The organism is Paenarthrobacter sp. PH39-S1, from assembly GCF_030063245.1.
Lineage (GTDB): Bacteria > Actinomycetota > Actinomycetes > Actinomycetales > Micrococcaceae > Arthrobacter_M.
The window spans coordinates 1-111,011 of the sequence record NZ_JASISR010000015.1; the positions used below are offsets into that span (position 1 = coordinate 1).

A 111,011-nucleotide genomic window follows, 5' to 3' on the forward strand; every position below is an offset into this window, starting at 1 on the left:
CATCACCCGCCGCCAACCGCCGGCACCGGTAATCTTCCATTCAGACCGCGGCACGCAATACACTTCAAATGAATTCGCCACATATTGTGTGAATAACAAAATTATACGCTCTCTCGGACGGACCGGGACATGTTACGACAACGCCGTATCCGAGTCATTCTTCGCGACCTACAAGAAAGAACTCATTCACACTAAACCATGGCCGGACCTGAAACGCCTCCGTAGAGAAACATTCCTCTGGATCGAAGGCTATTACAACACGCGGCGCCGTCATTCAGCTAACGGCTATTTGACACCGCTCGAATATGAGTTAGGCTATAAATCAATTCACGAACTCGCGGCTTAATCTCGAGTCCACAAAAGCGGGAACACTCCAGACGATGCCAGGTCCGGCCTCACATTCATGCTAGCTGCCTCGTCCTTGTAGGCATGAACACAACATTTATCTGCGTCACCCTCGCTCTGACGGCGGTTCTCGGTTTGTACTTCGAAATGCGGTACGAGATATTCCGCAGCGTTTTCTTCAATTCCTTCCCCAGGGCCGACCTTTCCTGGAACCGCAGCGCTCTTCTCGGCGTCATTTTGCGCCTCCCGCCCCGGAGGGCCACGACCACGAAGGAGTCCAACCGATGAGAATCGCCATTGCCGGCGGTACCGGAACTGTAGGCCGCCACGTAGTCACCGCTACCCGCGAGGCCGGCCACGAACCCATCGTTCTCAGCCGATCCAATGGCGTTGACCTGATGAGCACCGACGGACTGGCCGGTGCTCTCTCGGACATCGACGCCGTCATCGATGTGTCCTCAACAAACAGCCTGTCCGCCAAACAGGCCGTCCGATTCTTCGGCACCGTCACCGAAAACCTATTGAACGCCGAGCGTGCAGCCGGAGTCACGCATCACGTCACGCTCTCCATCATCGGAGCGGCACACGCGAACTCCGGCTACTACGCGGGCAAGGCCATTCAGGAAGAGCGGGTCATGAGGTCCGGGGGAGCTTGGTCGATGTTGAGGACGACACAGTTCCACGAGTTCGCCGCCCAGACCGCACACCGCCGCAGTATCGCGGGCATCCAGATCGTGCCCGCCATGCGTTCACAACCCATCGCTGCCGCAGAAGTCGCCACCACCCTCGTGAATATCGCCACAGGAGTGCCCCGCGGCCTCGAACCCGATCTCGCAGGTCCCCGACAGGAAAACATGCCGGACATGGTCCGCCGCTACCTAAAGGCCGCCCACATCAGACGAATCGTCCTCCGAGTCCCCCTCCCCGGAGCGATGGGCAAGTCGATGCGGGACGGAGGGCTCCTACCCAGCCCAAGCACACGAATCGGTACCCAAACATTCGACCAATGGCTCGCATCCAATGACTGGACACGGGGGGGCACAGATGGACATATTTCCTCGCGTGGTAGCTGAGGGGTCTGCTGCAGAAATCCGTCCTTAAACGGCGTCCCTGGGCTACCAGGGAGAACTTAAGGATCGCGATCGTGACCTGGATCGAACGCACCTACACTCGCGGAGAAATCCTGTTCAAACATTGCCCGAGCCGCACCGATCATCCGATTCAGGCGCCCCGGTGGCTCAATCCTTTCCTGACGGCAACGACCCAAAACGGCCTCCGCCAGAGCACTTTCTCGAACTTCAGAAGGACAGACCGTCGCTGCAAGCCAAGCCGTCATTTCAGTCTCATCGGCACGAGTGAACTCTCTAAAGCCAAACACCGTCCGGATCTCAGCCCGGTGACGCTCGATTGTCCGTCCCGTCCAGGCATAAGGCCCAAAGACTTGAGCCTCAACTCCAACCTGCTCGGAAACATAATCCACCGCCGCAGGGTCGAAGTCATCAACCCCGCTGGGGAATCTTGCCTCATTCTCGAAAAACTTCAGCAACAACGCGAACCCCAAGCGCGTGGAGCCACGCTTCTGACCAAGCAAGCCAAGATCGCGCCCAACCAAAGTCCATTCCTCAATAAGCCCACTCACTCCACCACGATTGCACGACCGGCCCTCCAACCGCACAAACTTGGCGGTTCAGAACAGCTATAGGAGGACTGGGCCGAGTAGCGAGCTGCTCACACGACAGTTTCTGGTATCGCGAGCAAGTCTCCGAAATCAGTGCCTAAAGGCTATGCCGTGTTGTTGGTCAGAACTGATTCTCGAAAAGAGCTTGGGCAAAACTTGGTCAAGAAGGATTTTGACGTTGTGGGGCAAGCCGATGATGGGAGGGGGCTTGCCAGGGCTTACGCTTCCCCGCCCAGCGTTCGTGGGCAGACTGTCGGCTGATGCCGATTGCGCGGCCAATGTCTGCCCAGGAAGCTCCGGCTGCCTTCGCGGCCGCAACGGTCTTGTCTAACCTCTGGCTCGCTTGGCTGTATTGGCGGGCAGCTGCTTCGACACCAAGGATGGCCTCCGACGGGGCTATGTGAGCTTTCCAGTCCTGTCCTTCAGGGACTTCCCGCAGAGCAGTCTCGAGCTCGGCGCGTTCGAGACTGCTCTTGAATTTGTCCCGCACGGGGACTACGCCGGCGGGGGTGTAGCACTCGCCCGCGCTTGCCTCGGCGCGGGCGAACTTCTCTAGGAAGTATTCGTAGACCTCGCCGAGTAGGCCGCGGGCCTTTACTGACGCCGTGTCCGGTGAACCGGGCCGAGTTCAGCAGGTCCAGCAGCTCGCCGAGGCGGCGCTGGTCCACGTCGTCGCGGTTGAAGATGCGGGGGAGTGTGGCGGCCAGGCTCGGGTTGGCGCCCATGATGAGCTCCATGGCTTCGTCGATGAGTTGTCCGATGATTTTCGGGGCTTCGCCGGCTTCAGCGGCGAGCCCCTTGCCGTTCTCGGCGAAGGGTCCCAGCGGGCGGGCGCCGGGACCCTTCGGGCCGGCGAGCCAAGCGCTGCCCCAACGGATCTGCTGTGAGCGGACCACCTTCCGCACGACTGCGCACCGGGGCTAGGATCTGGAGGCATGGGTGAAATCGTGAATCTATGGGGTTATCAGGCGCGGCGTTATCGGCGGGAACGGGGTGTAGAACCTGCGCCGCGCCCGGCATCAACGAGGTTAGACCGCCGTCCGAGGCGCGGGCCGAACGGCCAGCCCGTCCAAAGTCTGAAAGAGACGACGTCGGATGATTACTCGCAGCGCGAGCCACTCCTCCGCGAGGTGTACGGCGAGGTGTTGCGCGGGTTGCGCCTTAATCGCGGCGAGCGGCTCATTGATGTAGCAGGTCGCGCCGCCATATCGCCTCAATACCTCTCCGAAATCGAGCGGGGGCGCAAAGACGCCTCCTCCGAGATCCTCGCCGCAATCGCCCGATCGTTGAACGTGCCGGTTCGAGAACTCAGCGCGCAGGTGGCGACGCGCATGTCTCAGGCGAACTCACACGGCCCCGTCTGCCTCGCGGCCTGATCCGACGATGCCCGCGTCGATCTTCCTGTACTCGACCACGTGGTCCACGACGCCGTACTTCACGGCCCTGTCGGCGTCCAACACGAGGTTACGGTCAGTGTCGCGGCGGATCTCCTCAATGCTCCGACCGGTGTGACGGGCCAGTAATTCGTCGAGCAGGGCCTTTATGCGTTTCACCTCGTCCGCTTCAAGAATGAGATCGGGAATGGTGCCGCGTCCCGTGTCGATGGTCGGCTGATGCAGCACCACCCTGCCGCGCGGAAGAATGGACCGCGCTCCACGCTCGCCTCCCGCGAGTAGCACGGCCGCCGTGAAGGTCGCCTGTCCAATGCAGGTGGTGCGCACCTGCGGAGTCACGTACTGCATGGCATCGTAGACCGCCAGCATGGCGCTGATCGAACCGCCGGGCGAGTTGATGTACAGGTCGATCGGAAGAGATGGGCTCGTCGACTCGAGGTGGAGTAGCTGCGCGATCAGCGCATTCGCGACGCCGTCGTCCAGGGGAGTGCCGAGGTAGATGATGCGCTCCGTGAGCAGACTGCTGTAGATGTCGAGGGTTTGTTGCGACCCGTTGCTGTGGCGGACCGTGACGTAGGGGATGGTGTACGAACTCATCGCGTGCCCCTGAGGCTCACTGTGGGACGTTGGTCCGGCCGGATGTTGTCCACCTGTTCGATAATGCGGTCCACGAAGCCGTACTCCAGCGCCTGCTCCGCTGTGTACCAGCGGTCGCGCAGAGAGTCGGCCGTGACCTGTTCCATCGTTTGCCCGGTGTCCTCCGCAATGAGCCCGAGCACGGTGTCCCGGGTGTGCCTCAGGTCCTCCGCCTGAATCGCGATGTCCATTGCGGTTCCGCCGATACCTCCAGAGCCCTGGTGGAGGAGCACGCGGGCGTGGGGCAGTGCGAATCGCTTGCCGGGCGTTCCGGCGCTGAGGAGGAACTGGCCTGCGCTGAGTGCGAGCCCGAGCACCACGGTGGAGACATCGTTCGGAATGAGCCGCATGACGTCACGGATGGCGAGCATGGCAGGAACCGATCCGCCCGGCGAGTTGATCCACAGGCTGATGTCCCGTTGCGGGTCTTCAGCGGAGAGCAGCATCAACTGCGTGCACAGCCGGTTGCCACCCTCCTGATCAAGCTCGGTTCCGAGGAGCAGGATCCGGTGACCCATGAGCTGCTGCAGGAGAGAGTCTTCGAACGGATGAGGTGTGCGCTGTTCTGTCATGCGTTCAGTCTGAGCCGTGGGCGAGTAGAGGACAATGCGTCGCGGCTGTCAGCAGATCTGCTGGCAGCCGCGACGCCAATGAGTTGATGAGATTGACTGGATCAAAGTAGGCAATGTTGCGCTAAGTACACCCATACGCAACGCATCAGTAAGAGCCGCTACTGCGTCGCAGTGAGGTCGGTTGCAGACTTATACAGCAGATGAGCGCGGCAGCGCTGTTTACCAGGACACACGGCGTTGAACTCGAAACGGTCGACCAGATAGTCCATAACCTGCGGACACCCGACGGCCGGCAGCGGCTGAGCATGCGCGACGACGAGAATATTTACGTCGAGCACGAATCACTCCTGACGCGCGGTCAATCCGAAGGCACTATCCGCCCTACAGACCTCCGCGTGATGGCGTTGGGATACCAGGGCATGATCGACTCCATGATCTGCTACCTACAAGCCCACCCGAACGTGGACCCCCTACGCCACGCAGCGCAATTAGCCGACCTGTTCCTTGCTGGCGCGGCTGCAACTAAGTGCGACGCGTTCCCCAGCGCCGAAGCCGTCCAGCGAGATGAAGAAGTTGAGTACGGTGCCGGACACAAAGAACTTCCTTGATCCAGTGTTTCTTGTGACCGGCAATGCAACGGCGAACGCGTCAAACTCGATGCACGATTCGGTAATGGCCAGCAACTGTTCGCCTGGTTCGACGCACGCCCAATCCACGGCATCGACCACGCCGAAACGCCTCCATCACCTTTGACCGAGCGCGGACGGCCACCTGGAGTTAAGGGACCAACGCCGCGATCGTGTGCCGCCGCAAGTTCAGCCCACACAGCGCCCCGGAGGACGACACCGGCTCGCGTGGCTGGTGGGAATACGAACCTCCCTTCGGTACACCAGTCTTGCTGCTGATGTACCACGCTCACCCGCCGATCCGCTTCGACAACGGCACGAGCTTCCACTTCGTCGCCGCGTCCCCCAAAGATGCGCACGGCCAAGCACTCCGGATCGGTGGCGTACCCTCAACCATCCGCAAGCTCTTCACGCCGACCTGACCGACTTCATGCACCTGGTGACTGTGCCAATCCTCCTGGATAGAGGCACCTCGTTGTGGGCAGGCCTGGACGGCGGGCGGGAGCGCTTCGGCATCGACTCCGACACCGCACCAACGGGCTGGTTCACCAGCTGTGAAACCGGCGTCGCGCCGAGTAACCGCCTGCTCCGACACCCCGCTCGAGAGAGACCAATGGGCTGGGGATGAAATCTATTACTGCGAAAACCCCGCCATTTATCGCTGCGATTCACACGCAGAGCGAATGGGCCAGCGCGCTCCCGCCCCTTGAAAGGAACCTTTTGCGGGACACTTCCCTGTTCGGGTATGGGCATGTCGGCTGGCGCCCTCGACGTGAAGGTTGTTGAACGGAATACTCGTCGTATGTTGCGAAGCGTAGCCGTCCTGTCTGATATTCACGGAGTGTTGCCGGTTCTTGAAGCTGTGCTGGCGGAACCGGCCGTTTTACGTGCTGATCTTATTGTCGTGGCAGGTGACCACGCATCCGGGCCTCAGCCGGTGCAGGTATTGGACCGGCTTGCCTCTCTTGGTGACAGAGTCCGTTTGGTGCGGGGCAACGCCGACCGCGAGCTGGTGGCCTTGGCACGGGGGGAATACATTGAAATTCCTGACGAAGTGACGCCCTGGGCTGTGGCGCAGCTGACAGCTGGACACGTGGACATGCTGGCGGCATTGCCACCATCGGTAACTGTCGAAGTTGACGGTTTTGGACCGGTTCTGTTTTGCCATGCGACACCGCGTGATGACGAGGAGGTGGTGCTGGTCGACAGCCGCTTGGAGCGATGGGCTGAAGTATTCGCTGAACTGCCCGAGGAGATTCGCACCGTCGTCTGTGGACATACGCACATGCCGTTTGTGCGGTTGGTTGATCGGCGCCTGGTGGTCAACCCTGGCAGTGTCGGGATGCCCTACGGGCGGCCGGGCGGTCAGTGGGCGGTGCTGGAAGACGGGTCCGTGACGCTTCATCGAACCCGAATCGACGTTGACGCCGCAGTGGCACGGGTCGTCGCGAAATCGGGTTATCCTGACGCCCAGGAATGGGCGGACTATTTTGTCCGAGCCGAAGCCAGCGACACCGAAGCAGTGACCGCCTTCGGCCCTCGCGACGGCCGTACGGCTTGAGGAAAAATCTCAACTCGAGAATTTCGATAGTCAGCGGATAGCTAAGGCCCACTAGACTTCTTCTACATCGAAAACGTCCTCTCAGTCGGTTCCTTGAAGACATCGGCAACTCGTACCGATAGCCGGTCCTCCGCCGGACACATCATCCGCTGACCTGCTGCTTTGCAAATGGCGGCTCATGGAGTGTCCGTATAGGGGTGTCCGGTGATAAGTCCGGTGCCGGAGCCCTATACGGGACACTATTTGAGGCCGATTTCGTCTGGTGTGGATGCAGCCGACAGGTTGTTCCGAACGCCGTAACGTACGATATTTTCCGTTTTCTGAGGTGCCCACAGGTACTTTAGAATCGGATATTACACCCCATTGTACCGATCGGGGCCCGTGATGCGTCACCGACGGCCCACCAAACGACTCCCAACCTGAACGACCGTTTCTACAAAGGCAACAGGCGCCAGTCTGCTCAGTCGCAGCCTCGGCGGACCCATGTGCAGCCTCACACTCAACCGTTCGTAAGTGTGACAATCTCTATGATGGCGATAACCACAGCGAAGACGCCACAAAGAACGCGTGCCGTCGATAAATGGACATCGCCTTGCTCCGACTCATTCCTGGATGCATTTTTTCTAGCTGCTCAAGAACAACCGGTGCCTCAACCTCTACCTGACCCCACGCGCCTCTATTGCGCCGAATATATGGCGTGGGTAGCGCTGGAGGACAAGTTCGCGTGACCACATGCGCGCGGCGCTCGAGTAGCCGAGAAAGCTTCTGTCAGGGCCGCAGCAGATGGTCCTAATTGTCGTGAAACGTTCCGTTGGGAAGAACGCGCTACCCGCCTTGCTCAGTGATGGGTCCACCACTTCCATGACTAGGGTCTCCCCGCCACCGACTTGTCCACTTAAGTCGCGAGATCCCTTGCGATGAGGTCGGAATGAATGCTGGTGGCCACGACACTCGCGTGGCCAGCAGCGCCGATTGCGAGAAAAGCAGGGTTCGTGCACGACCCTGCTGCCCACACGCCAGGGATGGTCGTTCGACCGTTCGGTTCAGTCCTGATGATCCCGGTCGCTCGGACGTCGTTGGTCAACTCACAGCCTAGGCGCTCTGCCAATCGGGACTTCGAAACCTGTCGAACCGTACTGAACACCGCGGCGAAACCGTTAAAGTAACCTGTGCCGAGTCGCACGCCGAGGACACCGTCGACAGCGTTGTGGATTTCTTCGATCTGGCCAAGTCGGACTTTCACTCCCGAGCGGCGAAGACGCTCGCTGGTTTCAGCATCGACGTCGTCACGGTTGGGGAAGAATGTTATGTCCTCACTCCAGCTCGACAACAGGATGGCGCGTTCGCACCCTTGGGCCATATCGTCCGAGAAGGCCACCTGAGCTAGTGGGCGATCTCGGACTTCCCAGCCGTGGCAATGGGGGCACGCAACGACCGAAGTCCCCCAGTGGTCGGCCAGCCCTGGAATTGCGGGCAGTAGGTCCTCAACACCGCCGGCGAGGACCACACATCGGCTGTGGAACTGGTCTTTGCCCGCCCGGAGGGTGAAGCCTCTGCTGAGGTCACCGTCCACCGATATCACCCTCGACGAGACGCGTTCCACGTTGTAGGGATCTAACATCTGTTCGCCTCGCGTGAGAAGCCCGAACGGCGTTTCGTCCTCCACAGACAGATAGTTCCTGACGTGTTCCGCTGCGGCGTTCCGTGGGTGGCCGTCATCAAAAAGCGCGACGCTCCTTCGAGCCCTGCCAAGTGTCAAGGCGGCCTGCAGCCCAGCCACCCCTCCTCCGATAATTGCTACCTCAACTTGATGCACAACGATCAAACCTCTGCTTCTGCTCTCGACGCGAACGGTGTGGAAACTCGACTGATGCGGTCCGCCGCGTGTCATGGGGACCTACTGCTCCAACGAGACTGATGAGTTGAGGCCAACGCACGACTCTGTGCTCCTACCTCCGAAATCCTTGAAGGCCGTCGGGATCGGCCTCGGTGGTGATGGACAACGATTGCCCCTCTAAGCGGCGCCGCTCAATCTGCGCTAGGCCCGTGGCTGTCTCGCCAGCTACGAACGAGTTTCGCGAGTTCTACTCGGAGGAAGCCAAAGAAGCTCGCAGTCTCCCTGAGGCGATACGCGATTGCCCCGTCTTCAAGATTGCTCGCTCCTTCGTTGAGCACGTCTTCTAGGATTCTGAGGTGATCCTCCTGGCTTACCACTGCGGCCATCCATGCGTCCGGACGCACTCGGTAAACAACTTGGCGATCGCTTTGCCGGCGTGCTTCGACGAGGTCGAGGGCGCGAAGCATCTTCGCCCCATTTGATATCGCCGACGCGCCGACTTCCAAGAGCTCAGCGAGATCCGCAGCGCTGAGGGATCCTTGGCGCGCCACCATAAGCGCAGCAAAAATGCGAGCGGACATGCGCGGCCATCCGGCGCGGGTCAATACATCGGCAAACCGTTCAACGAACGGTTCCACAGCGTTATCCACATTGTCTCCTTAGCAGTCTGCAAGTTATCGTAGCTTATTTCTTGAACTTCATGAAATTTGTGTATTATGGAACCATGAACAATGTGATCGAAATGCGTGGCGTCAAGAAGTCTTTCGGGCGAGTGCACGCACTAGTTGGGTTGGACCTGCAGCTCGCCCAAGGCGGGGTTCACGGTCTGCTTGGTCCGAACGGTGCCGGGAAATCGACCGCGATCCGCGTGCTCCTCGGCATGTTGCGCGCCGATGCAGGAGAGGTCAAGATTCTGGGCGTCGATCCGTGGTCCGCTCCGGCACAAGCTCGGAGCAGGCTTGCCTACGTTCCTGGTGACGTAGCACTCTGGCCCAACCTCTCAGGGGGAGAGACTCTCGACATCCTCGCGCGAATGCACGGGGGTGAAAATCTGAGCAAGCGCAAGTCCTTGATCGAGGCGTTCGAACTGGATCCGACCCGTCGTAGCCGTACCTACTCGAAAGGGAATCGCCAGAAGGTTGCCTTAGTGTCCGCTTTCAGCGCGACGGCGGAGTTGCTCATATTGGACGAACCGACCTCGGGCTTGGACCCGTTGATGGAAGCCGTCTTCAAGCAGTGCGTCGCTGACGCTCGACGGGATGGTCAGACTGTTTTGCTGTCTAGCCACATCCTCTCCGAGGTCGAGCAGCTCTGCGACCGCGTGAGTATCGTGCGGGCGGGACAAGTTGTTGACACAGGGTCCCTCGCTGACTTGCGCGGACACGCCGCGACGATCGTGACAGCCACGGTTACCCATGTCCCGCGGGGGCTTGAGGATGTACCTGGGGTGCAGCGAGTGGATATGGATGGGAGGCACCTGCAGATCAGTACGACCGCTGTCGACTCGGTCATGGAGGTACTCGTGACACACGGAATCGAGACGCTAGCCGTAGCACCGCCCACACTCGAGGACCTGTTCCTGCACTACTACTCCAACGCAACCAAAGCGGTGTCGGCATGAATGCCATGCGTGGAACCCGGCTGATGCTAGGCCTGGTCCTACGGCGGGAACGCATTCACGCAACCGCATGGTACGGCCTCGCGGGATTGGTACTGGTGGGTGTCGCTGCTGGTATCGCCGCCACCTATCCGACAGAGGCAGCGCGGCAACAACTCGCCGCCTCGGTCAACTCGAGCGGACAAGAGCTGTTCCTTATTGGGCCAATCTTCAGCGCAAGCCTAGGAGGCATCGGATTGTGGCGGATGACGGGCGTTGCGGCGCTCGTTGTCAGCCTCGCATCGATTTTCACCGTTATGCGCAACACCCGCGCGACCGAAGAGAGCGGAACAACCGAATTACTTTCGGCCGCTCGAATCGGGCGCGGGGCTCCCCTCGCCGCCGCCATGGTGGTCGCAGCGGTCGGATCGGCTTTCTGCGGCGTGATCGTCGGCATCGGCTTCATTGCTATAGGCGGTTCACCGTTTGGGAGCCTGCTGGCTGGCGCGCAGGTGATCTCTTTCGGCCTGCTCGCTGCAACCATCGCAGCACTGACCGGACAGATGTTACGAACTGCGCGTGCCGGCACTGGGATAGCCGTCGCAGTAGTAGGGGGCTTCTACCTTCTTCGCGGCGCTGCCGACGCACATGGCGGGGGCATTTCTTGGGTGTCACCGTTCGAATGGATTGCCGCGATACGCCCATTCGCGGAAGACAACGCGCTGCCGCTGCTGCCCGTGCTCGTCCTTGTGACGGCCCTATCGGGAGCAGGGCTCTTTATCGCAGGACGCCGCGATTTTGGAGCTGGCCTCATGCACGACCGTCTCGGCCCAGCGCACGCGAGCAATGCACTGCGCGGTCCCGTGACTCTCGCCTTGAAGATCAGCCGACCGACGATCGTGAGCTGGAGCCTCGGCGCACTTTTGGTGGCCTTCCTCATCGGAGCAGTCTCAGCTGTTGTAGATAAGCAAGCCCCGCTGAAACTCTCCGGTATAGAAGGCGGCCAGGGCCTTATCACTGTCGTTCTCTATCTCGTCCCCATCATCGCCGCGGTATGCGGGATGCAAACGACGCTGCGCCTGCGCGGCGAGGTGACAAGCGGAAGAGCCGAGGCGGTACTCTCCCGTCCGGTCGATCGCGGGCGCTGGGGTTTTGCGTACGCTATCAGCGGCGCATTGGCAGGGTTCATCGTCCTCTTCACTTTCGGAGTTGGCCTTGGGCTTGCGCGACCCTCCGAGATGCTCACCCTGATTGTCGCCAGTGTTGCCAAGGCGCCGGCCGTCTGGTTCTTTGTCGCAGTCACCGCGCTCCTACTCTGTGCTCTTCCCAGGGCGGCTGGCGGAATCGCATACGCGCTGCTAGCGGCATTCGTATCGTTGGAATTGCTCGTCGAGTTCCGCATCGTACCGCCCCAAGTTTTGTATGCGTCGCCGTTCGCCCTGGCACCCCAACTCCCGGATGGGCCGTTGAACGCCCAATGGGCCATCCTGGTTCTAGCCGGCATCGCGGCGCTCATCATGGCCGCAAGCCGAGTCTTGCGACAAATGGACATCCGATAGTGGCGGGGTGCCTGGCGTTGCTGCAGCGTGCTACTGATCGTGATGCCCGGCCCTAAAGTGCTCTTCGCGGCTGATGCGCGGAAAGATAAACGCTCTGGCGCTCCTGACCTGCTGCACGTGAGGAATGCGATGAAGCATGCTCTCGAGGGTTAGGACGGTCGTCCTCCGCCGCCTCAGTGAGTTGCCAACGATTGTTGACTCTTGCGACCCCCGCGCGTAAAGTCAACAGTTGTAGGCCAGCAAGTGTTGATAGGAGAAGGAAATGATTGCGAGCCACTCGGACGTTCTCGTTGTGGGTGCAGGCCCAGTTGGCTTGACCGCGGCTGGCATCTTACAACGGCGCGGGCACGCCGTGACGATCATCGACGCTGCAGGAGAGTCAGACAGCACCTCCCGTGCGGCTGTAATTCACCCCCGCACACTCGAGGTGCTTGAAGGCGTCGGTGCAACCGATCGGATTCTGAGCGAGGGCGTGAAGGTTCCTGTTTTCACTGTGAGAGAGAGAGAGAAGATCCTGGCACGGTTGAACTTCGGCGAGCTCAAGACCCGGTACCCGTTCACAGTCATGCTGCAGCAGTGGCGGACGGAGCGCATCTTGGAGGACCTCCTAGAAGAGCACGGTGGAAGAGTGCACCGGCGTGTCCGTGCGACGTCCGTTGTTCCAACGCCCGAGGGATCGGCCGTTAGCCTTCTCCACGCGAACGGGGTCAGGTCCGAAGTGACCGCTCGATTCGTGGTCGGTGCCGACGGCTTGCACAGCACAGTGAGGAGTGAGGCGGGAATCGCCTTCAGTGGCGGCACCTACGAACAGTCGTTTATCCTTGCAGACATCGAGATGACGTGGCCGCTGCCGTCGGATGAAGTCCAGCTCTTCTTTTCCGCTGAAGGGCTCGTCGTCATCGCTCCATTGCCCGGCGGTCACCACCGAGTTGTAGCGACCGTTGACAGGGCTGAGGAACATCCCAGCCTGGAGACAATCGCCTCGTTGCTGGCGCAGCGGGGCCCCAAGGGCACGCGGGTTGAGCGCTTGGTCTGGAGTTCTCGCTTTCGCGTTCAGCACCGACTCGCAGCTTCTTACCGGAACGGATCGGTGTTCCTGGCGGGAGACGCCGCCCACGTTCACAGCCCCGCGGGGGGGCAGGGCATGAACACCGGCATTCAGGACGCCGTCGACCTCGCTCGTACCCTGATCCTCGCTTTGGAGGGGAAGGGTGTGGAAGCAGAGTTGGACGGCTACGAAGCGCGACGGCGCCCAGTCGCCCAGGCCGTTGTGGCCCTGACCGATAGGATGACCCGAGTAGCCACCGTTAAGGGACCTCTGGCCCGAAATGCGCGCAATGTCGCCGTGGGGGTGGTACTCAGCGTTCCAGCCTTGCGACACCGCCTCGCCGAAAGGATTGGCGAGCTCCGATGACTGCAGTCAGATCGGTCACGGAAGGCTTACGACTGGTTCACCCTAGGGGAGCGCATCTGCGATCGTGGCTTTGTCCAGGCACCGAGCGGCATTCGCTCCGCGATATTTACGCATCGCACGAAGATTTTTGGAGTTCCAATTCAGATGCTTTAAGAAGAGGTCTGCTGAAGGGGCCACCGGACGTTTTTATAATTAGCCGCACGTGGACTAGTCAACAGCCGTTGCGTACGATTCAAGAGCTGACGGAAGGATGCACAGCGTGCGACGAGGCGAACGGTCACAGGAGCGGATCCTAAGCACCGCGCAGTCGCAATTCGCGGCCCGCGGCTACGAGGCAACGACGATCAGATCCGTGGCCACCGAAGCGCACATCGATCCTTCGATGGTGATGCGCTATTTCGGCAGTAAAGAAGGGCTCTTCGCTGCGGCGACGTCCGTCGAGCTGCGGATCCCTGACTTGGCTGGGGTGCCGCGTGACGAACTTGGGGTTGCGGTCGCACGCCACTTTATGTCAACTTGGGAGGCGGAGACATCAGCACCCTTACGGGTGCTCCTTTCTTCGGCGCTTTCGGGCAGCGCCGCTGCGGCCCGTGTGTCCGAAATATTCCGCACGCAATTGGAGCCCATCATCCGCGCTTCTGGCACTGCAGACGGGCGCGAGGCGAACGAGCGGGCCGGACTCATTTCAACCCAGGTTCTCGGCTTCGCGCTGTGCCGCTATGTCTTGCGGCTGCCCCCCATCGTGTCTTTAGAACCCGACGCGGCTATCGGCTGGCTTGCTCCCGTCATTCAGCGATATCTGGTGGCGCCCGCACCCGAGCGGCGGGCCGCAGGGGGCGAGCGAAGTGCGGCTGCCGAGGGCTAGCTAAAATTGCCCCGATCAAAAACCGTCAGTTTCAGAAGCAGTTGCACTGGATTCCGCGGAAGTACTGGACTTGTGCAGACGACTGACACGGAAGCACTCGAAGTCGTCTGTACAAAGCGTCATTCTGTCTGAAGGCGCTTGCACCAGCCTCCACCGATGCTGGAGCTCTCAGGCGTTTTGCTGGTTCACGGCGGTCAGCATTTCCGTTGGTCGGGGCGGCAGGTACCGGTAGAGGCTGGAGCGGGTGATACCGGTGGCTTTGACGATCTCGGAGATGGACTGGTCCTCCTGGTCGCGAAGTGTGTGGCGTAGACGAGTTTCGCTGGATCGATCACGCTGGGGCGCCCGATCCTCTTGCTCTTGGCAGCGGCAACGGCACGCGGCGGAGCGGGTCTCCTGTGGCGCGGCTCTATAGGGCGGGGCGTCCGGCGGTCAGCCGATATCGTCGGTCGGCGACCTGCTCACGTAGCCCCCGTCGACATCCGTCATGTCGTCGAGGAAGTCCGCGATGATCTCGAGTTGCTCGGGGCTTCGCGCGGAAAGGACGGCTTGCAGATGAGCCCCATATTCGGTGTAGTGGTGTGCCAGCCGCGCCTGACCTTCTGCTGCGGGAACGACTAGGACCTTCCTGCGGTCATGGGGGTCGCGTTCGCGCTTGATGAAGCCGCCGCGTTCCAAGCGGTCGAGGAGTGCAGTCATGCTCCCCGTGGAAAGCCCGGTAATAGCCGCAAGCTGGCCGGGGGACTTAGGTCCGTCGACGTTGAGAAGGCTAAGGACTTGCCCATCGCTTGCCCCTAGGCCGACGCGCGAGCTGACAGCTTGGTTGTGCAGCACAACAGCCGCGATGAAACGAAGAACAGACTGACCTACATGCTCGCGTATTTGGGTATTTTCCATCGCGTCTCTTCCTTTTTTCTCGATCTTTCGAGATACTCTAAGTATCAAGATAGTTTATGAACCAAATCCTGGAGGTTTAGATGCGTTCAGCTCTTATCATCGGCGGTGGGATCGCAGGGCCGGCCGCTGCAATTGCACTGCGACAGGCGGGGTTCGATGCCACCGTGTGCGAAGCCTACCCTGCTGGGGCGGATGAAGTCGGATCGTGGTTGACGTTGCAGGCCAACGGGATCGATGCTCTCGCGGCGATCGGCGCACACAGCCTGGTGGCGTCAATCGGCTTTGCGACTCGCACCATGCGATTCGTGAATGGAAACGGTCGAGTGCTCGGTACGATCAGCAACGGCAACCCCCTGCCCGACGGCACGCCAAGTCAGATGGTGCCCCGTGCGGCCCTGTATCGAGCCCTCCGAGACGAAGCGGAGGCCCGTGGCGCGCACGTTCATTACAACGCACGGCTCATCGATGCACGCCTTGCCCCTGGCGGGGGAGTCCAGGCAACTTTCGCTGACGGTGAGGTCCGAAGCGCTGACGTGCTGATCGGTGCTGACGGCATCCGGTCGGTGGTTCGCCGGATAATCGACCCCGCAGCACCCGAAGCACGGTACGTCCCCGTACTCAACTTAGGGGACAAGATCCCCGACTTTCCGCTCAGCTTGCTGGGGCGCCCGACCGATGAGTTCCAGATGATATTCGGCAAGCGCTGCTTCTTCGGAATCACCGCCACTCCAGACGGCGGGGCGGTCTGGTTTGCCAACCCTCCCGAGCCTCAAGAACCCCCCGCAGGCCAACTCCAGCGGGTATCCAGCGCCGCATGGCGCAGCCGGCTCGCCCGTCTCTTTGAGGACGACAACGGCCCCGTCGCGGATGTTGCGCGGCGAGCTATTCAGAGCGCCCCGGAGCCTCTACTCGCGTGGCCCACCTATGACCTCCCGACTGTCCCGAAATGGCACCGCGGCGCGATCGCGATCATCGGCGACGCCGCCCACGCAACTGCACCATCTGCCGGACAAGGCGCCGCCCTCGCCCTTGAAGACGCAGTCGTAATCGCCCAATGCCTCCGCGACTCACCGGACGCGGAAACAGCTTTCACTGCTTTCGAGGAAATCCGCCGCGACCGAGTTGAGAAGACCGCGACGCACGGCAACCGCGGCAGTACAAGCAAAGCGGTCGGGCCGTTCGGCCGCATCATCCGTGATGCAATCCTGCCCATCATCTTCCGGCATCTTAGCAGCAACAATGGCGCGGCCACCCAATGGATCACCAACCATCACATTGACTGGGCCAGTACTCCGATTCCACTTGCCCCCAGCCTCCCCGAGTGAAAGGTGTCGGCACGTTCGGTGACCCGGGGCTTTCTGCCCCCTTCATGAGCCCCGGGGTCACTGGCGTGTCCGGCACCTCACCGATCACTCCTCGCTTTGGACCGGAAATGGAAAGAGCTTGGTGAAGCCAAGCTACATCGGCGTGGCGCCGCGGAGGCGGATTCATCGGGGGCTCTATCATGCCGACCAGTTTCCACCAGCGTTCGGTTCGAGGGTCGGTGAGCTTACTCAGCTCCTGGTCCAGCCAGCGTCGGAACGAGGAAGTGGGCTGTTCACCGAAGGCGGCGGCGTGTGCGGCGACGTATTCGTTGACCGCACGATGGGCGCGCGGATCCTCCGCGGCGACGCCGGCCCCGCGCGCTTGGTGGGCCAGCTCGAAAGCTAGATCCATTTGGATCCGCCACGTGGCAGCATCGAGGTCGGGGGCTGTATGGTCCGCAAACCAGGTGGCCTGGGCCCTGACTACTCGCTGAAAGTCCGCGTCGGCCGCCAGTTCGGCTAGCTCCAGCCAAGCATCGATCTGCTCGCCGGTGGGAGCGATGGGAAGCTTGGGAATGCCGGCTGAAGCGAACCATGCCGTATCATCTTCGGGCGCCCTATGCAAGGCCCTGCTCCAAAAGCGTTCCAGCAGACGGTCGCGGTTGGCGGCCTCCAATCGCGATAGCAGCTGCAGTCGAGCCACTGTGTGCTCGGGCGGAGCGTCAACGACGGCGCGTGCGACGGCGAGTTGGCGTTCGAGCGCAGCCAATCTCACCTGCAAGATTTCGGCGTGATCGCTGAGCACCTGCTGCATCGATGCGGAGCCGGCGAGCAGTGCGGCGATGGTCGGTAGGTCCACGTCGAGGGAGCGCAGGCCGCCGATCAACTGAAGACGAGCCAGGTCGGCAGAAGTGTAGCGCCTGTGACCGGCCGAAGTGCGACGCGGCGGCAGCAGATCAGCGTCGGAGTAGAAACGAATGGTCTTGACCGATAGGCCACTCGCACTGGCCAGGCGCCCTATCGACCAGAGTTCCGCACGACCGTCACCATCTTGTATCTCCACTAACTGGAGATACTAGCCTGGCTTCATGACCTTACCTGACAGCCCTACACCCTTGCTTGGCCCCAGCTCGGATCACCGCATTCCTAGAGGCGACGCGGAGCCGATCACTGACGAAATCGATCGGAGCCGACCTGCCAGGCGCCGCGGTGAACGGGCCCACGCGCACCCGATGGAACACCGTGGACATGTTGTGCGAGGACCCGAACGGGTACCAGGTCGTGCTCAGTCGTCAGGTAGCACCGAGCGATGTGGATCCGCGCTGGAGCGCCCGGGTCCGGCGCTCGGTGGCGGAGTCGAGGACCTGAGGGGTGGAGAATCCAGCTACGCCCAGAGAGCCTCCACCAGCTCATCCAGTGTCCATGCCCGCCGGATGGCTCCCCTTGACTGCTCCGTACCGTCCGGTGCAGTCATCGCTGGCCCTTGCCGAAGCCCTGCTCAATGGTGCTACATCCGCTCATCCAGGCCCCTGGCGGCAGCTGGCCGCAGCAGTCGGAAACAGCACAGCATGCACGGCAACGGTCAATGAACTGCTCACCGTCGCGCTAGCGCGCTGGAAGCTGGCGAACAGCGGGAATGGCTGGCGAATCGCGCTGGTATCCAAACCCGGTATTACCTTTGATGAACTCGCTGCGCTACAAGGGCTGGTGCTGCTGGTGGAATCGGTTGGTTGGACCCGGCTCAAGACTTGCGACTTCCGCAGCTGCGGTCGCGTGTTCCTGGACTGGACCAATGGCGGCAACCGTCGAGGCTGCAGCAGCCACCTCCACCACCCGAGTAAGTCTCTACAGGCGTCCGCCGCCAAGAAGGACAAGTACGGAATGACGACATGAAAACCTCGGTGACCTCATCTTCAGGGGCGACGCCCGGGCTTCGGCACAGTGTCCATCTCGCATTGGTGGTCCTCGAGACGAATCTGCTGATCGACGCCTGCATGCGTTGCATGCCAACCCGAGACGCGGCCTCTTATGGGCGGTCCCGGTGACCGCGACGGTGGTCTGCCTCGGCTGTGGCGCTAGAGTGCCCGATCTTCCCGGTCCCACGCACCGCTACATGCGCTCTTCGCCCGGCTGCTGGCAGCTATTCGGTGAAATCAGCGAGGCCACATTCAGTGCGGGCGGATCTCCGGCCGAGCAGCCGCACATGGACTGCTTCGCGGTCCAACACCCGGACGGGGCGGAGACTGATCGGCGGCAACGGGGCTCCGTTGCGGTGCACCTGATTTGCCTGTGCCTACGTTTAGAACATCATCTCTCCCCGCCGCGTCTCGCGGCGCTCCGCCCCCAGATCAGCCAGAGGGCATTACCGAGACTCGGTCTTGCCGGCTTTCCATATTTGCCCCGACCCGCGTCCGTTGGTGAGCTCACTGTCGCTGACGTTCATGCCGCCATCGACTCGCAGCACTTCCTCACGGTCAGCACAGCCTGGGCGCAAGCCAGCTGGTTAGTATGGGCCGAGCACCACACCCAGGTCAACGAATGGGCCACGGCCGTCTTGAGGGAGCGCGCATGAACGACCCCCATCCCGCTGATTTGGCCGTCTGTCCCGGCTGCGGACTGCGCACGCCACCTAGCCGGTTGGAGACAACAATGACAATGTGGCGAGGCGCCTCACCAGGCTGCGCCGCGTTGTACGCCAGGGTCCTCGCCCGGTCTTACTCTGATCGTGACTACCGACCGCTGCATCAACTGCTCCTTGACACCTACAGCGCCCAACACCCAGGCGGAACCGAGCATCGCCAAGTCCAGGTCATGGCGCTGTCACTGATGACCCTGGCGCTCTTCGTAGAAAACGGTACCGAGCCTGCGCTAGGACCTCGACTACATCAGGCGATGATGGCAAGACGGCCGGCCTTTCACTGGCTCGCACCTCCTCCCCTCCAGGGGCTGACCACGATCTGGGAGATCCACGAGACTGAGGGACCCTCCGAATATGAGGTCGTCCTCCGCCGATGGGCTACCCAGATATGGACCGCATGGGCCCCACATCACGACACAATCCACATGTGGAATGCGTACGCCCTCGGATGAAGCGGATTACGCCGATACGCCTTCGACTCGGGCCCTACATTGCTTTCGCCGGGTTCGGCCTCTTCTGGGGAACCTGGGCTGCCGCCCTCCCCGCACTGCGGGACGCGGGTGGCCTCACCGTTGCGCAACTAGGTGGCGCACTACTGTGCGTAGGCTCAGGTGCCCTGCCGGCCATGCTATTCACGGGCCGAATGGTCGAGCGCTTCGGGGCTCGCATCACCGGTCTGTTACTCATCACGCTCGCCGCCTCCGGCACTCTCCTCGCCTGTCAGGCCCACGACGTCTACTCGATCGTCATCGGAATGCTCCTCGTTGGAGCAGCGTCAGGTGCATCTGACGTCGGTGCGAACGCTCTCGCTGCACTCGGTGAGGAGAGGTCCCAACAGCGCGTCATCACGTTCGGACACGTTGTCTTTTCGTCTTTCGTCGTCGCTGGTAGCCTCGGAACCGGAGTGCTACGGGCCGCTGGCGGCAACATGCTGCTGATCTTCGCAAGCGCTGGCCTGTTGATCGCCATGGCCGGCGCCGCAGTTTTCGCCGCCGGCAGTGAAGGACCGCATCGTCGCGAGACCGGGACCACCTCGAAGGATAGGTGCCCGTCGAGTCCTGTGTGGCCGTTCGTAATCATTGGCCTCGTCGGTGCGCTCGGCTTCGCTGCGGAGAACGCACACCAGAGTTGGAGTGCGCTCTTCCTCGGAGACGAACTACGCGCTAGCGGCGGCTGGCTGCTCTGGCCCCAGCGACCTTCGCAGCAGCGGAGGCCCTTACTCGTTTCGCAGTCGGATTCTCGACCCGCATGTCAGACAGACATCTCCTTGTCGGCGGCGCCGGAATCGCTTGTGTCGGGACACTGTCGCTCGCCGCCGCGCAAGACATCCCGATCGCTTTGCCAGGCCTCGCTCTAGCTGACATCGGAACGTCGGTGCTATTTCCCACTCTGCTCAGTCGCTCACTCCGCGACGTGCCGGTCCATTATCGCGGCAGAGCTACCCCAACAATTGGAACTACCGCGTACGTCGGCATTCTCGCCGGAGCCGTCGGCCTTCGTGTATCCATGATCGGAGTTGCCGCACTCACTGCGATGTTCGCCCTGTATGCGCCCATGGCCACACGGAGGCTTGCTCAAACCAGCCAGGGCGTGCCCGCCAGCCGCCGCTAGGATCGGCTCGGCGGCGTCCGCCCTGTAGCCGTTGCGTTACCTTCACCGTTGTCGTAACGTGTTCCGGTTGCCTAGGGCGGCGGTTTCGGGTGAAGTGTTCGCGCGGACCCGACGTGAGCGCAGGTGTCGGGCCTCTCGCTTAGGGAGTCATTCCGACGGCATGGGGTCGGCGGCCGACAGTGCAGCAGGCTCTCGAAAGGCGGCACTGGTCGCGGCCCTGACGCCGTGCTGGAATCGGGTGAGGGAGGGACAAGGTTCGGATGACACTTCTCGTGCTCCTCAATGGCGGCCCCGCTTCCGGGAAAAGCACTCTCGCTCATCTTTGGGCCCTGGAGCGTCCTCTTGCCCTGTCCCTCGACATAGACGTTCTGAGGGCCATGATCGCGGACTGGGAAAGTCACCCTGTCGATGCAGGTCTTAGGGCGCGAGAACTCGCGCTTTCAATGATCAGAAACCATCTCATCCACGAGCATGATGTCATCGTTCCTCAGTTCGTGGCTCGGGCCACCTTCATTGATCAGCTGAACCTGACGGCGGTGGCATCGGGCGCACAGTTCATCGAGGTGGCACTCCTCGAGGCTCACGACGTGGCAGAACGGCGCTTCCGTGATCGCGCTGGCCGAGCTGAACGATCCAAAGAGGCTCGCAGAATCCACGGGGCCCTCGGAGCAGAGTCAATGCAGGAGTTGTTCGAGCACCATCGAGAATTCAACGACAGCCGCGATCCAGTCCTCCTTGTTCGACCGGTCGATGGCGACCTCACCACATCCCTCGACCGTCTCAGGGCCGCGATTCTGTCTCACACCACGAGACCCTGACACGAGCGCCCGCACGCGGAGGGATCGGTCTTGGATTGCCCTCGTGGACTCCTTCTGGGTTGACATAGCCACCCCTAGGTCAGTGCGTGCTGTCCTGGAGGTCAAGCCCCACGAGAAATCGTGAGGAGGTCCTGCACCTTGTCGAGGCGCCCGCCTGACGGCGCTAGAAAGAGTTAACAGAGCCTGTGCTTATGGACTGGGACCGGACAGCAGCTTGGACGTTCTTGTGTCGTCGGTGGCCGCTGCACGCCAAGGTCGACCGGCCGAGAGCAAGGCAGCGCAGCATCTTCGGCGACGAGGCGGCCCTCGCGGCGCAGCTGCTCGCCGACGCGCCGGAAGGCCGCGACTGAGAGGAGACGCTGAAGAAACCAAACGCTGTCGGCCCACCCGGAAGGACCTGCGGATTGCGATCGTGAGCTGGATAGAGCGGACCCCGGCCATGCCAGGAGGACGGGCTCGGCTGTTTCACCCGGGATGGGTTCGAGATGACCATGAAACCAGCCGTCACCCGGGCGGCGTGAAAGGAACAGTCGTCACCTGTCACCAGCTTCTACAGCGGCCCCGGTTACGACTCGGATTTTTGCAGAAACTAGGTTTTGAAGGGTCACTGGTCGCCGCAGAGGTAACGTTCCACTACGAGGTTCGGCCCACGAGCACGGACACGCGCTCTGCGATCAGAACAACCCCGACGATGACCATCGCAGCGCCCGCGATGCGGGTAGTGATGCGTGCAACCTGTGGACGTGACCCGAGGATGCGATCGGCAGCGTGGCCGAGCGCAACGTAAAACACCGCGCATACGAAGACAAACGTTGCGCCGAGCACACCGATTTGGATGGGCACGGTCCAGCTCGCGTTCGGGCGGGTGAATTGCGGGAGTATCGCGAGAAAGATCAGCAGACCCTTCGGATTCAGAGCGCTGACGCCGATCCCGCGCAGTAGCACGGTCTTTCGGGTGCGGCGGGGGAGGCCCGAGTCGTCGCCACACTGCGCGATTCCCTCAGGCTGGCGCAGGATAGTGATGCCGAGATAAACCAGGTACGCGGCACCAACGAGAATCAGCACGGTCAGTGCCACAGGAATGGTGGCAACGAGCGGCCCGACACCTCCGGCGATCGCGGCAGTGATCAGCGAGTATCCGATCATGAGTCCAGCGACCGCTGGGAACACAATCCGATCCCGCGCGCCGGCCGCAAGGACGAACGCCCAATCCGGACCGGGCACTGCGACTAAGGTCAGCGCCACGCCCGCGAAAGTGGCGACAAGATAAGGCTCCACATCTTCCTCCCACGAAGAAGGATAGACTTATATCGCCAGCATGTGCTTTCGCATTTCCTCTATTTCCCGTGCTGATGGAGGAGATACTAGATACATGGATGCGCTCGATCGGAAAATTCTTGCGGAGCTGCAGTCGGACGGCCGTCTGAGCCTGACCGATCTGGCCGCGCGAGTGAGTCTCACTCTCTCTCCCACCCACCGCCGCGTGCGCGACCTTGAACGATCCGGTGCGATCACTGGATACCGCGCAGTCGTGAACCCGTCCGCAGTCGGGCTCGCGTTCGAGGCACTCGTGTTTGTGACGATGAAGCAGGAGGACCACGACACACTCCTCTCGTTCGAAGCCGCCTTGGCTGACATTCCGAACGTCATCCAAGGGCAGCGCCTCTTCGGTGACCCCGATTACCTCTTACGCGTGCAGACCGTTGACCTCGACGCCTATGCCCAACTCGAAGACAACGCTTTGGCGACGCTGCCCGGCGTCCAGCGACTCACGTCGACTCTCGTCATGAAGAACGTCGTAATCGACCGCGGTTACCCTGTCGAAAATACGCAAAGCCGCTAGCGCTGTCCTGAAGCGCAGACGGCATCCACCGCCAAACTTGAAGCTTCGCCAGGGCCCTTCCAGGACCGGCTCGCGGCGTTCCCTCTTGTCCCGTTCATCTGACCTAACGCTTCGTAGTCGGCAACGCTCGCAATGCGTGTGGCCTTCACGGCTGTCCGCCAGCGACGCGTGATTCTGCTGTGCATTCCCGACTGTTACCGCCGTCATCAGACGGCGCCCACAAGCGATGCCCGGGATCTTGCCCGGGCGTCGTTGACGGTCGACAGAGTTACCGAATCAGATGCTCTACGAGGAGCCAGCCGGCACAGGCGAACACTAGTGCAATTGGGCCGATGTGTTGTAGTAGCGGCCCGCTCGTGGGCCTTCGAGGGCTCGCCTCAGGTCAAGCTCCGGCGGATTCCATGGTCGCGTCAGCCTAGCTTCGTGCCAAACCGAAGTGGCTCCCTCGATGTCCGATGGGGTTAGGTCGCGTATTTCCATAGCTCAAGTTGGTCGGAACAGTCCTGTAAGCGTAACCGCTAACGGTTCCACTTACGGCAGCGACGCCGGGAAGAGGGCAATGGACCGCGCAAGTGGTCGAGTTCGGTTGTCGTTCCCGCTCGTGGGCTCAGCAAGCTCCCTTAATATGAGCATTATCTTATTCGGTGGCCAGAAGCGATAGTGTTCGACGACGTACGACGACGATTGCTGCAAGACGGTTGATGCCGAATGACAGCAGGATGAAGCCTTTGGCGGCGGCCAGGTCGGTGCCGAGGACGCTGGCGAGGGCGAAGTTGCCGATGCGCACGACGACGAACACGGCCCACAAGATTACGCCGATCCCGGTAAGTCGGTATTGGAGATGATCGTTAGCTTTTCGGAAGTGCGTGACGTACCCCATCGCGGTACCAGTAATGGCGACTAACCCGAGTTCGGCGATGATGAGCCAGTCAGCGGTGACCCAGATGAGGCCTCCTGCAAGCTCGATGATCAGGTAAACGATCCCTGCGCCGATGACGATGACTGGCATGCGAAGCATCCGGTCCAGCCGCGCCGAGCGCCAGATGAACTGCCGAATGATGAGCACTGCGATCCCGACAGTGATGATGGCTTCATCGGCGATCTGGTTGACCGCACCCCAGTTCCAATCCATGACACCCCCTAATCAATCACTTGTGATGTAATCAAAACCGTATCACAAGTGATTGAATAGGAGTATGCGTGCAGCCGAACTTCACCGCCTCGCCAGACAACTCCGCGCGATCGCACTCGTGGCAACGAAGAACATCGGTTCAGACCGAGTTAACCCTGGCGAACTGTCGGTCCTGGAAGACATCGCTCGCAATCCTGGTGCGACCATCGCGGAGATCACTCACCGGACCGGACTCGCTCAGAGCTTGGTCTCCCGCATTACACACGCCATGGCCGATGCCGAAGTACTCACGATCGAGTCCGATGCCAGTGACCGCAGAAAAGTCAGGATCGACCTCACGCCCGACGTGCGTGCGACGATCCTCGATCGGGCGAACAACTCAATCTCCGAGGCCATCGCGAACAGCACCCCCATGCTTTCCCCTGGACAACGGCGCGACCTAGAACAACACCTCTCCGCAGCGGAACAACTGCTACGCGCCACCCCAGAACACTGACCCTAAACGGTTACCCACCTGCGCAGTCAGTTGTGATTGTCTGCAGACGGTTCCCCATGCGGGACTGATTAAGTTCAAAGTCAGGTTGGTTCCATCGGGGCAGAACTCTTAGCGTGAATTTCCGTACCGATCCTCCTCAGACATCGATGACCCGCGGCGCAAGACGCGTCCCGTACCGCGGTGTTGCGAAGAACCCCACGCCTGGTGGTCTACCCGGGCGGCCGGAATCAACCTTAACGACTGATCCGCCCCGGCCTCACCCGCCACAACGGTGCCTGGGCCTGGGCCATCGCCTGAGCCGGGTGCCGCATGTTCCGCGCACCAGCTCATCGATCTCAGACGGGACAACGATTCTCAGACGGCGCAAAATTGCAGTAGCGGGCGCAACGGCCCCGTAGTCGCACCCAAAGTGCTGACCAGAACAAGCCGGCACACGGCCCGTGGGTGGCGCGTCCCTCTGGCGCCAACTCCACACTGCGTAGTGCCATCGCCACCGCACTGCCGTCAGGGTGGAACGCACGGCGGAAGCAGTGACCGCGTCGTGAGCTTGCCACACTGCGCGCAGAGGGATTTTTTTGCGGCACGTTGAACTCGCCCGTTGTCCCGCTAAGGTCCCCCCTGCGGACTGGGAGTTGTTGTGCAGCAGGGTATTGAGGACGACACCGGATAGCTTAGTGTTTGTTGTGTTTGTTGTGTTTGAGTGCTTGGCCGAGGACCCGCATGCCTTCCGGGTAGCCGCCCGGGTTCGGCCCCGAGTAGTTCAGGCGGATAAACGGTCCGGTGGGTTCGGCGGGGAACCATTCGTTGCCGGCGGCGATGATGACACCGGCACTCTCGCAATCCTTGGTCAGCTGTTCGAGGTTGATTTCATCGGGCAGGCGCAACCAGAGGTTCAACCCGCCCTTGGGGATGTTTTCGATATGGGCCTGCGGGGCATGCTCGTGCACGCCCCTGACCAACAGGTCGCGACGTGCTTGGAGCTGGTGGCGGAGATTGCGTAAGTGTTTCTGCCAACCAGGCTGCGTGACGACATCCAGAGCCGCGGCCTGGAGAATCCCACTGACATACATCGACTCGGCTCCCCTGTCTGCCAGGATGCGTTCCCGAGCCGGACCGCGGGCAATGACGGCTGCAACGCGGATGGCCGGGGAGACGCTCTTGGTCAGGGACCGAAGGTAGATGACGTGGCCGGAATCATCGCGCGCAGCCACGGGAGCGGGGCTGGTGTTGATGCCGAAGTCGTGCGCCCAGTCGTCTTCGAGAAGGAACGCGCCGTGCTCGCGAACGACGTCCAATATTTTGTCTGCCAGCACCGGGGACCATTGTGCTCCGGTGGGGTTGGCATAGTGGGGTTGCGCGTAGAACATACGGGCTCCGCTTTCCTCGAAGGCCCTGGACAGTTCGGCCGGATCCGGCCCCTCGGGGCCGCTGGGCACGGGGATGAGTCGGACGCCAGCGTTCCGCGCGGCCAGGATGGCCCCCCAATAGGTCGGTGACTCAATGAGCAAAGGCTGTCCAACGCCCACCACGGCACTGAAGATCGAGCTCAGTCCGCTCTGGCTTCCCGGCAGCACGATGGCATCACTTGGGGTGGGCGGGTTGATACCGGTGGGCGTGGATGCGCCAAGTTCGCGGGCGAACCATGATTGCAGTTCCGGCAGACCGGCCACGGGCGGGCGGGACAGGGCTGTGTCACCCCGGGCAGCCCGGGTCAGGGCTGATTGTACGAGGAGCTCGGGCAACAGCTCCCGGTCCGGATAGCCCGAGTGGAAGGAAATGGCTTCGTTGGAGACGCTGCGCATCGCGGACGAAGTAGACGGCAGAATCACCTGCGGCGATCCCAAGGCGGCGCTCTGCCACCCGTAATCAGCGGGGCGTGCCGTTCGCACCGCCCGAACAAAAGTCCCCACACCCGGTTGGCTCTCCACCAGCCCTTGCGCGGTCAGGGTCTGCAGAGCCTTCTGAACTGTGACGGGGCTCGCCTGAAACTCGGCAACCAACGCCCTGGTCGACGGCAAACGGGACCCCGGCGACGACGTAGAGATCCGTTCCTTGAGTCGCGCCGCAATGCGAGAACTGCTATCGTTATTCATGAATACCAATGATAGCGCTACTACCTTTGTTCGACCAGTGATACCGAAAAGTACAGCTACAGGCCTTTGGTGGGGCCTCCTGGGTGTAGCGGCTTTCTCGTTCACCGTGCCCCTCACCCGGCTGGCCGTCGGCGGACTGTCGCCGATGTTTGTCGGTTCGGGCCGCGCGGTGGTCGCAGCATGTTTGGCCGCACTCGCGCTTGCTCTCACCCGTCAGCAGCTTCCTCGCGGGAAACAGTGGCTTCGGTTGGCGGTGATTGCCGGCGGTATCGTTGTGGGCTTCCCGCTACTCACCTCCTTCGCCCTTACCTCGGCTCCGGCCAGCCATGGTGCTGTCGTCGTCGCGCTGCTTCCTGCCGCAACGGCAACTGTTGCGGTCCTTCGTGGACGCGAAACCCCCTCAAAAGCCTTCTGGGCCGCCGCCCTCGTCGGAGCGCTGGCAGCCATTGGCTTCGCGTTCCTCCAGTCAGGCGGCATCGGGGCCGTTGGTTGGACTGACCTGTTGCTGTTCGGCGCCGTCATCGCAGCGGCCATCGGATACGCCGAAGGAGGCCTGCTTGCTCGTGAACTCGGGGCCTGGCAAACCGTTTCCTGGGCACTGGTCCTCGCTTCCCCGCTCATGGTCATCTTGACAGGGTTGTCCATGGTCCAGCAGCCCCCGTCGGCAGCACCTATTCAATGGGCCGCATTTGCCTACCTGGGCGTCATCAGCATGTTTCTGGGCTTCTTCGCCTGGTACCACGGACTCGCCATCGGTCCCATGGCCCAAGTCAGCCAGATTCAACTCATCCAACCCGTTCTCAGCATTTGCTGGGCCTGGCTGCTGTTGGGCGAGTCCGTGACGTGGGTCACCATCCTGGGGGGCCTCGCCGTCATCGTCTGCGCAGGATCTGCCGTCCGCGTTAGGCTCAGCCCGTCACGGTAGCCGAAGAATCCCTGAGCGCTCGAATTTCAGGTGGAAGGAACACCGCAATGTACATACCTGAACACTTCGCTGCCAGTTCCGCCGCCATCCAGGATCTGCTCAGGGGACCATCGGCCGCCAACCTGATCACCATGACGGAGAAGGGACTGCTCGCCACACTGCTGCCCTTCGTCTACGACCCCACAATCGGTGAGCACGGAGCATTGCACGCCCATGTGGCACGGAACAACATCCAGTGGTCATGACCGACAATCAGTGAATCGCTGGCCATCATCCACGGTCTTGACGCCTACATCTCCCCATCCTCGTACGCATCGAAGGCCGAGCACGGACGAGTCGTGCCCACCTGGAACTCCTCAACAGCCCACGCGTACGGCAACCTCGCTATCCACGAGGATTCGGCATGGCTCGGAAAGCACATCCACCAACTAACCAACCTCAACGAAGCCGGCTCAGAGCATCCCTGGACGGTGGAAGACGCCCCCGGAAAGTACATCTCGGGCCAGCTCAGAGCCATTAGACGTCGAACTAGTCATCACCAGGATCGACGCGAAGGCAAAACTTAGCCAGAACCGGCCTTACTCCGATATCGCCGGAGTCATTGACGACGTCTAAAGCAGGAGCAGTGTTTCAGAAAGGACCTGAACCAAGCACGACGCCCTCAATGACTCCGTCTCGTGCCGAGGCTCGGATACGGAGGGTGGCGACATATCGGGGTCGAAAGTCGTCACCGGTCGCTGGCTCCGAGTCATCCCATTCGTAGAGCACGCATCTGAGCGTGTTCGTGAGTCGTCCGATGAGGATGGCGAGGGGGAAGGGGCAGCGCAACAGTAAGTGGACTTCCGCGTTCCCGTTCTCGTTCGAGAGAGCGCGGATGTGAGCGGCTACTTCTGCGGCGATGCTGCCGGCCGCCGAGGGATCCAGAAGTTCACCGGTCTTGCTGGTGAGGTGAATCCAGGATGTTAGGAATCTGGCATTTTCCTCAATGTACTTCTCGAAAGCCGTGTTGCTTCTTTGGGCTAGAAGATCGACATATGCCGCTACTGCTGGTCGTCCGGCCTTGTTTGCGGAGGAGTTCGACTCAGCTGTGGTGATTTGGACTTGCGGGAATGAGCTGTAACGCGCTTCACCATCGCTGGCCCAAACATTGCCCTGCTGATCGAGTACTTCCATGTGGCCAACTCGAGATGATGGCAGCGCTGCCCCGACTGCAAAGGCCACCGACAGGTGAGCGCCCCCATGAATGCGTATGCGACGGGCACCCGCACGGGTAACGGCATCGGGCAGAAGACCAATCGTGTCTTTCAAGTCGACCAGACCATCGCGGCTCGGCAGGCGCTCGTGATCGGATGGCCTCACGCGGACATCCAATTGGCTCCCGGTGCGGTCATAGACCTGGGCTGTGTTTCTCGTTTGGAGGGACAGACTGAAGGTGTGATCGTCCAGGGCTACGCGTTCGCGATGGTTGACCAATCGGTGCCAGAGCATCTTCTGCACCAAGGTTCGGAGGCCGTCGCGGTCGGTGGGCTGCTGGTCAACTCCGCTGAGAGTTCCCTTTGCCATGCCGAGCATTTGCTCGGGCGCCGAATAGTCGGGTTTTCCGGGTTCACGTTCAACGGCATTGGCAATGCCGAGAGCAAAGCTCTCGTGGGCCTTATGTGAGCTAAACAGGAGTGGGGCTTCGACGTGCTTTACGACCTCGCTGTGTACTACATCCGGAGTTGTCACCAGCACGCCACCTGATATCCCGTCTCCGATCGCTTGACGAAGCCGCTCTTCAGTGTCGCCTGGAGGAAGGTCGTCCTTGTCTCGCCACACCGGTATTCCTCCGGCACGAAGCAACCAAGCCAGCTCAACGCAGATCTTGGTCCCATCTGATTGGCGGTAGGAAATAAAGATGGGATCCGCTGCGTCATGAGCGGCAATAATATCGGTCACACTACTTCCTATCGTTCTGGGTTGGGTGACTGAGCGGAGGGAGCGTTCTCATAATCCTCCGCTAGCGTTACGGGAGTTGGACGAGCGCATTTCTGATCGACGATCCATACGACAGGAGTGGCAGCGCCTGTGGGTGAGACTCCGACAATGATCGCAATAAACCGATCGAAGCCGAGCTCGGGGTCACGCAAATGCCTCGAATATGAGTCGAGGTCATAACTGCTCGGAGCGAGGTCACCAGATGGGTGGGTATGCCATTCACCGATCCATTGGCTTCGGTCTTCCTTCCACGCCACTTCTGCTAATTGTCGGGCATGAGCTAGATCCCGAAGGAATCGGTGGGATCCCCGGCGGGCTTTCGGACCGGGTTCGCCAGCGTGACGTATGACGATCCCATTGTGGCCATCGGTGCCGAGCAGGATCCCCCCGGTCTCTAGTCCGTCGCGCGACCGGATGGCCTCACGGGTGATCAAGCTCAACGCTCTTGGCGCGATTCGAATGGCGGGCCCTTCAGGCGCAGCGTTCACGGTACGCTGCAGGTCGAGCAGTGTGGCCGGGGTGGAGGAATGGACGCCCAACTTATTTCACCTGCAGCCCCGACATTGAAGGGGGGAGCCAGGTCATTGCCGGGTCTCAGGCCTGTCACAGCGTGTTCATCAGGAAGAGCCTGGGTGTGATCCCCGTGCAGGGACTCGAGCAATGTGGCCACGCCCGTTTTGGCTGCAAGCGTGCCTACGTAGTGCAAGTCCGGTGGCACTGCGGTCATGGGCTGGTGTACTCGTCCCGTGCCGTAGTCAAGTTCCTGATCTGCTTCCGCATCCATGGCACCAAGTTCATCCAGATGAGCGCGGAGGCACAAAAGACAGCCGAACCGGGGCGTTGGACGAAGCCTCAGGATCTCGCCAATGGCTCCATTGTCCAGAACGCAGGCCATGATGGCCGGTTTTCCCGCCCGGCGGCTCAGATGACTAACCACCCGGCGGGGTGCGATCCCATCGGCAGCACAAATCACCAAATCGACGTCTTTGATCAGGCCCCGGACGACGTGCGCTTGATTTACGACGTCGATGGGATGTGCCTCTACCGTCTGCCGTGGCCAGCGTGTGTTCAGATGGCTTTTCAGGGCATGGACTTTACGTCGGCCGACGCTCTCCGGTCCCAGGGTGTGTCGAAGCATGTTGTGCCACAGGAAGCGATCCGGATCTACAAGGAGGACGCGTCCCACACCGTACCCTGCCAGCGCTTCTGCTGCAGCGCTTCCGATGCTGCCGCATCCCACGATCATGACGGAGTTCGTTGCCAATTGCTCGATTGGCCATTGGCCGGTAAGTTGCTCAAGTCCAACGACTTTGGGCTCAACTTCGATTCGAATGGGACGGACGCCGGCTCGTTCCACGATCCATCCGGCGAATTCGTGTGCCCCGGCCTGAATGGCCTCCGGGGCGAGGTTCGGATCGTGCGTGACTAACAGGCCTGACTGATGGCCGGGATCATCGACACCGGGGACTAAGTCGCGGAAGCGGTCGTAGTCGAGTGTCGTCCCAGGCCGACTGATACTGACGAGATGGTGGAGGTTGATGTCGTCGGTTGGTGTTCTCATCCACTGGCCTTCGTGGCGGGTGCCGTCCCACTTGAGCGCCTGGTACTCAGATGGTATCGTCACCGGAAATGTTGTCCACTTGGAAGGCGCAATAGCATCTATGACGTACATCTTCTCTGACCGTACGTAACGCATCCGGATGGCGCCGGATCCGCCCTTGGCATTGGCAATCTTCGATGCGCCATCCTGTGTAAGGACGATAAATGGGTCAGCAGCGGACAACAGCGCTCTCCCTCTCTCGCGATGCCGAAGGATCCTGCCGGGTGCGGGCTGACGCGGTGACGAGGTGATCGAAGGATGGGTCTGACACAATGCCCCGAACAGACATGCTTTGGATCACGCCGAGTTTCATCAGCGCGTATTCGACGCGCCAGCCAGCTGCCTTAGCCAGCAGTTCGGTGATACTGGCTTCGGGCTGCCACGCACCTTCGCTTTGAAGCAGGCACAACGAGCCACCGGGCGCCATATGCCATGCCGACTGTGTTTCTTCCTGGAATGTCGGTTCAATGCTGACTGGGAATATCGTCGGCGGCACCATCGGATGGGCTGCCGAATACATAACCGCGACCGAGAGCCCTTTCTCTCCGATCAGTTCCTGCAATCCTTCCGGCGCTGGCCTGTCGAACGGCCACCGGGGCAACTCACCAAACCAACCGCCATGAATGAAGCCTCCATCCGTCGATGAGTCCGGTGCGTGGTATTCCAGCAGTGAAGCGAACCCGGTAACTTCCGTACGGTCGCGCTGCAGACGGGCAGGCTCGGCATCTGTCCAGAAGATTGGATTCGCCAAATGAGCGGGCAGGGTTTTCCCGGGTTTATCCGTGGTCATCCTTGAGGGGTGTCTTTCACCGTGCGGGGCAGGGCAGGCACCGCGGCGGGAAGCGGGTTCCGGCCGGAAGGCGGCTTTGGAAATTCAGCCCCGAAGACGTCTCCCCAATGTTGTAGGGCTGCCGCTGGGTTGTTGTTCGCTTGGGCCTGAAACGCACGTGTCGATGCGTCTCGCGAGGCCCGCACGCATTCTGCAAATTTCTCGTAATCGAGATCCGACTGGATGGGGCCACAGAGGCTGGCCGGGTCGACGACTTCGTTGCCTCCCTCGATGTAGTAGAGGGCACTTACGAAGAACTGTTTGATGGCGGCCGGCCGGATTTGCTCGGTAGACAGGAAGCGGAGGGCTAGTACCTCCATGACCAAAGACTTAATCTTAACGTCCTGTTCGGAAGCCCACCATTTCAGCATGCGGACTGTCCCTGCGTAGCTGTTCCACTCTGCGTGCTTCTGTGCCGCGGCCTCTATAAAGTACTCCGGGTTGCAGTAGACCCATTCCCTTGAAGCTGCCTCAGGGATGAGAAGCTTCCCATCCCGACGAAGGGCCGGCATGGCGTCAACGGTGAAAGCGTTCGGATCGTCCGGATCGTCCAGGAAACACTTAACTGCATGGTTGCGCCACCGTGCCAACCGGACAGCCTTGCCAAACGTTCCATTGGCGACGCCCAGCAGAGCATTGACGCGTTTGCGCGTGTAGTCGAGGGCGTCCTCGGCTGAGGACCCTTGCCTGCCCCACTCGGGATGCTGTGCGTCGTCGAAGACGATGACTACATCAACATCATGTATTGGGTCTTTGTGTGTGCCACGAGCCAGCGAGCCTGAAGGGACTACCTCGTTCACGTCGCTCTCAGAGGTGAAGGCACCCTTGAAGAGATCGCGCCGCGCTCGGGCCTCTCGTACATGCTCGACGTCAGCGTTGACGACGCCCTGAAATGTATTGAAGGCGTCCGTTACACTCACTGGCATTCTCCTTGGTGGTTATGTTCAGTTTGGGTTAAAAATAGCAGGCGGCGCTGACATTCAGTTCCGGTCCCCGATGGCGGCCAGGCTGACTCCCACAGGCTACAACATCTAGTAGCCACTACCTCCTAGAACCACTACATGATGTGTTACATGTATTCCATTCATTCGACTAAAAGTTCGCAGACATAAGGCGCTTTGGGGATCACGAGTGGCTCAAGCGCTAGAGGCATCATCTGCAGTTGATCCTCGTATCCGCCAAGCGCAGCGGTCGCAACATTCTTGGGCGTGAACCGGTTGACGCATCCCCTCCTATGCGGCCATACTTAGGTATGTGCCTAAGTATTATGACGAGCTCGACGCCGTGCTCCGCGCTCTCGCGGATCCGACGCGCCGGGCCATCGTCGAACGATTGGCGAAATCCCCAGCCGTCGTGTCCGAACTCGCTGAACCGTTTTCGATGGCTTTGCCGTCGCTCATGCAGCACCTGCGCGTCCTCGAAAACGCCGGTCTGGTCACGTCGCAGAAGCACGGACGCGTCCGCACCGTGAGCCTGCGACCGGGCTCCCTCGACGTCCTGCACCTGTGGCTGGGCGAGCAACGAACCCCCGCAGAACGCCATGCCGACAGGCTCGGCATCCACCCGATCCGCACCACACCAAAGGAAATCTGATATGACACGCGTTCGCATGGACCTTTTCACCTCGCTGGACGGCTACACACCTGACGACCCGACGCCCGAGGCCCCGATGGGCGCCGACTGGGGTCGCCTCTCGGCCGGGTGGACCATGACCCGCACGTTCCGGGAGAACGTCTTTGGCGACACCAGCGGAAAAGGCACGACCGGCGTCGACGACCGATACGCCCGCGCATTCTTCCATAGCGTCGGCTCGGAAATCATGGGCGCGGGGATGTTCGGGTTCCACGCCTTCCCAGACGATCCGGACTGGAAGGGCTGGTGGGGTGACAATCCGCCGTACGGGACCCCGGTCTACGTCCTCACCCACACCGCACCTCGTCCCTCGATCCCGATGGAGGGCGGAACGACGTTCCACTTCCGCAACACTGCAATCGAGGATGCGCTGGCTGAGGCGACCGAGGCCGCCGACGGGTCAGATGTGCGCATCAGCGGTGGCTACAGTACAGCGCGCGACTTTCTGCGCGCCGGTCTAGTCGACGACGTGCACCTCATGGTCGCCCCAATTTTCCTTGGCCGGGGTAACAGGCTGTGGGACGACCTGCGCGGCTTCGAACGCACCCACGAGGTGACGACGGAAGTGGCCGAGAGTGGCAGGATCCACGTCACCTTGACACGATAGGACGCACTGATGACGATCGAACGCCGCCTCGCGCGCGCCGGGTTCACCCTCACCCGCGACTACCCCGTCCCGTGCGAGAGTGTCTGGGACGCCTTCGCCCAGGAGGATCAGAAATTAAGCTGGTTTGGCGGCGGCGACGCCGTTGAGCATGGCGAGTGGGCGTTCGACTTCCGCGTCGGCGGACGCGACGTCGACGAGGGGACGTTTCACGACGGTCCGGCCTCGCGGTACGAGGCCACGTACACCGACATTGTGGATTACGTCCGCATCGTGACGACATACGACATGTGGCTCGACGGGGTCCACATGTCAACGTCGGTGGCGTCTTTCGAGTTCGAGCCGATCAACGAGGGCACCCGGTTCACGCACGTCGAGCACGGCGTATTCTTCGACCAGTTCTGGGCCGACGGGCCGAACCGCGAGAAAGGCAGCCGGGGCCTGCTCGAGGCGCTGGGTAACTACCTCGTGTCACGCACCTCCCGCACGCAGCCCCAACCGTAGGCGCGGTGCACATCCCTGCCCAACGCCTCCGAAGCGCACTGATAATCACACTGCTGGTACTTAATGGAGTCCTCTGGCTGACGATTACGGCTTCACTGCTGTTTTACGCCATGATCGTCTCAGCACCGTTCTTCGGCGAGCAGCCAACGTCGATGAAGCTCGCCGAATCCCACCGACTGCTCGTCTGGGCCGTCGCCGTCGCGCTCGTCCTGCCACTGGCGGGGTTGGTCGGCGGTGCGTTCCTTCGCAGCCGCTCAGCGGTGTGGACCTCGGCGATCATGCTCGTGCTCGGCGTCGCAACCTCCGCTGCGATCATTCTATGGATAACCACCGACGCTCACCGCAGATGACTTGCAAGCGTCGTCATGACTGCGTGGGAGTCTGCCAGACGGTCGATAGGACTTTCCCCGCAATCCTCAGCACGTTTGCATCGGTTCCGAATCGATGCGGCCCTTCCACTTTCTCGTCGCGGGCACCTTATCGAGGCCTAATCCGGTCTCGGCCACACCGCTCGCGTGAACCGGAAATGTTGCTCAGTGCTCGTTTGGTAACCGTGCCCCGAAAAGGGTGTCAGAAGCCCCTACCGAAACGACGAGCTTTCGGCGGATTTGATTTCGGACAGATTCCTGGGCAGTAGTTATGGAACGTTTGCGAGCACACTCTCGGGCAGGCATCGATGTGACTATTAACTGGGAATGGCGGTTTTTTCGCAGCTCGGTTTGGCGGTTTTCGAACCGTTGGTCTAGACTCCGCCGAGCGTCAGGAGTCGACTAGGATTCCCGCTTTCGGGCGCGCCCATTCAACCGCGCGATAAACAGTGGAACGGCTAACGGAGAAGAGTTCGCCGAGTTCATACATGGTGTGGTCGCCGGCGGTGAGCAGGATGCATCCCGAACCCCTTGCGGGGCCCGGCAGACGTGGCGACATCGCCGTGTTCGGCCCGCCTGGGCGGGGGTTAGCGGTCGCAGGTGCCTTGGGGGCTGCTGTCTTTTGGCCTGAAGCCGATCCGGCCATTGAGTCTGCCGATCGAATTGGGACACCACGGATCCGGGCAGCACCACGCCAGTGCGGGCGGTTGGTCTTCCCGGGTCATGGTGGACCGGGAGACGCGCCTGATTGGGGCGGCCGGGAGGCCGCACTCACAACAAATGAACTGAACGGGAATGACGGCCCCCAAGGTCAGCGCCGACAGTGGCGCAGGTTGCTCAGGCCACCAATATACGCCCGGTTCCGCACCCTCCACAGTTTCGTCCTTTTCGAAAGGTCATGAGCGTTTGCCGGGGCAAGCGCACAGCAGGATCGCTGGCTGCTGACGGGCGCCCGGACAAGGGCCAGGTACTCGACACAATGAGAGCGTCCGGACGGTCCTGGTTAGGAAAGGTTTATGCTGTTGAAGGCCTAAGGGCTGTCCGTTCCCCTGGACGGAGTCCCGGTTTTTTCGGTTGGGTAGGGATGCCACAGGCAATGCCATAGCGTATGAGGGCGGATAAAGAATTGTCAGCGCGAGCCCAGACCTGCAGCGGAACAGATCGAGGGATACGTTGCCTATGACCGCAGTACCCGATGCCCGTATGCCGGTCCGACCGGAGGCCCCCGGATTCCTTCACGTGGTGGCCGAGAACCCTGTGGCTCTGCAGAACGAACTGGACCGCGCCGTGGAACAGGTCCGTGTGACCGCCGCTGCCGGGGAACGGTGCGGGATCCTGATCGCCCGCCGAAGCCGGTCACTGTTCACCGTGGAGGCCAGCGCCGACGTTCCCTATGGCACCACGCTGGAGCAAGACCGCTGGCACCGCCCAGCCAGAACACCTCCAACCGCTGCTGGGGACGAGGCAGCCCGGTGACCTCCGGTCCGTTACAGGCGTCCAGAGACATCTTGCGGACGGACCCGGTGACCCTGCGGGACATCATGCTGGACCGTGCCGCCATGGAGGCCCGCCTGTCATGTGACGATGTGTTGCACAAGCCTAGGGATTTGAGGCGTCTCATCGACTGAACGACCGCGACGGCGGGCAGGGCCCTAGTTTTCGTTGAATCGAACGAGTTCGTGCCACGGCTGGCGAGTCTCGTAACTACGTCTCGAAAGCTTCTGGTTGAATCGGTGTATCCACCGTTAGTTGCGAGACACATCGGAGCAGCCCATGACGAAACTGATCGTGTCATTTTCAGAAGTCGGCTGCACAAATTTCAGTACGCGTCTGCACAGCCGCGGCGTGTCCGTATGGGGAACGATCTACGGCGACGACTGGGGCGTTTGCCCTATGGGGCGACGCGATCGCCGTAAGAGGATCCGCTTGCGGGATGGATGTGTCGAGCCCGCCGGCATCGCACAATCGATAAATTCCTGTGTTCCTCGACATACTGGCGGCCAAGGGCTATCTGCCCATGGCAGATCTGCCCAGAGGCGAATGCCATTGTCTTCCCGGTAGCGCACGGACAGGCTGGCAGCATGAACACTCAACAGGACAGCACCCGACCCCTCGACGACACCCTGTCCCAGCAATTGATGCGACACCGAATTCTCCTCCTCGGTGACCAACTGGACCAGGAGAGCGGGAACCGACTCTGCACACAACTGCTCTTGCTATCTGCCGAGGATTCCCGTCGGGACATCAGCTTGTGGATCAACTCTCCGGGCGGATCTGTACCGGCCATGCTGGCCATTCGCGACATCATGCGCCTCATTCCCAATGACGTTTCGACCCTTGCCGTGGGTTGGGCCGCCAGTGCCGGACAATTCCTCCTCAGCGCGGGAAGCCCGGGCAAGCGGTACGCTTTGACGCACGCCCGCATCCTGCTGCATCAAGGCTCTGGCGGCCTCGGCGGAACGGCAACGGACATTGAGATCCAGGCCGCTGACCTGCGACACACCCGCGACACCGTCCTGTCCCTCATCGCCGCCGACACTGGTCAACCCGTCGAACGGATCAGCACGGACTCGCAGCGCGACCGGTGGTTCACTGCCACTGAGGCGCGGGACTACGGATTTGTGGACCACATCCTCGAGAATCTCGACGACATCCGACCAGACAAGCCGGCCAGCGTCAGCCTGGGAGGCTCTCGATGAGCAGTTACACCATTCCCTATGTCACTATCCGTTCCAGCGACGGCTCGCGCCAAACCCTTGACATTTATAGCAGCCTGCTCGCCGAGCGCATCATCTATCTGGGCACACCTATCGACGACGGCGTGGCTAACAACCTCATCGCCCAACTCATCCACTTGGAATCACAGTCTCCAGATACGCCCATCGACCTCTATATCAACTCTCCTGGCGGCTCGATTGAAGCGATGCTCGGCATCTATGATGCCGTGCAGTATGTACGATCGCCCATCCGGACGGTCTGCATTGGACAGGCGGCCTTCACCGCTGCGGTGTTGCTCGCCTGCGGTGCGCCAGGCCAGCGCTCCATCCTGCCGCGCGGACGCGCCGTCCTCCACCAGCCCAGTGTCGAACCGGGCCGCGGAACCGTTCCGGACCTAATCCTCGACGCCGAGGAGGTAGCGCGGGTCAAGTCGCTACTGGAGGAGATCCTCGCCCAGCACACAGGTAAGCGCATCGAAACCATCCGGCAGGACACAGACTGCAACCTGATCCTCAACGCCAGCCAAGCCGTGGAATACGGGCTGGTCGATCAGGTGGTCGAGAACCGCAAGGCCTGACCGGTCAGGCAGCGAGGCACACCGGCCCGGAAGTATGGCCGGTGCGTCCGGTACTGGACAACCGCTGTGCTGCTTGGCCGGTCAGGTCGAACATCGACATGTCCAGCGCGTGGGCCACACTGGCGAAGACCTCCGAGGACGCGTCCTTGCGCCCGCGTTCGATCTCGGACAGATACTGCACCGAAATCGCCGCCCGCCGTGCAACCTCCACCAACCGTTCGCCGCGCTCAATGCGGGCGTCCTTGAAAATCTCCCCGAACACATCACGAAGCGGCGGTTCGTGATGTCGACGCCACGACGCACCGGTTGGATCAAATTGAATGATGTCGCCCATTCCCATACCCTAACCGGCAACGCTTCGCCCTGTCCGCCTCATCTGCCCACAGCAGAACCGACGGAGGCGGTCCGTTAGATGATCGCTTACCGGGCGCTGCCGGCCGTTCCGGGAGCCTGGCTTAGGGGCAGGGCCATGAGGACCTCGTCTTGGTCACCCTCCGGCAACCGGAGAGCTCCTGGCCAACGCCCGATTTCCTGCCACCCGCATGACTTGTAGAAGTCTTCAAGGCCGATGCCTGAACGCAATTCAAGGTGCAGGTGGTCAAGTGCTAGGTCCTCGGTGCCAGCTCGTGCTACCTCGGTCATGAGTGCTCGCCCGACGCCGCGTTTCCTGAAGTTAAGTGCGGTCTGGACGCGAAGTACTCGTGCCCAGTGCGCTGTGAGCTCGCTGGAATTACCGGCCAGGAACAGCCATCCAGCCAGCTCATCGTTGATAGAGGCCAGCAGGAGCCGATTAGCCGGTTCATCGAGCGATTTAACCATGGCATCAAGTGAAGACCGGACTTGCTCATCGGAAACCGGTGGGAATGGGAATCCCACGGCCCCGCCCGCGTTGGAGACGTCCCGCCAACACTCCAGAAGTTGTCTCCGGACAACCGGATCGACCATAGCCGGGGCTGTCATCCACCACATTTGAAGTAGATCGGTCATGATTGCGATCCGCCAGTTGTTGCGGTCGGCACCAGTACTTCTTCGAAGGATCTGTCCGCGGGCCAAGGCAGTACTGTTAGCGAGGGCCATTCAGCACTCCACCTTTTGGTTTTCGTCTCGTACACATCTTGGGGTGCAAGCACCGGGTTTGACACTATCTTTCGTGCGAACAGGTCCTCGTAGCCGTGTGGTGCGTACGTGGTGAGGACTCCCGCCTTATCTGAGGTGACGGCGAAGCAGCAGGTCTTCGCGGCGAAATGATCGATCGCATCGGTGGTGCTGGTGAAGGGGATGGCTGGAACGCCAAAGTGATCCTCGTACCAAAGGTGCACACGGGCTTCGTTGCGAACTTCAACGTCGACGCCCAGGTCCTTGAACAGCTGACGCGCCCGGAGAATGACAGCGTTTTCCGCCTCGTATGTCGTGTCTTCGTCGAAGTAGAACAGGTCGTAGTCTCGGATGCCGGCGCGCGGGTCTTTGCCTTCCAATACGTTCCACACGGTTTGGAACAACGCCCCGGCCGTCAGCCACCAGTCGGAGACGCCAAGAAGCGGCGCCAGCTGAAGTATTTGCCCGTTGATCGGGTTCTTGTGGACATAAGTCAGAAAGAGCTGCTCGTCATTGGTGGTCACAGCTTCATCTTGCCCACATTGGTCCAGCCTTTTTGGATGCAGGCAGGCGTTTCGTCTGATCCATTCTTGGCTTCATCAAGTCCCGCGACCATCCTCGAATTTCTCGATTCCTTGAGTCGGCGGCGGGGCGTCGTCCCGGAAGAGGTGCCCCTTACAGTCGTTGGCAGAGTGTCCGTAAGCCGGTCCTCCACCGGACGCACCCACCCAAGAACTGCATCATTGTGAACTCCAGCCCACCACCGTCCCGTAACACCCGTCCGGTGAAGTGACCGGTGACGGGGCGGCGTTATATGACACGCTATTCCGCAGGGTGTCTAAAATACTGATCGGCTACGGCACGTGTTTCGACGCGGCAACAGTCCACCGACCGGCAGCAGGTGGATCTTATGGCCGCCGGCGTCCGACGCGATGACCTCTATGTTGATCACGGTATGTCTGGGGCGCGAGCTTCACGACCCCAGTTCGATCGGGCACTCGACGCGCTGATCGATGGCGACACCCTCGTCATCACGACACTGGACCGGCTTGGACGATCCACACAGAACATGCTTTCCTTCGCCGACGAACTCCGGGGGAGTGGCGCGGGCCTACGCGTATTGAACCTCGGCGGCGGCGACGTCGACACCGCGACCCATGGGCTCGATGTTGTTCACGATCATGACCGCTCTCGCGCAAATGGAACACGAGATCAAGCGCGAACGCGTTACCGATTCCATCAGCAAACGGCGCGAAGCTGGAAAGAACCTTGGCGGCCGACCCCGCCGGGTTACTGACAGTCAGATTAGAAGCGCTGTCCGCCTGGTTGAAGGCGGCGACCCCGCTGCGCAGGTTGCCCGCGATCTCGGAATGTCCCGAGCAACGTTCTATAGGCGGTCGCGAGCAATCAAGGACTAGCCGCATGGCATCATCCTCCCTGAAGGCAAGACCAAGCGATCACGGAACGCCGCCAGGGAGCGATTAAATCCATCAGGCCAACTGTGCGAAAACCGCCATTCCCAGTTAACAGTCACAGGGATCGAGAACCGTTGGGAAACGATCCATTCGCCTTGAGCCGATCCTGCCCTTTGGCTTATCAATGAACTATCATTTGCCGCCCAACGGCCGGTATGTTGCGGCCCGATGCAGTTGCCTCACCCAGGACCTGATCGTCGATGTCGTCGGACTTCACCACCCACAGGTGAAAGGGCATGTCCCCGGCGGGCGATGCACTGGATCGTCCCAGAACGGGTATGGATGCGATTTTCATCCGGCTTTGGCAGGAGGCGATTTGAGCAACAGGCACGCGAGGCCTGCGGCGAGTAGGTATATAACGCCCTGTAACTCAAGGAGTGGCAGGGTGCCGACGGTCTCCTGCAGAGCACCGGCGATCAGCAGCCCAACCGATTGGCCGAGCGCCATGACAAGACCAAGCGTGGCGAACACACTTCCTCGCTGGTCGTCGTTACTCGTCAGTTGCAAAATGCTGACCAGGCCGTCGCCCAGGAAGACGCCCGGCGCGCCAACAACGGCAAACAACACAATATACGCCCACAGTTCGTCAGTCACGAATGAAAGGTTCCAGATGATTAGCGATACCACTGCGAATGCGGTCGCCCCCGTGATGCTCAGGGCGCGGACGCCGATCCTCGATGCTATGAAACCGAGGGCTATGCCAGCCGCGATGGCACCGATAGCCTGAACGCCGCGGAGGAGCCCGACGTCGGCCTCTGTTCCGCCGAGCGTGTCGGTGACGAAGAATACGAAGAGCACCACGAACATGCCCTGCGCGATCGACGTGGCGAAGATGACAGTGAACGGCCCACGCAGATTTCGATCAATCAGCACACGTACGAGACTTGAGCGCGGTGCACGAACGGTTGATGCTGGCGGTCTTGATTGAGGGAGACAGGTCACGAGCACGGCCGAGGCCAGGTAGCTGGCAAGGTCGGCGGCGACGACTAGGCTGAGGTTGCCGACCGCAAGTAGCACGCCCCCGAGCGGTCCACCGAGCAGGCGTCCGAGGTTCTGGTTGAGGCTGACGAGCGCGTTTGCGGAGACGATACGGTCAGCTCCGACGAGGGCAGGCAGAAGCGCGTTCTTCGTCGGCTCGAACGCTGCGCTGAACACTGCTTGGAGCACGATGACCACGTATACCAGCGGCAGATCTTCGAGTGCGTGAATAAACAGCAGTGGGATCAGCGACAGCGCCTGGCCGACGTTAATCATCCACATGAACGTCCGGCGATCAAGGCGGTTGACCAGTCGGGCTACAAGTGGTGCGAGCACGATGGCCGGCACCAGCTCGAGGACGAAGGCGAACGACGTCGCAACTGCCGAGCCGGTGAGTCGTAGCACGACCAGTGGGAGCGCGATGAACAGCAGCCAGTCTCCGGTGTCGGAGAGAAGCCCTGCCGTCCACAGACGACGGAACGGGGCGCTGCGAAACGCCGAGCCGGCCATGGTTTCGGTGGTCACGAGCGTCCAAATCGGGGACGGGGGAAAGCAGTGACCGAGAGGTGGGCGGGTTCGGCACCGTTGGGGGCATCGGTGCGGGTGGCGGCAAGGAACGGACGGATGACCGCGTCCATACCCTCGATGAGGGCCGCGAGTTCCGATGGGGTGACGAGCAGGCCATATGTCGCGTAGGCGTCAACTTTGGTCCATTCATGCGGAAGGCTCGACCGCGTCCTCAGATGCTCGCGGGCCAGCTGATGATCGAGTTGTAATGACGCCTCGAGCATGGAGTCAACTCCGGCTTGATCGGGAGAGCTGTCCGACAGGTCGGTCGAGAAACCCGTAATCGTGGCCCGCCACGGTTTCATCCGTCCGTCTCCCGACTCCTCGGCCACGACAAGGCGATGGCTGGCGAGCACTCTCAGGTGATAGCTGCAGTTCGACGGGGTATCCCCGACAGCACGTGCGCACTCGGAAGCGGTTGCAGGACCCGATGACATCAGGTAGCTCAGTACGTCAAGCCGCACTGGATGCGATAGGGCATCTAGAACGGCAGGATCGGTGAGATTCGGACGGATTCCATCCATGGTGGGTCTCCTATACTCTGAAAGGTTCTTTCAGAGTATAGGAGGCTATGGATCGATCTGCAAGGCTCTTTCAGACATCAGCTATCCCATATCGGTAGTAGTTCTCGTTCACATACAGCTAGTTCAGATCGGCAACCCGTTCGTGGTGTATACCCGGCCGGCGGACCCCAGCCACCGCGGAATTTCTCGGAAATGCAATGATTCTGGAGGCATGGGTGGAAGGCTCGCTGGCCACTCTCGCTCGGCGGTATCCCTATCCGTCGACCCACATAAGCCTGTCGACCCGGATCAGCCCAGGGCGGGGAAATCATCAGTATTCAGCATTGCTACGCCATGTTGGCCCGTCCCGGCTATGAACTGAGCCTGCGCATCGTCGGCGAGGGCTTAGCATTCGCGTTCCCCTGACGCGATAATGGCAGATGCGATTATGTACACCATTCCCGCGTTAGGCCGCCCAGCCCGCAACGCCTAAACGATGGACATGGTCGGATCGGGGTGGGGACATGCCGTGGACTGGCCGCTTAAGGGGCCGCGCTATTGCGAGTAGGGCGCCTCATACCGGTCCAGCATGGCCACGAATCCCTCAATCTTTCGGAAGGTTGGAGTCTTCACCGGGTGGACTCGATATATCAAGGGAACGTTTTGGCGATCCCCGTCCTGGTAGGGGTCAAGACGAAGCGGGAGCGATTCGCCGGAGCGATCAACACGATGACGTGCGAGGCGATGATGGGCGATGGCAAGGCCCTGCAGATGGCCACAAGTCAGGAGCTCGGGCAGAACTTCGCACGATTCTTCGATATCACCTATACCGACATGGCCGGACAGATGCAGACATGCTGGGCCACAGCGTGGGGATCGAGCACTCGCATGGTCGGTGGCCTGATTATGGCCCATGGTGACGACCACGGGCTGCGCATCCCACCTCGGGTAGCGCACGGTCCACACCGTGGTGATCGCGGTTAAAGACGATGAATGCACAACGACCGCTGCGGCCGGGCTTATCGATGCCCTGGCGGCAGCAGATGTCAGGGCGCGGCTCGACGCCCCGGACCGCTCAAGGGTTTGGCCGGCGAGCGACAGAGCGGGAAATTGAAGGGCGTCCCGCTGAGCGTCGAGGTCGGCCCCGCGGTCTAGAGGCGAGGCAAGCGACGGTCGCGCGGCATGACAGCAGTCAGAAGTCGTCCGTGTCGCTCGAAGCGATCGGAACCGCGGTTCCTAGCATGCTGGAAACGATGCACACCGCGACAATAGACAGCGCACGGAAACGGCTTGCCCACCCACAGCACCGCTGAAGCGGCCACGGTCGAAGAGGTACTCGAGGTGGCGAAGACGGGATCCGTGCGTATCCCATGGAGGAAACTTGGCGAGGAAGGCGAAGCCACGCTCGCCAAGCAAGCGGTCAGCATCCGGTGTCTCCAGACACTGGAGGACACCATGCCTGGCGGTGGGGACTCGCCTAACGACAATACCGTTTACTTAGGCTTGGGAATGCGTTTGAGTGGCCAGTTGGACATTTTGCGTTTGATGACCCGTGGGTTGGATCGGGGTTTTCGCGGAGGCAGCAGCTCGTGGAGGATTTCGGTGGCGAAGGCCACGAAGCTGTTTTTAGCCTGTTTTTGAGGGGGGAAAAGCCGGGCTGCCGGCGAGGGAACGCCTGGCAGCCCGGAGAGTCCTGGTGAAGGAAATCCTGAGGGGGTCTTCCTCGAAGTGTTGGGCGACGCCGGCGATCAGTGACCTGAGGGCGTAGTGCACGCACAGGTAGCCGTAGATTTCCTGGAGCACTCCGTCCGGGGTTTTGGAACGCAGCACGATCGATGGTCCGCGCTGGTGGGTCTTGAGCTCATCGAAGCATGATTCGATTTCCCAGCGTTTTGCGTAGAGCTCGGCCAGGTCCTCCACCGGTTCCAGGACAGGGTCCAGGATGGTGGTGATCAGCCGGAAATCGCTCGTGCTCTCACCCGTGGTGACGGTGTATTCGATCACCCGGACCTCAATCCCACCGGTTTTGTTCCGGCGGCCCCTGGTATCGGGATACAGGACCGAAAGATATGACCCGTCCGGCAGTTCCTGGACCACGGGTAGCAGGGCCGAGGACTTCATCCGCCACAAAAGCTGCGCCCCGTCCCCGGCGCTGTCCTTCCACGCCGCGTAGCTGAAGAACCCGCGGTCGGCCATGAGCAACATGGACGGATCCAGGCGGTGGCGCAGGGCCGGATACATGTCGTGCTCGCTGGTCGTGCAGCTGGCAGCGACCGCCCCGATCACAGCGTGCGTGCCGCACTCCACGAGACCCAGGACCCTGGCCTGCGGGAAGGCGCTCTTGGCCTCGGATTTGGTGCCCGGACGGCCGTAAGCGCGTTCATTGACCGTCGTATCGGCGATGTCCAAGGTCGTGCCGTCCACGCTGACCAGCCGCCATGACTTGTAGAAACCAGGACCACCCGCAACGGCCAGCGGTTGGGCGACCTCGGTGAAGAGCTCGATCATGACCGTGGAGCCAAGCCTGGTCCTGGCCTTGAAAATCGCGGCCTTCGTCGGCATCGTCCAGCCGCCGAACCGCCCGGTGATCCAGTCCAGACCGGCCAGCAACGACCGCATCACCTCCTCATAGGACCCGGCCGAGAATAACGCCATCGCCATCACGTAGTACACCATCAACCGCGCCGGCAGCAGCCGCGTGCGCTGCTGCCCGGCACCGGTCCGGGCGATCACACGGTCCACCACATCAGGGGCGAAGACGCGCGTCAGCACGCCCAGCGAGACGTCATCACTCAACCGTTCAGAACTTTCGGGCTTCACCCATCCACTGCGTGCCATAAAAAAAGATTAACAGACAAAACCCTAAGTAAACGGCATTGCGCCTAACGAGCTCGGTGCATCGTGGGGCGGACCCCCTGACCCCTGACCCCGAACAATCTGGCGGCGGGCAGGCAGGGCAAGGCAAGCCGCTCGACCCACCGGTGAGGGGTCTAGTGGGGCGTGGATCCTTTGGCGAGTGTGAGTCCGAATTTGTCGCTGAGATGGATGACAGCATGCCCGAACTCACGGCGGGGGCTACTTTGAGTGGACTAGACGACTCGCGTCGCGCCGACGAGCGGATCAGGACAGTGGATCGGCCGATGGTGCAGGAGCTGACAACGGACGGGTCCGGTTGCCCGCGCCACAGCATCCACGCCGGTGTCTAGGCCCGCCTGCTGCGCGCTCTGGTAGATGAGATCAATACCCCGATTTCGCGCTGGGGACCCAGTGCCTCAGATCCTCGTCATGTCTGGGAAGCCAGTGGCCTTCCCCTCCCGGGCAGGACAATCGAAATGGCGCCTGTTCGAATGTTGTTCATGGCTGGCACAGACCCACTTACTGGAGCCGCGGGCGGCGCCCCGGAGATGGCGTTGTTGCAAATCAATGAACGGTTTGTTCGGTTGTGGACCGGCTTACGGGCCGGCCGCTCCCTCCCTCCCAGCAGGGGGCGTGGACCTGAGCTAGTGGTTGAGGTGTAGCCGGTAGGCCGGGCTGTGGGGGAGGATCGGGGTTATGGACGTGCCTGTGGTGCCGGAGAGTAGCCATCCGGAGTGGGATCTGATGTACCGGGCAGGATTGCCTTTCGGCCGGATCGCGGCCCTGTGCCACGCCCCGGCAAGCACCGTCCACCGCCACCTCCAACACCGCATCGTCATTGACCCCGGGCTGAATGAAGATTACCAGGCGAACAAAACAACTGACTCACGGCCCCTTCCAGGAAAAGCCTGGCTGCAACGGGTGGAGGAGCTGAGAAAGCATATCGCTGTTGCCGGCCGGGCGCCTGTGCATTCCGGAGCCACACGGGAGGAACAGAACCTGGCCAGCTGGCTCAGCCAGCAACGCGCCCGTGAACGCCACGGCCGACTCCACCCATCACACCTGGAGGTACTTGATGCGGTTGGGGAGTGGAGATCCACGCCCCGGGAAATTGCTGACGCCCAACGCTGGTTCACCCGGCTGGGCCAGCTGAAGGAATTCGTGGCCACGGAAAGACCATGGCCCCGCTATAAGGGATTCAGTTCCGAGGACGAACGTGTCCTGGGAGTCTGGTTACACGGCCAACGACAAAAGAACCACCGGAACCAGCTAACTGATGACCAGATCCGGTTCCTCAACAGCACGGTCCCCGGCTGGTCCCAGCCACACCGCGTAAAACCAGAGAAACGCTGACGGTGGACACCAGTGCCATTACGACTGCATGACCGATCCCTGGTTCGTGTAGGACAGGTCGAGGAACGTTGCGGGATCAGTACCCGCCGGCTACAACGGCTCTTCGAGCACTACGTCGGCGCCACACCGAAGTGGGTACTGAGACGCTACCGAATCCACGACGCCGTCAGCGACCTCGATGCGGGATACATCGGCTCACTTGCTGGCCTCGCTGCTCGCCACGGGTGGTTCGACCAAACCCACTTCACCCGCGAATTCACAAAACTCATCGGAGTATCTCCGGGCACCTATCAGCATTGATGCCTGACCAGCACCTAGTCAACGTGATCAATCCTCCGGCAGAACCATCGGCTATCGGAGTGCCTGACTCTCCCCGCGAGCCAACTACCGCTCATGCAGACGTCACAGATAAGGGCGATTGGCTGATCTTATCTAACTAATAATCGCGCCTGAGAGAGTCACGAGGATCTGTTGCACACGTCGTCTGACGACGGTGATCGCCGCGAGGCGGTTCACTCCGAACGAGAGAAGAATTAGCCCTGTTGCGTCGGTGAGGTTAGCACCGAGCATAGAGGCCAGAACGAACGATCCCACCCGGATCGCGATGAACGCCGCCCATAGTCCGATGCCGGCAGCAGTGAGGCGATATTGGAGATGACCGTCGACCGTGCGGAACCGTGTGACGTATCCCATCGCAGTGCCGGTGATTGAGACCAGGGCCAGTTCGCCGATGATCAACCAGTCACCCGGAACCCAGTGGAATCCTCCCCAGAGTTCGACGATGAGGTAGGTGATCCCGACAGCGATGATGATCATCGGCAGGCGCAGCATGCGGTGCAGCTCGGCGGACCGCCAGATGAACTGACGAAAAATGAGGACCGCGATCCCGGCAATGATGATGACGTTGTCGGTGGTCTGGCCGATATCTCCCCAGTCCCAGAACATACAACCTCCCAATTCAATCACTTGTGATGCATTAGAACTATATCACCTGTGATTGAATAAGGGGTATGCGTGCTGCTGACCTTCATCGCCTTGCCCGAACGTTACGTGAGATCGCATTGCGGGCAACAAAAAACATAGGCGACGACAGGGTGAATGCCGGTGAGCTGGCAGTGCTCGAAGATATTGCCCGACATCCGCTGTCCACGATCCGCGATATCACCGAGCGAACCGGTCTCGCGCAAAGCCTCGTATCACGGATCACGCGCTCGATGGCTGATGCCGGTGCGCTTACGATCGAGGCCGACTCATCTGATCGGAGGAAGGTGCGCGTCGAACTCACCACGCGTACTCGCGCCGACATCGTTGACCGGGCGGGCAACAGTATCAGAACCGCGATCTATGACAGCACGCCCAAACTCTCCGCAGAAGAACGCGGGGCGCTCGAACACCACCTCGCCGAAGCCGCCGAACTCCTCCAACGCGGCACCGGAGACTCGGGTCACTGACCCGCTGCTCCCATTTTCAGGGAGTTCATGTGCTGATTACGAGTCCGGTCCTGGCGAGTTTGGGCAACCGGTCGATGGTGTCACCTGAGATCATCGACGGCTTTCGCCTAATCCTGTGCGTACTGCTTCGAGATTTCCCTGCGCCTACCCATCGGCAGGGTCATCCCCATCGCGTCGTCACCGCCGTGCCAGTGACGGCCCATAATTTACGCGCAGGCAGGCACTTCATCTCGCGGGACCACTGACGAGTCTTGTCGTGCACTTGACAGTACGCTCGCGTTGGTTATTCTGGAACCATAAGGTTATAGAACGGATGGGTTATTGAAATGACTGTGGATAGTCTCAGTGCGGTATTTGGTGCTTTGGCCGACCCTACGCGTCGTGCAATTCTTCAGCGACTGACGCAGGGCGACGCCCAGGTCTCGGATCTGGCTGCGCCGTTTGAGATCAGCCAACCCGCCATCTCAAAACATCTGAAAGTGCTCGAAGATGCCGGCCTCATCTCGAGGAGTCGGGTTGCAACAGCACGATTGAGTCATCTGGAGGCCGACCGGTTGAAGGAAGCGAGTGAGTACGTGGAGCGATACAGAAAATTCTGGCGTGAGTCATTCGACAAGCTCGATGGCGCTCTCGCCGTGTTTCAGCGCGATTCCGAACACGACCTTCGGGGACGCGATGTCTGAGGCCAGTCGGCGCGAGGTAACGGAGCGCGACGTCTTTGTCTCGCGCGCATTCGCAGCGCCGCGCGATATTGTGTGGCGGTTCTGGACCAAGCCTGAACTACTCGCGAGCTGGTTTGGCCCGGAAGGAGTCACGGTACCAATCGAGAGCGTCACGGTAGACCTCGTCGAGGACGGCCGGTGGGAACTCTCCATGGTCGACGATTCCACCGGAGCGGCCAACCCTATTCGGGGGCGAATCGTCTCGTTTCAGGAACCCGAATATCTCGAAATCCGGATGAAAGCGAAGACCGCCGCAGGAGAAGTAGATGACATCATCCTGCGTCTGGAGTTCCACGACCACGGCGAGCGAACCCGAATGACCCTTCATCAGGGCCCGTTCACAGACGAGATCCGCGACATGACTCTGGCCGGCTGGGTCCTTTCCTTCGCCAAACTCGACACGATCCTTGAAAGGTACTCAGCATGAAAACCACAATCCATGAAACCGCCATCGACCAGGTTACCTCGGCAGATGCCACAACAATTTCCGTGGAGAGAATTGGTTCGGGGCCGGCACTCGTGCTCGTTGACGGGGCATTCTGCGGCCGATCCTTTGGCCCGGCTCGAAGGCTCGCCCAGGAGCTTGCCAACTCCTTCAGCGTGTACTTCTACGATCGCCGAGGCCGCGGAGACAGCGGGGATACCAAGCCATACGCGGCGGAGCGCGAAATCGAAGATCTCGTTGCCGTCATCCGCCACACAGGCGGCAACGCCTTCGTCTACGGCATTTCCTCAGGCGCTGCGCTTGCCCTTGAAGCGGCCGCTGCCGGTGTACCGATGCGTAAGCTCGCCACCTACGAGGCACCCTACACCGGGGTGGGCGTCATCAATGGCGTTCCCATCGACCACGCCCGCCACCTGAACGCGCTACTCGCCCAGAATAAGCGCGGTGCGATGGTCTCGTACTTTTTGGTGAAAATGATTGGCGTTCCAGCATTCGTCCCGATCATGCTTCACTTCATCCCTGGGGTGTGGAAGAGCCAGACTGCCTCCGCGAACACGCTTCCTTACGAGACGGCTGTTCTAAACAACTTCACCGCACCCGTGGACCGGCTCGCTCATATCCCCGTTCCGACCCTTGTCATGGTCGGAGGAAAAGCCGCCCCAGCAATGGCGGCCGCTCAATCGATGATCGCCAAGGCGGTTCCGCAGTCTCTGCACCACATCCTCGACGGCCAGACGCACCAAGTATCAAACACGGCCATGGTCCCGCAGCTTCGCGCTTTCTTCGCCGCCTAATCCCCTAAGCTCCGCCTCACCGAAAGTTCCACCGCACCTCAGGGAGTGAAACCATGTCCAAAACTGCCCACCCAACGCAGGTCCAGGGCCACCAACCCCTGGTCTCACCCAACCCCACAACTCGAGCTCTGCTTGCCTGCGGGCTCGTCGCTGGGCCGCTCTACCTCGTCGTCGGATTCGCGCAAGCATTCCTACGGCCAGGCTTCGACGCGGCTCATAATGACCTCAGCGTCCTAGCAAACGGTGATCTTGGCTGGATTCAAATAGCCAACCTCGTCCTCACCGGAATTCTCACCCTGCTCTGCTCCATCGGAATCCGCCGCTCTCTCCACCCTGGACGGGGCGGAACATGGGGGCCGCTGCTCATCGGGCTCTACGGTGCAGGCCTTATCGGCGCCGGCATCTTCATCGCTGACCCCATGAACGGATTCCCCCCAGGGACGTCCCCCGGCCATGCCACCGCCGGGTCCGTCCACGGATTCCTTCACTTCGTCACAGGCGGCCTCGGTTTTATTGGTCTCATCGCGGGATGTTTCGTTCTCTCCCGACGGTTCTTCGCCACCGGAAACCGGGGACTCGGAGCGTTCTCCATCATTACCGGCACCGTTTTCGTGGCCGCTTTCATCGGCATCGCCAGCGGATCGACCTCAGCCGTGATCGTTCTGGGCTTCACCGCCGCAGTCGTCCTCGCCTGGATTTGGCTGGCGGTCACCGCCGCCCACCTACTACAGGCGACCCACCGACAAGCCGACCCTGGTCGAGGGCAGGTTGTAGCGAAGTGAGAACGGTATCGCTTGCAATGCAAATCTCCGCCGACGGATATATCGCCAGGTCCGACGGAATGATTGATTGGATCTACGGCGATCTCAGACCGGACCTTATTGCGGCGACGCAGAGCTATCTCGAGCAAGTCGAGACCATGCTCATGGGGCGTGTGACCTACCAAGATCAGTTTGCATACTGGCCCACCGCCGATGATCCACTGGCTCCCATGATCAACGGGCACGAAAAGCTCGTCTTCAGCCGCACCCTAACCGACACCGAATGGGAACGTGCTCGGATCGCCACAAAGTCCCCCGGGGAGGAAATCGCCGCGCTTCGAGCGAAACCAGGCGGAACGATCGGCGTCACCGGCGGCACCGAATTCATCACGTCCATGCTCCGCCAGAATCTCGTCGACCAATTCAGGCTGACAGTCCACCCCATCGCACTCGGGTCCGGAAAGAAACTCTTTCCCGAGCCCCAAAAATTAGAACTGATCAGCTCCGACCGCTTCCCGGCAGGAGTCCTAGTCAACACATACCAGGCGGTGAAGGCATGAACGCAGGAAATGACACCCTCGTGACAAGACTTGAACAGGGAGACTCCGGAGCGCGAATTGTCGTAGTAAGTCGACGGTTCCGTCACCCCGTCGCCCGAGTATGGCAAGCGCTGACCGATCCCGACGAACTGCTGACTTGGTATCCCACCCGCGTGAAGATCCTTCGAACGGCCGGGCTCATCACCTTCGCGTTTCCAGGCGGAGAACCCTTCGAAGGGCGAATCCTACACTTTGAAGAACCCAATCGATTTTCGTACACCACTATGGACGACACCCTCGACTGGCGTCTCTCAACCGACGCACACGGGTGCACCCTCACCCTGCGAAACACGTGCGGCCATCCAGAACACGCACCATACACCGCTGCCGGGTTCGATATCGCTTTCACCCAACTAGCGACGCTCCTCGACGGGGGGAGAGGCGCCGTTCATCGAACCGAGATGCCCCCACCACCCGAGCTAGTTTCTGAATACGTCAACGAGTTCGGACTCTAACCAGCCGATCTGGATCACGGTTCTAGCCGGATCAACCAATTGCGGAGGCCGCCTCTCACCACATGCTAGAGGAATGACCTTCCCGACTCAGGCGACGCCGATTGCAGCGCAGCTGATGCCAGTTCGTCGCCTTGTTCATGTCCCTTCATCACCAATATAGGAGTCACTTTGAGAAAGATCATTGCCGGCTTGTTCATCTCGCTCGACGGTGTCGTCGAGGCGCCACAAAATTGGCAGTTCCCTTACTACAACGATCAAGTTGGCCAGAAGATCGCAGCAATGGCCGCCTCTGCCGACACGCTCATTCTCGGACGGAAGACTTACGAAGAATTCGCGGCGCACTGGTCAGTTCAGGGCAGTGAAGTTCCGTTCGCCGACGCGATCAATGGAACCCGAAAACTCGTAGCCTCCACCACCCTCACCAATCTCGAGTGGCAAAATTCCACACTCCTGGGCGCCGACATCCCCGAGGAAATCGCTGCCCTCAAGGAGGGTGTGGGAAAGAACATCTCGGTCAGTGGAAGCCCGACACTGGTGCGCTTCCTCCTAAATAAGGGCCTCCTAGATGAGTTACATCTCCTGGTTCATCCGCTCGTGCTTGGTTCCGGACAAGAGCTCTTCCCCAACAACGCGAGCAGAGTGCACCTCAAACTCCTCGAATCAACCGCGTACAAGACCGGCGTCGTTTCGTCGGTCTACGCGCCAGCCGACCCTCAGGCAGAACTTTCGTGAAACCGCAAATCGCTCTCCGCTTCGGGGGAAGGAAAGCCTTAGCCATCTCGAGCGCGATACCGTCGTCGCTGAAGCTCTTGAGGGTGGGCCGGCGGCTCAGTGACCCCGGTAGGAATTGCTGAAATGACGATTGCGAATTCCGTCCTGACGTTTCGATCGCCGTGGGTCTGCTCACGGTGCTGCCTGGGCCTGACACGGCAGTGGTTTTGACAACCTCAATTCGGGCTGGACGGTCCGCAGCACATCGAGCCGCGCTGGGCATCGGAGCGGGCGTACTGGTTTGGGGATTCGCTGCCGCGTTGGGCCTGTCCGCGATGCTGCGCGCTACGGGTGAGATCTATTCGGTATTTAGGTACGCATGCGCTGCCTATTTGGTCTTCCTCGCAGTTCAGTGCTTTCGATCGGCGGCAAACCGCGCGTCCACCGCCGGTCCGGGTGCGCCCGTCCAGGTTGGTCGACCGAGATCACCTGTCAGATTTGGGTGGGGCTTTCGCCGAGCCCTTATCACTGCCATATTAAACCCGAAGCTCGGCATCTTCTTCGTGGCATTTCTTCCCCAGTTCATCCCGCGAGGTGAGTCCCCGATCACTATGACGCTCTTGCTCAGCGGGGTACAAGCGGCGGAGGCGGTGACGTGGTATTTAATCATCGGTTCGTTAGCCGCCCGCGCAGGGACCTGGTTCTTGCGTCCCAAGACTAAGCGCTTTCTCGACGCGACCACAGGAACCGTTTTCCTCTCCTTCGGCATTAGCGTAGCCGTCGACGGGACCCGTTGATGTCGAAGGTCCGCAGTCGATCAGAAATGACCGTCTTATTTTTGCGTTGTTATTTTAACAGGCTGACCTGTTCGGTGAGGACTGTCATTTTCCCAAGTTTCTGCACAGCACAGAATGACCAAAGGTGTCTGCATGGGTTCGATAGGAGCTTCTGCGCGCCCCGTTTTTTGTCCTGTCTCATCCAACGTGAACCACAAAGCCCGTAGGGCGTGTCTCCCTAATGGCGAAGTCAGATAAGGACCAGGTAGAGGACTGCGGCCTTGTCGTGGCGTGTAGCAATGCTCACACCGTTTGAAGCTTTGAAGGTCTCTGTTCGACGACGCGCCAGGGTCGCGCAGAAGGGATCACATCGTCCAGAACGAGTAGGCCTTTTCGCCCATGACGGCGTCTGTCTACGTTCCTGCGCAGCTCGCCGCCGAGACATGAGACCTGAACCGCGCCCTTCACCACGAAGAACATGGGCAAGCCGCCGTCCCACACGGACTAAGGATCGTCGCCGGCAGCTGGCCATTCCAACCACACGCCTGGTGGATTTGGTGCGCATCCCCCATCGAGGACCAGCGACGGTCGGCAACGACCCGTCAGCCGCTTTCCGCAAGGCCCTTCGGGAGACCCTGCCCGGCGCCGCCGTCAGCGTGGATCATTTCCAGATGGTCCTCTTGGCCAATGGCATGCTCACCACGGTCCGCTAACGGGTTTCCCGGGAGCAGAACGGGCGCCGAGGATTGAAGACGGACAAGACCTGGGCGCACCGACAACTGCTGCTGCGCGGCTATGACACGCTCTCCGAGAACGGCAAAGAAGCGTCTGGGCGACGTGTTCTCCACCTCTGACCCGACCCGGGAACTTGTTGCCGGCTGGGGTGTCAAGGAAGCCCTGCGTGGTGATGCTCTCAACCAGTAATCCGGCCAGCGTGGACGAGCGAAAAGAGTTCTTTGAGCGCCAGGTCAAGGTGGCGGCGATGAAGGAAACCGACCGACCTGTTGGCCACTGTGAGCAAGTGGTGACCGGAGATCCAAACCCTGCTGGCGACAAGGGTCACAACGGCGAAAGTCGAGGCAGCAACACAATGATCAAAAACATCAAAAAGATTGCCCGCGGGTTCCGCAACCCAACCACGTATCCTATTGAGAAGTGCCGCCCGGACGGTGGCATGAATTCATCTCAGCGGGCTGGTATTCACCACGAAACGCGAAGAGCCGATTATATAGATAAAACCTGACAGTTATTAGGCTCTATTCCACGAACGTGTCCTCGTCGCCCTGGCCGAGGTACGTGCCGTGGCCCTCGATGATCAGCCCGTCTTTGAAGGTGAGAACCTCATTGGCAAGCTTTCCATTTTGATTACGATAGTTGATGACGATCGTTTCAATACCGGTGTAGACATTCTCGATCGTGAATTTCAGATCCGGGTTCTGCTTGACACCTTCGAGCCAATAATTTCGAAGCTCGACCTTACCGCACAACGTGCCATCACTTCCCTCAATGAGTTTCGCGGCTAGGGGTGAGGTGAATTTCACATCGTCACGGAAATGGCTCAACACACGTTCTACATCGTGTGCATTCCATGCATCCACCCATTCGGCGCTGAAGTGGCTGGAGAATGGAGCATCGATTACGTTTTTCATTATTCTTCCCTTCTGGATTTTGTGCTGTGAGTAGAGAAGTCGACTATTATATAGTTCGGTAAATTAATCCACTTCAGGTATTCGTTGATGAAGACACCGCCGCCGTGAACTCTTCGCTGTGTTTGACGATAAGTGTTAGGAATGCTGCTGCCGCGAGAGATGCGGCGCAAAGTGCCATGGTCGGTTTGAATCCAGCGATGAAAGTGACGGAGTTCGAGTAGGAACCGTATCGAGCGAAAACGCCACCGGCAGTGGCGATGCCAAGCACCCCTCCAAGCTCTCGGATGAGACTATTCACGCCAACGGCTCTGCCCAACTCGCCTATATCGAACCCCGTTAGTACATATTTCTGCACAGCGGGGAAGGCTGCAGAATTGCCGATTCCGCTAAATACGAGCGGCAACGCAACTTCCCAGTACGTCATACCGGTGTGCACTACGAGGGCGAGCCACCCGAGCCCCGTTGCACCGAGGAGAAGTCCCACAATCATTACCGGACGTGCGCCCACACGGTCCGACAACTCGCCGGCAATCGGTGCGACGAGGAGCATGCTTCCTGTCCACGGAAGGAGTGCCAGCCCGCTCATCACAGGAGTCAATCCGAGTCCTCGCTGCAGAAACTGGGCCATCATGAACACCGCACCAAGCACTGTCGCTATATGCAGCACCGTGACCGTGTTGCCTACTGTGAACGATTTTAGACGAAAGTAGGAGGTTGGCAGAATCGGGTATCGCGCATGATGTTCCCAAGATACGAAGACAGTCAACACCACGCCACCGAACAGTAATGTCCCAGCTAAAAACTGGGCCCCACTGCCGCTAATGCCGTTGAGACCTACGATGACCGAGAAAATTCCCACGATCAAAAGAGCGAGCCCGGGAGTATCCAGCGGAAACCGCGCTCCGCGGCTCTCCGGAATTTTCAATGCCGTCAGCACAATCGTAATGATACCGATGGGGACGTTGAGCCAGAAAATCCACGACCATCCGAAAAGCGATGTGACCGCCCCGCCCAGAACCGGACCGAGCAACGTGGACAAGCCTGTCACACCTGATGCGATTCCCAGTGCTCGCCCCCGACGTTCTGTCGGAAAGACCGCCGCGATAAGTGCAAGCGCCGTGGGCGTGATTACCGCTGCACCGGCCCCCTGCAACGCGCGTGCTGCAATGAGCCACGATGCTGATGACGCGAGTGCGCATCCTGTGGAGCCGAGCGTGAAGATGGTGAGACCGATGAGAAAGAGTCGCCGCCGACCCCACCGGTCTCCCAAGCTGGCCGCGGGTAGTAGGAGAACAGCGAAGGTGAGATTGTAGGCTGTGATCGTCCAGGTCAGCGCGTTGGGAGAAGCGGCAACACTTTGACGTATTACGTCGAGCGCGGTCGTAACGACCAGCATATCCAACGCCGCCATCAAGGTAGCGATGGATGCGACGATCAGGACCCATACGGATGTTCGTTCGACGTCCATATCCGTTTCTCTCAATCGGTATTCGGCTCGCGGTGCGAGTTGATTGCGGCGAGCGGATTTTTACTTGAAGAAGTGGATGATGATTGGTGCGATGACGTCGTGGGCGACTGGATGGTTTTGACCGGGAACGACTTCGCTTCTCGCACCTGGAATCGCTCGGGCGACTGCCCGGGCCGATTCGGCCGCCCACGCTTCGCTGTCGCCGCCGTAGAGGGCAAGAACGTTCGCCGTTACTCGCTGAAAGTCGTCCACTGGAAGGCTGCCATCACCCGTCACCGCCAGATCGTAGGGCAATGAGTTTGCCAGGGCGACCATCTCTGGCCAGAAAAAGGCATGCTTCCATCCTTCTTCGAAGGGTGCGCCTGTGTTTCGCATCCAGTCGGCGACGGCGTCATCGCGACGTCCTTCAGTAAGTAGGTCTGCGATGTGTTCGGGGAACCCGGGCTGGAATTCGGTGCAGAATGGAGGTTCGTAGACGGCCACTTTTGAGAATCCTGAGGTGGAAGCTGCTGCACGCAGAGCGAGGATGCCTCCGCTGGAGTGGCCGTAGAGGTATGCCGTTCCGCCAGCAGCAGCTAAGAGAGCATGCAGGTCATCTACCTCGCGTTCGACGGAGTAGGCAGCTGCGTCACCGCTGTCCCCGCGTCCACGTCGGTCATAGCTGTACACGGTGAAGACTTGATCGAGCAGTGATACGAGGCCGTCGGCGGCCTTCCGTGCGGTCAGCGCTCCCAACGTGAGTATGAGCGCCGGTCCAGCTCCACTCTGCTCATAGGCGATCGGGGTTCCATCTGCGGAATGTACTGTTTGGGTCATCGTCATCAACTTTCTCTCGGAGAGGCGTGGAGATTTCTGAGCCCACCCTCAAGGGTGCCTATCACCTGCATGTCGAAACCGGAAACCTAGTTTCGACATGCAGGTGAGACCATTTTGATACGAGGCTGAGGAGCTCCGATGAAATTCATGATCATGATCTACAGCAACCCCGAGTTTCGCGCCGTATGGGAAAGTCTCTCGGAGGAACAACAGGTACAGTTCGGGCGCGATCATCTGGCGGTCAGTGCGGACATGGCTGAGACCGGAGACCTGGTGGCCGCTGAAGGTCTCGCCGACCCGGCGATGTCTAGGACCGTGTCGACCCGAGGCGGTCTGCTGACTATCACGGATGGGCCCTATTCCGAGATCAAGGAGCAGGTAGTCGGGTTCTGCCTCGTCGACTGCGACAACATCGAGCGAGCCATCGAGTACGCTGCCCGCATTCCTGATGCTGCCTTTGGTGCTGTTGAGGTGCGGCCGGTAGCAAATCTGAGCTATCTGGAAACCTGATGCCGGGTCAACAGATCGAGCCGCTCCTGCGCGAGCTCGCAGTCTCAGTACTTCGCGGGCTCATTCGGAAGTACCATGACTTCGACTCCTGCGAAGATGCTATGCAGGAGGCCCTTATTGCGGCAACCGTGGAATGGCCGCGGGAGGGCATCCCGGCAAACCCCTATGGGTGGCTACTCACCGTTAGTTCCCGTCGGCTCATAGAAATCTGGCGAAAAGACGGTTCGCGACGTCGCCGGGAGGAGGCAGTCGCTGCCAGTCTGATTGTTGCGACGGAGGCAGTGTCCGATGCCGACGATACGCTCGATCTCTTGTATCACTGCTGCCATCCCGCGTTAAACGCCTCCGCTCAGGTCGCGCTCACCCTGCGTGCATTAGGCGGCTTGACCACAGCGGAAATAGCGGCGGCTTTCCTGATCCCGGAACCCACGATGGCCCAGCGCATCAGTCGCGCAAAACAGCGCATTCGAGCCACCGGTTTGCAAATCGCAGCGTCTCCAGAAGCTCGGTCGGAAAGAACACCTTCAGTGTTACACGTGCTCTACCTCATCTTTACTGAAGGTCACACAGCCAGTTCCGGAAAGCGCCTCTACCGGGTCGATCTGACCGACGAAGCGATCCGGCTCGAGCGACAACTGCACCAGCTGCTCCCAAACGACGGGGAGGTCACCGGACTTCTAGCACTGATGCTTCTCATCGAAGCGCGTCGCGAAGCCCGCAGCCCGGACGGAAGCACGGTCATTCCGCTAGGGAATCAGGACAGAACCCGATGGAACACCTCACTCATCGCTGAAGGTACAACCCTCATCAGTCAGAGCCTGTCCAAAAACCGCCTCGGACCCTATCAAGTTCAGGCCGCGATCGCTGCCGTACACGACCAGGCTTCCCAGGCGGAGGATACGGATTGGGACGAAATCGTCCAACTGTATGACCTACTCCTGGCGCTCACGCCCAGCCCAACGGTTGCCTTGAACCGAACTATCGCGGTAGCGATGACGTGTGGGGCTCAAATCGGTCTCCAAACATTGGCCCAGCTCCAGACGGAGTACCGATTATCGGATCTCCACCGGCTTGAAGCCGTTCGTGCTCACCTCCTCGAAATGGCCGGTGACGCTCAAGCCGCACAAATATATTATCGAGCGGCCGCTCGGCGGACCTCAAGCATTCCCGAGCAACGCCACCTCTTAGCCAAGGCCCATACTCTGACACAGTCGATCGGGCATGATCAATCTTTGACTATCCGTCGAAATCCCGGCAACTCGCCCGTCATCGATGGTCAGAACGATGGCGGTTTCACCGAACCGGGGCTTCAACATCTTGAGGTCAATCCTTTGACCTGCTGTGAGGGGACTGTGTCGGCGGGCGAGCGTTCTCTGCCGACATCGGAGATGATTACCGAATGACCCGGATTGATTCATTTCAGGCCGACACACAAGCTGAATACGCGGCCGGGATCGTCGCAGCGCACTATTTGTCGCCTGCGTTGTACAACCACAGCATGCGAACTTGGAAGTTTGCTCTCGCCCTTGCAAAGGCGGATGGAATGTCGGCGATCGACCGCGAACTCCTGCAGGTCGCCGCTTTACTGCATGACGTAGGGCTCGTCCCTGAGTTCGATGCCGCGCGGGTGCCCTTCGAGACGACGGGAGGACACCTTGCTTGGGTGCTCACGGCAGGTGCCGGATGGAAGACCTATCGTCGCGATCGAGTCATCGAGGTAATCGAGCGGCACATGCTTCCGTCAGTTGACCGTGCAGACGACCCGGAGGGACATCTGCTGGAGATGGCAACGAGCCTGGATATTTCTGGGGCAAGACTGGATGTGTTGCCCTCCCACTTGATCACCGAGGTGGTTAGCGCACATCCGCGGCTCGACTTCGCGTCTGAATTCGGGAAGTGTCTCGCCGATCAGGCAGTTCGAAAGCCCGCCTCTCAGGCTGCACGCCTCATCTCGCGCGGACTGCAGGCCCGTCTCGATGCTCACCCCCTGGAACAACGTTGACTGCGAGCCAGCCCACGTCCATCCTGCTCGTCATGTTTCTCATCTCCGTGTAGCTTTCTTCGGCGGCCGCACCGACCATCACCTCCCCACCAGTCCCACTTCAACGGGAACAGGCACGAAAGACGGGACCATTTCATGGAACAGCACCTGCATGTTATCTGTCGCTTGCGACGACCGATCGTGCCTGTTCAGGATTCAATCGAAGTGTATTTTCATCCAGGAGCGTGTGCAGTGACGAAGGTGCTTGGATCGATCGAGCGCTATCTTCCTTTGCCAGTACCGACCTCTGTCCGAGTGATCAACTTGATGCGGTGTTCCTCGTTTACGGTCACGTGCGGAACGTTGTACAGGCCAGCGTCTCCCCGCGCGGGACATGGACAGGAAACAGTGAAACTACGATGTGGTCGCCGATCGCGCCGCTCATCCTTGAGCGGACCGACGACTTCCCTTGGTTCGTGCAGGCATTGCAATCGACTACTGCAAGCAGTCCTGGACCGGATACCTGACGCTCACGCCGCGACCGGGACACATGAACATCGTGGAGCGTGGGGGAGCTGTGGTGGCTTTGAGAATTAGGGTGTATCGGGCGGACCTGACGCTGAACATGGCTTCCCGTTGGTTCGGCCGCTCCATATGTTCTCGATCTATCTGCTGGCAGCCACCCATAGCAGCGCGCTTGGTTAGTCGATGCTCGATGCCGTGCTCCACGCCGACCCTGCGCGTGATCGAGCGATCGCGTTCCACGAGCGCAACGGTTTTGTGTCCGACGGCACTGAGTGCATCGATCTCTCCGGCCCAAGCTGGTTGAATTGCGGATAATCCGCTGACGTCAAAGCTCCCGGAGGGAAGAGCCCGGTCGCCCCTCAAACTCGTCAGCAAAATCGAATAGTTGAACTTCGATGGGGAAGTTCGGTATCCGTTTTTTCAGTATTCGGGATGCATCAGGAATCCGGGGCGCAACCTCCTCAAGACCGTCTCGCTGTCGGATGGCTCAACCGAAATGCCAGAGTCCTTGAAACAAATCGGGGATAGGGTGTCGGATTGGGCCAGGGGTGTTCGTAGAAGAGGTGAACGGCCACCCATGAGGGTGCCCGATACCAGAGGAGATGATTCGAGATGCAGTACCTGGTTTCCGTGATCCACGACAAGCTCGACCTCGCCACACCGGCCGAAATGGCAGCCATTGACGCGTTCAACGATCGGCTCCAGACGGAGGGTTACTGGGTCTTCGCCGGCGGCCTCGCGTCGCCCAACGCGGCCACCGTCATCGACGGCCGGGGCGAGGAAGCGTTGTTCACCGACGGCCCCTTTGTCGAGACGAAGGAGTACCTCGCCGGTTTCTGGATCATGGAGGCCCCCGACCTCGACGTGGCGCTCAAACTCGCCGCCGATGGATCGAAGGCCTGCAACCGGAGGGTCGAGGTGCGGCCGTTCCTGGTCGTGTGAGCGTGATCGACGCCAGGGCTGCCATCGCAAGGATTCACCACGAGGAGTGGGCGCGGATGGTCGCCTCCCTGACCAGGCGTTTCGGTGACCTCGACATCGCCGAGGAAGCGGCGGCTGAGGCGTTCGCTACCGCCCTCCAGCGGTGGCCTGCCGACGGCGTGCCGCCCAGCCCCGGTGCCTGGCTGACTACCACCGCCAACCGCAAGGCCATCGACCGGCTCCGGCGCGAGAACAAGCGCGACGACAAGCACAAGGAGGCTCGGATTTTGTACGACGACGACCCGCCCGAGTCTCTCGGCGCGATCGAGGACGACCGGCTCCGGCTGATCTTCACCTGCTGTCATCCGGCGCTCACCATGGAGGCCCGGGTGGCGCTGACACTGCGCATGGTTGGAGGTCTCACCGTGCCTCAGATCGCCCGTGCGTTCCTGGTGCAGGAGTACACCATGGGAAAGCGAATCACCCGCGCGAAGGCCAAGATCAAGGCGGCTCGTATCCCGTATCGGGTACCGTCCGCCCAGGATCTCCCGGCCCGAGTTTCCGGCGTACTCGCTGTCCTCTTCCTCGTTTTCAACGAGGGCTACCTGGCGACCGGCCCCGACACCGATCCCGTCCGTCACGAGCTGACCGCCGAGGCGATCCGGTTAACTCGCCTGGTCCGTGCCTTCCTGCCGGAGGACGGTGAGGTGGCCGGGCTGCTGGCGCTGATGCTCCTGATCGAGGCTCGCCGCACCGTCCGGGTTTCGGCGAGCGGCGAACTGGTCACCCTCGACGAGCAAGACCGCGGGGCCTGGGACGCGGCGCTGATCGCCGAGGGTCATCGGCTGGTACGCGAACGCCTGGCCGCCGGAGTGGTTCCCGGCCGCTACGAAATCCTCGCAGCGATCAACGCCGTGCACACCTCCGGCCGCGACGCCCGCGACACCGACTGGTCGCAGGTCGTCGCCCTATACGACCAGCTGGCCAGCCTCGACCCTTCGCCGATCATCGCCCTCAACCGGGCCGTCGCAGTCGCCGAGATTCATGGTCCGGAGGTGGCACTGGCGATTGTTGACCGTCTTGAGGAAAAGTTGGCGGGCTACCACGCCTACCACGCCACCCGCGCCGACATGCTGCGCCGACTCGGGCGCAGCCAGGAGTCGTGCGCGGCGTATGACCACGCCATCGAGCTGGCGGGCAACACTGCCGAGACCGCCCACTTGACCCGCCGCCGCGGGCAGCTCTTGCGCCTGGGCAACGCCGCGAGCGGAGCGCCCGAGGCGGACGCAGGCGGATCGACAACATCGACACACAGGGAGAAACTGATATGAGTTCCATCGTGGTGCAGGCGTTCGTGACCCTCGACGGCGTCGTCCAGGCAACCGGTGGTCCAGGTGAGGACCGGGGAAGGTGGCTTCGAGCACGGCGGCTGGCAGTACAGGTACGTCGGTGAGGAGGAGATCGTCGCGGAGTGGGAGAGCAAGACGGAGGCGTTGCTGCTCTGCCGAGAGACGTACGAGATCTTCGCCGGCGCATGGGGTGTGTTGGACGAAGACGCAGAGGGCCTGCAGGGGGAGTTGACCGGGAGGAACAACCGCATCCCCAAGTATGTCGCGTCGCGCACGCTGACTGAGGTTGGCTGGCAGAACACGCGGCTCCTCGGCTCCGACGAGGCGGCTGCGGTGGAGAAGCTGCATGCGGAGCGGGGCGGCGAGATCCGGGTGTGGGGGAGCACCCAGCTGATCAGGACGCTGGCCGAGCGCGACCTGGTCGACGAATACCGGCTCGTCGTCCACCCCACCGTGCTGGGCACGGGCAGGAAGCTGTTCTCCGGCGGGTTCCCACTCACCAGACTCGCCCTAACCGAGACCCGCGCCCTGCTCTCCGGAGTGGTGATCAACACCTACCGGAGATCCCACGCCAGCTGAGGCAAAGACCAACTCCAAGAGCTGCGAAGAACCGGCGAGCCCCAGCCGTCGATCGTAGCCGAGTCGGTCGATGTGACGCCGGTTTACCGCGATCGGCGTCGCACCGATGCGAAAGGCAAGGATCATGGGCAAGTTCATCGTTTCCATCACAATACGGTCAACAGTCTCGTCACAGGGGCCACCGTTTGGCGACGAGACTGACTTCATACAGTGGTAAGTGCCGCGCACCAGGCCGGGACCGTCGTCGACGACGTCGCCAGTCCGGCCTGCCGCGACCAGGTTCCCGATCACCGCTTCCACCCCTGCCACCCGTCGTCGCGGCCGATTCAGCAGGACGCGGGCCGGTCGAGCAGCAGCGTCCACTCGGCCTCGTTGCCGGTCATCACTGCGGCCCGTTCGAACTCCGAGCGCGCCTCCTCGCGGCGTTCGAGCTTAAGCAGCAGGTCACCCCGAACGGCCGGCAGCAGGTGGTAGCGGCGCAGGGCGGTGACCTCGGACAGCTTGTCGACGACGGCCAGCGCGGGTGTGCGTCCGCCGGGCCATCGACACCGCGACGGCCCGGTTCAGCTCGACCAACGGCGAGCCGGTGAGCGCGCTGAGTTCATAATAGAGCTCGGCGATGCTTTGCCAGTCGGTACCCGCTGCGCTCGTCGCGGGGGTATGGCAGGCGGCGATCGGGGTTAACCACGAGATCGGCGGCTCTCCTACGCCACCGGCACTTACAACACCTGGTGCGGATGAGCTAACACCAGCTATCCGAAGTCGCAGCAACACCCAATGACCTGCAACTTGAGATACTGACCCAGCTTGGACGCATAGGGTCCGGCAGCAACCGGCGCGAATTATCTGAGCGCTCTCAGTACGTCAGCCACTCCTTGAGAAGCGCATGTGCGGCTCTCGAAGACGATGTCGTACGCGAGTAAACTTGCAACTGTTTCGACGTCGCTGTTGGCCCGCGCCCGGACGAAGAGCATTGAGATCTGTGTGGGTGGTGGGATTCATTTCCGGTGAGCCAGGAGCGCAGCGCGTTCCACGAGGTCGCGGAACGCGGTGTGCCCGAGAGTCGTAAGCGGGGTGATTCGAATGGTGCGCATCCGAGCGTTGGTCGTTGGTTCGAAGAGGCCCGCCCGGTCGGTGAGTTCGCATCCCCGGAAGAAATAGATGTTGATCCACTCCTTGGCAGAGAATGTTTTGAGAACGGCCGATCCGTCGATTTCGAAATAGGGGTTTCCCCATTTGATGTGTTCGACGAATGGTGCGGCGGACCTGATGTCGCTCAGTAGTCGCGGGTAGGCGAGACGCTGCCAGCCTTCCAGGTCTTCGACAAAGACATCCACGGAACCAGGCATCAGCCCTCCCTTCGGCCAGTAGATGCTTTCACTTCACTGCGAGCAAAGGGGCGCTGGAGGAGGCGCTAACAGGTGGATGTGCTGAACTGAAGCGATGATTTTTGGGCTTTTGGCCTCTGTTGCGATCCTCGCTCGTCGTCAGGGTATCTGATTCGCGTGGAGACTGTTCATGCGATATCTGTTTCGGCTGACATTTGATTCCACCTCCATCAGGGTTCGCGCCTACATACTCAGCGTGACCGACGGGCCGTGCTTCGAGACGAGGAATGGATCGGATCCTTGACTGGCTTGGGCTCCGTTACCGCCCGTAGAACCATGTTCTATAGAAGGTGCCCATAAGACCCCTTATAGTATGCCAGTTCACGGCGATTCCGCTCCTCGTCCAATTGGCGGCGGATGTGAAAGTTGTTGATTGCCCTGTCCCTGCGCATGGCGGCGGCTGTGTCGCGGCGGGATGCCGCGGCGTTGCCCCAGCGCAAGAGCCCGGTACCGATCCATACTGCAAGGCGGCTAATGCCGACCAAATGTGGACGCGAAGGCATCGAGGCTGGAACACGGTAGCGCGGCGAATCGTCGATGGAAATATTCATGTGGTCCATTGGGAACTCCTTGGTCGCTGATTTGTCGATGTCATGTTGATGCCGCTGGAGCCGGATTGGCTCCCCGCAGCGCAATGGGCGCCTTGAGCGTTCATAAGCGCTCATGAATTGATCCGGCGCCCGTCGATCCGTGCGAATTCCGTGTCGACGAGCCGTGCCCTGCCGGATTCAAACTGGTCCGTCATGCCTTCATAATGACAGTGGCAGGAATTTAATGCCTATAGTGAAAACTGTCATTAAGGTACGGTATTCTGCCAATCATTGCGGGTTGCGGGTCGGCCCCGCGGGGGTGGTGGGCTTGCCGGTTTCGGCCAGCCGCCTGCTGAGGTAACGGCGTTCGACGTCGGACGGCGCTAGGTCGCGGGCTCGCCGGTAGTAGTCCGCGGCGTCGGTGCCGCGGCCCAGGCGTCGAAGCAGGTCCGCCCGAGCGGCTGGCAGCAGGTAATAGCCCTTGAGTACGCCCGCGTCGTCCAGGCGGTCAACGAGTTCCAGCCCGGCTTCCGGTCCTTGGGACATTGCCACGGCGACGGCGCGGTTCAGCTCAACCACCGGGGAGGGTGCCACGGCGGCCAACGCGTCATACAGCCGCACCAGCCGGGCAAAGTCGGTGCCTGCCACGTCGGGGGCATCCATGTGGCAGGCGGCAATCTGGGCCTGCAGCTGGTAGCTGCCGGGCCCTTGTTTTCCCGCGATGCGCCTTTGCTCGGCCACTCGCAGCACAGCAGCGCTTTCGGCAATTGCCGTCCGGTCCCATAGCCGGCGGTCTTGTTCCTCCAATGTCACTAGGTCGCCGGCCGTGTCTATCCTGGCGGTACTGCGAGCGTGTTGCATCAGCATGAGCGACAGCAGGGCCCGGGCCTCGGCGGCCAGCGGGGTCGCGTCCATCAATTCCACCAACATGCGGGCCAGGCGAATCGCCTCCCGGACCAACGGCTGGCGAATCAACTGATCGCTGCCGCTGGCCGAATAGCCTTCGTTGAACAGCAGATAGAGCACGGCAAGCACGCCTCCGGTGCGTTCGGGCAAAAGCTCCAGCGGCGGAACACGGTACGGGATACCGGCATTTCGTATCTTCGCCCGCGCCCGAACCAACCGTTTGGCCATGGTCGCCTCCGGAACCAGAAAAGCCCGGGCGATCTCCGCCGTCGTCAGCCCGGCAACGGTGCGCAGGGTCAGGGCCACACGAGCCTCCAGCGCCAGCGCTGGGTGGCAGCACGTGAAGATCAGCCGCAGCCGGTCATCCAGTGCCCCGGCGTCGGCGACCAGTGCCCCGGCGTCGGCGACATTGCCAGACCCCTCAAACTCAGCATCGAAGGCAAGCCGGCGCAGCGCGTGGCTTTCGGACGCCGAGCGGCGAAGCTGGTCAATGGCGCGATTCTTGGCAACCGTAGTTAACCAGGCCACAGGATTGGCGGGAATACCACGCCGGGGCCAATCCGAAAGTGCCCGGGCAAATGCGTCCTGCACACAATCCTCGGCCAAGGCCCAGTCCCCGGTCACCCGGATCAGCGTGGCGATGATCCGCACCGACTCGGCGGCAGACGCGGCCGCGACGACGGAGCGCACATCCTCATGCTGCCAGCTCATGGAACTCCTCCTTCCACTCCGCCCACCCTGCGGCGGGCCTAGCCCTCGAGTGGCCAGACGGGCCGGATCTCGATCTTCCCGAAGCGTGCCATCGGGTGCTTGGAAGCGACTTCGATGGCTTCGTCGAGATCCTCACAGGCAATGATGTCGTACCCGGCAATCCATTCCTTCGTCTCGGCAAACGGTCCGTCCGAGACGATCACCTCTCCCGAACGGACCCTGACAGTGGTTGCATCCTCAACCGGCCGAAGCCGGTCACCGTGCAGGCTGACACCTCGGCCCTCCATCTCCGTCCCCCACTCCTGAATGTTGTCTTCCGCGGCCACATACGGCGGCGCTTCCGGATCGGTGCAAATGAACAGCATGTATTTCACGGGGCTCCCTTTGTTCGGTGCTTACGTACATACGACGGACAGGGCACTGCTGAAAGGACAATCCGGATCAAAGAATTTCCCCCACGCCAGTATGCGGCCAAGGCTGGCCGGGTCCGCTGCCTCGGACAACACAGCTGCAACCGGGCGCGCCTGTTGCGCCTCGGCTGGCGCTGGCGGACAGGAACGAATCGTTGACAGCTAATTCCCTGGCCTTGTGCTCGCAGACGTCCTCGGTGGCGTCCCCTGGCCCCTCAGCGCCGAAGACGGTGAAGGGGCGTTGCCGCCTGGTCCCTGGAGGTGCAGTATGTTAGCGACCTGGCACGTAATGCAGCCCTGTTCGGCGTGGCAACCGGAGGCAGAAACCGGATAGCGGCCCTCGCTGCTCTTCGGACTCATAGTTGGCTGCTCCTTCGTCGCATCCGAATTTCCTGTTTCTTGCTCCTGTCGTGCCTGTCCCCGCGCTCCTCTGCAAGCAGTTGCTCGGCAGCACTCATACGGCTGGCTATTACTCGGGAAGAGTTAAATGGTTGCTGGGGCAGGGGCGCTAAAGGCAAGTTTGACGCCTACTGCGCCGAGCAGACATCCGGTGATCCAGCGTTGCCATGTGAGCCACGATGGGCGGGATTTGAGAAAGACCGCGATGTGAGCACGATCGCTGCGTTCGCGATCATGCTGACGGTGATCCGCCTGCTCGGCTTCATCGGTCGCGACCGGCTCCGCGGAAGGGTGCGAATGACGTTCACCGCGTGACGGCAGGCGAGGCATAGAAAAGCCATAATTTAGTATTGACTTAATTAAGCGGAGTCTGTAATTTGGTCGCATGACCGTAAGCCAGCCCACCGTTTTTGGCGCCTTAGCCGATCCGACTCGCTTGACCATCGTCGACATGCTGGCCAAGCGTGGTGAACTGTCGGCAAGCGCTATTAGCAGTGTTTTCAGCGTCAGTCCCTCGGCAATCTCGCAGCACCTGAAAGTTTTACGCGAGGCCGGGCTCGTGCTGGTCAAAAAGCAGGCCCAGCAGCGGATTTACCGGCTGGATACCGCCACCATAGGTGAAACCCAACGATGGTTGGCCGAGCGTACGGTCCAGTGGAATGCGCGCCTAGACGCGATGGAGTCGTATATCGAACGCATCAATGAAGGAGTAGAAGATGGCAAATAAGGACACGAGAGACATCGTCATCACCCGCATCCTCAACGCACCGGTTGAGACGGTCTGGATGCTGTGGACTGACCCTAAGGCGGTCACGGGGTGGTGGGGCCCGGAAGACTACACTTCCCCGTCGGCCCGGATCGATCTCCGGGAGGGCGGCTCCTATGTCTTCTGCATGCGCGCGCCCAGCGAACAGGGCGGCCAAGAGAGCTTCACCGGTGGCACCTACAAGAAAATCATCCCGACGAAACGGCTCGAGTTCACCCAAAACCTGACCGATGAGACAGGGAAACCATTGCCCGACGAAGAACTGCCGACTGGTTTCTCCCAGAACGTGCACACGGTCATCGAATTCAGAGATGTGAACGGCCTAACGGAACTCACGATCACCGAGAAGGGCTGGACCCGGAGCCTGATGTCCGTGTTTGCATACGCGGGTATGCATCAGTCGCTCGACAAGATGGCCGCGAACCTCAACAAGAACAAGGCGGCATGAATATGACCGACAACGATCCCGATACGCCGTTTGAGATCACCGAACCACACGTTCCAGTACCTGACGCCTCCCTAAAAGGCCTCCAATCGCTCCTCGGCTCCTGGACTCTCAAAGGCCACCTGACCGGCTCTGACGAGGAAAACATCACCGGCATTACCACGTTCAAATGGCTCCCCGGCGGCTTCTTCCTACAACAGGACGCTGAAATCAACTTCATGGGCATGCTCATCGAGAGCAGGGAGATCATCGGCTATGACGCCCATTCTGCGACCCTCAAATCGTATGTGTTCTCGAACCTGTCACCAGATCCATGGCCCTACGAATGGGAAGTCGACGGCGACGAACTCATCATTCGGGTGGACTACGGCGCGCTCAACGCGACGTTCACAGGGAGCATCAGCACCTTCACCGGTGCGTGGGCACCCAATCCTGGCGCAGACCCCGCCGCCAACGTGGCCTACGAGATCAGGAGCGAGCGAGCTCGTGACTAAGACATCTGTGGATGGTTCAACGACTCGCTTGTTCCTGAAAGCCGGCGTCGCGATAGCCCCGTGGTTCCTTGTACTATCACTCCTGCAGGCCTTGATCCGTCCCGGCTTCAACCTCACCAAGCACGAACTCAGCCTGCTGCTTGTCGGACCGTTTGGGTGGGTGCAAACTATCAACTTCCTCGTTTCAGGACTGCTAGGAATCGCCTTCGCCGTCGGGCTGCGGCGGCTGCTACATTCGGGGAAGGCGGGGATCTGGGGTCCGGCCCTCGTCGGGGCCTTCGGCTTCCTCTTCCTCATTGCAGGAATCTGCCATCCCGATCCGCAACTCGGATTCCCGGTCGGCGCACCGGAGGGTGTGCCCACGCTACAAAGCTTGCCGTCGAATATTCACAGCATTGCGTTTTCGGCACTTGCCCTTGCAATCGTGGCGGCGGCCTGCGTATTCGTCTGTAAGTTCGCGGCCGACCAAGACCGGGCGTGGGCAATCTTCAGTTCTGTGTGCGCGATTGCCATCATCGCCTTTGTGGGGACAGGGGGCGCACTCATGCCTAGCAGCAACGGCGGATTGGCCCTCCTTGGCGCTGCGATCGCAATAACGGGCTGGGTTTCAGTCACCGCACTTCACTTGCTCCGCGAAGGGCACACCTCAGCAACTGCGCGCATCCAAAGCTTGAACGAACTGCGCGACCCTAAGACCCCTCGAAATATTGAAAGGTAAATATTCATGGATATGAAACTCGAACTGGTGCCACTGCCGGTAGCCGACGTGGAGCGGAGCAAGGCCTTCTACATCGAAACCGTCGGCTTCAATCTGGATCACGACGTCCAGCCCGGCAACGGCATGCGAATCGTCCAGCTCACACCCCCGGGCTCAGCCTGTTCGATCGTCATCGGCGCCGGAATGGGCAACAACAGCCCTGCCGACGGCACCGTCAAGGGTTTGCACCTTGTCGTCGACGACATCGCGGCGGCATGCGAGCAACTAGTGGGCCGTGGCGCCGCCATCAGCGACATCCAGGACATGGGCGGCGTCAAATTCGCGTACTTCAGCGATCCCGACGGCAACTCCTGGGCACTGCAAGAAATGGGCGATATGTGAGTAGCTTGGACTGGCCACGAAAGAACTCGCGACAACCCAAAGTCTAGGCATACGCCTCGACGTCAAGGAGCGGGCCCCCTTGAAGACGAAAGGACCTGGTGTTCGCGCCAGTCGATCACCAGGTCGGTTTCCACGACGTCGCCGGCCGCGGTGCCGATATGCAACCTGGCGAACTGCTTTACGCGCCGCAACACCTCGACGACGTGTCCAGCGTCCAATTACCCAGTTTCGTGGGCAACGAATTTCTGTTCGAGCTCCTCGTTCAAGGCGTCCGCGAGACGTTTGAACTGTTGAAGGGCTAACTGGACCGGATCGCCGAATTTGAGCCCGACGACCGCCTGCTGCGCTCGTAGTCAATGACTTTGATAGGTCGCAGCACACCGTCGTTCGGCTGCGATTCGACCAACGCGCCATCACCTTCATGCAATGACGACGCGCCGAAGGTCGGTCGAAACTCGCCGTTGTCCGCTGCCACAACGCTCCGTCGCCCGCAGGGTCCACCACGATTCGGCGGGCTGATCTCATGCCCAGACCTGGGTGTCCCGCTCGGCGGGGGCCTGACTTGATGCGGTTCGTGAGTAGGCGATTCTTTTTCGGGGTGACCGGGGTCTACATGGTAGGGGCAAAGGGGCCGGCGACGGGCCGTTCTCTCCCTTGACTCACGACTACACAGAAAGGCTGATCGCCGATGAACGTTCCAGCGACCATGTGCGCAATGCAGCAGACATCACTTAACGGGCCTCAGGACATGCGTCTGATTACCGATGCCCCAGTACCGGTTCCCGGCCAGGACGAGGTCCTGATCCGCGTTGCCGCCGCAGGGGTCAACTTCGCGGACATCTCGAAGGCTCACGGCACATTCCTGGGCGGCCCACGACCGCCATATCTGGCGGGATTCGAGGCGGCTGGCGAGGTCGTAGCGGTCGGCGATGCAGTGGCCGCGATCGGCCCGCAACCGGGGGACCGCGTCGTCGGTGTCGGAGACGGCGCATTCGCTGAATTCATGGTGCTGCCCGCGTCCGGGGCGATGCCGTTGCCCCCGAGTTGGACGGAGGAGCAGGCGCTTGGCCTCCTTGTCAACTGGCCTACCGCGCTGGCCGCACTCAAACCATTGGGAGGTATCACCGCCGGGCAGACTGTCCTGGTCCACGCCGCTGCAGGCGCGACCGGCCAGGCAGCGGTAGTGATAGCCAAACATTACGGGGCGACGGTCATCGCCACCGCCTCACCGGGCAAGCACGAAACCGTCCTAGCCCTGGGCGCTGACCACGTCGTGGACAGCCTCGGCGGCGATGTCGCCGACGAGGTGCTGCGACTGACCGGCGGTGCCGGCGTCGATATTGTTTTGGAGTCGGCGGGCGGCGCGACCTTCAACGCCAGCCTCGCTGCAGCCAAACGGGTCACTGGCCGAGTTGTCGTCTACGGTATCGCGGGCGGTGAAGCTTCGATCACCAACTGGGACCTGGTGTACAAGCACCAGGTCCATGTGATCGGTTTCAACATCGGCGTTTTGATCCAGGCCGCTCCGGAAATCTTCGGCACGGTCATGGGCGAGCTGTCCGTGCTTCTTGCCATCGGTGTGTTGACCCCTAGTCGGCCCACCTTTTACGAACTCGCCGATGGCCCTAAAGCACTCGAGGATCTAGAGTCCAGATCCACCATCGGCAAACTGGCCCTCTTGCCCTGAGCCGAGTTCCGCCTATTGCCGCACCGGCCCCGCACACGCTCGATAGTTTCAGGGAAACAGGAGTTAAGACAGATGACCGCGACCAATGATCTAGTCGAAGAGCCGGCGGCGCGATTCTTCGTCGTGTTTGACACGCCTTCTGACATAGTTGCATTCGAACGTCACTACAACGACGTCCACATGCCAATGGCGAAACAGCTTCCGGGCCTGCGCCGCTACACACGCAGCCATAGACCCACGCCCGTGGTAGGCGATCCTAGCTATCTGGTCGTCATGCTGGACTGGGACAATATGGCTGCGCTGGAAGCAGCGTTCGCCTCCGAGGTCGGTCAGCGCACCGCTGAGGATGCCGAAAACCTGAAACGTTTCGCGACTATGCGCGGCATGATCATACGGCTCAACGAAGTCTGATCTCGTGGCACCGCCTCCGGTGCGGAGCGGCGCCCTGGGGCTGGTACGCCAGCATCGTCGATAGTTAACTGAGGCCGCCTCGTGTCGTCGTCTGGCGGGCGCAATCAACTCCTAGACCTATCCATACCATCTGAGGACTAGCTAGTTACGTGACACCACCTCCGCAGGCAGCACACAGTCACGACCACTTTGCTGCTGAGACAGGGCGATTCCGTCGGGAGCTCTTGGCACACTGCTACCGCATGGTCGGCTCCGCTCACGACGCCGAAGACCTTGTACAAGAGACCTATCTACGGGCGTGGCGAGCTTACGGCACCTTCGAGGAGCGGGCATCGCTGCGGACATGGCTCTACAAGATCGCCACCAACGTCTGCCTGACAGCGTTGAAGCCGCGCTCGATCCGGGTGCTGCCTTCGGGGCTTGGTGATCCGTACGACGGACCCGATCGCCCGCCGAGCCCCGTGCCACCGGGCGAGGTCTCCTGGATCGAGCCTCTGCCGGACATATGGCTCACTCCACCCGCCGACGATCCAGCAGGCGTAGCGATCCAACGCGAAACTCTGAGGCTTGCCCTTGTCGCCAGCCTGCAGTATATCCCCTCCCGGCAACGTGCAATCCTCATCCTGCGCGACGTGCTCGCATTCTCTGCCGCCGAAACTGCGGAGGTCCTCAGCACCACCTCGGCGGCGGTCAAGAGCGGACTCCAGCGCGCGCGTGCGCGCCTGAATGAACTGGACCTAGAGCCCGCCGAATTGCTACAGCCGACCGACGAACGGGCACGAGCATTGCTCGAGGGCTACATCGCGGCTTTTGAGCACTCCGATGTCAGCCAACTGGTGCAGGTGCTACGCGCGGACGCCACATTGGAAGCGACCCCGTTCCGCGACTGGCAGTCTGGCATGAGGATGTGCACGTACGTGCTCGACACTTACGTCCTGGGCACACCAGGCGACTGGCGGATGATCGCAACCACCGCGAACGGTCAACCCGGTGCCGTCGTATACCACCGGGACGGTGACGGCGTACTCCAAGCCGACGGAGTCGTGGTGCTGGCCGCCACCGCGGCGGGTATCTCCCACGTCATCAAATTCCATGATCCAGCGCTGGTCGCAACTTTCGGTTTCCCGAACATGCTCGCACGATGAAGCCCAGGTGAACGTACCCCACCGAAAATAGCGTTTGACGAATATGGGCCTGTCGTAATTGATCAGGATTGAAATACTGTGCCCGCGTCCACGCCCCGGTGAAGGATGGTCAAGTGCGCCTTCGTCGGACCCGGAACCGATCGTTTCGGATCAGCGTCGCGCCGACACGCGCTTGACGCATTCTTGACACGGTAGTCGAGAAGCAGGTTGCTCAACGGCGATATCACGCCCCGAATGGGGGCGAGGAGGATCGGCTGCAATTCGTTGAGAAGTTCGCCCGCAGCCGGGGCTTGCGACATCAACAACGCCCAATTGGAGTCCAAACGGTGCCATTGATGCAGCCATCGGCTATGTCGGCGCCCTGGACGAATCAGTTGACGAAGGAACGCGACATGGCCACGCTGGGCAAATTCTTTGACGCCCTCGGGGAGGAACGATCCGCCGCGATCACGCAGGTTTCCGCCGACGGGGCCGACTGGATCGCCACTGTTGTCGCCGCTAAATGCCCCAACGCGGTCCGCTGCGCTGACCCGTTCAACATCGTTAAATGGGCTACCGAAGCCCTTGACGATGTCGGCCGAGCCGCCTGGAACGACGCCCGCAAAGCCGCCCGCAGCAACGAGGCCAGCAGGGGCAGAGGACGCCCGCCCAAAGACGCGCCACCCCGGCCTGACAGTGCCCGTGCCATCGGGTTGAAGAACTCCCGCTACGCGCTCTGGAAGAACCCGGAAGACCTCACCGAGAAGCAGCAAGCCAAGCTCGCCTGGATCGTGCAAACAGACCCGAGGCTCGGGATCCCCTTTCAGGCTCTTAACAGTGGAGGGTGTAGCGGTCGGAGGCCTGTTCGACGGCGACACGGCAACAGACATTATGGCGGTTGCGCACCGCGTGGCTGGCGTGATAACTTTCCGTTGATCGTGATCAATCTGCAGGAGGTGATACCCATGAACGCAATATCAGCAATGGGTGCTCCCTGCAGTCCACGACCGCGCGACTGAGATAGTCGCCACCGGGAGCGCCCGATAACGCAATTCGCGAAAGGCGACTCCCATGAACACAACCCCTTCTTCAACTCAGCGCAGCAGTTCAACCACCACTTCCGATGGCATCGCGGTGCCGCCAACATCACGGCACGGAAACGGGCCCATGCCCGCCCAGAAGGTCGGCGCCAGGTCGTCGGCCTCCGGCGCCGATCGCGCGCCCCTCATGTTCGACGTGATCATTGCCGGGTGCGGGCCGACTGGTTCGATGCTGGCCGCCGAACTTCGACTGCACGACGTACGGGTACTCGTCCTGGAAAAGGAAATCGAGCCCGCATCGTTCGTCCGCGTAGTCGGTCTGCACATTCGCAGTCTCGAGCTGATGGCAATGCGCGGACTGCTGGAGCGCATTCTCGAACGCGGAAGACGGCGTCCGGCCGGCGGTTTCTTTGCCGCCATCGCCAAATCCGCGCCGAAGGGCCTGGGTTCCGCGCACGCCTATCTGCTGGGCATCCAGCACCCGGTCATCGTGCACCTGCTCGAAGAACATGCGATCGAACTGGGTGCACAGGTCTGGCGCGGTTGTGCGGTGGCCGATTTCGAGCAGGACGACGAGGGCGTGACCGTCGAATTGGCCGACGGACAACAGCTGCGTTCGCGCTATCTCGTCGGCTGTGACGGCGGGCGCAGCACGATCCGCAAACTGCTCGGCGTCGGCTTCCCGGGCGAGCCCTCGCGGACCGAGACGCTGATGGGCGAGATGGAAGTGGGTGTGCCGCAGGAGGAGATCGCTGCCAAGGTGGCCGAAATCGGCGAGTCCATTAAGCAATTCTGGCTCAGGCCCTTCGGCGAAGGGGTCTATCAAGTCGTAGTCCCCGCCGCGGGAGTTAGCGATCGCGCGGAAACGCCCACCATCGAGGACTTCAAACAACAGTTGCGCTCCATCGCCGGAACCGATTTCGGTGTGCACTCCCCGCGCTGGTTGTCCCGCTTCGGGGATGCCACCCGGCTGGCCGAACGCTATCGGGTCGGACGGGTGCTGCTGGCCGGCGATGCGGCACACGTCCATCCACCGACCGGCGGACAGGGCCTCAACCTGGGCATTCAGGACGCATTCAACCTTGGCTGGAAACTGGCCGGACAGATCCGCGGTTGGGCGCCGGAAACACTCCTGGACACCTACCAGGCCGAACGTCATCCGGTCGCCGAGGACGTGCTGGACAACACCCGCGCCCAGATGGAACTGCACTCCACCGAACCGGGCCCGCAGGCCGTGCGCAGGCTGCTCACTGAACTGATGGACTTCAACCAGGTGAACCGCTATCTGATCGAGAAGATCACCGCGATCGGCATCCGCTACGACTTCGGCGAAGGCCCCGACCTGCTCGGCCGCCGCCTGCGCGACGTCGAGGTGAAACAGGGCCACCTCTACGGTCTGCTGCATCGCGGCCGCGGCCTGCTGCTGGACCGTACCGGACGCCTGGCCGTCGGCGGCTGGTCAGACCGGGTCGACTACCTCGCAGATCCCACGGCGGTACTTGATGTTCCATGCGTCCTGCTACGCCCCGACGGCCACGTCGCCTGGATCGGCGACGATCAGCAGGACCTGGACAACCACCTCTCCCGCTGGTTCGGCAAGCCGGACAACTGATTGCGCCTGAGCAACCGAAAAGCCCGAGAGGAGGAGTAGAGGCAGCGGCCTTCCGGGGGCGTCGGGATTAGATTTCCCGACACCCCCGCCGCCCGGGCCCGCAACCGCCCGAAGATGAAGGTTCCTACGCCAGCCGTCCAGAAGATCTCGACGTGCACAACGCTTCTCCTGCAACGGGCTTCGCCTGCCCTGACCTGACAGTGTTCTGCCGCCTCGCCGAGCTCGGTCTCGAGGCCGTCGAACAGCGCCTCGAACTCGATCGCGCGGTCCTCGCATGCCGGGTGGTCGATCCCGATCAGTGATGCCGGCGCTGCGGCTGCAAAGGTGCACCGCTTGACACCGTGACCCGGCGTCTCTCCCACGAGCCGTTTGGCTAGCGGCCTACGATCCTGGAGGTCGTCGTGCGCCGATATCGATGACCTGGGCTGCGGGCACGTGTGGCGCCAGGACACCACCAAAACAGCCAAGTCGCGAGTCAAACAAACTGTCACGCTGCGGACTGCAATGGGCGCCCGAAGCGATGGTGGTGCAGCACATCACCGTCGCCAGGGGCGCTGAGGGTCTGGGGATCGCGTGAAACACCGCCAACGCCGCCGTTCTGGCCGAAGGCAAGCGAGTCCTCCTCGCCGACCCGGCCGGTTCGACGGCGTCAAGACGATCGGTGTGGACGAGCAAGTGTGGCGCCTCACCCGTCGCGGCGACAAGTCCGTCTCCGTCATCATCAACCCCCACGGCGATTCGCGACGGCAGGGGGCCTGCCCGGCTGTTGGACATGGTCGAAGGCCGCTCCAAACAGCCGTTCAAGACCGGGCTCGCCGACCGACCGACAACGTGGCGCGATGCGGTCGAGGTCGTCGCGATGGACGGGTTCGCTGGCTTCAAGACCGCCACGACCGAGGAACTCCCCGACCCCGTCGCAGTCATGGATCCCTTCCACGTGGTCCGCCTGGCCGGCGACGCACTCAACCGGTACCGACAGCGGGTCCAGCAGGCGGTCCATGGCCATCGCGGCCGCAAATGCGACCCGTACTACTCCGCACGCCGCACCCTGCACACCGGCTCGGGTCTGCTCACGGACAAGGAGAAGGAACGGCTCACTGCGCTGTTAGCCGCCGACGCTCATGTCGAGGTAGAAGCGACCCAGGGACATTTACCAGCGAATGATCGGCTCCTACCGCGATTTGCCAGTGCTCAGCCAAAGTGCTGGAAGGCCGGCCAGATCGTTGACCAGCTTCCCTTCAGGCCGTGACAGAGCGTGACGGGCTGGTCCTGCTCCTCGTTGTCAACGTCGACGCCGTTATCGAGTGTTCCGACGGTGGTGCAGGACTTGAAATACTGTGCGGTGCTGCGGATTTGGCCACCGACGACGACCGCAGTTCCGGCGGCATCCGGCGGCCTCGCGGCGAAGTACAGCTCGTTGTGGCCGCTGTACGGGTGGGGGAGTCCCAGTGCGGGACCGTACCGGGCGATAGCACCGGCTTCGCCGTAGTTGCTCGTGATGATGACCGCACGTCCGGCGTCGGCCGCGCTCAGGCCATGGTAGACAGCGGCGACTTGGCCGACATAGGCCGGCCAACCAACCTGGTCCGCGGCGACCTGGCTCACGGACGGAACCGGGCTTGCGCCAAGGATGGACAGCGGCAGCACGGGCAGACCCAGAACGGCGGAGACCGCGGCGTTCACGGCGATACCGATGACGAGGACGGGAAGCCACCACCGCGCGGACCGGGAGGTGAACTGGGCCGCTGGCACGCAGCCTGCAGCAAAAAGGACGGAGAGGATGCCGACCGGATAGTAGAACTGAGAACCGGCAACAAAGGTGAAAACGAGAAGGACCGGAAACGCCACCGCGAGGCACCGCACCGGCCGCCACTGGGGCCGCCGGATCAGTGCCGTCAGCCCGGCTACCCAGATGGGCACCAGGGGTGGGCCCAGCAGGAGCAGCAGGAACGGCCACATCTGCACCCGCACCTCGTCGGCGTTCCTCCGGGCCAGCGCCGTGCCCATGCCCAGTTGAGGCCACCCGTGCAGTATCTGGTAGATCAGATTCGGGGCGCCGATGACCAAGGCGACCAGCACCGCCGCCAGAACGTGCTTGGACCACAGTGCCCGACGTGGCCCGGCAACGAGCAGTCCGACCGCCAGGGCGACCAGAAGGGCTGCGATCAGCAGCTTGTTGTACATGCTCAAACCGACGACGAGACCGGCCGCGTACCACCATCGCGGCTGGTTCCGGAGCAGGGCCCGCATGACCAGCAGGACCACGGCCGGCCAGACCAGCAAATCGATGGTGGAGGTGAGCATCACGTGCCCCATCAGCAGAGGGAACGCAGCGAACGCATAGGCCCAGGCACACAAACCCTGGGCGCCCCTGCCACCACCAAGTTCACGGGTGATCAGGGCCAGCGCCAGGACCGAGGCGGCAGTAGCGAGCGTGGCCGGAATCCGGATCGCCCACGCCTCGTCAGCGACCACCGCGGTGAACAGGCGCACGAGCAGCGGAGTCAGCGGCGGCTGATCGACGTACCCCCACGCAGGGTCCAGCATCCGGAAGTACAACTCGTCGCGGTGGTAGCCGTACCCGGCACTGGCAACGGTAAGCACGACGACGACGGCCACCATAGCGGAGAGCACCGGCCCGCGGGCGAGCAGCGGCAGTTCGAAGTGCTTCTGCTGATCGACTTCAACAGTTCGCGTTCCCATGGTGGCCCCAAGCCTGTGATTTGTTTCCGGACAACAGGTCAATCAATAGCAGACGACGACGGGGTGCGCACAGCCCTCGCTGTTGCAGGCTCGCGGCCTCGGTCGAGGCCGAGCAGCCGCATGAACTGAGCGAGGCTGTTGATCAGTCTATGCTTCTCGGCTTCCGACACGTGGAGGAGGGCTGCGTCGACCGCGTTGTCGATGGTTCGTTGTCCGCGGGTCCGCAAGACGCCCTTCCGCGCCTGTTCAGTAACTCGTAAGGCCGTTGGTCGTCGGTCCTGGGGGCAGGCTCGACGCTGAATATCCCTGCTTCCTTACATTCGTGCGGCGATGCGAGAGACGAGGCTTTGTGCCCAGATGCGTGAGCAGTTTCATCGTTCACCGCAGAGACCCGTCTCGTTCTCGCATCCCGCAGTGCCGACCGGGGCCCTCTCGGAGCACGCGCAGCCGCCGGGCAAGGAATCTCAGGAGCGCGGGAATGATTGGCAGAATACTGGGGCCCAATGACTGCTTTCACGATAGACAGTAAATTCCTGCCACTGCGAGCATGGAAGGCATGACCGATCACCTAAAATCTGTTCCGGCAACAATCGGTCCTTCGACCGCTTCGTCCGTTTCCGGCGGTACTGTCGGGGTCCTGCAGGGATCTGCACTGTATATTTCGGCGGTGTTGGGCTCGGGCATTCTGGTGCTTCCCGGCCTTGCCGCTGCAGTCGCCGGACCAGGATCCATTCTCTCGGTGATTGCTGTCCTGGTGCTGTCGGTACCGCTTGCCGGAACCTTCGCGGCGCTGGCCGCACGCTATCCGGATGCCGGCGGCGTCGCCACTTTCGTTCGACTTTCCCTCGGAAAGACGGCAGCCAGGATGGCGGGATACTGGTTCTTCTTCGGAGTCTGCGTCGGTGCTCCCGTTGTCGCGGTTCTGGGTGCCTCCTACCTCATGGCGGCCATCGGAGGTCCTCGGTGGATGATCGTCGTTGTCGCCGTTCTACTCCTCATCCCGCCCTTCGTCTCCAACGCCTTCGGGCTCCGCGTTTCGGGACGGCTGCAGCTGGGACTCGCTGGAGCACTTGTGGTCATTGTGACGGGCGTGATCATGGTGTCTGCTCCGGCCGCGCGCCCAGCCAACTTTGAACCGTTCTTGTCGCACGGATGGACCGGGGTCGGGGCGGCTATCAGCCTGTTCGTCTGGGCCTTCGCCGGGTGGGAGGCCGTGACGCATATCGCCGGAGAATTCCGAAACCCACGTCACAGCATCCCGCTCGCCACCGGAATTGCCATTGCGGTAGTTGGTGTTGTGTACCTCTCCCTGCAATTGACGACGGTGGCAGTGTTGGGCCCCAGGGCCGGCAGCAGTAGCGTTCCGTTATTGACCCTGGTTGCGACGAAGGCAGCCGGCGCAGGCCAAGTGTTTGTTGCAGTGATTGCGGCCGTGGTGACGCTCGGGGTGCTCAACGCGTACCTGGGCGCCTTCGCCAAACTTGGCGCGTCGCTGGGACGGGACGGCGATCTACCGCATTGGTTCGCCGCAGGCGCGGAACCAGGGACAGTTCCGAGGCGCAGCCTGGCAGTCGTCGCCGTGCTCACCCTGACCTACCTCGCCGCACTGGTGGCGAACGGACTGGATCTCGCTCCGTTCATTCTGATCCACACCAGCTGCATGGCGGCCGTCTATGCGGTCGGAATGCTTGCCGCGGTGCGGCTGCTGCGTCGTTTCTCGTTAGGCTGGTGGCTCGCCGTCACGTCGTGCATACTGGTCACTGGCCTCCTATTGCTCGCCGGCCCAAGCCTGCTCGTCCCGGCAATCCTGGCTGCCGCTGCACTGCTGGTCACCCTCGTGAAGCAGCAGCGTCACCATACCCAAACCTGCGCTAGCACCGGCCCGACTTGCGACTGACAGTGGCTTTCTCGTGCCCTAATGGTGTGTCTCCAAAATAACCAACGGATATCGGCTAAACGGAGGACTGTCGAACCTGCGCCTGTATTTGGTGATCTCCGATATTCAGCGTGCTTCGCTGGAGGTGACCTCGAAGGCACGTCCTGCCCCACACCTGCAGGTGTAGCTGATCTGGACCCGCCGGAGCAGGCGATCATGCTATGCAAATCCTGGGTGAGGCAACCGGATCGAGCGGAGCAGTGGCGTTGGGTCGGTGATTGTTCGACTACTTTGATGGGCAGACTGGGAGGACCGGCTCAAGGCGAAACGCATGGAACACGGCGGGATCCTGAAACACGACGTTGCGAGTGATCCCACCGCCACTGACGGTAATGATCTGGAGCGTGTGGAGTACGTATGTTCCCGTCCGGTCCGCGCAGTAGGCGGCCAGGGCCCACTGTCCGTTCGCTGAAGTGGCGAGAATGCGCCAGCTCGCCCCACGCAACCGGAAAACGCGGGACATGAAGTCGCCGTAGTTTTGCCGGCCGCGATACCACAGCGGCACGGGCGGCATTTCCAGAACAACGTCGTCGGTCAGCAGCGCGATAAGGGCAGCCACATCTGCCGCTTCGAAAGCGTCGATGTATCGCTGGATGATCCCCTCGGCGACGCCGCCATCCAGCGCCCCGATTGATTCTTCGCTCGGCGCAGCCTTGACGAGGGTGGCACGGGCACGCTGCAGCGCACTGTTCACAGCGGCGACGGTGATACCGACCTGACCGGCAACCTCAGCGGCGCTGAATTGCAAGACATCACGCAAGACCAGGACCGCCCGCTGCTTCGGTGGCAGCAGTTGCATCGCACCGACGAGGGCGAGCCGCACGCTTTCCCGCTCGACCGCGCGGGCGCCCGGGTCGATAATCAACTCTCTGAGGTAACTATTGGGCAGAGGTTGCAACCACGGCACGTCGAAATCGGGCACGAGCGGCGCTTCCGGATTGTCACTAGCCGCGCCGAGCCCCGAGGGCAGCGGGCGCCGAGCCGCGCCCTTCATGGCACTTAGACAGGCGTTGGTGGTGATCCGGTACAGCCACGTGCGAATCGATGCTTGCGTCGGATCGTACCTTTCCCGTGATCTCCAGGCTCGCAGGAGCGCCTCTTGCACGACGTCTTCAGCCTCCTGCACCGAGCCGAGCATCCGGTAACAGTGCACGACGAGCTCACGGCGGAACGGCTCCGTAGCCGCAGCGAAGTCCTGCTCGAGGGTCCCTGCCACGCGCCCCTCCTCACGTTTATCCTGCCGCCGCAACGCCAATTTCCCGAATCATTTCCTCACGACCGATGAATTCGCCGCCGGGTCACGGTATGTACTTGTGACCATAACGCACAGTGGCCTCGCCGCGTGAGAAAGGAAATGCCATGAACCGCATCATCGTCATCGAATTCATCACCCTCGACGGAGTTGTGGAAGACCCCGACGGCTCGGCCGGGATGCCGGGCGGGGGCTGGGCCTTCCGCTACGGACCCGAAGCGGTCGCGGGAGACAAGTTCAAACTGGGGGAGCGTCTCGAGAATGGCTGCCTCCTCTTAGGCCGCAGAACCTGGCAGCAGTTCTCCACCATCTGGCCGAACCGGACCGACGAGTTTTCCACCAGGATGAACAACGCGCGGAAATGGGTAGCGTCAACCACCCTCCTCGAGACGGAGGCGTGGAACAACTCATTCGTCATCACCGAAGAACTGACCGAAGCGGTCATTAGGATGCGGGCCCATCAGGACGTGATCGTCATCGGCAGCACCAGTATCGCGCACACCCTGATGCAGCATGGCCTCGTGGACGAATACAGGCTGCTGATCTTCCCCACGGTGCTCGGAAGCGGCAGGCGCCTGTTCGACGGAAGCGCACCGCAAGTCAACCTGCAACTGACGTCCGTGCAGAGGAGCGGAGCCGCCGCACTTCTACGGTACCAACGAGCCGACGACGGTGCGTGATATCGACACCAACCGCCAAGCGCACTTCGGTGGTGCGGCGCAAAGGCGACATGCCTGTAAGGCCTCGTTTCGCAAAGGAGCCGCAGTTAGTAACGTGGGGATCTATACCTTTAGCGTCAGACGCGGTTCGTAGTTCGGAAGTTTGAGGTACCGGATTCTGTTGGGAGCGTTCACCCGCGCCCTACATCACCATTCACTCGAGCATCTCGTGTCATCCATCCCGGAAGGAAGCAGCGCATGGCCTCACTGGTCCTAAAGATGTCCGTCTCGCTCGACGGCTACGTCGCACCAATTGACGGGAGCACCGACTGGATTGCCGCGGGCAGTTCCGATGATGCCCTCAGTTGGACCATTGACACCGTGAGCAAAGCAAGCGCGCACCTCGTGGGCGCCGCCACCTACTCGGGGTGGGCGAGCTACTGGCCCGGCGCCTCGGGGCCGTTCGCCGAGGCGATGAACGAGATTCCCAAGGTTGTGTTCTCGAACTCGCTTGCGTCTGCCGACTGGGACGAGACGACGATCGCCACGGGAAACCTGGCTGATGCCATCACGCGGCTCAAGCAGGAGCGCCCCGACGGATATCTGCTCGCCCACGGCGGGACGCGGTTCGCTCGTTCGCTGGTCGAGACCGGCTTGATCGACGAGTATCGGCTTGTCATCCACCCGGTCATCTTGGGTTCGGGCGAGCGGATTTTCCTCGCACCGCTCACCATCGAGCCGATGAGCACCACCGTCTTCAGCGGCGGAGCCGTCGCCCACGTCTTCGCGGCGCACCCGTGATCGAGCCTGACCGACCGGGGGAGTGGACGTCGTCACCTCGCCGTAGCTATTGTCGAGCATGCTCGACAATAGCTCACATGCTGTGCGTATACCGGCGAGCCGAGCGCGAACGAAGCATGACGGCGACCTCCACACCGTCCGGGTGAGACCTCCAACCATGCGCAGTGTCAGCGCCACCCGGGCCTCCATGGTGAGCGCCGGATGACAGCAGGTGAAGATCAGCCGGAGCCGGTCGTCCTCGATCGCGCCGAGAGACTCGGGCGGGTCGTCGTCGTACAAAATCCGAGCCTCCTTGTGCTTGTCGTCGCGCTTGTTCTCGCGCCGGAGCCGGTCGATGGCCTTGCGGTTGGCGGTGGTAGTCAGCCAGGCACCGGGGCTGGGCGGCACGCCGTCGGCAGGCCACCGCTGGAGGGCGGTAGCGAACGCCTCAGCCGCCGCTTCCTCGGCGATGTCGAGGTCACCGAAACGCCTGGTCAGGGAGGCGACCATCCGCGCCCACTCCTCGTGGTGAATCCTTGCGATGGCAGCCCTGGCGTCGATCACGCTCACACGACCAGGAACGGCCGCACCTCGACCCTCCGGTTGCAGGCCTTCGATCCATCGGCGGCGAGTTTGAGCGCCACGTCGAGGTCGGGGGCCTCCATGATCCAGAAACCGGCGAGGTACTCCTTCGTCTCGACAAAGGGGCCGTCGGTGAACAACGCTTCCTCGCCCCGGCCGTCGATGACGGTGGCCGCGTTGGGCGACGCGAGGCCGCCGGCGAAGACCCAGTAACCCTCCGTCTGGAGCCGATCGTTGAACGCGTCAATGGCTGCCATTTCGGCCGGTGTGGCGAGGTCGAGCTTGTCGTGGATCACGGAAACCAGGTACTGCATCTCGAATCATCTCCTCTGGTATCGGGCACCCTCATGGGTGGCCGTTCACCTCTTCTACGAACACCCCTGGCCCAATCCGACACCGTCTCGGACTACTTTTCAAGGACTTCCTGATACGCGTGTGCATAGTCAAGTAGGCCGCCGTTAGAACCGACCGGGAGGCATTGAGGGACAGTTGCGGTAAGCCGCAAGCAACTACTTGCCTTCACATCCAGGTGGTGTACACCGTCCGCTCGGGGGGGTCTTGGCCATACGGCCGGAACCGGTCGGTCTTCAGCGCGTCACCTATGTCACGTGCTTCAGCCGGTTGCATACCGCGGGCGCCCGGCCGGCCGGTAGACCTGGATCGTGACGCCCTTCGAATCGGCTCGCGAGTCGACCAGGTCAAGTGCTATGTCCGGGCCGTTGTTGGGGAACAGCCGCGTGCCCTGGCCGAGGACCACTGGGACGATGAGCAGAGTGATCTCGTCGACCAGGGCGTTTTGGAGCAGCCATCGGACCAGGTTGCCGCTACCGTGCACCTGCAGCTCACCCGCTGGCTTGGCTTTCAGCTCACCGATGACCGTCACGAGGTCACCGGAGAGGACGGTCGTGCCCACCCAGCGCGCTTCGGTGAGCGTGGTCGATGCGACGTACTTGGGCGTCTCATTCAACGCCACTCCAATGGGGTGGGCGCGCATCTCTTCAATTGCTCCCCAGGAGTCGGCAAAGATGTCGTAGGTCCGCCGACCGAATAGGAACGCGTCGGCGCGCTGGTAGGCCTGGGTGATGAACGTCCTGGTCTCGTTGTCGCCCGCTCCCATGGCCCATCCGCCGCGCTCGAATCCGTTCCTGCGCTCCTCCTCTGAGGCGCCACCGTTTCCCTGCATCACTCCATCGACGGTGACCTGCGTCATGGTGGTCAGTTTCATAATCGCGGTTCCCTTCCCTGGGGTCGCCCCTCATGGGCGGCCTCTCACCCCTACTACGAACGTCCCTGCCCCGATCCGACACCGCCGCGCGGATTGACCTTCTGGTATGCCGGGTGTGAGCGAACCGGGGGCGCAACGTGTAAGCGGATGGCGAGGGCGGCGACGGTGAGGGCGGAGCCGACATTGAAGTTGGAGGGCAGACTTTCTCGGCTTGCGAGAAGCCGGTGGGACGTGCTCGGCTGTCTTCTCGTGCCCGCAGGCCGAAACGCCAACAGCGAAGGATGTCTCACCCGGTCAGAACTCCGGCTCCGGCACCGCAGTGAGATCGGCAATCGGGACGGCGTGACGCACTCACCATCTGCCGATCGCTGGAGGCGCTGGACATGGATCGTCGTGGCAGCCCTGTTCGCTGCCGTCATGAGCGAGTCGGCACCTTTACCTCACCCGTTGGTTGTCTGCCCTTCATGTCCCGCCATTCGTCCTCGCACATGGCGTAGACCAGCTGATCCTCCCAGCCGCCCTTGAACCACACGCTATGAACCAAGTGACCTTCCAGACGCATCCCGAGGCGTTCGAGCAGTCGCGCTGACTTGATGTTGTCGATTAGACATACGGCTTGAATGCGATGCAGCCCGAGCTGATCAAACCCCAGGCTGAGGACGGCGGTTGCTGCTTCGGCTCCGAGTCCGCGGCCGTGGTACGCGCTGTGCAGGGCGAAGCCGAGTTCACCCTGCCGATCAATGGCGCTGGCCCACTTGAGTAACACCTCACCGATCACGGTGGTGCTTTCGCGGAGTTCGACCGCGAGGACAAGCCACTGGCCGGGCTCGGTTAGCGCGCTTTGGCCGAGTTTGGTCTTGAGCGCGGTGGCCGTCTGCTTGCGATCGCGCACGGGCCACGGAATGAAGCGTACGACATCGGGCCGTGAATGGAACGCGAGTATGTCCTCAAGATCTGCCGGACGATGGGGCCGCAAATCTAGCCGTTGCGTGCGGATAGGGTAGTCAGGCCATAAGCCCCGTGGCGCCGAATTCATTAGTACGAATTACCCCTCTGCCCGCGGTCTAGAGATATTTGGCCGGACGCCACTGTAGTGCTAAGGAACTCATTCAGTGAAGGAGTACTTGCCGGAGATGACGACAGCATGTCCTTATCCGATGATCATATGACCGGAGACTGGCGGACGTCGTGTGCGCTTGCCGGCCGTCAACCGAGTTTGCCACCAATCTCCGCGCTGATCCGCATATTGCCAAGAGAAAGTCGCCGGTTTATCGAGTAGTTCTGTGCTCAAACTGGGACGGCGACGGGTTCTTGCCGGCCTTGGAAAGTTCTGCGGTATGACATGGGGCTGATGCCCAACGCCTTGTGGAAGTGATGGCGGAGTAGTACCGCTTCACCGAATCCAGCCGTCCTTGCGACGGCGTCGATGCTGAGGTGGGTTTCTTCGAGCAAGGCCTGCGCGCGGAGCAGGCGTTGGGCGTTGACCCATGCGGCGGGGGTGGTTCCGGTTTCGGCCCGGAAGCGCCGGGCGAAGGTGCGTTCGGACATGTGCATTTTTACGGCAAGGCGGCTCACGGGCAGCTCTTCATCCAGGTGGTCCGCCATCCAGGGGAGAAGTTCTTCCATGGTGTCGGTGTTATGCGCGGGGACGGGTCGGTCGATGTATTGGGCTTGTCCGCCGTCGCGGTGCGGCGGTACCACCATGTCCCGTGCCATGGCGGACGCCGTTTTGGCGCCGAATTCTTTCCTGATCAGGTGTAGGCAGGCGTCGATGCCTGCGGCTGTGCCGGCGCTGGTGGTCACATTCCCGTCCTGGATATAGAGGACGTTCTCATCGACTGTCACGAGGGGGAAGTCGGCTGCAAGTTGTTGTGAATGCATCCAGTGTGTCGTTGCGCGGCGGTCATCCAGTATTCCGGCCTCCGCCAGGGCGAACGCGCCGCTGCACAGGGACAGTATGTGGGCTCCGCGGGCGTTCGCTCGACGGAGCAGGTCGATCACGGCGTCGGGAAGGTCATAACTGCTGTTGTAGGGCAGCATGATGAGCAGGTCGACGTCCTCGGCAGCTGAAAGGTCGTGCTCTATCAGGAGGGAGAATCCGACGTCCGTTGTCACCGGTCCGGGATGTTCGGTGCAGACGCGGAAGTCGAAGGCGGGCAGACCGCCGCCGCGGTGCGAGCGGTCGACTCCAAACACTTCGCACACCACGCCGAATTCGAATGGCCACAGGCCCGGCAGGGCGATCACGGCGACTGAACGCATCATGGTTCATTATGGCAGAAAAAGATGTGGGAGTGGCTATTCTGCCACTGTTGATTCTTTCCAATGCACGCCCCATCAGACGTACGGGATTTCCCCGAGTCTGTTCGCCTCGGATCAGTTTCACGTAACTCGATGCCGGGTCTGGGCCTCCCAGCCAACGCGAGGACGAGGTCGCCGGCACTCGCCGCCAGGGGCTTGCCGTCTCCGGACTCCCAGTCGAGGTCTGTCGCGCTCAGGCTCCATCGCATGGTGTCGAAGTGTGCGGTTACGCCGCCTGTAGTTAGGCTGTCCAGCACCAGCTCGGTGGCACGGTCCTCGGCGGTACGTGACAACCCAAGAGTGGTGGTGATATCGAGTCCGTGGATGACCACATGGCTAAGGGCGCCGGCCGCGCCCCCTACAGGGGGCGCCCAGGTGGCCATGGTGCCGCTACGTAGATCGCCCAGGAGCACGTTGAATGGCAGGTCGCCTTCCCGGTGAGCGACCTTGTTCGAAAGCACTTCGAAGTGTGCCCTACGGTCTCGAGTTCAGCCATGAAGGCAGGTCCGTCGTAACGGGCGGCCATCGTCATGTGGGCGACGACGTTCCGCACACTCCAGCCCTCGGTCACCGGGTCGCATGCGGAGAGCCCCTATGGATGGCTGCTTACCGTTGCGTCTCGTCGGCTCATCGAAATCTGGCGGAATGACAGCTCAAGCCGCAGGCGGGAACGGGAGGTCTCGGCCGGGGCCGCGCTCCAGCCAGGAGGGATCTCCGGGGTGGATGACACGCTCGATCTCTTGTTCCTCTGCTGCCATCCCGCGTTGAACTCCTCGGCGCAAGTGGCGCTAACGTTGCGGGCCGTCGGCGGACTCACTACAGCAGAGATCGCACGGGCCTTCCTGGTTCCGGACGCGATGATGGCGCAGCGCATCAGCCGGGCGAAGCAACGGATCCGCGCAAGCGGTTCCCGATTTGGGTACCTGCCGGGAACCCGGTCCGAGTGAATCCCTGTGGTACTGCATGTCCTCTATCTGATTTTTACAGAAGGACACACCGCCAGTTCCGGGAATCAGGTTCACAGGATCGACCTGACCAGCGAAGCGATTCGCCTCGTGCGGCAGCTTCGCTCCCTTATGCCGGAAGACGGTGAGGTGACCGGGCTGCTGGCGCTGATGCTCCTCACCTAAGCTCGTCAGAAAGGGCGCAGCCCGGACGGAAGCGCCCTTGTTCCGCTGGCCGAACAGGACAGGAGTTTGTGGGATGCGGCCGCCATTGCGAAAGGAGTCGCGTTGATCAGCACGAGCCTGTCGAATAAGCCTCTTGGTCCATACCAGATTCAAGCCGCGATCGCCGCGGTCCATGACGAAGCTGCCCAGGCCGACGATACAGATTGGGCCGAGATCGTCGGACTGTACGACCTGTTGATGGTTCTCTCGCCTGGCCCTACGGTTGCCCTCAACCGGATCGTCCCGCTGGCGATGTCAAGCGGTCCTGAAATCGGGATGCGGGCCCTCAAAAGCGTCGAAAAGCAATACGGTTTGTCGGAGCTGCATCGGGTCGACGCCGTGCGCGCGCACCTGCTTGAAATGGTGGGGGACGTTCAGGCGGCGCAGGAGCATTACCGAAACGCCGCGCAGCGCACGTCGAGCGTCCCGGAGCAGCGCTACCTCAGTGCCAAGGGGCGGACCTTAGCGGCCTCGTTGGCCAGTAAGTCGCCGCTACCCGGGAAGGGTTAAAGCGACACCAAGCCGCAGAAGATATGCGCACTCCGGCCCCGTGAAACAACGAAAGAACAGCGTTTCAGAGAATTCACCGCTGCTTCCGTGGGAAGCAGCGGATCCTCGTGCTCTCCAGTCTGACAGCCGTTGATCCACCCTCGCAGATGTAAAGCCAGTGGCCCGGGACGAACATTTGCCACTTCCGAATGAAGGGCTGACCATCGACAGGAGCCGCCAGACACATCGAGTTTCAGCACAACGCCACCCGAAGTTTCGGCAACCCGGAATTTCGAAACTGAGCGGTACCACGTAGGGGTGGTGCAATGACCTGCTGGACGTTCGGAACCAAGTCACGAGTGGAGCCAAAAATAATGTTCCTACCGGGGCCATATTGGCTTGGCACACTTACGTGGGCGTATAGTCTGCATGCCATGGCTCTTGAACTCTGTGTGCTCCTCTGGGCGACACCTGGCAATGAGACGGCGCTATCGCAATATGAGGACAGCGTTCTCGACCTCGTAGCGAAGCACGGCGGGAGGGTGGTCAGCCGGGTCCGCCGCGTCGGCGAAGGACCTGGCCCCCTCGAAGTTCAGGTCATCCATATGCCAGGCGAGTCCGCATTGCAAGACTACATGGAGGATCCCGAGCGGGGCGTCTTGGCTGGCCTACACAGCAAAGTAGTAGCGCGAACCGAACTGTTGAAAGTCGAAACGATTGTCTGATTACCGGGGGCCGAACGGGTCCCTGTGTCGGAGCCACGTTTCCATGTTCCCAGCATGCCCTCCGGGATGCCGTTGTCGCTGCGCTGGCGACGCAGTCCCTGACAGATCATCGATGAGCCGGCGTCAGGGTCCAGCTCGAGAAGCTGGTGGGACATCCAGTGACCACCCCCGGGGGCGGGCAGGGCAGCATTCTGAACGGCACCAAGGGGACTTAGCTTGCCGGCTGTTCATTGGCCACCGCCGCGGCGTGGCCATCGTGGACGTTGGCGGGCGTGTGGAAGCCAACGCTGGAGGATGACTACGGGTGCGTGCCAATCGCGGTGAACGCAGTGGGGCGTCGCGCCAGCGCCAGGACGAGAGGTGATTCGCCGGCGTACCGACGCACTTCTCTCGAGAGGTGGCTCTGGTCGGAAAGTCCGTGACGGGCGGCGAGATCGCCGAGACTCTCGGTCTCCAGGTCTGCGTGGACACGTTCAAACCTAATCACTTGCGCGGCGCCCTTTGGCGAAATGCCGGTCACATCACCGAACCTCTGACTGAGATGCCGCACACTCCAGCCCGAGCTTTGCGCCAGAGCTGCAATTCGTACGTTCCCGCCCGTTCGCTGCAGTTCCGCCCACGTCCATTCCGTCAAGTCATCAGCAGCCGGCCCGTACCCGGCTTGTTGGATGAGTTCGTCGACAACGATCGTGAAACGTCGGTGCCACTCCGGCGCCCCGGCGAGCCGGTCGGGCAGGTCGCGTCCCCAGCGCGGCACGAGGTCTGCCAACGGCGTGACGTGTCCGGCGGTCTCCCGCCCGGGAACGCCCAACAGGCGGTAGGCGCCCAACGGTGTCAGGTAGATCTGCACCGATGCGTGGCGGTCAAAGAAGACCGTCCGCACCGGACCGGGCATCAACCCGGCAAGAAAAGCTCCATGAGCCATTTCCGTCCCCGCGTCCGCGTGGAGTTCCCGGACGTGAAGAGGTGTCGTGAACGAGATCTCCAGCATGAGAAGACTCCCGGCAGGTTGCACCCGGACAAGCCCGCCCGGTGGGGCGATCTCGTCGTAGCCCACGATCCCTGCGACGAGCCCGTGCAATTGACCGGGCACAGGATGTCGGACAATCGTCGCCCCGAATCCGATCACAACATGCCCTCCGTTCGATGCCGATTTCTTCAAGACCGAACGGTCCTCGGAATCATACCCTCGTAAGACAACGAGGAAAGGGCTTCACCATGGGCAAATTGGTCATAATCGAGTTTCTGACGGTCGACGGGGTCATGCAAGGGCTCGGGTCCCCCCAGGAAGACACCGAAGGCGGATTCACGCACGGAGGATGGGGCGCCCCCTATGCGGAGAGCATTCATCAGGTCACCACCTCGTCGGGGCTCAAGAACACCTCGAGCTACCTGTTCGGACGGAAGACCTACGAGAAGATGGCCTCGTACTGGCCCTACCAGCCGGCCGACAACCTCATGGCCTCTCATCTGAATGCGACTCCCAAGTATGTGGCGTCTCGTACCCTGACCGACGCGGCATGGGCGGGGACGCAAATCCTCTCGTCCGGGGTCGCCGCGGAGGTGAGAAATCTCAAGACAACCGGCGACGGGGACATCGCGGTACTGGGCAGCGGTGTACTCTGCCGCGAGCTCCTCGCCGAGCATCTGGTCGACGAAATTCGTCTCTTCATCCATCCATTGCTCCTTGGGGCTGGCAAGCGCCTGTTTGGCGAACTGCCGGTCCCGCGCCACCTCGCTCTAACGTCAGTCGGACAAACAGACCTAGGGACCGTCGCACTCGTCTACAGCGTACAGTCGTGAAAAGGCACAATCATCGCAGTCCACGACAAGGGGTCAGCTGCCCCGATTTCGGCTGATATCGGATCAAGCTTCACAAATGCGGCCGAATCCAGGCGTAAGAACAACGGGCGGCTGACGAGCGACAACCTGCTCGCCCGGCCCGCGATTGACCCGTTCATCTAAGGTGCACGAACCCCGTCGGCCCAGTTTGGCAGTAAATTAGCGGATCTTGGTCTTCCTGCCACTGCCGGTTTTCCGTAAAACGGCGCACGATCGATGCATGGAAATCGTTGTAGTACTTCTGGCCGCAGAAGCCATTCTCGTAATCCTCAGCACCCTCCGCCTGATGTCCCGTGACACGCCGCGGCAGGCCGTTCGATCTGAGGAGCCCTGGACCGCCGGCTCATTGCCCAGCCAAAGCTACTCCAGCGCGTCGTTGGGCAGTCATCTTGTACATCCCGAAGATTTGCTGTTGTTGCACAACAGCCGCTTGAACGAGGTACGCGAGGCTGCACACCGACGGGCGTCATAAATCGACGATTCATGAGGCGTGGCACTTAACGGCACGGCACCGACGCGCAGCCAGCTCCTCTAGGACCTCCGCCGTACCCCCGTAATCGGCACCAGCCACCGGCATGAAAACCCTGCACCCCGGTCAAACCGGTGTTCTGTCGTCCCAGCGCGTTGCCGCAGATCCCCAGGGCGGGCAGTTGGCCGTCATCCTCCAATGCACCGGTCCGACTCCCCGACGAGCCGGAACCGAGAATCCGTCCTCGGGGTTTGCTTCATGAAATTGGGTCGTCGGCGTCACTCCGTTTGCCTGGGCACCTGTCCTCAGCGCAATGTTCACGGCACTGTCACTCGTCGATGAGATCGGTCTTGATAACTTCACCACCCGTCGGCTTGCGCTTGAGCTTGAGGTCCGTTCGACCGTCTGAGTAGGGTGCAACTCGCCAGAAATCTCTTGCGTCCGACTGTAGAAATCGGGTGAGCGGCGACGACCTTAGTCTGAATTCGCTCCTCACACACAAGGATGACGCAATGACAACGACACCGAACCTACCAACGACGACCAGCGACTATGCCGAATCTGCCACCGATCAAATCGCGCAAGCCGGCCCTCGCGAATGGCTCGGCCTGGCCGTGCTGGCGCTGGGCGCCTTAATCACGTCCATCGATGTATCTGTGGCAATCCTCGCTCTGCCGAGGATCAGTGAAACACTCGATGCCAACAGCAGCGAGCAACTGTGGATTCTCGACTCGTACGGTTTCTTGATGGCCAGCCTGATGGTGACCTTCGGCTCGATCGCCGACCGCATCGGACGGCGCAAGATGGCCATGATGGGTGCTGGCCTGTTCGGGCTCGCATCGATTGCGGCAGCGTTCTCAGCCACACCCCTGATGCTGATCGGAGCACGTTCGATCATGGGCGTTGGTGCCGCAGCTCTGTCGCCGGCCCTCTTCGGGCTTCTGACAACCATGTTCCGTAACGAGAGGCAGCGTTCCACCGCGCTCGGCGTCTTCATGACGTGCTTCATGGGCGGCATGCTTCTGGGTCCGGTGGTCGGCGGGGTGCTGTTGTCCCGATTCGGCTGGGGCTCCGTGTTCCTCGTCGGTGTCCCTGTGATGCTGCTCCTCGTGCTGTTGTGTCCGATTCTCGTCCCTGAATACCGGGGCGTTGCAACGAACGAGGCCGGGCAGGTTCGAACGACGGACTGGCTCAGCGCACTGCTCTCGCTCCTGGCCATCCTTCCAGTGGTCTACGGGCTCAAGGAGTTTGCCAGGTCCGGCATGGACTGGACCTCCGTGCTGAGCATCCTCGCCGGATTGGCGTTCTCCGTCGTTTTCGTGCGCAGGCAACGGTTGCTTTCGGCGGATGCCCGGCGTGAGCCGCTACTCGACCTGACCATGTTCCGAAGCCGCGGCTTCCTCGTCGTGCTGCTCAGCCTGATGCTGATGACCATGATGACCGGACCCATGATGATGCTGAACACTCAGTACTTTCAATTGGTATCCGGCGAAAGTCCGCTTGCTTCAGGTCTGCTGACGCTCCCAGCCGCAGCGACCAGCGCAGGCGGGTTCATTGTGATGCCGCTAATCGCTCGGCGAATCCGGCCAGGGCTCGTGATCAGCGGCGGGATCAGCTTGATCGTGATCGGTCTCATGGTGATGGCACTGATCTCGCCGACCACAGGGCCATGGCCACTGGTTGTGGGTTTCGCGCTGGTCTCTTTCGGCTCCACCCCGCTGCCCACGCTTGGAACAAATCTGATCGTCGGGTCTGTGCCTCTGGACAAAGCTTCGTCTGCGGCATCGACATCGGAGACCAGCGGACAACTGGGCTATTCACTGGGTATCGCTGTGCTGGGCAGCATCGTGACGGCTGTCTATCGCATGCAACTTCCGCACGTTGCCGGGCTCTCGGCTGCCGAGCAAACTGCCGCACAGGAGAGCATTGCAGGAGCAGGAATGGTCTGGAGCGAATCTTCGGAACCTGTAGCAACCACCTTGCGAGACGCGACGGCGCTTGCTTTCTGCTCTGGGGTGCAGAGCGTCGCGATCCTGAGCGCAGTGGTGATGGCCGCGTTGGCCGTCGTAACTTTCCTCACGCTTCGCCGCATCCCTGCCTTTCAACAATAAAATCACCAACAAAAGTTAAGGAACACAATCATGAAATATTTGATCCTGATGCAGGTCGATCCGTCGGCATTCGATTCTCTTACGGCTGAAGAACAAACGGCGATCGGCACGGGCCACCAGGCCTTCATCGAACAGATCACTGCATCTGGAGAGATGCTGAGCACCCATGCTCTTGGCGACCCAACCCAGACGACCACCATCCGTGGCACGGGCGGTAAACCAGAGGTGATCGACGGCCCCTTCGCTGAGACGAAGGAGTTCATGGGCGGTTACTACCTGATCGACGTGGAATCGAAGGAGCGAGCGATCGAACTAGCGCAGCTGATCCCGGATGCGGGTATCAAGGGTCTCTCCCTGGAGATCCGGCCGGTGATGTTCTCCGGCGGGGCGAACATGTGATTCGTGAATCCATGCCAGAGGACCTGCTGCGCGCTCTCGCGCCGCAGGTTCTCGGCGCTCTCCTCCGACGCTATGGCGCTGGCCAGTTCGACCTGTGCGAAGACGCCGTGCAGGAGGCACTGCTCGCAGCACACGAGCAGTGGCCGACGCGCGGGTATCCGGATGACCCAGCCGCCTGGCTGATCACAGTCGCTGGGCGCAGGCTCATCGATCGAATTCGTAGCGAGAAGCGGCGGCACGACCGTGAGCTGAAGCACGCGAGCCTCGCCCATCCACTGGCGCAGCAAGCTGCTCTGGCAACGGACGACAGCGTGCAGGTACTCAAGCTGTGCTGCCATCCTGCACTGTCGCCGGCCGCGCAGGTCGCGCTGACTCTCCGCGCTGTTGCTGGGCTGACGACGGCGCAGATCGCCCACGCCTATCTGCTTCCCGAGACTACGGTGGCGCAACGAATCACCCGCGCCAAAGCGCGCATTCGCGAGGCCGGAGCGGCGTTTCCGGCAGCCACAAGCGCCGAGGATCGCGTCACGCCGGTGCTTACCGTGCTCTACCTCATGTTCAATGAGGGGCATACGGCCACCACTGGGCGCGCTGTCCACGACGTGGAGCTCAGCGGTGAGGCCATCAGGCTCGCCAGGATCGTGTGCGCAGAGCTGCCCGAGCACGGCGAGGCGGCCGGCCTACTCGCACTCATGCTCCTCACCGACGCTCGTCGAGCGGCCAGGACCACTCCAAGTGGCGCCCTCATCCGGCTTGACGAGCAGGACAGGTCGCTTTGGAACCAGGCCGCGATCGCCGAGGGTGTGGCAATTCTCGAGTGCACCCTTCCCGGTCGGCGCCCCAGCCCCTACCTCTTGCAAGCGAGCATCGCGGCGCTGCACGACGAGGCACCAAACACGAGTGAGACTGATTGGCCGCAAATCTTGGTGCTCTACAAACTGCTCGAACGCGAGACCCGCAATCCAGTCGTCACACTCAACCGTGCTGTGGCCGAGGCGATGGTCCACGGACCCGCTGCCGGATTGGCGATCGTCGAAGAACTGACTGCAAGCAAACTGCAGACCGACCTTTCCAGACTCATGGCCGTGCGTGCGCACCTGCTGGAGCAGTCCGGAGATCGCCAGGCAGCGATCGAGGCCTATCATTCAGCGGCCCGCGCGACGGCATCCACGCCCGAGCATGACTATCTGCTGGGTCGTGCGCGGAGCCTGGTCGAGTCTGGCTGAAAACCTCAACCTGACAAGACACTGACCGCCACGTAACCTGCTATCTCACGAGGTACGAGGACAGCCACTACCTGCAGTTTCGAATCCCACCACCTCGTCGCCGTCGTATGCGAGCACCCCCGGCGGAGGGTCCTGTGCGGCCAACTCCTTCACGAGATCCCCGCTCTCCGGACCGCCCAGTGCATGGTTCAGCTTCGACGGGATGCGGTAGCTGAGGCACGAGGTCGACAGGGATCGCGAGCACTAGAACGATCACTAATGCATAGATAAGATCAATCCACCGGCTCAGAATCAGAACAATGACTACTTCGATGCCCGTCGTCCAAAAAAACCACATTCCCAGCAAGGGCCCGCCAGCAGGATGTTTCGTCCGGTCCACGACGTGCCCCTCGAAATAGTTCAACGACCTAAGACCACCTTTGCAGCTTCAGCCACAGTGCTGAGAAGGTTCTCAAGTTGCTCCTCGAAAGTCTCCTAGGCTCCAAAGAATGCATAATCGACCAATCTGACTCCGAAAGTATCGAAAGCATACGCGTTTACGGCCTTGGCACACGGCTTCGCGCCATGTATGCGGCAAAGCAGGGCCGGTTCTGGCAGCTACTCGCCTCGCATCCACGCCCGGCAGAGCGGCTGGCCTATCTTCAACGCACCTTCGGAGACAGCTAACGTCCATGATGAGGCCCCTAGCCAGGAACAACGGTGATTGCCCAAAGCGGTCTGTGCGAATACGTTAGGCGATAGAAGTAGTGGAGGGGAGAACGCCATGACCGCAGAATGTACCCTCATGCTTCGCATCACGAGTCGTCTCCCTGTCGGAGTGTCGCGCTTCTTTCAGGAGGAACTCGCCGTGAGTTTGTCTGATGCTGGCAGCGTTAAGGCGATGATCTATGCAGAGGAAACAGAGCCAGGCATAACCAACTCGGGCCGCCCAATGTTGGCTGTCTCTTCCGCGCACTCAGTGCCGCAGCCATGGATGGAGATACTTCAAGGGATTGAAATGGGAAAGTGGCCGGCGGGCTTCGTCCCCGGCACTCCGAACTCTTTTCTGTTCGACTTCTATCCAAAAGAGATGCAAGACTTCTGCGGTAGCGCCTTTGACAACCTCAAGAACGGGGTGGGTGCGTTCTTCGGGTTAATGCGGTGGCGACTTCACGACGACTTCTCGGGTGGCGACCACCTCTCGCTTGGCAAATTTGAATGGTCTGCTGACGAAATGCTCTGGTACACGCTAAGACAGGTGCCCCATTTCTCGGCCCGCATCATGCCTCAAATTAGACTCGGGCCGGAAATTGGCAAAGCCTTGGACAAATTGGTGAAGGGGAAGTTCAAAGAACCGTTGGGTCGTGAAATCTGGCACGTAGCGGTGAATACCGATCATAGAACGTCCGTCATCCTGGCGGTTATCGCAGTGGAGATTGAAGTAAAGCGCCTGATCAGCGAAACTGTTCCGGACAGTGAGTGGCTGATTGCGAATCTTCCTGCCCCGCCCGTCGTTCGCCTCATTAGAACCTATTTGCCGATGATCATCACCATCCCAACAAACTTGCTCCCTCCAAACAAGCTAATGAACGCACTAGATAAGGCCATCAAACTTCGCAACACCTTTGTACATGGAGGGTTTCAGACATCGGCAGGGTGGGCTGCCACTGACGACCTTTCGGCGCAGGAAGTCGCCAAGGTGTTGGAAACCTGTTCAGATTTGCTGTGTCTGTTCGACCTTTACCGCGGACATGATTGGGCTATCAGCCACCTCAGCGAAGAGACGCGACGTTCCATCGAGGGCACCACCACCTGATTCCAGTACACCCTCACTACGAAAGGGACCGAGGACCCAGGGGCCAAGCGACCTGCTTAATTACGACCCTTATCTTTAAACCCGCTCGCTAAACACCGTGATAGCGGGGCGCTTCCGTCATGGACAGTGTCCGAGGTGGCGCCGGTTTCAGACTGCCTGATAGCGGCACCACCATCGCTCATAGGAACATGACCTGGAACGCCGGACCAGGCCAGGCAGGAGTTCGCTTCGGCTGATGCGCTGCGGGAGGGTCAGGGTTTGAGGGTGAATGCCGGTGTGCCGGCGAGTCGTCCGCCGTCGACGGCGAGCACGGTGCCCGTGACGAACGAGGAGGCATCGGAGCAGAGCCACAGGGTGGCCGCCGCGATCTCCTCGACGCGGCCGATCCGGCCGAGCGGCACGGCCGCCGATGCGCCGGCCTGCGCGGCCGCACCCGCCGCCGTCAGCCGATTGGTGAAGACCGGGCCCGGCGCGATCGCGTTGACCCGGACGCCGGATGCCGCGTAGTCGAGAGCGGCGACGCGGGTCAGACCGCCGATACCGAACTTGCTGGCCGCATAGCCGCTCAGCCCGGCGACTCCCTGCTCGCCCGCTGTCGAGGACATGTTCACGATTGCCGCACCGTTCTCCGCCTCCCGCATGAGTTCCAGCTCGTATTTGAGGCAGAGAAACGTTCCGCGCAGATTAACGGCAATCGCACTGTCGAACTGCTCGCTGGTCCACTCGGCCATCGGAGCAGGCGGCCGGCCTCCACCGGCGGCATTGTTGACGGCAACGTCGAGCCGTCCGAACCGTGAGCGGATGCCTGCCAGCAGGCCGCGGACCGAACGCTCGTTCGTCACGTCGGCCGGCACCGCGACGGCAAGTCCGCCGTCATCGGTGATGGCCTTCACCTGCCGCAACAGGGCTGCCTCATTACGCGAGGCCAGTACGACGTGTGCACCGGCCGCGGCCAGAGCCGCGGCGATCGCCGCACCGATCCCCTGGCTCGCGCCGGTGACCAGCGCGACCTTTCCATCGAGGCGCTCGGCGCCGGTCATCGTGCTTCTCGATTCGCGACGGACCTGTTCTGTGGCAGGAGGAAGCCAACCGCTACGAGCCAGAGGAGGCCGCCGAACCGCCCGATCGGGAGCAGGAACTGGATCGGCTCGAGGGTCATCGAGAGGAAGCTCAGTTCCGACAGGGCGGCGATCACCAGACCGGTCCAGGCGAGCCAGCGCGGCACGAAGCCCAGGATGAGGGCCGGCACAGCGATCCCCGCGACGAGGAGCCCCATGCCAACCACGTACCCGACCCCGCCGGCGATGAATGCGAAAAACGACAGAGCGTGCGTGAGCGTCACGTCGGTGGTGATCTCCGGGCGGCTCAGCACCCAGGCCACGAGAGCCGAGAGCATCAGGAAGACTGCTGCGGTGATGCCGCCGAAGAACCCGATTCCCGGCCCGGGAACCCGAACCCCGAGGCGGAGCTGCTGGGCGTAAACGGTGGCCGCATAGATGCCCAGCGGTACAGCCGAACCGAGCTGGATCATGCTGGCGAGCCGCACGGCATCGGAGTTCTCCTGAAAGTACGCGGCGACCTGCCCCGCAGCGGAAAACGGCGAGGCAAACGTGTGGCCGCCGGTCATGATCGCACCTGCGGCCAGGCCGACGACGGTGAGTCCGAGGCTCACGACCGCGAGGATGCCCAGATTGGGTCCGCCCGGGCGGACCGTGTAACCGGTACGCGGAAGGGGAACATCAGCCATGATCATGCCTTTCCAATAATTGAGTCATATCATGGATGATTCACGACTCGAATCATTTTGTCAAGGATGTAATATATAGCCATGGACTCACCCGCCCAGCCCGGGCCGAAGCGCACCGCCTTCCTGCTCTCACAGCTGGGTGCGCTGGCGTCGTCGCGCTTTGCCGAACGCACCCGGGAAATCGGTTTGACGCCGAGCGAAGCGGGCGTGCTTCGCCTGATCGGCCGGACCCCCGGGCTGAGCCAGCGGGCCCTTGCCGACCGGCTGGGGGCCGTTCCGAGTCGCGTGGTCCCGCTCATCGACTCGCTGCAGGCCCGCGGCCTCGTGGAGCGGGAGCGCAGCAGCACCGATCGCCGGAACTACGAACTTCGTCTGACCATCGAGGGCGCGCAGGTGCTGCGACAGCTGCGCGAGATCGCCGAAGTGCACGAGGCCGAACTGCTCGCGCCACTCACCGGCGAGCAGTCTGCCCAGCTCGGAAACCTGCTCGCCCGACTCGCGGGCGCCAACGCTCTCGACCTGGACCTCCACCGGGATGCAGGCCGCGAGGATCCCGCCACGATGACCCAGCTTCACCGGTAGCCCACTCCACCCGTCGCTTTCGGCTCAAACGCCGTGCACCAGACTGACTTAGGCTGGCTACAACGCCGCGGTCAACGTCGAGCCCCGCTCCTGGCCTGCACCCGCCAAATCTCAACATCCATTCGGGCGGAGCCGCCCCAACATGTCAACGCCGGCCCTCAATGTCCAATGTAAGCGGCACGCCAGCCGTAGAGGTGGTAACCAATTCTTGTTCCATAACACCCCAAGGCAAGAACCTTGCATCGACAGAGCGAAACAGGGGTGGCTTGTGAAAAAATGGGTACCTGGCCGGGGTTCTCCCCAGATATAGCTGGGGTGGAGAGACAACCGGCCACCAGTCACCGGAGACCAGTAGATTTGGTCAAGTCGCTGAAGTGGCCAGGGTGGCCCGAGAAGGCAGGGCTCCGCGCATGATCGGTGTAGCTTGCTCGTGTCACAGGTGAATCTGAGGTTACTAACATGATCGATTGGAATGCTCTCGGCCAGCTAGAGTTCGACCGACAAGTCGAACTTCTCGTCAGACGGCTCTACGCCAATACAGCCAATGAAATATGGTCGGTGAACGGTAAAGGTGGCGACGGGGGCCGCGACATCACGGTAAGACAAGGCAGCCGCGTTCGCATATTCCAATTGAAGTTTTTTCCTGGTGGATCCAGCTCGGAACATCGGAAACGGCGTAGACAAATCGTTGCATCTTTCGATAGTGCCATGTCCCACAACCCTTATGCGTGGGTGTTGGTGGTCCCTGACAACCTGAGGCCAGGCGAATGACAAGGGACTCCTCAAACAGCCGTTGGACCGGCCGCCCGGCCGGAGAGGGACCGGCTTACGGGCAGGTCTTGCCGTGCCTGATGCTAAGTTGGAGCACAGTGACATTCTTACTTTCTCTGTGATCCAGAGTTCACGCAGCGGTTCCCATTCACTTCCTTGCGAAGTGGTGATTTCGTGCGCCCTCGGAGGGGACTCCCTAGCGAATTCCCCGAGCACCCGGCCCCTTACGGAAACTCACCCAGAGAAGATCACATGCCTTTCACATCACAAGACTCCACCGCGTCCGCTTCGCCTGTACTGACCAGAGAGTCGCTGCGCCCTAACTGCAGCAACTGCTTCGCGCTCTGCTGCACAGCCCTTGGCTTTTCCCGCACAGCGGACTTCGCCCTCGACAAGCCAGCAGGAACTCCCTGCCAAAACCTGGCATCCGACTTCTCCTGCACCATCCACGACAGCTTGCGGCCACGGGGCTTCCGAGGATGCACCGTCTTTGATTGCTTCGGAGCGGGTCAGAACGTCTCCCAGAACATCTTCCAGGGGATCAGCTGGAAAGCAAGGCCAGAAATGGCAAAGGACATGTTCCCGGCATTCAAGATTGTCCGGCAACTCCACGAAATGCTCTGGTATTTAGCGGAAGCGACGACTAGAACCTTCGACCCGGACACCTCGCAACGGGTCGACCGGCTCAACACGATCATCGAGGGTGCAATGACCGGGGACGTGCAGCAGCTTCTCACCCTGGATCTGGGAAATCTTCACGCTGACGTGCGGTCAGTACTGATGGACGTCAGTGAAGAAGTGCGAGCTTCATATCTCGCGACTGGGGACGACCATTTGGACGCTGTAGTTGTCCCAGGAGCGGACCTCATGGGCAGGAAATTCAGGTCCCGGTCGTTCCGCGGAGCGAACCTCCGTGGCGCTTACCTCATCGCGACTGACTTGCGGGGCTGCGATTTGTCAGGCGCAGACCTTCTCGGTGCTGACTTTAGGGATGCCCGCTTCGAAGGAACCGACCTCTCCAAAGCCCTGTACCTGACGCAGTCCCAAATTAATGCGGCAAAGAGCGACTCGAGTACCCATCTGCCGGCCGATCTAAGCACTCCCACCCACTGGCACGACCAAACATAAGAGGGACACCTCCGCCTTGCCAGTGACCGCAGACCATCGGCAGGGCACCGTACAACCAGCCGTCCACTGGTGCCCGCTCAAGGCTCCTCCACCGGGCGCTCCCGGACAGCTTCGCCGGAGAGGTAGCCCGGATCAGGAGCGGGACATAGGCTCGGGAAGAAGCAGCCAGTTGATGGCCTCAGTCCGTGAATCGAAGAAGCGTGTTGGGCACGGAAGCTTTTGCAAACCCATGGACCAGTTTGCGAGTATCCGGTTCACAGGGCTGCTGCCGAGCAAACCGATGCGCGAAGCGGCCACATCGGATGCCGAAAACGGAGCGTGCTTGCCGGCTGAGAGAGACGGTGGCCGTCATGTCGACCGACCATGGGTACTCGGCTCCGTCCGCGATGATATCTACGGCCGCCATTGCCGCGTGCGCGTCTGTAGCTTCAATTTTTACTTTCGAGTCCCAGAGCAGGTGGATGATCCCATCCTCCCGAAGGGCTATGGTCCCTTTTCCGCCTTCAACTTCGGTCCGTTCCACTGAATCCCCCAACCGTGATGCTCGAGCGACCGCTGTTAAAGGCGCTGCCCGGCCCCCGTACCGCCATGAGCATGCTACGGCACTTCCTGACAAATCTAATGCTGCTTGCCTGCGTTTGTGCTGGTCAGAGCGCTTTCAGTGGCGCCGGGCTGTGGAGAGGGCTGCAAACTGGTGAATGGAAAGTGGTGTGCGGCTAATAGTCCATTGTGATCTCGAAATCACCTATCGCCAGGCCGGTCAGTGCCGCGGCGGCGGCCGGTACCGCGTCAGGTATATCGTCCATCCTGCTGGCGCGGGCAGTCAGTTCGGGCATCTCAACTGCCTTGAGCAGGAAGTGCCCGTCCGAGGCGTCTGAGATGTAGACGTTCAGTTGCAAGCGTCCCCGCTCCCTCCCTGGCTACTACCTAGGGCTATCGCGCATGGCATCGTGCTGGCCGTCACGCACTAGCCCGTTCGGGTGCCTTAGGAAGCTTTAAGTCTCTGAGGCGCTCTTAGGCCGTGTTGATCGAGTTTGATTCGATCCAGATCAGGGTGGCGGCGAGGCTGACGGCGGCAGGGTAGCTGCGGAGGAGCTTGTCGGAGCGTATCGCGATTCCGCGCCACGCCTAGGCCTCCTCGCCACCCCAGCGTCCGAGCGCGACGATCGCCTCACGCAAGGCAAGCCCGCGATCGGTCAGCGCGTAGGCCCGGGTGTTGTGCAAGAGGGGCAGACGGGACAGTACGCCGGCCGCTTCGAGCTCGCGCAGGCGGGTCGCGAGTATGTTCGTCGGCACTCCGAGGTCGCGCTGCAGATCGCCGTAGCGCTGCGGCCCGTCGAGCAGCCGCTCCACGACGACCAGGGCCCACCGTGCTCCGACGATGTCGAGGGCCGCGGCGAGGTCGCTCACACGGTCGGATCGGCGTCCGGCTTCATCCAAAAAGGCGAGTAGTGGTAGCCGTCGGGGTCGTCGAACTGGCGCTGGTACATGAAGGGGTAGTCGTCCGTGTCACCGATCCGCCCGCCGGCGGCGCCGGCGCGCTCGGCGAGCTCGTCGACCGCCTCGCGGCTGCCGAGGTCGAACGAGACCGTGACCTTCGAGGGGGTGTCGGGTCCACCGACAAGCTCCTCGGCACCGCCGACGCTCGCATACATCTCGCGGCTGCCGAGCATGATGTACTGCTCGGGCGCGATCGCGAAGCACGACACGTTGTGATCGGACATCTCGGCGTTGAGGGTCCAGCCCAGGGCGGTGTAGAAGACGGTCGCGCGCTCGACACTCTCGACCGGGCAGGTGATGAAAAGGCTCATGCGGCCCATACTTGCAAAATGCAAGTGTTACGTCAAGTCCCGGCCGAGCGCTCCCGCGACTTGCAGGCGTGTGGGAGCACATTCAGAGGTACGGCCGAGTAATAGGGACCAGACCGTGCGTTCGGCATTGGTGCAGACAGGGATCCGGCTCCGCGGCCGGGTCGACACGATCCTGCATGGTGGCGCAGGGACTGTTCAACGCGGAGGGCAAGGTTTGCCAGGCGTTGGGCGCCCACCATTTGGCTGGAGGTACGAAGACTGAGCGCGCTGGCCAGGTATCACCCAGCACAGGGCCTTACACATCGAGGCCCCTGCCCCGGGGCAAGGGCAGCTTGTCACTACCTACTCTGGTGATTTAGACAACCCGGAACCGGACGGAAACCCTTCGGTGGTCAGGGTCGATTCCTGTTGGGAGTCTCTCGTGTCAGACGTTTGGGGAGCGCTCGATCCAAACCTTAGGGTTGCCGTCGCTGCCTTCCCTCTGCAGGGCCCGAGCTTCCTTTCCGGAATCGTGAAGAACAAGCATGAGTGAAAACTGAACCCAGGCAGGAGAGGCTAGATGAAACAACTGAAGGCCAGGAGCATGCACCTTCGCGAGCGTCGCCTTTCTAAGCGGCGTTGCTAGCGGGGTACGCCCGCCGGGTTCATTTGGTCACTTTGGAGCTGTGGGACCGCCGTGCGCTTTTTGTGACCCATGGTGCGGTGATTGATCAGGAACCGAGCGAGGCGGGCATGCGGCTCAGTGAAGTTGGGGCCGTCCGGGCGAACCACCAGTTCCCGCTCAAGCCGATTCCGACGTCGACTGGCTCGCCAACCCTCCGAAGGGCCACCAACACGAGCTAATCACAAACGATCACCATGCTTTGGAGTGGGACAGGTTTTACCTCGACGTAGATCGATTTGTTACGGGCCGCTGCGCTCACGAGAAGGTGTTCAGCTTCAGTGATTGGCGTCGGCGCCAGCCAGCATGTCATCATCCTGGTCGGACAATGGCGTGGATATTAATCGCATGCCCGGCGCGGATCATTTGAACAGGGCGCCATTACTGGTTCACGAACGCCCCCGCGTCCGGCACCCGTTGGTGCTTGTTACCGTCCTTGGAGAAGTAGCAGCGCAATCTTATCCAGGGCCCAGAGGATTAGGCCGATCCCTCCGACGAGAGCGAAGCCGACGGAGCACAGTGCGACGAACGCACCACCGAAGAGACTTGCTTCCAGAAGAAATTGAAATAACGGGTTCAGCGGCACCGCGGCCTTTGGCGAGAGGAACAAACCCCATACAACAGCAACGGCGATCGGGGCAGTGATCATTGCTACCCACCGCCATCCGTCGTTAAAAGTGAGGTAGCCCCATATTGCATACCCCGCAAGGAGGGCAAGCTCAAGCAGAAAAGCCGCCGTAAGGGCTGCTGCCGAGGCCACGGACGTCATGAGGAGCCTGCTTTTACAGTCGCAGACCAGGAACGGAGGACTATGTCGACAGACCGGATGAGCCGTTCAAATGAGCGGCCCGTGTCCTGGGCCAGTTTGAAGCCGCCTTGAAGCTCCAGGGCGATGAAACCGTGCAGGATACTGCGGAGCAACCGAACGGCGTCGATAAGGTCAGGGCCGGAGAGGTTGTAGGCTCGCAGGGCAGAGCCGATGACGTTGATGAGTTCGTTGGAAACCTTCACGTATTCCAGGTCGTCGGGGTCCGGCGCTATCTGCACCGCCGTGTAACGGCCGGGATGTTTCTGCGCCCAGGTGCGCAGGGTTGTTGCGACCGCAATGAGCGCGTCTTCCCCGGAGCGCCCGGACGCTGCCGCGCCGAGCAATCCGGTGAGATCAGTGGCCGCACTGCAGCCGATGGCGCGGCGAACGTCGTCGAGATCGACGACGTGACGATACACACCGGGTGGGGCGATTCCAACCTTCGAAGCGATCCGCGTTATGGTCAGTTCTTCGAGACCGCTCTCGTCCGCGAGGTCCGCAGCCTGGCGAACGATTGCGGCCCTGTTGAGCCGTTCACGCATTCCGGTGGCCAACCCGTTGGAGAAACGCTGCGATTGGCGGAACCGTTTCCTTGGCCCGTTCGGACATCGGGTAATGCCCGGCATCGGGGATCATCAGTACGGAGCCGTGCAGAGCCTCCGAGATCCACGCCGCCTCTGCGTCTGGATCCGGAAAATCACGATCCCGAGTGCCCATGATGATCAGCGTGGGTGCCGTTACGCTGGAGAGTGCCTCCTGTGCTGGCTGGTGCGAACTGTGCGAGGTGCGCCGAAATGCACGCCACCGCCCGGGCCGCGAAAGGCTCGCGCGCACTTCTGCCTCGTGCTCCGCCCGATCGGGCGGCCCTTTGGTAGGACTCAACGACGAGAAATAAGCGCACCAGACCGCCGGACCCCACGGACGCAATAGGGCCAGTTGAAGCAGAGCGGATCCAAGCTTCGATCCTCTGTTTCTGACGAATGGACCAATAAGCACGAGGGCTGAGATCAGATCAGGGCGCCGCGCCGCGGCGATCACAGCGCCAGCCGCACCCATCGAGTTGCCGAGGACCGCAGCGGGGGCTCCGAGGTGTTCGATAAGCGCAACAATGTCCCCGGCCAGTGCCTCGTCGTCATAGGAAGGGAAACTGGAACTGCTCCCTCCGTGTCCCCGAAGATCCATCATCGCAACTCGGTATCCGGAGGCAGTGAGTATCGGGGTTACGCGACGAAAACTGCTGCGCAGATCGCCCATCCCCGGAACACACAACACGAGCGGGCCCTCGCCCGTGACCTCGAACGCAATCTTGCCGCCATCGCGCCCGATCGTTGACATACCGTTCATCATCATGTTACGAAGCATAACATAACTAGTATGGTTAGTAACATCGCGCCTGAATCTTCTCACCCGACCCGTCCCGGTTGGCGTAAGTCCGCGGCCAAGCGTGTCATCGGAGACCATCAGCAGCTGCGCCACCACCGCCGGGTCAGCCTATTCCATGTCCCCTTCGCCGAATCCCGTGCATGCTGCTTCGTGATCTCCCCACGCCTCCCATCGGTGGGCCCCATCGCCACCACCGGGCCCCTTCAGGCCTATGATTTTATGCGCAGGCAGGCGATCCACCTCGCGCTTTCCAGAGTCCAAAAATAAGAACTGATCAACGCCGACCGCTTCCAGGTAGGAGTCCTCGTCACACATAGCAGACAGCGATGACAAAAGTGGAAAGCAGGCGATGATTGTCCTAGTCAGTCAACGGTTCCGCCACCCGGTCGCCCGACTATGGCAACGCTAATCGATCCCTACGAACAGCTGAAGTCCCTCACTTTCGCATGCCAGATCGGCCGGCAGGACTTGATACTGTTTTCGTTGGTGGGAACGGACTCGGCATTGCAGGCTAAACCTCTTCTTCACTCGTGCCCAGTGCCCGCCGCTGTCTTGCGAAAGTGCCTCGACTGTAAGCCAGCAGGAGCAACGACATAACAAGTCCGGACACTACTGCCGCCGCCAGGGCCACCGTTATTTCGTTGGTGAGCAGCCCGAACCCGCCGAGAACGATCATTGACGCGCCAAGGATATAGAACATTCGTTCGCGAAAAGCCCAGGCAAATCTCCTAACGGAGTGAAATCGTCGGGATATGGTTCGCTGCCTCCAGCGCATCAAGCGCTAGAGCCTCCGCGGCGTATTTCTGCAGCGAGTTCGCTGAGGCTTCCCCATTAGACTCGCGATCGACTTGGGGACGCTTCAGCTCGGGATTAACCACGCGATAGATTTGTTGCATGTTGACGCCGAACCTTTTGGAGATATCCCCTTCGCTGTACCGGCTGCGCATCGAAGGCGGTCTGGCCCACCTATTGAACTCCTATATCTGGATCGACGCTGACGGGGTGACGCTGATCGACACTGGGTGGCCGGATAGCGCGCAACTCATCTCAGATTCACTGTCGACGCTCGACCGAGGTCACAGCGATGTGAGACGGGTTATCCTTACCCACTTCCATGACGATCACAGCGGGTCCGCCGCGGAGATAGCCAACTGGGGAGACGTGGAGGTAGTGGCCGGCCGCGACGAGGCGGCATACGTTACTGGCGCCGAGCAAGGGCCTGTGGCGGTACTCACCGCGAAGGAGAAGTCAATAGCCGGTGAAGTCACTCAGCCTCCGCATGGACCAGCATGCCGGGTGGATCACCTGGTCGACGATGGAGACGTACTCGACTTCGCCGGTGGGACACGCGTGATTACGACCCCTGGCCACACGCCCGGAAGCATCGCACTGTACCTGCCAGAACCTTCCGTGGTGCTCACCGGAGACAGCGTGGCCGAGTTCGGTGGCGACGTCATCCTCGGGGTGATCAACACCGATCGCGCGGAAGCCTCTCGATCCCTCATCCGCCTTGCGGAAACAGGCGCGGATGTTGCCGGCTTCGGACACGGCGAGCCGTGTCTGTCCGAGGCAAGTGCACGGATTCGAGCGGCGATCGATCCGTTCTCCGACGTGTAACTATCAACTACTCCCGATAAATCACTCACGGCTGGCCTTGCCCGAGGTCAGTATTCGGCCAGCTTCCGGTTCAGTCAGACAGACGATTCCTCAACCGATGTCCGCGGCAGATCCAGGTGACCACTGGGGTTCCCGACCAGGCCTTGTCGGACGAGCCGAGCGCGTCGAAGAGCGCCCGCAGGCAGCCGGGGAACGGATCGTCATCGGACTGTACGTAGAAGAGCACCGGGGCAGCAACCAGCGGAGCCAAGGCGATCGGACCATCGGCAAGCCCGAGCACCGCGGCGACGATCCGCGGCTCGGCGGCTATTAGCGGAAATCCGACCCGAGCACAACAGTAGCCGATCCGCTTGCGGATGAGGGCCGATCCCACACACGACCGCTCAAGTCAGTTCTGGCCAAACTACAACGCGTCGTGCGATCGAGGACGAGTGTTAGCTACTCTGGGGCGCCGAACATATAGGCGCGACGGGCGACCGGTGACATCAAATCCGGACAAGTGATGCTCCAATCTGTGCCTGCCAACCTGAATTGGGTCGTGAAGATGTGTCGCTGGTTAGGCATCGCGACGTCCGGTTTCTACCATTGCCTGACGTCCCCGCAGTCGGCGACCGCAACTCGCCGCAAAGCGATCTTAGAGCGGATCCGGCACTATTTCGAGGAGTCCGAAGGCACTTACGGTTATTGCCATATCCATGCCGACCTCGCCGAAGAACATGTCCAGTGCTCGCCGAAACTTGTGCTGCAGCTCCTGCGCCAGGAGGGCCTGGCGGCCGTCAGAGGTGCGGCACGCCTCGACGGGATCGCGTCATCCAGTTGCTGGTGGACGGAGCCATGGGTGCTCGAAGGTGGTGATCACAACGGATGAAAAGCACCTCAGATTGAGACAAAAGGGGGCTGTGTACATTGTGCACGGATTTGGCCTCGTACTGAGTCGTACATCGGTCGGATTGCTTGGGATTCGGCATGTTTCCGGGACTTCCCAGTGTTTGCAGGGGCTGGAAGCCGGTTCGAGTCCCACCTTGGGCACGGTAAAGCCGCAGGTCAGAGGCATATTGACCTGTTGAGTGTGTACAAAGCGTGCACATTTGGTGCTCATGGGACGCCTTGTCGGTGCTGGTTGCCTACGTCATGGCGTCGCTCCTCTCCTGGCCGCTGGGTTGACTGGCATCTTCGTTCCTTCCTTTCGGGCTGGTGGCCCTTGTTGTTTCTTGTACCTGTTCATGGCGGCTGCAGCCCTTTACGACATGACTAGCGGGAAAAAAGTTGTCGGGGACTGTTACCGTGGGCACGCCCGTCCCGGCGTCGAAGGGTGTGCGTGTTCGGTTCTCGATCAGCTGGACGAAGAACCACACAATGGGGTCCCTGCAGCGGTGAAGCTAGGTCAGCGTAAATCCATCCCGGCGCGGGACTTGCCGTTGGTCAGGGAGGCTGGCGGAATGGACACCGGGCTCGCGGCCAAGAGCACGTTAACGGGACGGCTTTGCTGACTTCTCCGGGTGTTACCCGTCGCGTTAGTTGACGATGGAGACGTCGGGATCGGTGACGATGGGCTGGGTTTGAAAATGCCCCACCAGATGGTTTCCGGCGGGGCATTCGTCAGGCTGGTGACGTGGTGATCGTTATCGGTGACGCGGGATTTTACTCGCTGTTTTCGGTGATCGCTGATTGCGCGGCGGCCAGGTCCACGATGGTCTTGTCCGCGGCGTAGGTCGCGATCAGGGCGGAGATGGCCAGGTTGTTGATGGCCCGGGGTGGCCCCGGGCAGAGTCGTGGATCGCGGCGACGGCGTCGTCGGAGAAGAGGGTGTTGGATCTACCGGCGTATTT

119 protein-coding genes and 10 pseudogenes are annotated in these 111,011 nt (G+C 61.4%); 76 read left to right on the top strand and 53 right to left on the bottom strand.

Annotation, left to right across the window (positions count from 1 at the left end; translation table 11 throughout):
* From QMG52_RS10975 to QMG52_RS10985, 3 genes are all read left to right on the top strand, one after another.
* Positions 1-346 (top strand): integrase core domain-containing protein (locus tag QMG52_RS10975; protein WP_283560446.1); only part of this gene is annotated, 346 nt, incomplete at its 5' end.
* Between the two features lie 83 nt (positions 347-429).
* Positions 430-633, top strand: a complete 204-nt coding sequence (locus tag QMG52_RS10980) for a hypothetical protein (RefSeq protein WP_283560447.1) — start codon at positions 430-432, stop codon at positions 631-633.
* Complete coding sequence (locus QMG52_RS10985) at positions 630-1,418, top strand: SDR family oxidoreductase (protein ID WP_283560448.1); 789 nt, start codon at positions 630-632, stop codon at positions 1,416-1,418. Before QMG52_RS10980 ends, QMG52_RS10985 begins: the two co-directional genes overlap by 4 nt.
* A 56-nt stretch (positions 1,419-1,474) precedes the next feature.
* On the opposite strand, the gene QMG52_RS22255 is transcribed toward QMG52_RS10985, so the two are convergent.
* Positions 1,475-2,020 carry a DUF4158 domain-containing protein gene (locus QMG52_RS22255; protein ID WP_502920504.1) on the bottom strand — a complete coding sequence of 182 codons (546 nt, stop codon included), beginning with the start codon at positions 2,018-2,020 and terminating at the stop codon, positions 1,475-1,477.
* 163 nt (positions 2,021-2,183) lie between these two features.
* Positions 2,184-2,567: pseudogene (locus QMG52_RS22260) on the bottom strand (hypothetical protein); the annotation flags it as partial.
* A 61-nt stretch (positions 2,568-2,628) separates the two neighbouring features.
* Here QMG52_RS22260 and QMG52_RS21940 point away from each other — a divergent pair.
* Complete coding sequence (locus tag QMG52_RS21940) at positions 2,629-2,910, top strand: hypothetical protein (protein ID WP_349361697.1); 282 nt, start codon at positions 2,629-2,631, stop codon at positions 2,908-2,910.
* 48 nt (positions 2,911-2,958) lie between these two features.
* Positions 2,959-3,399, top strand: a complete 441-nt coding sequence (locus QMG52_RS11000; RefSeq protein WP_283560450.1) for a helix-turn-helix domain-containing protein — start codon at positions 2,959-2,961, stop codon at positions 3,397-3,399.
* Here QMG52_RS11000 and QMG52_RS11005 read toward each other — a convergent pair.
* The 4 genes from QMG52_RS11005 to QMG52_RS11020 all read right to left on the bottom strand — a co-directional run bounded on the left by QMG52_RS11005 (position 3,370) and on the right by QMG52_RS11020 (position 5,353).
* Positions 3,370-4,014 carry a ClpP family protease gene (locus QMG52_RS11005; RefSeq protein ID WP_283560451.1) on the bottom strand — a complete coding sequence of 215 codons (645 nt, stop codon included), beginning with the start codon at positions 4,012-4,014 and terminating at the stop codon, positions 3,370-3,372. The genes QMG52_RS11000 and QMG52_RS11005 overlap by 30 nt on opposite strands.
* A complete protein-coding gene (locus QMG52_RS11010; protein WP_283560452.1) occupies positions 4,011-4,625 on the bottom strand; it encodes a ClpP family protease in 615 nt (204 codons plus the stop codon). The genes QMG52_RS11005 and QMG52_RS11010 overlap by 4 nt, the downstream gene beginning before the upstream one ends.
* 158 nt (positions 4,626-4,783) lie before the next feature.
* On the bottom strand, positions 4,784-4,963 hold the full coding sequence (locus QMG52_RS11015) for a hypothetical protein (protein ID WP_283560453.1): 180 nt from the start codon (positions 4,961-4,963) through the stop codon (positions 4,784-4,786).
* A gap of 150 nt (positions 4,964-5,113) precedes the next feature.
* Positions 5,114-5,353: a hypothetical protein gene (locus QMG52_RS11020; RefSeq protein WP_283560454.1), complete on the bottom strand. Its 240-nt coding sequence runs from the start codon at positions 5,351-5,353 to the stop codon at positions 5,114-5,116.
* Between the two features lie 649 nt (positions 5,354-6,002).
* Here QMG52_RS11020 and QMG52_RS11025 point away from each other — a divergent pair.
* Complete coding sequence (locus tag QMG52_RS11025) at positions 6,003-6,812, top strand: metallophosphoesterase family protein (RefSeq protein WP_283560455.1); 810 nt, start codon at positions 6,003-6,005, stop codon at positions 6,810-6,812.
* Positions 6,813-7,707: 895 nt separating this feature from the next.
* Here QMG52_RS11025 and QMG52_RS11030 read toward each other — a convergent pair.
* Both QMG52_RS11030 and QMG52_RS11035 read right to left on the bottom strand, forming a co-directional pair.
* A complete protein-coding gene (locus QMG52_RS11030; RefSeq protein WP_283560456.1) occupies positions 7,708-8,703 on the bottom strand; it encodes an NAD(P)/FAD-dependent oxidoreductase in 996 nt (331 codons plus the stop codon).
* 137 nt (positions 8,704-8,840) lie between these two features.
* Positions 8,841-9,299 (bottom strand): GbsR/MarR family transcriptional regulator, encoded by a 459-nt coding sequence (locus QMG52_RS11035; RefSeq protein ID WP_283560457.1) that lies wholly within the window; start codon positions 9,297-9,299, stop codon positions 8,841-8,843.
* A 74-nt stretch (positions 9,300-9,373) separates the two neighbouring features.
* On the opposite strand from QMG52_RS11035, the gene QMG52_RS11040 reads away from it, so the two are divergent.
* The 4 genes from QMG52_RS11040 to QMG52_RS11055 all read left to right on the top strand — a co-directional run bounded on the left by QMG52_RS11040 (position 9,374) and on the right by QMG52_RS11055 (position 14,084).
* The gene (locus QMG52_RS11040) at positions 9,374-10,270 is read left to right on the top strand and encodes an ABC transporter ATP-binding protein (RefSeq protein ID WP_283560458.1); all 897 of its coding nucleotides are present in this window, start codon (positions 9,374-9,376) and stop codon (positions 10,268-10,270) included.
* Positions 10,267-11,805, top strand: coding sequence for an ABC transporter permease (locus QMG52_RS11045; RefSeq protein WP_283560459.1), 1,539 nt, complete (start codon positions 10,267-10,269; stop codon positions 11,803-11,805). Before QMG52_RS11040 ends, QMG52_RS11045 begins: the two co-directional genes overlap by 4 nt.
* Before the next feature lie 262 nt (positions 11,806-12,067).
* Positions 12,068-13,219, top strand: a complete 1,152-nt coding sequence (locus QMG52_RS11050) for an FAD-dependent oxidoreductase (RefSeq protein ID WP_283560460.1) — start codon at positions 12,068-12,070, stop codon at positions 13,217-13,219.
* A 259-nt stretch (positions 13,220-13,478) separates the two neighbouring features.
* Positions 13,479-14,084 carry a TetR/AcrR family transcriptional regulator gene (locus tag QMG52_RS11055; protein WP_283560461.1) on the top strand — a complete coding sequence of 202 codons (606 nt, stop codon included), beginning with the start codon at positions 13,479-13,481 and terminating at the stop codon, positions 14,082-14,084.
* Between the two features lie 168 nt (positions 14,085-14,252).
* Here QMG52_RS11055 and QMG52_RS11060 read toward each other — a convergent pair whose 3' ends face one another.
* Together QMG52_RS11060 and QMG52_RS11065 are read right to left on the bottom strand one after the other, a co-directional pair.
* Complete coding sequence (locus QMG52_RS11060) at positions 14,253-14,360, bottom strand: helix-turn-helix domain-containing protein (protein WP_349361703.1); 108 nt, start codon at positions 14,358-14,360, stop codon at positions 14,253-14,255.
* A 156-nt stretch (positions 14,361-14,516) separates the two neighbouring features.
* Positions 14,517-14,981, bottom strand: a complete 465-nt coding sequence (locus tag QMG52_RS11065; RefSeq protein ID WP_283560462.1) for a MarR family winged helix-turn-helix transcriptional regulator — start codon at positions 14,979-14,981, stop codon at positions 14,517-14,519.
* 80 nt (positions 14,982-15,061) lie between these two features.
* Between QMG52_RS11065 and QMG52_RS11070 the strand changes: the two genes are divergently transcribed.
* On the top strand, positions 15,062-16,306 hold the full coding sequence (locus QMG52_RS11070; RefSeq protein WP_283560463.1) for an FAD-dependent monooxygenase: 1,245 nt from the start codon (positions 15,062-15,064) through the stop codon (positions 16,304-16,306).
* Here the strand turns inward: QMG52_RS11070 and QMG52_RS11075 are convergent.
* Positions 16,242-17,348 (bottom strand): MerR family transcriptional regulator, encoded by a 1,107-nt coding sequence (locus QMG52_RS11075; protein WP_283560464.1) that lies wholly within the window; start codon positions 17,346-17,348, stop codon positions 16,242-16,244. The genes QMG52_RS11070 and QMG52_RS11075 overlap by 65 nt on opposite strands.
* A 380-nt stretch (positions 17,349-17,728) precedes the next feature.
* On the opposite strand from QMG52_RS11075, the gene QMG52_RS11080 reads away from it, so the two are divergent.
* The 5 genes from QMG52_RS11080 to QMG52_RS11085 all read left to right on the top strand — a co-directional run bounded on the left by QMG52_RS11080 (position 17,729) and on the right by QMG52_RS11085 (position 21,352).
* Positions 17,729-18,178: a CGNR zinc finger domain-containing protein gene (locus QMG52_RS11080; protein ID WP_283560465.1), complete on the top strand. Its 450-nt coding sequence runs from the start codon at positions 17,729-17,731 to the stop codon at positions 18,176-18,178.
* A 160-nt stretch (positions 18,179-18,338) separates the two neighbouring features.
* Positions 18,339-18,857, top strand: a complete 519-nt coding sequence (locus tag QMG52_RS22265) for a DUF5946 family protein (protein ID WP_502920510.1) — start codon at positions 18,339-18,341, stop codon at positions 18,855-18,857.
* Entirely contained in the window at positions 18,854-19,375 is a 522-nt protein-coding gene (locus tag QMG52_RS22270) for a DUF5946 family protein (RefSeq protein WP_502920505.1), read from the top strand. Before QMG52_RS22265 ends, QMG52_RS22270 begins: the two co-directional genes overlap by 4 nt.
* Positions 19,372-20,280, top strand: coding sequence for an MFS transporter (locus QMG52_RS22275; RefSeq protein WP_502920506.1), 909 nt, complete (start codon positions 19,372-19,374; stop codon positions 20,278-20,280). The genes QMG52_RS22270 and QMG52_RS22275 overlap by 4 nt, the downstream gene beginning before the upstream one ends.
* A 514-nt stretch (positions 20,281-20,794) precedes the next feature.
* Positions 20,795-21,352 carry an AAA family ATPase gene (locus QMG52_RS11085; protein ID WP_283560466.1) on the top strand — a complete coding sequence of 186 codons (558 nt, stop codon included), beginning with the start codon at positions 20,795-20,797 and terminating at the stop codon, positions 21,350-21,352.
* Between the two features lie 633 nt (positions 21,353-21,985).
* Here QMG52_RS11085 and QMG52_RS11090 read toward each other — a convergent pair.
* Positions 21,986-22,630, bottom strand: a complete 645-nt coding sequence (locus QMG52_RS11090; RefSeq protein WP_283560467.1) for a LysE family translocator — start codon at positions 22,628-22,630, stop codon at positions 21,986-21,988.
* A 94-nt stretch (positions 22,631-22,724) separates the two neighbouring features.
* On the opposite strand from QMG52_RS11090, the gene QMG52_RS11095 reads away from it, so the two are divergent.
* A complete protein-coding gene (locus QMG52_RS11095) occupies positions 22,725-23,195 on the top strand; it encodes an Lrp/AsnC family transcriptional regulator (protein ID WP_283560468.1) in 471 nt (156 codons plus the stop codon).
* Between the two features lie 637 nt (positions 23,196-23,832).
* Here QMG52_RS11095 and QMG52_RS11100 read toward each other — a convergent pair.
* The gene (locus QMG52_RS11100) at positions 23,833-24,327 is read right to left on the bottom strand and encodes a hypothetical protein (RefSeq protein ID WP_283560469.1); all 495 of its coding nucleotides are present in this window, start codon (positions 24,325-24,327) and stop codon (positions 23,833-23,835) included.
* 64 nt (positions 24,328-24,391) lie between these two features.
* On the opposite strand from QMG52_RS11100, the gene QMG52_RS11105 reads away from it, so the two are divergent.
* Positions 24,392-24,823: a MarR family winged helix-turn-helix transcriptional regulator gene (locus QMG52_RS11105; RefSeq protein ID WP_283560470.1), complete on the top strand. Its 432-nt coding sequence runs from the start codon at positions 24,392-24,394 to the stop codon at positions 24,821-24,823.
* 671 nt (positions 24,824-25,494) lie between these two features.
* Here QMG52_RS11105 and QMG52_RS11110 read toward each other — a convergent pair.
* Positions 25,495-26,916 carry an aminotransferase-like domain-containing protein gene (locus QMG52_RS11110; RefSeq protein ID WP_283560471.1) on the bottom strand — a complete coding sequence of 474 codons (1,422 nt, stop codon included), beginning with the start codon at positions 26,914-26,916 and terminating at the stop codon, positions 25,495-25,497.
* Between QMG52_RS11110 and QMG52_RS11115 the strand changes: the two genes are divergently transcribed.
* Both QMG52_RS11115 and QMG52_RS11120 read left to right on the top strand, forming a co-directional pair.
* Positions 26,915-27,841: a DMT family transporter gene (locus QMG52_RS11115; protein ID WP_283560472.1), complete on the top strand. Its 927-nt coding sequence runs from the start codon at positions 26,915-26,917 to the stop codon at positions 27,839-27,841. The genes QMG52_RS11110 and QMG52_RS11115 overlap by 2 nt on opposite strands.
* A gap of 47 nt (positions 27,842-27,888) precedes the next feature.
* Positions 27,889-28,456: pseudogene (locus QMG52_RS11120) on the top strand (FMN-binding negative transcriptional regulator).
* Positions 28,457-28,471: 15 nt separating this feature from the next.
* On the opposite strand, the gene QMG52_RS11125 reads toward QMG52_RS11120, so the two are convergent.
* The 5 genes from QMG52_RS11125 to QMG52_RS11145 are packed head-to-tail and all read right to left on the bottom strand — an operon-like array spanning position 28,472 to position 33,167.
* Positions 28,472-29,779: an SAVED domain-containing protein gene (locus tag QMG52_RS11125; protein ID WP_283560473.1), complete on the bottom strand. Its 1,308-nt coding sequence runs from the start codon at positions 29,777-29,779 to the stop codon at positions 28,472-28,474.
* Between the two features lie 8 nt (positions 29,780-29,787).
* Positions 29,788-30,306 carry a Mov34/MPN/PAD-1 family protein gene (locus QMG52_RS11130; RefSeq protein ID WP_283560474.1) on the bottom strand — a complete coding sequence of 173 codons (519 nt, stop codon included), beginning with the start codon at positions 30,304-30,306 and terminating at the stop codon, positions 29,788-29,790.
* Positions 30,303-31,601, bottom strand: a complete 1,299-nt coding sequence (locus QMG52_RS11135; protein WP_283560475.1) for a HesA/MoeB/ThiF family protein — start codon at positions 31,599-31,601, stop codon at positions 30,303-30,305. Before QMG52_RS11135 ends, QMG52_RS11130 begins: the two co-directional genes overlap by 4 nt.
* On the bottom strand, positions 31,588-32,208 hold the full coding sequence (locus QMG52_RS11140; protein WP_283560476.1) for a hypothetical protein: 621 nt from the start codon (positions 32,206-32,208) through the stop codon (positions 31,588-31,590). The genes QMG52_RS11135 and QMG52_RS11140 overlap by 14 nt, the downstream gene beginning before the upstream one ends.
* A complete protein-coding gene (locus QMG52_RS11145) occupies positions 32,205-33,167 on the bottom strand; it encodes a nucleotidyltransferase domain-containing protein (protein WP_283560477.1) in 963 nt (320 codons plus the stop codon). Before QMG52_RS11145 ends, QMG52_RS11140 begins: the two co-directional genes overlap by 4 nt.
* Before the next feature lie 334 nt (positions 33,168-33,501).
* Here QMG52_RS11145 and QMG52_RS11150 point away from each other — a divergent pair, with 334 nt between their 5' ends.
* From QMG52_RS11150 to QMG52_RS11180, 7 genes are all read left to right on the top strand, one after another.
* Positions 33,502-33,840 (top strand): ArsR/SmtB family transcription factor, encoded by a 339-nt coding sequence (locus tag QMG52_RS11150; RefSeq protein ID WP_283560478.1) that lies wholly within the window; start codon positions 33,502-33,504, stop codon positions 33,838-33,840.
* Between the two features lies 1 nt (position 33,841).
* Positions 33,842-34,486, top strand: a complete 645-nt coding sequence (locus tag QMG52_RS11155; RefSeq protein WP_283560479.1) for a dihydrofolate reductase family protein — start codon at positions 33,842-33,844, stop codon at positions 34,484-34,486.
* A gap of 9 nt (positions 34,487-34,495) precedes the next feature.
* A complete protein-coding gene (locus QMG52_RS11160; RefSeq protein ID WP_283560480.1) occupies positions 34,496-34,987 on the top strand; it encodes an SRPBCC domain-containing protein in 492 nt (163 codons plus the stop codon).
* Between the two features lie 5 nt (positions 34,988-34,992).
* Positions 34,993-35,337, top strand: coding sequence for a hypothetical protein (locus tag QMG52_RS11165; protein ID WP_283560481.1), 345 nt, complete (start codon positions 34,993-34,995; stop codon positions 35,335-35,337).
* 1,197 nt (positions 35,338-36,534) lie between these two features.
* Positions 36,535-36,831, top strand: a complete 297-nt coding sequence (locus QMG52_RS11170; protein WP_283560482.1) for a hypothetical protein — start codon at positions 36,535-36,537, stop codon at positions 36,829-36,831.
* Positions 36,832-37,436: 605 nt separating this feature from the next.
* Positions 37,437-38,054 carry a ClpP family protease gene (locus QMG52_RS11175; RefSeq protein ID WP_283560483.1) on the top strand — a complete coding sequence of 206 codons (618 nt, stop codon included), beginning with the start codon at positions 37,437-37,439 and terminating at the stop codon, positions 38,052-38,054.
* The gene (locus QMG52_RS11180) at positions 38,051-38,650 is read left to right on the top strand and encodes a ClpP family protease (RefSeq protein ID WP_283560484.1); all 600 of its coding nucleotides are present in this window, start codon (positions 38,051-38,053) and stop codon (positions 38,648-38,650) included. The genes QMG52_RS11175 and QMG52_RS11180 overlap by 4 nt, the downstream gene beginning before the upstream one ends.
* Before the next feature lie 4 nt (positions 38,651-38,654).
* On the opposite strand, the gene QMG52_RS11185 is transcribed toward QMG52_RS11180, so the two are convergent.
* From QMG52_RS11185 to QMG52_RS11195, 3 genes are all read right to left on the bottom strand, one after another.
* A complete protein-coding gene (locus tag QMG52_RS11185; protein WP_283560485.1) occupies positions 38,655-38,984 on the bottom strand; it encodes a helix-turn-helix domain-containing protein in 330 nt (109 codons plus the stop codon).
* An 86-nt stretch (positions 38,985-39,070) separates the two neighbouring features.
* Entirely contained in the window at positions 39,071-39,469 is a 399-nt protein-coding gene (locus QMG52_RS11190) for a GNAT family N-acetyltransferase (protein ID WP_349361699.1), read from the bottom strand.
* A 164-nt stretch (positions 39,470-39,633) separates the two neighbouring features.
* Positions 39,634-40,269 carry a nucleotidyltransferase family protein gene (locus QMG52_RS11195; protein ID WP_283560486.1) on the bottom strand — a complete coding sequence of 212 codons (636 nt, stop codon included), beginning with the start codon at positions 40,267-40,269 and terminating at the stop codon, positions 39,634-39,636.
* A 335-nt stretch (positions 40,270-40,604) separates the two neighbouring features.
* On the opposite strand from QMG52_RS11195, the pseudogene QMG52_RS11200 reads away from it, so the two are divergent.
* A pseudogene (locus QMG52_RS11200) lies at positions 40,605-41,163 on the top strand (recombinase family protein); the annotation flags it as partial.
* A gap of 348 nt (positions 41,164-41,511) precedes the next feature.
* Here QMG52_RS11200 and QMG52_RS11205 read toward each other — a convergent pair.
* Complete coding sequence (locus tag QMG52_RS11205) at positions 41,512-42,723, bottom strand: MFS transporter (protein ID WP_283560488.1); 1,212 nt, start codon at positions 42,721-42,723, stop codon at positions 41,512-41,514.
* A complete protein-coding gene (locus tag QMG52_RS11210; RefSeq protein ID WP_283560489.1) occupies positions 42,720-43,289 on the bottom strand; it encodes a winged helix-turn-helix domain-containing protein in 570 nt (189 codons plus the stop codon). Before QMG52_RS11210 ends, QMG52_RS11205 begins: the two co-directional genes overlap by 4 nt.
* 76 nt (positions 43,290-43,365) lie before the next feature.
* Here QMG52_RS11210 and QMG52_RS11215 point away from each other — a divergent pair.
* A pseudogene (locus QMG52_RS11215) lies at positions 43,366-43,694 on the top strand (ABC transporter ATP-binding protein); the annotation flags it as partial.
* Between the two features lie 210 nt (positions 43,695-43,904).
* On the top strand, positions 43,905-44,252 hold the full coding sequence (locus QMG52_RS11220; protein WP_283560490.1) for a class-II aminoacyl-tRNA synthetase family protein: 348 nt from the start codon (positions 43,905-43,907) through the stop codon (positions 44,250-44,252).
* A 642-nt stretch (positions 44,253-44,894) separates the two neighbouring features.
* Here QMG52_RS11220 and QMG52_RS11225 read toward each other — a convergent pair.
* Positions 44,895-46,106 (bottom strand): IS4 family transposase, encoded by a 1,212-nt coding sequence (locus QMG52_RS11225; RefSeq protein ID WP_283560491.1) that lies wholly within the window; start codon positions 46,104-46,106, stop codon positions 44,895-44,897.
* Between the two features lie 714 nt (positions 46,107-46,820).
* On the opposite strand from QMG52_RS11225, the gene QMG52_RS11230 reads away from it, so the two are divergent.
* Together QMG52_RS11230 and QMG52_RS22280 are read left to right on the top strand one after the other, a co-directional pair.
* Positions 46,821-47,477, top strand: a complete 657-nt coding sequence (locus tag QMG52_RS11230) for a helicase associated domain-containing protein (protein ID WP_283560492.1) — start codon at positions 46,821-46,823, stop codon at positions 47,475-47,477.
* Between the two features lie 12 nt (positions 47,478-47,489).
* On the top strand, positions 47,490-47,777 hold the full coding sequence (locus QMG52_RS22280) for a helix-turn-helix transcriptional regulator (RefSeq protein WP_502920507.1): 288 nt from the start codon (positions 47,490-47,492) through the stop codon (positions 47,775-47,777).
* A gap of 132 nt (positions 47,778-47,909) precedes the next feature.
* On the opposite strand, the gene QMG52_RS11235 is transcribed toward QMG52_RS22280, so the two are convergent.
* The gene (locus QMG52_RS11235) at positions 47,910-48,443 is read right to left on the bottom strand and encodes a hypothetical protein (protein ID WP_283560493.1); all 534 of its coding nucleotides are present in this window, start codon (positions 48,441-48,443) and stop codon (positions 47,910-47,912) included.
* Between the two features lie 44 nt (positions 48,444-48,487).
* On the opposite strand from QMG52_RS11235, the gene QMG52_RS11240 reads away from it, so the two are divergent.
* The 11 genes from QMG52_RS11240 (at position 48,488) to QMG52_RS11280 (ending at position 55,434) form a co-directional block, all read left to right on the top strand.
* On the top strand, positions 48,488-48,928 hold the full coding sequence (locus tag QMG52_RS11240) for a MarR family winged helix-turn-helix transcriptional regulator (RefSeq protein WP_283560494.1): 441 nt from the start codon (positions 48,488-48,490) through the stop codon (positions 48,926-48,928).
* A gap of 326 nt (positions 48,929-49,254) precedes the next feature.
* Positions 49,255-49,611, top strand: a complete 357-nt coding sequence (locus QMG52_RS11245; RefSeq protein ID WP_283560495.1) for an ArsR/SmtB family transcription factor — start codon at positions 49,255-49,257, stop codon at positions 49,609-49,611.
* Positions 49,604-50,077: an SRPBCC family protein gene (locus QMG52_RS11250; protein WP_283560496.1), complete on the top strand. Its 474-nt coding sequence runs from the start codon at positions 49,604-49,606 to the stop codon at positions 50,075-50,077. The genes QMG52_RS11245 and QMG52_RS11250 overlap by 8 nt, the downstream gene beginning before the upstream one ends.
* Positions 50,074-50,889, top strand: a complete 816-nt coding sequence (locus tag QMG52_RS11255; protein WP_283560497.1) for an alpha/beta fold hydrolase — start codon at positions 50,074-50,076, stop codon at positions 50,887-50,889. The genes QMG52_RS11250 and QMG52_RS11255 overlap by 4 nt, the downstream gene beginning before the upstream one ends.
* A gap of 53 nt (positions 50,890-50,942) precedes the next feature.
* Positions 50,943-51,671, top strand: a complete 729-nt coding sequence (locus QMG52_RS11260; protein ID WP_283560498.1) for a DUF998 domain-containing protein — start codon at positions 50,943-50,945, stop codon at positions 51,669-51,671.
* A complete protein-coding gene (locus tag QMG52_RS11265; RefSeq protein ID WP_283560499.1) occupies positions 51,668-52,210 on the top strand; it encodes a dihydrofolate reductase family protein in 543 nt (180 codons plus the stop codon). The genes QMG52_RS11260 and QMG52_RS11265 overlap by 4 nt, the downstream gene beginning before the upstream one ends.
* Positions 52,207-52,704, top strand: coding sequence for an SRPBCC domain-containing protein (locus QMG52_RS22285; RefSeq protein ID WP_502920508.1), 498 nt, complete (start codon positions 52,207-52,209; stop codon positions 52,702-52,704). The genes QMG52_RS11265 and QMG52_RS22285 overlap by 4 nt, the downstream gene beginning before the upstream one ends.
* Positions 52,705-52,872: 168 nt before the next feature.
* Positions 52,873-53,436: a dihydrofolate reductase family protein gene (locus tag QMG52_RS11270; protein WP_283560500.1), complete on the top strand. Its 564-nt coding sequence runs from the start codon at positions 52,873-52,875 to the stop codon at positions 53,434-53,436.
* Between the two features lie 176 nt (positions 53,437-53,612).
* The gene (locus QMG52_RS22290) at positions 53,613-54,212 is read left to right on the top strand and encodes a LysE family translocator (RefSeq protein WP_502920511.1); all 600 of its coding nucleotides are present in this window, start codon (positions 53,613-53,615) and stop codon (positions 54,210-54,212) included.
* A gap of 536 nt (positions 54,213-54,748) precedes the next feature.
* On the top strand, positions 54,749-54,904 hold the full coding sequence (locus QMG52_RS11275; protein ID WP_283560501.1) for a transposase: 156 nt from the start codon (positions 54,749-54,751) through the stop codon (positions 54,902-54,904).
* Between the two features lie 188 nt (positions 54,905-55,092).
* On the top strand, positions 55,093-55,434 hold the full coding sequence (locus QMG52_RS11280) for a hypothetical protein (protein ID WP_283560502.1): 342 nt from the start codon (positions 55,093-55,095) through the stop codon (positions 55,432-55,434).
* Positions 55,435-55,447: 13 nt separating this feature from the next.
* Here the strand turns inward: QMG52_RS11280 and QMG52_RS11285 are convergent, their stop codons facing one another.
* From QMG52_RS11285 to QMG52_RS11295, 3 genes are all read right to left on the bottom strand, one after another.
* Positions 55,448-55,840: a nuclear transport factor 2 family protein gene (locus tag QMG52_RS11285; RefSeq protein WP_283560503.1), complete on the bottom strand. Its 393-nt coding sequence runs from the start codon at positions 55,838-55,840 to the stop codon at positions 55,448-55,450.
* A 73-nt stretch (positions 55,841-55,913) separates the two neighbouring features.
* Positions 55,914-57,308, bottom strand: a complete 1,395-nt coding sequence (locus QMG52_RS11290; RefSeq protein WP_283560504.1) for an MFS transporter — start codon at positions 57,306-57,308, stop codon at positions 55,914-55,916.
* Between the two features lie 60 nt (positions 57,309-57,368).
* Positions 57,369-58,124 (bottom strand): alpha/beta fold hydrolase, encoded by a 756-nt coding sequence (locus tag QMG52_RS11295; RefSeq protein WP_283560505.1) that lies wholly within the window; start codon positions 58,122-58,124, stop codon positions 57,369-57,371.
* A 138-nt stretch (positions 58,125-58,262) separates the two neighbouring features.
* Between QMG52_RS11295 and QMG52_RS11300 the strand changes: the two genes are divergently transcribed.
* From QMG52_RS11300 to QMG52_RS11325, 6 genes are all read left to right on the top strand, one after another.
* Positions 58,263-58,634, top strand: a complete 372-nt coding sequence (locus QMG52_RS11300) for a YciI family protein (RefSeq protein ID WP_283560506.1) — start codon at positions 58,263-58,265, stop codon at positions 58,632-58,634.
* 281 nt (positions 58,635-58,915) lie between these two features.
* Positions 58,916-60,037 (top strand): RNA polymerase sigma factor, encoded by a 1,122-nt coding sequence (locus tag QMG52_RS11305; RefSeq protein WP_283560507.1) that lies wholly within the window; start codon positions 58,916-58,918, stop codon positions 60,035-60,037.
* Positions 60,034-60,636, top strand: a complete 603-nt coding sequence (locus tag QMG52_RS11310) for an HD domain-containing protein (protein ID WP_283560508.1) — start codon at positions 60,034-60,036, stop codon at positions 60,634-60,636. Before QMG52_RS11305 ends, QMG52_RS11310 begins: the two co-directional genes overlap by 4 nt.
* Positions 60,637-61,752: 1,116 nt before the next feature.
* The gene (locus tag QMG52_RS11315; RefSeq protein WP_283560509.1) at positions 61,753-62,082 is read left to right on the top strand and encodes a YciI family protein; all 330 of its coding nucleotides are present in this window, start codon (positions 61,753-61,755) and stop codon (positions 62,080-62,082) included.
* Complete coding sequence (locus QMG52_RS11320) at positions 62,079-63,392, top strand: RNA polymerase sigma factor (protein ID WP_502920509.1); 1,314 nt, start codon at positions 62,079-62,081, stop codon at positions 63,390-63,392. The genes QMG52_RS11315 and QMG52_RS11320 overlap by 4 nt, the downstream gene beginning before the upstream one ends.
* 54 nt (positions 63,393-63,446) lie before the next feature.
* Positions 63,447-63,989: a dihydrofolate reductase family protein gene (locus QMG52_RS11325; RefSeq protein WP_283560510.1), complete on the top strand. Its 543-nt coding sequence runs from the start codon at positions 63,447-63,449 to the stop codon at positions 63,987-63,989.
* A 998-nt stretch (positions 63,990-64,987) separates the two neighbouring features.
* Here QMG52_RS11325 and QMG52_RS11330 read toward each other — a convergent pair.
* From QMG52_RS11330 to QMG52_RS11345, 4 genes are all read right to left on the bottom strand, one after another.
* Positions 64,988-65,338, bottom strand: coding sequence for a DUF1801 domain-containing protein (locus QMG52_RS11330; protein ID WP_283560511.1), 351 nt, complete (start codon positions 65,336-65,338; stop codon positions 64,988-64,990).
* Between the two features lie 320 nt (positions 65,339-65,658).
* On the bottom strand, positions 65,659-65,937 hold the full coding sequence (locus QMG52_RS11335; RefSeq protein WP_283560512.1) for a hypothetical protein: 279 nt from the start codon (positions 65,935-65,937) through the stop codon (positions 65,659-65,661).
* Positions 65,938-66,195: 258 nt separating this feature from the next.
* Positions 66,196-67,524, bottom strand: a complete 1,329-nt coding sequence (locus tag QMG52_RS11340; RefSeq protein ID WP_283560513.1) for an RNA polymerase sigma factor — start codon at positions 67,522-67,524, stop codon at positions 66,196-66,198.
* Positions 67,525-67,562: 38 nt separating this feature from the next.
* Positions 67,563-67,889 (bottom strand): YciI family protein, encoded by a 327-nt coding sequence (locus tag QMG52_RS11345; RefSeq protein ID WP_349361704.1) that lies wholly within the window; start codon positions 67,887-67,889, stop codon positions 67,563-67,565.
* Between the two features lie 829 nt (positions 67,890-68,718).
* On the opposite strand from QMG52_RS11345, the gene QMG52_RS11350 reads away from it, so the two are divergent.
* The 12 genes and pseudogenes from QMG52_RS11350 to QMG52_RS11405 all read left to right on the top strand — a co-directional run.
* Positions 68,719-69,060 carry an ArsR/SmtB family transcription factor gene (locus tag QMG52_RS11350; RefSeq protein ID WP_283560515.1) on the top strand — a complete coding sequence of 114 codons (342 nt, stop codon included), beginning with the start codon at positions 68,719-68,721 and terminating at the stop codon, positions 69,058-69,060.
* On the top strand, positions 69,050-69,547 hold the full coding sequence (locus QMG52_RS11355) for an SRPBCC family protein (protein WP_283560516.1): 498 nt from the start codon (positions 69,050-69,052) through the stop codon (positions 69,545-69,547). Before QMG52_RS11350 ends, QMG52_RS11355 begins: the two co-directional genes overlap by 11 nt.
* 2 nt (positions 69,548-69,549) lie before the next feature.
* Positions 69,550-70,038: a DUF1579 family protein gene (locus tag QMG52_RS11360; RefSeq protein WP_283560517.1), complete on the top strand. Its 489-nt coding sequence runs from the start codon at positions 69,550-69,552 to the stop codon at positions 70,036-70,038.
* Between the two features lie 28 nt (positions 70,039-70,066).
* Positions 70,067-70,756: a DUF998 domain-containing protein gene (locus QMG52_RS11365; protein ID WP_283560518.1), complete on the top strand. Its 690-nt coding sequence runs from the start codon at positions 70,067-70,069 to the stop codon at positions 70,754-70,756.
* Between the two features lie 6 nt (positions 70,757-70,762).
* The gene (locus QMG52_RS11370) at positions 70,763-71,137 is read left to right on the top strand and encodes a VOC family protein (protein WP_283560519.1); all 375 of its coding nucleotides are present in this window, start codon (positions 70,763-70,765) and stop codon (positions 71,135-71,137) included.
* 98 nt (positions 71,138-71,235) lie between these two features.
* On the top strand, positions 71,236-71,439 hold the full coding sequence (locus QMG52_RS11375) for a hypothetical protein (protein ID WP_283560520.1): 204 nt from the start codon (positions 71,236-71,238) through the stop codon (positions 71,437-71,439).
* Positions 71,440-71,825: 386 nt separating this feature from the next.
* A complete protein-coding gene (locus tag QMG52_RS11380; protein ID WP_283560521.1) occupies positions 71,826-72,824 on the top strand; it encodes a zinc-binding dehydrogenase in 999 nt (332 codons plus the stop codon).
* Positions 72,825-72,896: 72 nt separating this feature from the next.
* On the top strand, positions 72,897-73,235 hold the full coding sequence (locus tag QMG52_RS11385) for an EthD family reductase (protein WP_283560522.1): 339 nt from the start codon (positions 72,897-72,899) through the stop codon (positions 73,233-73,235).
* 149 nt (positions 73,236-73,384) lie between these two features.
* Entirely contained in the window at positions 73,385-74,380 is a 996-nt protein-coding gene (locus QMG52_RS11390) for an RNA polymerase subunit sigma-70 (RefSeq protein WP_283560523.1), read from the top strand.
* A 386-nt stretch (positions 74,381-74,766) separates the two neighbouring features.
* Positions 74,767-75,174 (top strand): annotated as a pseudogene (locus QMG52_RS11395) (ISL3 family transposase); the annotation flags it as partial.
* A gap of 412 nt (positions 75,175-75,586) precedes the next feature.
* A complete protein-coding gene (gene rox, locus QMG52_RS11400) occupies positions 75,587-77,011 on the top strand; it encodes a rifampin monooxygenase (protein ID WP_283560557.1) in 1,425 nt (474 codons plus the stop codon).
* Positions 77,012-77,163: 152 nt separating this feature from the next.
* Positions 77,164-78,192, top strand: a pseudogene (locus tag QMG52_RS11405) (ISL3 family transposase); the annotation flags it as partial.
* Between the two features lie 10 nt (positions 78,193-78,202).
* Here QMG52_RS11405 and QMG52_RS11410 read toward each other — a convergent pair.
* On the bottom strand, positions 78,203-79,714 hold the full coding sequence (locus QMG52_RS11410) for a glycosyltransferase family 39 protein (protein ID WP_283560524.1): 1,512 nt from the start codon (positions 79,712-79,714) through the stop codon (positions 78,203-78,205).
* 556 nt (positions 79,715-80,270) lie between these two features.
* Between QMG52_RS11410 and QMG52_RS11415 the strand changes: the two genes are divergently transcribed.
* A complete protein-coding gene (locus tag QMG52_RS11415) occupies positions 80,271-81,611 on the top strand; it encodes an APC family permease (protein WP_283560525.1) in 1,341 nt (446 codons plus the stop codon).
* A gap of 265 nt (positions 81,612-81,876) precedes the next feature.
* Here QMG52_RS11415 and QMG52_RS11420 read toward each other — a convergent pair whose 3' ends face one another.
* Entirely contained in the window at positions 81,877-82,905 is a 1,029-nt protein-coding gene (locus QMG52_RS11420) for a sigma-70 family RNA polymerase sigma factor (RefSeq protein WP_349361700.1), read from the bottom strand.
* Positions 82,906-83,009: 104 nt separating this feature from the next.
* Here QMG52_RS11420 and QMG52_RS11425 point away from each other — a divergent pair, with 104 nt between their 5' ends.
* Entirely contained in the window at positions 83,010-83,582 is a 573-nt protein-coding gene (locus QMG52_RS11425) for a dihydrofolate reductase family protein (protein WP_283560526.1), read from the top strand.
* Between the two features lie 237 nt (positions 83,583-83,819).
* Positions 83,820-84,362, top strand: a complete 543-nt coding sequence (locus QMG52_RS11430; protein WP_283560527.1) for a dihydrofolate reductase family protein — start codon at positions 83,820-83,822, stop codon at positions 84,360-84,362.
* Positions 84,363-84,683: 321 nt separating this feature from the next.
* Here the strand turns inward: QMG52_RS11430 and QMG52_RS11435 are convergent.
* The 6 genes and pseudogenes from QMG52_RS11435 to QMG52_RS11460 form a co-directional block, all read right to left on the bottom strand.
* Positions 84,684-84,851, bottom strand: a pseudogene (locus QMG52_RS11435) (sigma factor); the annotation flags it as partial.
* Positions 84,852-84,907: 56 nt separating this feature from the next.
* Positions 84,908-85,237 carry a YciI family protein gene (locus QMG52_RS11440; protein ID WP_283560509.1) on the bottom strand — a complete coding sequence of 110 codons (330 nt, stop codon included), beginning with the start codon at positions 85,235-85,237 and terminating at the stop codon, positions 84,908-84,910.
* A 299-nt stretch (positions 85,238-85,536) separates the two neighbouring features.
* Positions 85,537-86,148: a dihydrofolate reductase family protein gene (locus QMG52_RS11445; protein WP_283560528.1), complete on the bottom strand. Its 612-nt coding sequence runs from the start codon at positions 86,146-86,148 to the stop codon at positions 85,537-85,539.
* Between the two features lie 415 nt (positions 86,149-86,563).
* The gene (locus QMG52_RS11450; RefSeq protein WP_283560529.1) at positions 86,564-87,184 is read right to left on the bottom strand and encodes a GNAT family N-acetyltransferase; all 621 of its coding nucleotides are present in this window, start codon (positions 87,182-87,184) and stop codon (positions 86,564-86,566) included.
* 251 nt (positions 87,185-87,435) lie between these two features.
* Positions 87,436-88,413, bottom strand: a complete 978-nt coding sequence (locus QMG52_RS11455) for a GlxA family transcriptional regulator (RefSeq protein ID WP_283560530.1) — start codon at positions 88,411-88,413, stop codon at positions 87,436-87,438.
* A complete protein-coding gene (locus tag QMG52_RS11460; protein ID WP_283560531.1) occupies positions 88,410-88,910 on the bottom strand; it encodes a hypothetical protein in 501 nt (166 codons plus the stop codon). The genes QMG52_RS11455 and QMG52_RS11460 overlap by 4 nt, the downstream gene beginning before the upstream one ends.
* A gap of 69 nt (positions 88,911-88,979) precedes the next feature.
* Between QMG52_RS11460 and QMG52_RS11465 the strand changes: the two genes are divergently transcribed.
* The 3 genes and pseudogenes from QMG52_RS11465 (at position 88,980) to QMG52_RS11480 (ending at position 90,832) form a co-directional block, all read left to right on the top strand.
* On the top strand, positions 88,980-89,396 hold the full coding sequence (locus QMG52_RS11465; RefSeq protein ID WP_283560532.1) for a sigma factor-like helix-turn-helix DNA-binding protein: 417 nt from the start codon (positions 88,980-88,982) through the stop codon (positions 89,394-89,396).
* 6 nt (positions 89,397-89,402) lie between these two features.
* Positions 89,403-90,128: pseudogene (locus QMG52_RS21945) on the top strand (RNA polymerase sigma factor).
* A 413-nt stretch (positions 90,129-90,541) separates the two neighbouring features.
* Positions 90,542-90,832, top strand: coding sequence for a hypothetical protein (locus QMG52_RS11480; protein WP_283560535.1), 291 nt, complete (start codon positions 90,542-90,544; stop codon positions 90,830-90,832).
* A gap of 298 nt (positions 90,833-91,130) precedes the next feature.
* Here QMG52_RS11480 and QMG52_RS11485 read toward each other — a convergent pair whose 3' ends face one another.
* The gene (locus tag QMG52_RS11485) at positions 91,131-91,961 is read right to left on the bottom strand and encodes a helix-turn-helix transcriptional regulator (protein WP_283560536.1); all 831 of its coding nucleotides are present in this window, start codon (positions 91,959-91,961) and stop codon (positions 91,131-91,133) included.
* An 89-nt stretch (positions 91,962-92,050) separates the two neighbouring features.
* On the opposite strand from QMG52_RS11485, the gene QMG52_RS11490 reads away from it, so the two are divergent.
* The 4 genes from QMG52_RS11490 to QMG52_RS11505 all read left to right on the top strand — a co-directional run bounded on the left by QMG52_RS11490 (position 92,051) and on the right by QMG52_RS11505 (position 96,879).
* A complete protein-coding gene (locus tag QMG52_RS11490) occupies positions 92,051-92,635 on the top strand; it encodes a dihydrofolate reductase family protein (protein WP_283560537.1) in 585 nt (194 codons plus the stop codon).
* Between the two features lie 1,020 nt (positions 92,636-93,655).
* Positions 93,656-95,254: an MFS transporter gene (locus QMG52_RS11495; RefSeq protein WP_283560538.1), complete on the top strand. Its 1,599-nt coding sequence runs from the start codon at positions 93,656-93,658 to the stop codon at positions 95,252-95,254.
* Positions 95,255-95,284: 30 nt separating this feature from the next.
* Positions 95,285-95,653, top strand: a complete 369-nt coding sequence (locus tag QMG52_RS11500) for a YciI family protein (RefSeq protein WP_283560539.1) — start codon at positions 95,285-95,287, stop codon at positions 95,651-95,653.
* Positions 95,654-95,664: 11 nt separating this feature from the next.
* Positions 95,665-96,879 carry an RNA polymerase sigma factor gene (locus QMG52_RS11505; protein ID WP_283560540.1) on the top strand — a complete coding sequence of 405 codons (1,215 nt, stop codon included), beginning with the start codon at positions 95,665-95,667 and terminating at the stop codon, positions 96,877-96,879.
* An 81-nt stretch (positions 96,880-96,960) separates the two neighbouring features.
* Here QMG52_RS11505 and QMG52_RS11510 read toward each other — a convergent pair.
* Positions 96,961-97,098, bottom strand: a pseudogene (locus QMG52_RS11510) (GNAT family N-acetyltransferase); the annotation flags it as partial.
* A gap of 628 nt (positions 97,099-97,726) precedes the next feature.
* Here QMG52_RS11510 and QMG52_RS11515 point away from each other — a divergent pair.
* Positions 97,727-98,674 carry a hypothetical protein gene (locus tag QMG52_RS11515; protein ID WP_283560541.1) on the top strand — a complete coding sequence of 316 codons (948 nt, stop codon included), beginning with the start codon at positions 97,727-97,729 and terminating at the stop codon, positions 98,672-98,674.
* A 251-nt stretch (positions 98,675-98,925) separates the two neighbouring features.
* Here QMG52_RS11515 and QMG52_RS11520 read toward each other — a convergent pair whose 3' ends face one another.
* The gene (locus tag QMG52_RS11520; RefSeq protein WP_283560542.1) at positions 98,926-99,714 is read right to left on the bottom strand and encodes an SDR family NAD(P)-dependent oxidoreductase; all 789 of its coding nucleotides are present in this window, start codon (positions 99,712-99,714) and stop codon (positions 98,926-98,928) included.
* Positions 99,711-100,421 carry a hypothetical protein gene (locus tag QMG52_RS11525; protein ID WP_283560543.1) on the bottom strand — a complete coding sequence of 237 codons (711 nt, stop codon included), beginning with the start codon at positions 100,419-100,421 and terminating at the stop codon, positions 99,711-99,713. The genes QMG52_RS11520 and QMG52_RS11525 overlap by 4 nt, the downstream gene beginning before the upstream one ends.
* A gap of 81 nt (positions 100,422-100,502) precedes the next feature.
* Between QMG52_RS11525 and QMG52_RS11530 the strand changes: the two genes are divergently transcribed.
* Both QMG52_RS11530 and QMG52_RS21950 read left to right on the top strand, forming a co-directional pair.
* Complete coding sequence (locus QMG52_RS11530) at positions 100,503-101,003, top strand: MarR family winged helix-turn-helix transcriptional regulator (RefSeq protein ID WP_283560544.1); 501 nt, start codon at positions 100,503-100,505, stop codon at positions 101,001-101,003.
* A gap of 1,335 nt (positions 101,004-102,338) precedes the next feature.
* Complete coding sequence (locus QMG52_RS21950) at positions 102,339-102,902, top strand: pentapeptide repeat-containing protein (RefSeq protein WP_349361701.1); 564 nt, start codon at positions 102,339-102,341, stop codon at positions 102,900-102,902.
* Positions 102,903-103,080: 178 nt separating this feature from the next.
* Here the strand turns inward: QMG52_RS21950 and QMG52_RS11540 are convergent, their stop codons facing one another.
* From QMG52_RS11540 to QMG52_RS11570, 7 genes are all read right to left on the bottom strand, one after another.
* On the bottom strand, positions 103,081-103,425 hold the full coding sequence (locus QMG52_RS11540) for a DUF7793 family protein (protein WP_349361702.1): 345 nt from the start codon (positions 103,423-103,425) through the stop codon (positions 103,081-103,083).
* 193 nt (positions 103,426-103,618) lie between these two features.
* On the bottom strand, positions 103,619-103,801 hold the full coding sequence (locus QMG52_RS11545; RefSeq protein ID WP_283560546.1) for a hypothetical protein: 183 nt from the start codon (positions 103,799-103,801) through the stop codon (positions 103,619-103,621).
* 229 nt (positions 103,802-104,030) lie between these two features.
* Positions 104,031-104,312 (bottom strand): winged helix-turn-helix transcriptional regulator, encoded by a 282-nt coding sequence (locus tag QMG52_RS11550; protein ID WP_283560547.1) that lies wholly within the window; start codon positions 104,310-104,312, stop codon positions 104,031-104,033.
* A complete protein-coding gene (locus tag QMG52_RS11555; protein ID WP_283560548.1) occupies positions 104,309-104,713 on the bottom strand; it encodes a VOC family protein in 405 nt (134 codons plus the stop codon). Before QMG52_RS11555 ends, QMG52_RS11550 begins: the two co-directional genes overlap by 4 nt.
* 1,088 nt (positions 104,714-105,801) lie before the next feature.
* Positions 105,802-106,143 carry a YrdB family protein gene (locus QMG52_RS11560; protein WP_283560549.1) on the bottom strand — a complete coding sequence of 114 codons (342 nt, stop codon included), beginning with the start codon at positions 106,141-106,143 and terminating at the stop codon, positions 105,802-105,804.
* Positions 106,140-106,724 (bottom strand): TetR/AcrR family transcriptional regulator, encoded by a 585-nt coding sequence (locus QMG52_RS11565; RefSeq protein ID WP_283560550.1) that lies wholly within the window; start codon positions 106,722-106,724, stop codon positions 106,140-106,142. Before QMG52_RS11565 ends, QMG52_RS11560 begins: the two co-directional genes overlap by 4 nt.
* Positions 106,717-107,517 carry an alpha/beta fold hydrolase gene (locus QMG52_RS11570; protein ID WP_283560551.1) on the bottom strand — a complete coding sequence of 267 codons (801 nt, stop codon included), beginning with the start codon at positions 107,515-107,517 and terminating at the stop codon, positions 106,717-106,719. Before QMG52_RS11570 ends, QMG52_RS11565 begins: the two co-directional genes overlap by 8 nt.
* Positions 107,518-108,459: 942 nt before the next feature.
* Here QMG52_RS11570 and QMG52_RS11575 point away from each other — a divergent pair.
* Positions 108,460-109,182 (top strand): MBL fold metallo-hydrolase, encoded by a 723-nt coding sequence (locus QMG52_RS11575; protein WP_283560552.1) that lies wholly within the window; start codon positions 108,460-108,462, stop codon positions 109,180-109,182.
* Between the two features lie 70 nt (positions 109,183-109,252).
* Here QMG52_RS11575 and QMG52_RS11580 read toward each other — a convergent pair whose 3' ends face one another.
* Positions 109,253-109,555, bottom strand: a complete 303-nt coding sequence (locus QMG52_RS11580) for a hypothetical protein (RefSeq protein WP_283560553.1) — start codon at positions 109,553-109,555, stop codon at positions 109,253-109,255.
* Positions 109,556-109,717: 162 nt separating this feature from the next.
* On the opposite strand from QMG52_RS11580, the pseudogene QMG52_RS11585 reads away from it, so the two are divergent.
* A pseudogene (locus tag QMG52_RS11585) lies at positions 109,718-109,951 on the top strand (IS3 family transposase); the annotation flags it as partial.
* Between the last annotated feature and the right edge of the window lie 1,060 nt (positions 109,952-111,011).

What these genes read in the sequence shown, in the direction of transcription:
- QMG52_RS10980 (WP_283560447.1), top strand. Translation starts at nt 430, where the DNA reads ATGAACACAACATTTATCTGCGTCACCCTCGCTCTGACGGCGGTTCTC.
- QMG52_RS10985 (WP_283560448.1), top strand. Translation starts at nt 630, where the DNA reads ATGAGAATCGCCATTGCCGGCGGTACCGGAACTGTAGGCCGCCACGTA.
- QMG52_RS11000 (WP_283560450.1), top strand. Translation starts at nt 2,959, where the DNA reads ATGGGTGAAATCGTGAATCTATGGGGTTATCAGGCGCGGCGTTATCGG.
- QMG52_RS11005 (WP_283560451.1), bottom strand. Translation starts at nt 4,014, where the DNA reads ATGAGTTCGTACACCATCCCCTACGTCACGGTCCGCCACAGCAACGGG.
- QMG52_RS11010 (WP_283560452.1), bottom strand. Translation starts at nt 4,625, where the DNA reads ATGACAGAACAGCGCACACCTCATCCGTTCGAAGACTCTCTCCTGCAG.
- QMG52_RS11025 (WP_283560455.1), top strand. Translation starts at nt 6,003, where the DNA reads ATGTCGGCTGGCGCCCTCGACGTGAAGGTTGTTGAACGGAATACTCGT.
- QMG52_RS11030 (WP_283560456.1), bottom strand. Translation starts at nt 8,703, where the DNA reads ATGACACGCGGCGGACCGCATCAGTCGAGTTTCCACACCGTTCGCGTC.
- QMG52_RS11040 (WP_283560458.1), top strand. Translation starts at nt 9,374, where the DNA reads ATGAACAATGTGATCGAAATGCGTGGCGTCAAGAAGTCTTTCGGGCGA.
- QMG52_RS11045 (WP_283560459.1), top strand. Translation starts at nt 10,267, where the DNA reads ATGAATGCCATGCGTGGAACCCGGCTGATGCTAGGCCTGGTCCTACGG.
- QMG52_RS11050 (WP_283560460.1), top strand. Translation starts at nt 12,068, where the DNA reads ATGATTGCGAGCCACTCGGACGTTCTCGTTGTGGGTGCAGGCCCAGTT.
- QMG52_RS11065 (WP_283560462.1), bottom strand. Translation starts at nt 14,981, where the DNA reads ATGGAAAATACCCAAATACGCGAGCATGTAGGTCAGTCTGTTCTTCGT.
- QMG52_RS11070 (WP_283560463.1), top strand. Translation starts at nt 15,062, where the DNA reads ATGCGTTCAGCTCTTATCATCGGCGGTGGGATCGCAGGGCCGGCCGCT.
- QMG52_RS22270 (WP_502920505.1), top strand. Translation starts at nt 18,854, where the DNA reads ATGAACGACCCCCATCCCGCTGATTTGGCCGTCTGTCCCGGCTGCGGA.
- QMG52_RS22275 (WP_502920506.1), top strand. Translation starts at nt 19,372, where the DNA reads ATGAAGCGGATTACGCCGATACGCCTTCGACTCGGGCCCTACATTGCT.
- QMG52_RS11085 (WP_283560466.1), top strand. Translation starts at nt 20,795, where the DNA reads ATGACACTTCTCGTGCTCCTCAATGGCGGCCCCGCTTCCGGGAAAAGC.
- QMG52_RS11095 (WP_283560468.1), top strand. Translation starts at nt 22,725, where the DNA reads ATGGATGCGCTCGATCGGAAAATTCTTGCGGAGCTGCAGTCGGACGGC.
- QMG52_RS11100 (WP_283560469.1), bottom strand. Translation starts at nt 24,327, where the DNA reads ATGGATTGGAACTGGGGTGCGGTCAACCAGATCGCCGATGAAGCCATC.
- QMG52_RS11105 (WP_283560470.1), top strand. Translation starts at nt 24,392, where the DNA reads ATGCGTGCAGCCGAACTTCACCGCCTCGCCAGACAACTCCGCGCGATC.
- QMG52_RS11115 (WP_283560472.1), top strand. Translation starts at nt 26,915, where the DNA reads ATGAATACCAATGATAGCGCTACTACCTTTGTTCGACCAGTGATACCG.
- QMG52_RS11110 (WP_283560471.1), bottom strand. Translation starts at nt 26,916, where the DNA reads ATGAATAACGATAGCAGTTCTCGCATTGCGGCGCGACTCAAGGAACGG.
- QMG52_RS11140 (WP_283560476.1), bottom strand. Translation starts at nt 32,208, where the DNA reads ATGACCACGGATAAACCCGGGAAAACCCTGCCCGCTCATTTGGCGAAT.
- QMG52_RS11155 (WP_283560479.1), top strand. Translation starts at nt 33,842, where the DNA reads ATGACACGCGTTCGCATGGACCTTTTCACCTCGCTGGACGGCTACACA.
- QMG52_RS11160 (WP_283560480.1), top strand. Translation starts at nt 34,496, where the DNA reads ATGACGATCGAACGCCGCCTCGCGCGCGCCGGGTTCACCCTCACCCGC.
- QMG52_RS11170 (WP_283560482.1), top strand. Translation starts at nt 36,535, where the DNA reads ATGACCGCAGTACCCGATGCCCGTATGCCGGTCCGACCGGAGGCCCCC.
- QMG52_RS11175 (WP_283560483.1), top strand. Translation starts at nt 37,437, where the DNA reads ATGAACACTCAACAGGACAGCACCCGACCCCTCGACGACACCCTGTCC.
- QMG52_RS11180 (WP_283560484.1), top strand. Translation starts at nt 38,051, where the DNA reads ATGAGCAGTTACACCATTCCCTATGTCACTATCCGTTCCAGCGACGGC.
- QMG52_RS11185 (WP_283560485.1), bottom strand. Translation starts at nt 38,984, where the DNA reads ATGGGCGACATCATTCAATTTGATCCAACCGGTGCGTCGTGGCGTCGA.
- QMG52_RS11190 (WP_349361699.1), bottom strand. Translation starts at nt 39,469, where the DNA reads ATGGTTAAATCGCTCGATGAACCGGCTAATCGGCTCCTGCTGGCCTCT.
- QMG52_RS11210 (WP_283560489.1), bottom strand. Translation starts at nt 43,289, where the DNA reads ATGGATGGAATCCGTCCGAATCTCACCGATCCTGCCGTTCTAGATGCC.
- QMG52_RS11225 (WP_283560491.1), bottom strand. Translation starts at nt 46,106, where the DNA reads ATGGCACGCAGTGGATGGGTGAAGCCCGAAAGTTCTGAACGGTTGAGT.
- QMG52_RS11230 (WP_283560492.1), top strand. Translation starts at nt 46,821, where the DNA reads ATGGACGTGCCTGTGGTGCCGGAGAGTAGCCATCCGGAGTGGGATCTG.
- QMG52_RS11240 (WP_283560494.1), top strand. Translation starts at nt 48,488, where the DNA reads ATGCGTGCTGCTGACCTTCATCGCCTTGCCCGAACGTTACGTGAGATC.
- QMG52_RS11245 (WP_283560495.1), top strand. Translation starts at nt 49,255, where the DNA reads ATGACTGTGGATAGTCTCAGTGCGGTATTTGGTGCTTTGGCCGACCCT.
- QMG52_RS11250 (WP_283560496.1), top strand. Translation starts at nt 49,604, where the DNA reads ATGTCTGAGGCCAGTCGGCGCGAGGTAACGGAGCGCGACGTCTTTGTC.
- QMG52_RS11255 (WP_283560497.1), top strand. Translation starts at nt 50,074, where the DNA reads ATGAAAACCACAATCCATGAAACCGCCATCGACCAGGTTACCTCGGCA.
- QMG52_RS11260 (WP_283560498.1), top strand. Translation starts at nt 50,943, where the DNA reads ATGTCCAAAACTGCCCACCCAACGCAGGTCCAGGGCCACCAACCCCTG.
- QMG52_RS22285 (WP_502920508.1), top strand. Translation starts at nt 52,207, where the DNA reads ATGAACGCAGGAAATGACACCCTCGTGACAAGACTTGAACAGGGAGAC.
- QMG52_RS11285 (WP_283560503.1), bottom strand. Translation starts at nt 55,840, where the DNA reads ATGAAAAACGTAATCGATGCTCCATTCTCCAGCCACTTCAGCGCCGAA.
- QMG52_RS11290 (WP_283560504.1), bottom strand. Translation starts at nt 57,308, where the DNA reads ATGGACGTCGAACGAACATCCGTATGGGTCCTGATCGTCGCATCCATC.
- QMG52_RS11295 (WP_283560505.1), bottom strand. Translation starts at nt 58,124, where the DNA reads ATGACCCAAACAGTACATTCCGCAGATGGAACCCCGATCGCCTATGAG.
- QMG52_RS11300 (WP_283560506.1), top strand. Translation starts at nt 58,263, where the DNA reads ATGAAATTCATGATCATGATCTACAGCAACCCCGAGTTTCGCGCCGTA.
- QMG52_RS11310 (WP_283560508.1), top strand. Translation starts at nt 60,034, where the DNA reads ATGACCCGGATTGATTCATTTCAGGCCGACACACAAGCTGAATACGCG.
- QMG52_RS11315 (WP_283560509.1), top strand. Translation starts at nt 61,753, where the DNA reads ATGCAGTACCTGGTTTCCGTGATCCACGACAAGCTCGACCTCGCCACA.
- QMG52_RS11330 (WP_283560511.1), bottom strand. Translation starts at nt 65,338, where the DNA reads ATGCCTGGTTCCGTGGATGTCTTTGTCGAAGACCTGGAAGGCTGGCAG.
- QMG52_RS11335 (WP_283560512.1), bottom strand. Translation starts at nt 65,937, where the DNA reads ATGGACCACATGAATATTTCCATCGACGATTCGCCGCGCTACCGTGTT.
- QMG52_RS11340 (WP_283560513.1), bottom strand. Translation starts at nt 67,524, where the DNA reads ATGAGCTGGCAGCATGAGGATGTGCGCTCCGTCGTCGCGGCCGCGTCT.
- QMG52_RS11345 (WP_349361704.1), bottom strand. Translation starts at nt 67,889, where the DNA reads ATGCTGTTCATTTGCACCGATCCGGAAGCGCCGCCGTATGTGGCCGCG.
- QMG52_RS11350 (WP_283560515.1), top strand. Translation starts at nt 68,719, where the DNA reads ATGACCGTAAGCCAGCCCACCGTTTTTGGCGCCTTAGCCGATCCGACT.
- QMG52_RS11355 (WP_283560516.1), top strand. Translation starts at nt 69,050, where the DNA reads ATGGCAAATAAGGACACGAGAGACATCGTCATCACCCGCATCCTCAAC.
- QMG52_RS11360 (WP_283560517.1), top strand. Translation starts at nt 69,550, where the DNA reads ATGACCGACAACGATCCCGATACGCCGTTTGAGATCACCGAACCACAC.
- QMG52_RS11370 (WP_283560519.1), top strand. Translation starts at nt 70,763, where the DNA reads ATGGATATGAAACTCGAACTGGTGCCACTGCCGGTAGCCGACGTGGAG.
- QMG52_RS11380 (WP_283560521.1), top strand. Translation starts at nt 71,826, where the DNA reads ATGAACGTTCCAGCGACCATGTGCGCAATGCAGCAGACATCACTTAAC.
- QMG52_RS11385 (WP_283560522.1), top strand. Translation starts at nt 72,897, where the DNA reads ATGACCGCGACCAATGATCTAGTCGAAGAGCCGGCGGCGCGATTCTTC.
- rox (WP_283560557.1), top strand. Translation starts at nt 75,587, where the DNA reads ATGTTCGACGTGATCATTGCCGGGTGCGGGCCGACTGGTTCGATGCTG.
- QMG52_RS11410 (WP_283560524.1), bottom strand. Translation starts at nt 79,714, where the DNA reads ATGGGAACGCGAACTGTTGAAGTCGATCAGCAGAAGCACTTCGAACTG.
- QMG52_RS11415 (WP_283560525.1), top strand. Translation starts at nt 80,271, where the DNA reads ATGACCGATCACCTAAAATCTGTTCCGGCAACAATCGGTCCTTCGACC.
- QMG52_RS11425 (WP_283560526.1), top strand. Translation starts at nt 83,010, where the DNA reads ATGAACCGCATCATCGTCATCGAATTCATCACCCTCGACGGAGTTGTG.
- QMG52_RS11430 (WP_283560527.1), top strand. Translation starts at nt 83,820, where the DNA reads ATGGCCTCACTGGTCCTAAAGATGTCCGTCTCGCTCGACGGCTACGTC.
- QMG52_RS11440 (WP_283560509.1), bottom strand. Translation starts at nt 85,237, where the DNA reads ATGCAGTACCTGGTTTCCGTGATCCACGACAAGCTCGACCTCGCCACA.
- QMG52_RS11445 (WP_283560528.1), bottom strand. Translation starts at nt 86,148, where the DNA reads ATGAAACTGACCACCATGACGCAGGTCACCGTCGATGGAGTGATGCAG.
- QMG52_RS11450 (WP_283560529.1), bottom strand. Translation starts at nt 87,184, where the DNA reads ATGAATTCGGCGCCACGGGGCTTATGGCCTGACTACCCTATCCGCACG.
- QMG52_RS11455 (WP_283560530.1), bottom strand. Translation starts at nt 88,413, where the DNA reads ATGATGCGTTCAGTCGCCGTGATCGCCCTGCCGGGCCTGTGGCCATTC.
- QMG52_RS11465 (WP_283560532.1), top strand. Translation starts at nt 88,980, where the DNA reads ATGTGGGCGACGACGTTCCGCACACTCCAGCCCTCGGTCACCGGGTCG.
- QMG52_RS11480 (WP_283560535.1), top strand. Translation starts at nt 90,542, where the DNA reads ATGGCTCTTGAACTCTGTGTGCTCCTCTGGGCGACACCTGGCAATGAG.
- QMG52_RS11490 (WP_283560537.1), top strand. Translation starts at nt 92,051, where the DNA reads ATGGGCAAATTGGTCATAATCGAGTTTCTGACGGTCGACGGGGTCATG.
- QMG52_RS11495 (WP_283560538.1), top strand. Translation starts at nt 93,656, where the DNA reads ATGACAACGACACCGAACCTACCAACGACGACCAGCGACTATGCCGAA.
- QMG52_RS11500 (WP_283560539.1), top strand. Translation starts at nt 95,285, where the DNA reads ATGAAATATTTGATCCTGATGCAGGTCGATCCGTCGGCATTCGATTCT.
- QMG52_RS11505 (WP_283560540.1), top strand. Translation starts at nt 95,665, where the DNA reads ATGCCAGAGGACCTGCTGCGCGCTCTCGCGCCGCAGGTTCTCGGCGCT.
- QMG52_RS11520 (WP_283560542.1), bottom strand. Translation starts at nt 99,714, where the DNA reads ATGACCGGCGCCGAGCGCCTCGATGGAAAGGTCGCGCTGGTCACCGGC.
- QMG52_RS11525 (WP_283560543.1), bottom strand. Translation starts at nt 100,421, where the DNA reads ATGGCTGATGTTCCCCTTCCGCGTACCGGTTACACGGTCCGCCCGGGC.
- QMG52_RS11530 (WP_283560544.1), top strand. Translation starts at nt 100,503, where the DNA reads ATGGACTCACCCGCCCAGCCCGGGCCGAAGCGCACCGCCTTCCTGCTC.
- QMG52_RS21950 (WP_349361701.1), top strand. Translation starts at nt 102,339, where the DNA reads ATGGCAAAGGACATGTTCCCGGCATTCAAGATTGTCCGGCAACTCCAC.
- QMG52_RS11555 (WP_283560548.1), bottom strand. Translation starts at nt 104,713, where the DNA reads ATGAGCCTTTTCATCACCTGCCCGGTCGAGAGTGTCGAGCGCGCGACC.
- QMG52_RS11560 (WP_283560549.1), bottom strand. Translation starts at nt 106,143, where the DNA reads ATGACGTCCGTGGCCTCGGCAGCAGCCCTTACGGCGGCTTTTCTGCTT.
- QMG52_RS11565 (WP_283560550.1), bottom strand. Translation starts at nt 106,724, where the DNA reads ATGCGTGAACGGCTCAACAGGGCCGCAATCGTTCGCCAGGCTGCGGAC.
- QMG52_RS11570 (WP_283560551.1), bottom strand. Translation starts at nt 107,517, where the DNA reads ATGTCAACGATCGGGCGCGATGGCGGCAAGATTGCGTTCGAGGTCACG.
- QMG52_RS11575 (WP_283560552.1), top strand. Translation starts at nt 108,460, where the DNA reads ATGTTGACGCCGAACCTTTTGGAGATATCCCCTTCGCTGTACCGGCTG.